Annotated in this window: 105 protein-coding genes, 1 tRNA gene, 2 other RNA genes and 1 pseudogene (2 of these 109 only partly in view); 37 read left to right on the plus strand and 72 right to left on the minus strand. The window is 32.2% G+C overall.

The features are described from left to right. Positions 1 to 187 carry the end of an alkaline phosphatase D family protein gene (locus CAP47_RS03505; RefSeq protein ID WP_100775402.1) on the plus strand. Its footprint begins 836 nt before the window's first position, so only the last 187 of its 1,023 coding nucleotides appear in the window; its start codon lies off the left edge, out of view; it ends in the stop codon at positions 185 to 187. 69 nt (positions 188 to 256) lie between these two features. Next, positions 257 to 676 carry a nucleoside-diphosphate kinase gene (locus CAP47_RS03510; protein WP_100775403.1) on the plus strand — a complete coding sequence of 140 codons (420 nt, stop codon included), beginning with the start codon at positions 257 to 259 and terminating at the stop codon, positions 674 to 676. A gap of 76 nt (positions 677 to 752) precedes the next feature. Here CAP47_RS03510 and CAP47_RS03515 read toward each other — a convergent pair whose 3' ends face one another. The 5 genes from CAP47_RS03515 to CAP47_RS03535 form a co-directional block, all read right to left on the minus strand. Continuing rightward, positions 753 to 1,253 carry an outer membrane beta-barrel protein gene (locus CAP47_RS03515; RefSeq protein WP_100775404.1) on the minus strand — a complete coding sequence of 167 codons (501 nt, stop codon included), beginning with the start codon at positions 1,251 to 1,253 and terminating at the stop codon, positions 753 to 755. A gap of 79 nt (positions 1,254 to 1,332) precedes the next feature. After that, a complete protein-coding gene (gene rny, locus CAP47_RS03520; RefSeq protein WP_100775405.1) occupies positions 1,333 to 2,904 on the minus strand; it encodes a ribonuclease Y in 1,572 nt (523 codons plus the stop codon). Positions 2,905 to 2,953: 49 nt separating this feature from the next. Then, positions 2,954 to 3,070, minus strand: a non-coding RNA gene (ssrS, locus tag CAP47_RS03525) — 6S RNA. A gap of 67 nt (positions 3,071 to 3,137) precedes the next feature. Continuing rightward, positions 3,138 to 3,431, minus strand: a complete 294-nt coding sequence (locus CAP47_RS03530; RefSeq protein WP_093240543.1) for a cell division protein ZapA — start codon at positions 3,429 to 3,431, stop codon at positions 3,138 to 3,140. A gap of 14 nt (positions 3,432 to 3,445) precedes the next feature. Next, on the minus strand, positions 3,446 to 3,736 hold the full coding sequence (locus CAP47_RS03535) for a hypothetical protein (protein ID WP_093240540.1): 291 nt from the start codon (positions 3,734 to 3,736) through the stop codon (positions 3,446 to 3,448). 161 nt (positions 3,737 to 3,897) lie between these two features. On the opposite strand from CAP47_RS03535, the gene CAP47_RS03540 reads away from it, so the two are divergent. Genes CAP47_RS03540 through CAP47_RS03555 form a run of 4 tightly spaced genes read left to right on the plus strand, consistent with a single transcriptional unit; the run spans position 3,898 to position 9,141 of the window. Then, entirely contained in the window at positions 3,898 to 5,139 is a 1,242-nt protein-coding gene (locus CAP47_RS03540; RefSeq protein WP_317042679.1) for a M48 family metallopeptidase, read from the plus strand. Positions 5,140 to 5,167: 28 nt separating this feature from the next. Continuing rightward, positions 5,168 to 7,387 (plus strand): RelA/SpoT family protein, encoded by a 2,220-nt coding sequence (locus CAP47_RS03545; RefSeq protein WP_100775406.1) that lies wholly within the window; start codon positions 5,168 to 5,170, stop codon positions 7,385 to 7,387. An 18-nt stretch (positions 7,388 to 7,405) separates the two neighbouring features. Continuing rightward, on the plus strand, positions 7,406 to 7,867 hold the full coding sequence (locus CAP47_RS03550; RefSeq protein WP_093240531.1) for a Fur family transcriptional regulator: 462 nt from the start codon (positions 7,406 to 7,408) through the stop codon (positions 7,865 to 7,867). A 2-nt stretch (positions 7,868 to 7,869) separates the two neighbouring features. Next, positions 7,870 to 9,141 (plus strand): adenylosuccinate synthase, encoded by a 1,272-nt coding sequence (locus CAP47_RS03555; RefSeq protein ID WP_100775407.1) that lies wholly within the window; start codon positions 7,870 to 7,872, stop codon positions 9,139 to 9,141. 100 nt (positions 9,142 to 9,241) lie between these two features. Here CAP47_RS03555 and CAP47_RS03560 read toward each other — a convergent pair whose 3' ends face one another. From CAP47_RS03560 to CAP47_RS03625, 14 genes and pseudogenes are all read right to left on the minus strand, one after another. Beyond that, complete coding sequence (locus tag CAP47_RS03560) at positions 9,242 to 9,823, minus strand: cytochrome b/b6 domain-containing protein (protein WP_093240523.1); 582 nt, start codon at positions 9,821 to 9,823, stop codon at positions 9,242 to 9,244. Positions 9,824 to 9,840: 17 nt separating this feature from the next. Then, entirely contained in the window at positions 9,841 to 11,340 is a 1,500-nt protein-coding gene (locus CAP47_RS03565) for an ArnT family glycosyltransferase (protein ID WP_238140943.1), read from the minus strand. Between the two features lie 89 nt (positions 11,341 to 11,429). Continuing rightward, positions 11,430 to 12,056, minus strand: coding sequence for a lipid-A-disaccharide synthase N-terminal domain-containing protein (locus CAP47_RS03570; RefSeq protein ID WP_394330494.1), 627 nt, complete (start codon positions 12,054 to 12,056; stop codon positions 11,430 to 11,432). Position 12,057: 1 nt separating this feature from the next. Beyond that, positions 12,058 to 12,771, minus strand: coding sequence for a glycosyltransferase family 2 protein (locus tag CAP47_RS03575; protein WP_093240514.1), 714 nt, complete (start codon positions 12,769 to 12,771; stop codon positions 12,058 to 12,060). After that, complete coding sequence (locus CAP47_RS03580) at positions 12,758 to 13,714, minus strand: NAD-dependent epimerase/dehydratase family protein (RefSeq protein ID WP_093240509.1); 957 nt, start codon at positions 13,712 to 13,714, stop codon at positions 12,758 to 12,760. Before CAP47_RS03580 ends, CAP47_RS03575 begins: the two co-directional genes overlap by 14 nt. Before the next feature lie 42 nt (positions 13,715 to 13,756). Then, positions 13,757 to 15,035 (minus strand): annotated as a pseudogene (locus CAP47_RS03585) (DUF3570 domain-containing protein). Between the two features lie 10 nt (positions 15,036 to 15,045). Beyond that, complete coding sequence (locus CAP47_RS03590; RefSeq protein WP_100775409.1) at positions 15,046 to 15,258, minus strand: DUF4266 domain-containing protein; 213 nt, start codon at positions 15,256 to 15,258, stop codon at positions 15,046 to 15,048. Beyond that, positions 15,255 to 16,238, minus strand: coding sequence for an FAD:protein FMN transferase (locus CAP47_RS03595; protein ID WP_100775410.1), 984 nt, complete (start codon positions 16,236 to 16,238; stop codon positions 15,255 to 15,257). Before CAP47_RS03595 ends, CAP47_RS03590 begins: the two co-directional genes overlap by 4 nt. Next, positions 16,228 to 16,656, minus strand: a complete 429-nt coding sequence (locus CAP47_RS03600; protein WP_100775411.1) for a thioredoxin family protein — start codon at positions 16,654 to 16,656, stop codon at positions 16,228 to 16,230. The genes CAP47_RS03595 and CAP47_RS03600 overlap by 11 nt, the downstream gene beginning before the upstream one ends. 75 nt (positions 16,657 to 16,731) lie before the next feature. After that, positions 16,732 to 18,117, minus strand: coding sequence for a sensor histidine kinase (locus CAP47_RS03605; protein WP_100775517.1), 1,386 nt, complete (start codon positions 18,115 to 18,117; stop codon positions 16,732 to 16,734). Beyond that, positions 18,110 to 18,790 carry a response regulator transcription factor gene (locus tag CAP47_RS03610; protein WP_100775412.1) on the minus strand — a complete coding sequence of 227 codons (681 nt, stop codon included), beginning with the start codon at positions 18,788 to 18,790 and terminating at the stop codon, positions 18,110 to 18,112. The genes CAP47_RS03605 and CAP47_RS03610 overlap by 8 nt, the downstream gene beginning before the upstream one ends. Before the next feature lie 3 nt (positions 18,791 to 18,793). Further along, positions 18,794 to 19,954 carry an efflux RND transporter periplasmic adaptor subunit gene (locus tag CAP47_RS03615; RefSeq protein WP_100775413.1) on the minus strand — a complete coding sequence of 387 codons (1,161 nt, stop codon included), beginning with the start codon at positions 19,952 to 19,954 and terminating at the stop codon, positions 18,794 to 18,796. Positions 19,955 to 19,956: 2 nt separating this feature from the next. Further along, positions 19,957 to 24,279, minus strand: a complete 4,323-nt coding sequence (locus CAP47_RS03620) for a CusA/CzcA family heavy metal efflux RND transporter (protein ID WP_100775414.1) — start codon at positions 24,277 to 24,279, stop codon at positions 19,957 to 19,959. 45 nt (positions 24,280 to 24,324) lie between these two features. Then, positions 24,325 to 24,609 carry a hypothetical protein gene (locus tag CAP47_RS03625; protein WP_153043484.1) on the minus strand — a complete coding sequence of 95 codons (285 nt, stop codon included), beginning with the start codon at positions 24,607 to 24,609 and terminating at the stop codon, positions 24,325 to 24,327. A gap of 253 nt (positions 24,610 to 24,862) precedes the next feature. Between CAP47_RS03625 and CAP47_RS03630 the strand changes: the two genes are divergently transcribed. The 3 genes from CAP47_RS03630 to CAP47_RS03640 all read left to right on the plus strand — a co-directional run bounded on the left by CAP47_RS03630 (position 24,863) and on the right by CAP47_RS03640 (position 29,173). Beyond that, positions 24,863 to 26,509, plus strand: coding sequence for an OstA-like protein (locus CAP47_RS03630; protein WP_100775416.1), 1,647 nt, complete (start codon positions 24,863 to 24,865; stop codon positions 26,507 to 26,509). Then, positions 26,509 to 27,699 carry an aspartate aminotransferase family protein gene (locus CAP47_RS03635; protein ID WP_100775417.1) on the plus strand — a complete coding sequence of 397 codons (1,191 nt, stop codon included), beginning with the start codon at positions 26,509 to 26,511 and terminating at the stop codon, positions 27,697 to 27,699. The genes CAP47_RS03630 and CAP47_RS03635 overlap by 1 nt, the downstream gene beginning before the upstream one ends. Positions 27,700 to 27,772: 73 nt before the next feature. Further along, positions 27,773 to 29,173 carry a tetratricopeptide repeat protein gene (locus CAP47_RS03640; RefSeq protein WP_100775418.1) on the plus strand — a complete coding sequence of 467 codons (1,401 nt, stop codon included), beginning with the start codon at positions 27,773 to 27,775 and terminating at the stop codon, positions 29,171 to 29,173. Here CAP47_RS03640 and CAP47_RS03645 read toward each other — a convergent pair. From CAP47_RS03645 to CAP47_RS03665, 5 genes are all read right to left on the minus strand, one after another. After that, complete coding sequence (locus CAP47_RS03645; protein WP_100775419.1) at positions 29,163 to 29,837, minus strand: class I SAM-dependent methyltransferase; 675 nt, start codon at positions 29,835 to 29,837, stop codon at positions 29,163 to 29,165. The genes CAP47_RS03640 and CAP47_RS03645 overlap by 11 nt on opposite strands. A gap of 9 nt (positions 29,838 to 29,846) precedes the next feature. Then, on the minus strand, positions 29,847 to 31,805 hold the full coding sequence (locus CAP47_RS03650) for a DUF349 domain-containing protein (RefSeq protein ID WP_100775420.1): 1,959 nt from the start codon (positions 31,803 to 31,805) through the stop codon (positions 29,847 to 29,849). 105 nt (positions 31,806 to 31,910) lie between these two features. Continuing rightward, positions 31,911 to 32,639 carry a shikimate dehydrogenase family protein gene (locus CAP47_RS03655; RefSeq protein ID WP_100775421.1) on the minus strand — a complete coding sequence of 243 codons (729 nt, stop codon included), beginning with the start codon at positions 32,637 to 32,639 and terminating at the stop codon, positions 31,911 to 31,913. Between the two features lies 1 nt (position 32,640). Continuing rightward, positions 32,641 to 33,654 (minus strand): DUF368 domain-containing protein, encoded by a 1,014-nt coding sequence (locus CAP47_RS03660; RefSeq protein ID WP_100775422.1) that lies wholly within the window; start codon positions 33,652 to 33,654, stop codon positions 32,641 to 32,643. After that, a complete protein-coding gene (locus CAP47_RS03665) occupies positions 33,654 to 34,574 on the minus strand; it encodes a DUF368 domain-containing protein (RefSeq protein ID WP_100775423.1) in 921 nt (306 codons plus the stop codon). Before CAP47_RS03665 ends, CAP47_RS03660 begins: the two co-directional genes overlap by 1 nt. A gap of 234 nt (positions 34,575 to 34,808) precedes the next feature. Between CAP47_RS03665 and CAP47_RS03670 the strand changes: the two genes are divergently transcribed. Together CAP47_RS03670 and CAP47_RS03675 are read left to right on the plus strand one after the other, a co-directional pair. Further along, positions 34,809 to 36,035 carry a multidrug effflux MFS transporter gene (locus tag CAP47_RS03670; protein WP_238140944.1) on the plus strand — a complete coding sequence of 409 codons (1,227 nt, stop codon included), beginning with the start codon at positions 34,809 to 34,811 and terminating at the stop codon, positions 36,033 to 36,035. 131 nt (positions 36,036 to 36,166) lie between these two features. Then, positions 36,167 to 37,603 carry an SDR family oxidoreductase gene (locus CAP47_RS03675; protein ID WP_100775424.1) on the plus strand — a complete coding sequence of 479 codons (1,437 nt, stop codon included), beginning with the start codon at positions 36,167 to 36,169 and terminating at the stop codon, positions 37,601 to 37,603. Positions 37,604 to 37,681: 78 nt separating this feature from the next. Here the strand turns inward: CAP47_RS03675 and typA are convergent, their stop codons facing one another. Continuing rightward, on the minus strand, positions 37,682 to 39,478 hold the full coding sequence (typA, locus tag CAP47_RS03680) for a translational GTPase TypA (RefSeq protein WP_100775425.1): 1,797 nt from the start codon (positions 39,476 to 39,478) through the stop codon (positions 37,682 to 37,684). Positions 39,479 to 39,548: 70 nt separating this feature from the next. Further along, positions 39,549 to 40,013, minus strand: coding sequence for an Lrp/AsnC family transcriptional regulator (locus CAP47_RS03685; protein ID WP_100775426.1), 465 nt, complete (start codon positions 40,011 to 40,013; stop codon positions 39,549 to 39,551). A 156-nt stretch (positions 40,014 to 40,169) separates the two neighbouring features. Between CAP47_RS03685 and CAP47_RS03690 the strand changes: the two genes are divergently transcribed. Next, positions 40,170 to 41,366, plus strand: coding sequence for an aminotransferase class I/II-fold pyridoxal phosphate-dependent enzyme (locus CAP47_RS03690; RefSeq protein WP_100775427.1), 1,197 nt, complete (start codon positions 40,170 to 40,172; stop codon positions 41,364 to 41,366). 59 nt (positions 41,367 to 41,425) lie between these two features. Here the strand turns inward: CAP47_RS03690 and CAP47_RS03695 are convergent, their stop codons facing one another. Further along, a complete protein-coding gene (locus tag CAP47_RS03695) occupies positions 41,426 to 42,001 on the minus strand; it encodes a sugar O-acetyltransferase (protein WP_100775428.1) in 576 nt (191 codons plus the stop codon). A gap of 97 nt (positions 42,002 to 42,098) precedes the next feature. Then, positions 42,099 to 42,509, minus strand: coding sequence for a hypothetical protein (locus tag CAP47_RS03700; protein ID WP_100775429.1), 411 nt, complete (start codon positions 42,507 to 42,509; stop codon positions 42,099 to 42,101). Positions 42,510 to 42,582: 73 nt separating this feature from the next. On the opposite strand from CAP47_RS03700, the gene CAP47_RS03705 reads away from it, so the two are divergent. From CAP47_RS03705 to CAP47_RS03715, 3 genes are all read left to right on the plus strand, one after another. Then, positions 42,583 to 43,347 (plus strand): 5'-nucleotidase C-terminal domain-containing protein, encoded by a 765-nt coding sequence (locus tag CAP47_RS03705; RefSeq protein WP_100775430.1) that lies wholly within the window; start codon positions 42,583 to 42,585, stop codon positions 43,345 to 43,347. Next, positions 43,334 to 44,248, plus strand: a complete 915-nt coding sequence (locus CAP47_RS03710; RefSeq protein ID WP_100775519.1) for a bifunctional metallophosphatase/5'-nucleotidase — start codon at positions 43,334 to 43,336, stop codon at positions 44,246 to 44,248. The genes CAP47_RS03705 and CAP47_RS03710 overlap by 14 nt, the downstream gene beginning before the upstream one ends. Before the next feature lie 55 nt (positions 44,249 to 44,303). Next, a tRNA-Arg gene (locus CAP47_RS03715) sits at positions 44,304 to 44,377 on the plus strand. 328 nt (positions 44,378 to 44,705) lie between these two features. On the opposite strand, the gene CAP47_RS03720 is transcribed toward CAP47_RS03715, so the two are convergent. The 16 genes from CAP47_RS03720 to CAP47_RS03790 all read right to left on the minus strand — a co-directional run bounded on the left by CAP47_RS03720 (position 44,706) and on the right by CAP47_RS03790 (position 59,387). Then, positions 44,706 to 45,587 carry an acyltransferase family protein gene (locus CAP47_RS03720; RefSeq protein ID WP_100775431.1) on the minus strand — a complete coding sequence of 294 codons (882 nt, stop codon included), beginning with the start codon at positions 45,585 to 45,587 and terminating at the stop codon, positions 44,706 to 44,708. A 244-nt stretch (positions 45,588 to 45,831) separates the two neighbouring features. Next, the gene (locus CAP47_RS03725) at positions 45,832 to 48,213 is read right to left on the minus strand and encodes a BspA family leucine-rich repeat surface protein (protein ID WP_100775432.1); all 2,382 of its coding nucleotides are present in this window, start codon (positions 48,211 to 48,213) and stop codon (positions 45,832 to 45,834) included. Between the two features lie 128 nt (positions 48,214 to 48,341). Then, positions 48,342 to 49,265, minus strand: coding sequence for a retropepsin-like aspartic protease (locus tag CAP47_RS03730; RefSeq protein ID WP_100775433.1), 924 nt, complete (start codon positions 49,263 to 49,265; stop codon positions 48,342 to 48,344). Between the two features lie 34 nt (positions 49,266 to 49,299). Continuing rightward, positions 49,300 to 49,911: a porin family protein gene (locus CAP47_RS03735; RefSeq protein WP_192869938.1), complete on the minus strand. Its 612-nt coding sequence runs from the start codon at positions 49,909 to 49,911 to the stop codon at positions 49,300 to 49,302. A gap of 66 nt (positions 49,912 to 49,977) precedes the next feature. Beyond that, positions 49,978 to 50,745, minus strand: a complete 768-nt coding sequence (locus CAP47_RS03740; RefSeq protein ID WP_100775435.1) for a CPBP family intramembrane glutamic endopeptidase — start codon at positions 50,743 to 50,745, stop codon at positions 49,978 to 49,980. Between the two features lie 149 nt (positions 50,746 to 50,894). Continuing rightward, positions 50,895 to 51,455, minus strand: a complete 561-nt coding sequence (locus CAP47_RS03745; protein WP_100775436.1) for a hypothetical protein — start codon at positions 51,453 to 51,455, stop codon at positions 50,895 to 50,897. 191 nt (positions 51,456 to 51,646) lie between these two features. Further along, positions 51,647 to 52,357, minus strand: coding sequence for a TlpA family protein disulfide reductase (locus CAP47_RS03750; protein ID WP_100775437.1), 711 nt, complete (start codon positions 52,355 to 52,357; stop codon positions 51,647 to 51,649). A 795-nt stretch (positions 52,358 to 53,152) separates the two neighbouring features. Next, positions 53,153 to 53,593, minus strand: coding sequence for a hypothetical protein (locus CAP47_RS03755; protein ID WP_100775438.1), 441 nt, complete (start codon positions 53,591 to 53,593; stop codon positions 53,153 to 53,155). 250 nt (positions 53,594 to 53,843) lie between these two features. Beyond that, positions 53,844 to 54,719 carry a DUF5694 domain-containing protein gene (locus CAP47_RS03760; RefSeq protein WP_100775439.1) on the minus strand — a complete coding sequence of 292 codons (876 nt, stop codon included), beginning with the start codon at positions 54,717 to 54,719 and terminating at the stop codon, positions 53,844 to 53,846. Between the two features lie 195 nt (positions 54,720 to 54,914). Continuing rightward, entirely contained in the window at positions 54,915 to 55,361 is a 447-nt protein-coding gene (locus CAP47_RS03765) for a hypothetical protein (RefSeq protein WP_153043485.1), read from the minus strand. Positions 55,362 to 55,525: 164 nt separating this feature from the next. Beyond that, the gene (locus tag CAP47_RS03770; RefSeq protein WP_317042684.1) at positions 55,526 to 55,822 is read right to left on the minus strand and encodes a hemerythrin domain-containing protein; all 297 of its coding nucleotides are present in this window, start codon (positions 55,820 to 55,822) and stop codon (positions 55,526 to 55,528) included. Then, positions 55,782 to 55,961, minus strand: coding sequence for a hemerythrin domain-containing protein (locus tag CAP47_RS12630; protein WP_410523957.1), 180 nt, complete (start codon positions 55,959 to 55,961; stop codon positions 55,782 to 55,784). The genes CAP47_RS03770 and CAP47_RS12630 overlap by 41 nt, the downstream gene beginning before the upstream one ends. A 236-nt stretch (positions 55,962 to 56,197) precedes the next feature. Next, positions 56,198 to 57,421 carry a DUF5018 domain-containing protein gene (locus tag CAP47_RS03775; protein WP_100775441.1) on the minus strand — a complete coding sequence of 408 codons (1,224 nt, stop codon included), beginning with the start codon at positions 57,419 to 57,421 and terminating at the stop codon, positions 56,198 to 56,200. A 134-nt stretch (positions 57,422 to 57,555) separates the two neighbouring features. Next, on the minus strand, positions 57,556 to 58,641 hold the full coding sequence (locus CAP47_RS03780; RefSeq protein ID WP_100775442.1) for a CaiB/BaiF CoA transferase family protein: 1,086 nt from the start codon (positions 58,639 to 58,641) through the stop codon (positions 57,556 to 57,558). A gap of 27 nt (positions 58,642 to 58,668) precedes the next feature. Further along, complete coding sequence (locus CAP47_RS03785) at positions 58,669 to 58,875, minus strand: DUF2007 domain-containing protein (protein ID WP_100775443.1); 207 nt, start codon at positions 58,873 to 58,875, stop codon at positions 58,669 to 58,671. Positions 58,876 to 58,964: 89 nt separating this feature from the next. Further along, entirely contained in the window at positions 58,965 to 59,387 is a 423-nt protein-coding gene (locus CAP47_RS03790; RefSeq protein WP_100775444.1) for a hypothetical protein, read from the minus strand. A gap of 297 nt (positions 59,388 to 59,684) precedes the next feature. Between CAP47_RS03790 and CAP47_RS03795 the strand changes: the two genes are divergently transcribed. Next, a complete protein-coding gene (locus CAP47_RS03795; protein WP_100775445.1) occupies positions 59,685 to 63,326 on the plus strand; it encodes a BamA/TamA family outer membrane protein in 3,642 nt (1,213 codons plus the stop codon). 9 nt (positions 63,327 to 63,335) lie between these two features. Here the strand turns inward: CAP47_RS03795 and CAP47_RS03800 are convergent, their stop codons facing one another. The 9 genes from CAP47_RS03800 to CAP47_RS03840 form a co-directional block, all read right to left on the minus strand. Then, positions 63,336 to 63,659 (minus strand): hypothetical protein, encoded by a 324-nt coding sequence (locus CAP47_RS03800; protein ID WP_100775446.1) that lies wholly within the window; start codon positions 63,657 to 63,659, stop codon positions 63,336 to 63,338. A 344-nt stretch (positions 63,660 to 64,003) separates the two neighbouring features. Then, complete coding sequence (locus CAP47_RS03805) at positions 64,004 to 64,195, minus strand: cold-shock protein (protein ID WP_093240315.1); 192 nt, start codon at positions 64,193 to 64,195, stop codon at positions 64,004 to 64,006. A gap of 103 nt (positions 64,196 to 64,298) precedes the next feature. After that, on the minus strand, positions 64,299 to 64,607 hold the full coding sequence (locus CAP47_RS03810) for a carbonic anhydrase (RefSeq protein WP_100775447.1): 309 nt from the start codon (positions 64,605 to 64,607) through the stop codon (positions 64,299 to 64,301). Positions 64,608 to 64,694: 87 nt separating this feature from the next. Then, positions 64,695 to 65,981, minus strand: a complete 1,287-nt coding sequence (locus CAP47_RS03815) for a DUF2254 domain-containing protein (protein WP_100775448.1) — start codon at positions 65,979 to 65,981, stop codon at positions 64,695 to 64,697. A 129-nt stretch (positions 65,982 to 66,110) separates the two neighbouring features. Continuing rightward, on the minus strand, positions 66,111 to 66,689 hold the full coding sequence (locus tag CAP47_RS03820; RefSeq protein WP_100775449.1) for a hypothetical protein: 579 nt from the start codon (positions 66,687 to 66,689) through the stop codon (positions 66,111 to 66,113). Between the two features lie 226 nt (positions 66,690 to 66,915). Next, positions 66,916 to 69,570 (minus strand): carboxypeptidase-like regulatory domain-containing protein, encoded by a 2,655-nt coding sequence (locus tag CAP47_RS03825; RefSeq protein WP_100775450.1) that lies wholly within the window; start codon positions 69,568 to 69,570, stop codon positions 66,916 to 66,918. After that, positions 69,567 to 70,325: a GLPGLI family protein gene (locus CAP47_RS03830; protein ID WP_100775451.1), complete on the minus strand. Its 759-nt coding sequence runs from the start codon at positions 70,323 to 70,325 to the stop codon at positions 69,567 to 69,569. Before CAP47_RS03830 ends, CAP47_RS03825 begins: the two co-directional genes overlap by 4 nt. Positions 70,326 to 70,536: 211 nt before the next feature. Continuing rightward, a complete protein-coding gene (locus tag CAP47_RS03835; RefSeq protein ID WP_100775452.1) occupies positions 70,537 to 71,487 on the minus strand; it encodes a bile acid:sodium symporter in 951 nt (316 codons plus the stop codon). Positions 71,488 to 71,533: 46 nt separating this feature from the next. Next, positions 71,534 to 72,241, minus strand: coding sequence for a ZIP family metal transporter (locus CAP47_RS03840; RefSeq protein WP_100775453.1), 708 nt, complete (start codon positions 72,239 to 72,241; stop codon positions 71,534 to 71,536). A gap of 166 nt (positions 72,242 to 72,407) precedes the next feature. Between CAP47_RS03840 and CAP47_RS03845 the strand changes: the two genes are divergently transcribed. Beyond that, on the plus strand, positions 72,408 to 73,466 hold the full coding sequence (locus tag CAP47_RS03845; RefSeq protein ID WP_100775454.1) for a transporter substrate-binding domain-containing protein: 1,059 nt from the start codon (positions 72,408 to 72,410) through the stop codon (positions 73,464 to 73,466). Between the two features lie 82 nt (positions 73,467 to 73,548). Here the strand turns inward: CAP47_RS03845 and CAP47_RS03850 are convergent, their stop codons facing one another. Then, complete coding sequence (locus tag CAP47_RS03850) at positions 73,549 to 75,021, minus strand: T9SS type A sorting domain-containing protein (protein ID WP_100775455.1); 1,473 nt, start codon at positions 75,019 to 75,021, stop codon at positions 73,549 to 73,551. 298 nt (positions 75,022 to 75,319) lie between these two features. Here CAP47_RS03850 and CAP47_RS03855 point away from each other — a divergent pair, with 298 nt between their 5' ends. Further along, a complete protein-coding gene (locus CAP47_RS03855; RefSeq protein WP_100775456.1) occupies positions 75,320 to 77,068 on the plus strand; it encodes a DUF4153 domain-containing protein in 1,749 nt (582 codons plus the stop codon). Positions 77,069 to 77,166: 98 nt separating this feature from the next. Here CAP47_RS03855 and CAP47_RS03860 read toward each other — a convergent pair whose 3' ends face one another. Beyond that, positions 77,167 to 77,811 carry an alpha/beta hydrolase gene (locus CAP47_RS03860; protein WP_100775457.1) on the minus strand — a complete coding sequence of 215 codons (645 nt, stop codon included), beginning with the start codon at positions 77,809 to 77,811 and terminating at the stop codon, positions 77,167 to 77,169. A gap of 45 nt (positions 77,812 to 77,856) precedes the next feature. Between CAP47_RS03860 and CAP47_RS03865 the strand changes: the two genes are divergently transcribed. From CAP47_RS03865 to CAP47_RS03880, 4 genes are read left to right on the plus strand one after another with little or no spacing between them, the layout of a single operon-like run. Further along, positions 77,857 to 78,279, plus strand: coding sequence for a PaaI family thioesterase (locus CAP47_RS03865; RefSeq protein ID WP_100775458.1), 423 nt, complete (start codon positions 77,857 to 77,859; stop codon positions 78,277 to 78,279). A gap of 1 nt (position 78,280) precedes the next feature. Continuing rightward, a complete protein-coding gene (locus CAP47_RS03870; protein WP_100775459.1) occupies positions 78,281 to 79,399 on the plus strand; it encodes a chorismate-binding protein in 1,119 nt (372 codons plus the stop codon). 51 nt (positions 79,400 to 79,450) lie between these two features. Beyond that, complete coding sequence (gene menD, locus CAP47_RS03875) at positions 79,451 to 81,184, plus strand: 2-succinyl-5-enolpyruvyl-6-hydroxy-3-cyclohexene-1-carboxylic-acid synthase (RefSeq protein ID WP_100775460.1); 1,734 nt, start codon at positions 79,451 to 79,453, stop codon at positions 81,182 to 81,184. Positions 81,185 to 81,229: 45 nt separating this feature from the next. Continuing rightward, positions 81,230 to 82,078 carry a S1 RNA-binding domain-containing protein gene (locus CAP47_RS03880; RefSeq protein ID WP_100775461.1) on the plus strand — a complete coding sequence of 283 codons (849 nt, stop codon included), beginning with the start codon at positions 81,230 to 81,232 and terminating at the stop codon, positions 82,076 to 82,078. A 1-nt stretch (position 82,079) separates the two neighbouring features. On the opposite strand, the gene CAP47_RS03885 is transcribed toward CAP47_RS03880, so the two are convergent. After that, on the minus strand, positions 82,080 to 82,598 hold the full coding sequence (locus CAP47_RS03885) for a hypothetical protein (RefSeq protein WP_100775462.1): 519 nt from the start codon (positions 82,596 to 82,598) through the stop codon (positions 82,080 to 82,082). Between the two features lie 51 nt (positions 82,599 to 82,649). Then, entirely contained in the window at positions 82,650 to 83,561 is a 912-nt protein-coding gene (locus CAP47_RS03890; RefSeq protein WP_100775463.1) for a tryptophan 2,3-dioxygenase family protein, read from the minus strand. A gap of 166 nt (positions 83,562 to 83,727) precedes the next feature. On the opposite strand from CAP47_RS03890, the gene trxB reads away from it, so the two are divergent. Further along, positions 83,728 to 84,711 carry a thioredoxin-disulfide reductase gene (gene trxB / locus CAP47_RS03895; RefSeq protein WP_093240249.1) on the plus strand — a complete coding sequence of 328 codons (984 nt, stop codon included), beginning with the start codon at positions 83,728 to 83,730 and terminating at the stop codon, positions 84,709 to 84,711. Positions 84,712 to 84,766: 55 nt separating this feature from the next. On the opposite strand, the gene aroB is transcribed toward trxB, so the two are convergent. Further along, positions 84,767 to 85,837 (minus strand): 3-dehydroquinate synthase, encoded by a 1,071-nt coding sequence (gene aroB / locus CAP47_RS03900; RefSeq protein WP_100775464.1) that lies wholly within the window; start codon positions 85,835 to 85,837, stop codon positions 84,767 to 84,769. 92 nt (positions 85,838 to 85,929) lie between these two features. Here aroB and CAP47_RS03905 point away from each other — a divergent pair, with 92 nt between their 5' ends. Continuing rightward, positions 85,930 to 87,123: a proline dehydrogenase family protein gene (locus CAP47_RS03905; protein ID WP_100775465.1), complete on the plus strand. Its 1,194-nt coding sequence runs from the start codon at positions 85,930 to 85,932 to the stop codon at positions 87,121 to 87,123. A gap of 79 nt (positions 87,124 to 87,202) precedes the next feature. Here CAP47_RS03905 and kdsA read toward each other — a convergent pair whose 3' ends face one another. Next, positions 87,203 to 88,021 (minus strand): 3-deoxy-8-phosphooctulonate synthase, encoded by an 819-nt coding sequence (gene kdsA, locus CAP47_RS03910; RefSeq protein ID WP_100775466.1) that lies wholly within the window; start codon positions 88,019 to 88,021, stop codon positions 87,203 to 87,205. A gap of 149 nt (positions 88,022 to 88,170) precedes the next feature. Between kdsA and CAP47_RS03915 the strand changes: the two genes are divergently transcribed. Further along, positions 88,171 to 89,007, plus strand: coding sequence for a DUF2911 domain-containing protein (locus tag CAP47_RS03915; RefSeq protein ID WP_100775467.1), 837 nt, complete (start codon positions 88,171 to 88,173; stop codon positions 89,005 to 89,007). Between the two features lie 76 nt (positions 89,008 to 89,083). Here the strand turns inward: CAP47_RS03915 and metK are convergent, their stop codons facing one another. Beyond that, positions 89,084 to 90,334 carry a methionine adenosyltransferase gene (gene metK / locus CAP47_RS03920; protein WP_100775468.1) on the minus strand — a complete coding sequence of 417 codons (1,251 nt, stop codon included), beginning with the start codon at positions 90,332 to 90,334 and terminating at the stop codon, positions 89,084 to 89,086. Between the two features lie 219 nt (positions 90,335 to 90,553). On the opposite strand from metK, the gene CAP47_RS03925 reads away from it, so the two are divergent. Further along, complete coding sequence (locus CAP47_RS03925) at positions 90,554 to 90,976, plus strand: OsmC family protein (protein WP_100775469.1); 423 nt, start codon at positions 90,554 to 90,556, stop codon at positions 90,974 to 90,976. 70 nt (positions 90,977 to 91,046) lie between these two features. Here the strand turns inward: CAP47_RS03925 and CAP47_RS03930 are convergent, their stop codons facing one another. Together CAP47_RS03930 and CAP47_RS03935 are read right to left on the minus strand one after the other, a co-directional pair. Further along, positions 91,047 to 91,649, minus strand: coding sequence for an alpha-ketoglutarate-dependent dioxygenase AlkB family protein (locus tag CAP47_RS03930; protein WP_100775470.1), 603 nt, complete (start codon positions 91,647 to 91,649; stop codon positions 91,047 to 91,049). A gap of 8 nt (positions 91,650 to 91,657) precedes the next feature. Further along, positions 91,658 to 92,866 (minus strand): exo-beta-N-acetylmuramidase NamZ domain-containing protein, encoded by a 1,209-nt coding sequence (locus CAP47_RS03935; protein ID WP_100775471.1) that lies wholly within the window; start codon positions 92,864 to 92,866, stop codon positions 91,658 to 91,660. On the opposite strand from CAP47_RS03935, the gene CAP47_RS03940 reads away from it, so the two are divergent. The 3 genes from CAP47_RS03940 to CAP47_RS03950 all read left to right on the plus strand — a co-directional run bounded on the left by CAP47_RS03940 (position 92,866) and on the right by CAP47_RS03950 (position 97,380). Further along, on the plus strand, positions 92,866 to 94,104 hold the full coding sequence (locus CAP47_RS03940; RefSeq protein ID WP_093240208.1) for an ABC transporter permease: 1,239 nt from the start codon (positions 92,866 to 92,868) through the stop codon (positions 94,102 to 94,104). The two genes, CAP47_RS03935 and CAP47_RS03940, sit on opposite strands and share 1 nt — an antisense overlap. Positions 94,105 to 94,165: 61 nt before the next feature. Continuing rightward, positions 94,166 to 95,149: a PLP-dependent cysteine synthase family protein gene (locus CAP47_RS03945; protein WP_100775472.1), complete on the plus strand. Its 984-nt coding sequence runs from the start codon at positions 94,166 to 94,168 to the stop codon at positions 95,147 to 95,149. A gap of 110 nt (positions 95,150 to 95,259) precedes the next feature. Beyond that, positions 95,260 to 97,380 (plus strand): amino acid carrier protein, encoded by a 2,121-nt coding sequence (locus tag CAP47_RS03950; RefSeq protein WP_100775473.1) that lies wholly within the window; start codon positions 95,260 to 95,262, stop codon positions 97,378 to 97,380. Positions 97,381 to 97,458: 78 nt separating this feature from the next. Here the strand turns inward: CAP47_RS03950 and panB are convergent, their stop codons facing one another. Next, positions 97,459 to 98,277: a 3-methyl-2-oxobutanoate hydroxymethyltransferase gene (gene panB, locus CAP47_RS03955; protein WP_100775474.1), complete on the minus strand. Its 819-nt coding sequence runs from the start codon at positions 98,275 to 98,277 to the stop codon at positions 97,459 to 97,461. A 61-nt stretch (positions 98,278 to 98,338) separates the two neighbouring features. Between panB and CAP47_RS03960 the strand changes: the two genes are divergently transcribed. Continuing rightward, positions 98,339 to 99,514: a GlmU family protein gene (locus CAP47_RS03960; RefSeq protein WP_100775475.1), complete on the plus strand. Its 1,176-nt coding sequence runs from the start codon at positions 98,339 to 98,341 to the stop codon at positions 99,512 to 99,514. Positions 99,515 to 99,575: 61 nt separating this feature from the next. On the opposite strand, the gene CAP47_RS03965 is transcribed toward CAP47_RS03960, so the two are convergent. Continuing rightward, positions 99,576 to 100,955: a S41 family peptidase gene (locus CAP47_RS03965; protein ID WP_100775476.1), complete on the minus strand. Its 1,380-nt coding sequence runs from the start codon at positions 100,953 to 100,955 to the stop codon at positions 99,576 to 99,578. An 89-nt stretch (positions 100,956 to 101,044) separates the two neighbouring features. Here CAP47_RS03965 and CAP47_RS03970 point away from each other — a divergent pair, with 89 nt between their 5' ends. The 4 genes from CAP47_RS03970 to CAP47_RS03985 are packed head-to-tail and all read left to right on the plus strand — an operon-like array spanning position 101,045 to position 103,083. Further along, complete coding sequence (locus CAP47_RS03970) at positions 101,045 to 101,545, plus strand: RNA polymerase sigma factor (RefSeq protein ID WP_100775477.1); 501 nt, start codon at positions 101,045 to 101,047, stop codon at positions 101,543 to 101,545. After that, positions 101,542 to 101,985 (plus strand): hypothetical protein, encoded by a 444-nt coding sequence (locus CAP47_RS03975; protein WP_093240177.1) that lies wholly within the window; start codon positions 101,542 to 101,544, stop codon positions 101,983 to 101,985. Before CAP47_RS03970 ends, CAP47_RS03975 begins: the two co-directional genes overlap by 4 nt. 4 nt (positions 101,986 to 101,989) lie before the next feature. Next, positions 101,990 to 102,517, plus strand: coding sequence for a DUF4252 domain-containing protein (locus CAP47_RS03980; protein ID WP_093240172.1), 528 nt, complete (start codon positions 101,990 to 101,992; stop codon positions 102,515 to 102,517). An 11-nt stretch (positions 102,518 to 102,528) separates the two neighbouring features. Continuing rightward, positions 102,529 to 103,083 carry a DUF4252 domain-containing protein gene (locus CAP47_RS03985; protein WP_093240169.1) on the plus strand — a complete coding sequence of 185 codons (555 nt, stop codon included), beginning with the start codon at positions 102,529 to 102,531 and terminating at the stop codon, positions 103,081 to 103,083. 3 nt (positions 103,084 to 103,086) lie between these two features. On the opposite strand, the gene CAP47_RS03990 is transcribed toward CAP47_RS03985, so the two are convergent. Beyond that, a complete protein-coding gene (locus tag CAP47_RS03990) occupies positions 103,087 to 103,677 on the minus strand; it encodes an ACP phosphodiesterase (RefSeq protein WP_093240164.1) in 591 nt (196 codons plus the stop codon). A 93-nt stretch (positions 103,678 to 103,770) separates the two neighbouring features. On the opposite strand from CAP47_RS03990, the gene glmM reads away from it, so the two are divergent. Further along, positions 103,771 to 105,159, plus strand: a complete 1,389-nt coding sequence (glmM, locus tag CAP47_RS03995; RefSeq protein WP_100775478.1) for a phosphoglucosamine mutase — start codon at positions 103,771 to 103,773, stop codon at positions 105,157 to 105,159. A 102-nt stretch (positions 105,160 to 105,261) separates the two neighbouring features. Here glmM and arsC read toward each other — a convergent pair whose 3' ends face one another. Together arsC and prfB are read right to left on the minus strand one after the other, a co-directional pair. Continuing rightward, positions 105,262 to 105,609 carry an arsenate reductase (glutaredoxin) gene (gene arsC / locus CAP47_RS04000; protein WP_100775479.1) on the minus strand — a complete coding sequence of 116 codons (348 nt, stop codon included), beginning with the start codon at positions 105,607 to 105,609 and terminating at the stop codon, positions 105,262 to 105,264. Further along, a protein-coding gene (prfB, locus tag CAP47_RS04005) for a peptide chain release factor 2 (protein ID WP_153043486.1) occupies positions 105,606 to 106,719 on the minus strand; the annotation gives its coding sequence in 2 pieces (ribosomal slippage) (positions 105,606 to 106,652 and positions 106,654 to 106,719; 1,113 coding nt in all). Before prfB ends, arsC begins: the two co-directional genes overlap by 4 nt. A 77-nt stretch (positions 106,720 to 106,796) precedes the next feature. Here prfB and CAP47_RS04010 point away from each other — a divergent pair. After that, entirely contained in the window at positions 106,797 to 107,813 is a 1,017-nt protein-coding gene (locus CAP47_RS04010; protein ID WP_100775480.1) for a threonine aldolase family protein, read from the plus strand. 75 nt (positions 107,814 to 107,888) lie between these two features. Here CAP47_RS04010 and CAP47_RS04015 read toward each other — a convergent pair whose 3' ends face one another. From CAP47_RS04015 to ffs, 5 genes are all read right to left on the minus strand, one after another. Continuing rightward, positions 107,889 to 112,250, minus strand: a complete 4,362-nt coding sequence (locus tag CAP47_RS04015) for a GEVED domain-containing protein (RefSeq protein ID WP_100775481.1) — start codon at positions 112,248 to 112,250, stop codon at positions 107,889 to 107,891. Positions 112,251 to 112,667: 417 nt separating this feature from the next. Continuing rightward, positions 112,668 to 112,871, minus strand: coding sequence for a hypothetical protein (locus tag CAP47_RS04020; RefSeq protein WP_100775482.1), 204 nt, complete (start codon positions 112,869 to 112,871; stop codon positions 112,668 to 112,670). 118 nt (positions 112,872 to 112,989) lie between these two features. Further along, on the minus strand, positions 112,990 to 113,646 hold the full coding sequence (fsa, locus tag CAP47_RS04025) for a fructose-6-phosphate aldolase (RefSeq protein WP_100775483.1): 657 nt from the start codon (positions 113,644 to 113,646) through the stop codon (positions 112,990 to 112,992). Positions 113,647 to 113,658: 12 nt separating this feature from the next. Further along, positions 113,659 to 114,465: an SDR family oxidoreductase gene (locus CAP47_RS04030; protein WP_100775484.1), complete on the minus strand. Its 807-nt coding sequence runs from the start codon at positions 114,463 to 114,465 to the stop codon at positions 113,659 to 113,661. A 73-nt stretch (positions 114,466 to 114,538) separates the two neighbouring features. Then, positions 114,539 to 114,637: signal recognition particle sRNA small type (gene ffs, locus CAP47_RS04035), an RNA gene on the minus strand. Positions 114,638 to 114,727: 90 nt separating this feature from the next. Here ffs and CAP47_RS04040 point away from each other — a divergent pair. After that, positions 114,728 to 115,343, plus strand: partial view of a glutaminyl-peptide cyclotransferase gene (locus tag CAP47_RS04040; protein ID WP_100775485.1) — the 5' portion only. It continues 422 nt past the right edge of the window; 616 of the gene's 1,038 nt are visible here — the first part of the coding sequence; the start codon lies at positions 114,728 to 114,730; its stop codon lies beyond the right edge, outside the window.

Here is a 115,343-nt window from a genome sequence, read left to right on the forward strand (position 1 = left end):
CAGTGGATTAACACATGCTTATACTGGTTTTTCTGGTGAAGAGAATGAATATAGAGTGGGGAAGGTTGTTCCAAAAATAAGCTATGGATTGATTGAATTTGATTTTGAAAATAATCAACTTTTACTGGAAATTAAGTCAACAAAAAATAACAAGCAATTGCAAAAACTTGTTTTACAAATGAAATGATTTTTGAAACTCATTGATAAGCTTTGAAATAACTTTTAAATACTTACATTTGCAGAAAATATAACAATTATGTCAGGACATAAAACATTCACAATGTTAAAGCCAGATGCTGTTGAAAATGGACACATCGGTGCTATCTTAAATCAAATTACATCTTCAGGATTTAAAATATCTGCAATGAAATTAACGCAGATGACTAAAGCTGATGCTGAGGAGTTTTACGCAATTCACAAAGAAAGACCATTTTTTGGAGAGCTTGTTGAGTTTATGACAAGAGGACCAATTGTGGCTGCTACCTTAGAAAAAGAAAATGCTGTTGAAGACTTTAGAGCTCTTATTGGTGCGACTAATCCAGAGGATGCTGCTGAAGGAACAATCAGAAAAAAATATGCTGCATCAGTTGGTGAAAACGCTGTACACGGAAGTGATAGCGATGAAAATGCAGAAATAGAAGCTGCTTTTCATTTTTCAGGAAGAGAGACTTTCTAAATCAACTTCAGTTGAGAAATAAAAAAAGGCAAGATTTTTTAAAATCTTGCCTTTTTTGTTTTAAAAAGATATTTTCTTAAAGTCCAAATTCAACTCCTAAAGTAATTGAGTCAAAAGAACCACCGTCTAAGCTTACTCCTTTATAAGCTAAAACAATATCAATTGTTTCAGAGATACCGTATTGAACTTTTGGTGCATAGTAAAATCCACCATCATTTCCATCAGGACTTATACCAATACCATAACCTAAATCAGCTCCAATTGTAAATGCTTCTGAAGCATTAAAACGAGCAGATGCAGCAACTGGGATAAAACTAAAGTCATCGATATCTATAGATCCAAATCCAGGGATATCCATACTATCTCCAAAATAATGATGATAGCCAACCGTAGCACCAACGTCAAATTGTTCTGATACATCTGTTAAATAGTTTGCTTCAATGTTCAAGCCAAATGTCGTAAGGTCACCAGCATCACCTAGAGGTAAGGCTGCACTAGCACCGAGGTTGAATTCTTGAGCGAATAACGAAGATGTGCTGACAATTAAGAAAGCACCTAAAAGTAATAATTTTTTCATGTTAAAAAATTTATGATTATGTTAACAAATATAATTGCTATATAAGTTATTTTAACAGGTTTAACTTTTTGTTAACACTTTACTTTGCAACGTTTATAGCACGTGTTTCTCTGATAACAGTGACTTTTACTTGTCCAGGATAAGTCATATCTGTTTGGATTTTCTGAGAAATTTCAAATGATAAACTACTCGCTTTGTCATCATTTACTTTTTCGCTTTCGACAATAACACGAAGTTCACGTCCTGCCTGAATTGCATAAGCCTTTTTAACACCACCAAAACCGAAAGCAATATCTTCAAGATCTTTTAACCTTTTAACGTAAGAATCTAAGACTTGGCGTCTCGCACCTGGTCTTGCACCGCTAATTGCATCACAGACTTGAACGATAGGAGAGAGTAATGAAGTCATTTCAATTTCGTCGTGGTGAGCACCAATGGCATTACAGACCTCTTCTTTTTCATTGAACTTTTCTGCCCATTGCATTCCTAGCAATGCGTGTGGTAATTCTGTTTCAGTATCTGGCACTTTTCCAATATCATGTAAAAGTCCTGCGCGCTTTGCAAGTTTAGGGTTTAAGCCTAACTCAGAAGCCATAATACCACAAAGCTTAGCAACTTCTCTAGAGTGTTGTAATAAATTTTGACCGTAAGAAGATCTGTATTTCATACGCCCAACCATTCTGACAAGTTCAGGATGTAAACCATGAATACCTAAATCAATGATGGTACGTTTACCAATATCAGTGATTTCTTCGTCGATTTGTTTCTTCGTTTTCTTAACAACTTCTTCAATTCTTGCTGGGTGAATTCGACCATCAGTGACAAGTCTGTGAAGTGATAAACGAGCGATTTCTCTTCTGACAGAGTCAAAGCATGATAAGATAATCGCTTCTGGCGTATCATCAACAATAATTTCTACTCCAGTAGCAGATTCAATTGCACGAATATTTCGACCTTCGCGACCGATAATTCGACCTTTTACATCATCACTTTCAAGGTTAAATACTGAAACGCAATTATCTATCGCTTCTTCAGTTCCAACACGCTGAATGGTGTTGATGATAATTTTACGTGCTTCTTGTTGAGCTGTTAATTTAGCTTCCTCAACAGTGTCTTGCACTAATGACATCGCTTCTGATTTCGCACTTTCCTTTAGCGTTTCCATCAACTGCTCTTTGGCTTCCTCTTCGCTCATGCCACTTAGCTGTTCAAGTCTTTCAATTTTTTGGTTTAAGATTTTGTCGATTTCTTCTTGTCTTTTTTCAAGATATTCGTTGCGATGATCGTAATCTTTCACCTTTGATTCGAGCTTGCCGTTTAATTTCTTGTTTTTAGAAAGTTCACTAGAAATTTGTGCTTCTTTATCTTTAGTTCTTTTCTCAGCATCTGCAATCTTCTTGTCACGAGACATGATTGTTTTTTCGTGCTCAGTTTTAAGCTCAATGAACTTCTCTTTGGCTTGAAGGATTTTATCTTTTTTGATGCTTTCGCCTTCTTTCTTCGCCTCTTTGATGATGCTGTCAGCTTCTTTTTTAGCTGTGTTTAAAATGCCATCAGAGCTTTTCTTTTCTAAATTCTTAGCAACGATATAGCCGACGGCAAGTCCGATAAGGATTGCTGCGACTGCGACAATGATTGTTATTGTTTCCATATGTTTGTTTATATAAATAAAAAAGCCTGCACTAGTTGTTTTTTGTATAAAACTCCGTTTATAACAGGTTTAGGGCTGCTTAACTGATCAAGGATCCGCTTCACAAAAAGTGGCGGCTTGCTTTTACAACTAAAACTACACCCTTCTTAATGAATAAGTGTTGAGTTTATCAAAATCTAACGACTAATACAGGCAGTATTGTATTATCTTAATATGTAAAGAACGTTTATATTTTACTTCAATTGTTTATTGACTAATCTTTCTAACTCCTCAAGTTTAAAACTTGCTTTTTCTATATCCTGCGAACCACTGATTTTACTTTGTTCAGTTTCTGCAGCAAATTGGAGTGCACTCATTGCCAATACATCTTGTTTATCTCGCACTGCATAATTTTGCTCAAAACTTTTTATAGTTTCTTCAATTTTTTTTGCAGCTTTTCGTAAGCCTTCTTCTTGTTCTGGCCTTATGGACAACGGATAGACTCGATCTGCAATTGAGATTTTAATTTTGAGCTTTTCTGTTGCCATTAAACAAATTTAAATTAATCTGCGAGTTGTACGACACACTCGTCAATTTCTTTAATTAAACGATTTATTTTGAGTTTTGTTTCTCTCTTATAGTCTTTACTGCCTAACAGTGCATTCGCCGTTTTGAGATTTTTATTCTCAAGTTGAAGCTTTTCAATTTTTTGGTTTAAAGAATTGATTTGATCATCTTTATTGATGATTTTTTTTTCTAAACCTTGATTTTCTTTTTGTAAATCTTGTTGTTTTAAAACTAGCTTTTTTGTTGCTAATTCAAGCTTTTCAACTATTTGAACTAATTTTCCCATCAACTTTATTACAAATGCACATCAAGGCAAATTTAATATCATTAATTGAATATCACAATACTTTTACGGCTTAATGTTGGTTTCATTTTTTTAAGCTTGTTTAAATCTAGCTTTTGAAGTCACTTCATTATTTAATTTTACTTTTGCTGAAACTAAAGATGATGATGACTTCAGATTTTATTTTTTATCTAATTGTCGGTCTTATTTTAGCCGACTTTCTCTTTGATTTATATGTTTCCTTGCTTAATGCAAAACATTTTAATGATCCTGTACCAGAGATTTTGTCTGATGTTTATGATGATAAAGAATATGAAAAATCACAAGCTTACAAACGTCAACAGCTTTATTTTGGTTTAATCAATTCAGGTTTTAGTCTGTTGCTAATTTTGAGTTTTATTTTTTTAAACGGTTTTGAGTGGCTTCATCATTTTTCGTCATCACAGTTTGATCATCCGATTTTAATCAGTTTAGTTTTTTTTGGTGTTCTTTTCGGTGCGTCTTTCATCATTAATTTACCTTTTAGTTACTATCAAACATTTGTCATTGAGGAAAAATTTGGTTTTAACCGAAGCACAAAAAAGGTTTTTTGGCTTGACCAGCTTAAAAGTATTGCTTTAACAATTATTGTAGGAGGTTTGGTTCTGGCACTCATCAACTGGTTTTATCTCTTATTAGCAGATAACTTCTGGTGGTTGGCTTGGCTTTTTACGGCGATTATCATTGTATTTATGAACTTGTTTTATTCAAAATTGATCGTTCCTATCTTCAATAAATTAAAACCATTAGAAGAAGGTGATTTAAGGCATAAAATTGAAGTATATGCTGAAAAAGAAGATTTTAATCTCGACAAAATTAATGTCATTGATGGTTCTAAAAGAAGCTCAAAGGCCAATGCTTATTTTTCAGGTTTTGGTTCTCAAAAACAAGTGACGCTTTACGATACGTTAATTGAAAAATTGACACCTGACGAGGTTGTCGCCGTGTTAGCTCATGAAGTCGGCCATTACAAGAAAAAGCACATCATTTTTAATTTAATGATGGCATTGATTACAACAGGCTTGACTTTCTATATTCTGTCTTTTTTTATCATTTCACCTATAATCAGTCAAGCATTAGGTGTTGAAGAACCTAATTTTCACATAGGTTTGATCGCTTTTAGCTTTATTTACGCACCTGTCAATACTATTTTAGGAATTTTGACAAATATTATTTCTCGTAAATTTGAATATCAAGCTGATAATTTTGCTAAGGAAACTTTTTCAGGAACTTATTTAATGAATGCTTTAAAAAAATTATCACGCGACAGTTTATCTAATTTGACACCCCATTCTTTAAATGTGTTTTTAAATTATTCGCATCCAAGTTTACTTCAAAGGTTTAGGAATTTACGACAGAATGTTTAAATTTAACGGCAGCTAGAGATATTGATATATGGAATTAACCGAGGAGTATTTAGAACAGGAAAAAAAAGCAATCGCACAAGAATATAAAGAACTGCTGCGAATTAGCTACAGAAGCCTAACGGATGAAGATAAAGTGATGATCAGAAAAGCTTTTGAAACTGCCGTTGAAGCACATAAAGAGCAAAGACGAAAATCTGGTGAGGCTTATATTTTTCATCCTATTGCTGTTGCCAAAATTGTAGCTTCGGAAATAGGCTTAGATGCCACTTCAATTACCGCAGCTTTATTGCATGATGTTGTTGAAGATACTGAATACACACTTTCCGATATCGAACAAATGTTTGGCGAAACGGTCGCGCGCATTGTTGATGGTTTAACTAAAATTTCAACATTAAAAAGCGATGGTGATATTTCACTTCAAGCAGAAAACTTCAGAAAGATGCTGCTGACCTTGAATGATGATATTCGTGTTATTATCATTAAGATAGCCGATCGTCTTCACAATATGCAAACAATGGATGCGATGCGTCCTGACAAACAGGTCAAAATAGCTTCTGAAACGCTTTATATATATGCACCTCTAGCACATCGAATCGGACTTTATAATATCAAAACAGAGCTTGAAGATCTGAGTTTAAAATATACTGAACCAGAGGTTTATAATGATATTTTGAGTAAAATAAAAGACAGCAAAGAAGATATAGAGTCTTACATTCAAAGCTTTTCTGGACAAATCAAACAAGCTTTAGATAAGGAAAGTATTGCGTGTGAAATAAAAGGAAGACATAAATCAATTTTTTCAATTCGTAAAAAAATTAAAGCTCAAAACATCAGTTTTGATGAAGTTTATGACAAGTTTGCGATTCGTATTATTTATGAATCTACGCCTGATGATGAAAAGTTTTTGGCTTGGAAAATCTATTCAATCGTCACTGATTTTTATCGACCTAATCCGACGCGCTTACGTGACTGGATTTCAGCTCCAAAATCTACAGGATATGAAGCTTTGCATATTACCGTTATGGAACCTGAAGGTCGCTGGGTTGAAGTACAAATAAGAAGCGCTCGCATGAATGAAATTGCCGAGAAAGGTTACGCAGCACATTATAAATACAAGCATGGAGATCAAGACGTGGAAGAGCAAGGTCTTGATATATGGCTAAATAGATTACAAGATGCCTTAGAAAATAACGAGCTCAATGCGGTTGATTTTGTTGAGCAATTTAAACTGAATCTTTATGCTAAAGAAATATTTGTTTTTACACCTCAAGGTGATTTAAAATCTTTACCGAAAGGAGCAACTGCGTTAGATTTTGCCTTTACAATTCACACAGATGTTGGTATGCAAACGCGTGGAGCTAAGGTCAATGGTAAAATTGTTCCGTTAAGTAAGGTGTTAAAATCTGGGAACCAAGTTGAAATAATCACATCTTCAAATGCTAAGCCCAACAAAAACTGGCTTGACTTTACAAATACTGCCAAAGCGAGGTCTAAAATTAAATCAGCTTTAAATGCAACTAAAAAACAAGTTGCTGAAGATGGAAAAGAAATTTTAAAAAGAAAATTAAAATCTCAAAAGATTGACCTTAATGAAAAGAATGTCAATGAGATGGTTAACTTTTTTAAATTAAAAACCAGTCAAGATCTCTTTTATCGCGTAGGAATTGGAACGATTGATAATGTTGCTATTAAAGATTATGCGTCATCGAAAAGCAATGCTTTTGTTTCATTCTTTAAAAATAAAATGCGACGTCCAAGTAAAACTCAAGTGAAAGATACTTCGGATGAAATCACTGAGAAGTATGATCAGTTGGTTATTGGAGATGATGAACAAAAACTAGATTATACTTTAGCTAATTGCTGTCATCCCATTCCTGGTGATAGTGTTTTCGCGTTTACAACTGCTTCAGGAGAAATAAAAATTCACAAAAAAAATTGTCCTAATGCAATACAGCTTCAAAGTAACTATGCTTACAGAATACTAAAAGCAAGATGGATAGATTCTTCGCAAGAAGAATTTACAGCCAATATTAAATTAACTGGTATTGATGGCTTGGGCTTATTGAGTGAGATTACAGCAGAAATCTCTAAAAACATGACGATTAATATGCAAAGCATCAGTTTTAAAAGTAATGATGGTGTTTTTGAAGGTAAAATAGTTGTTAAGGTGAAAAATAATGCTGAAGTTAATAAGATCTTAAATCGCCTTAAAAAAATAGAAGGAATTGATAAGGCTTTTAGAGAATAAAAAACTTAAATTTGCAACATGGCTACAAAAAAAAATATTAATAACGATCAAGCTGTCGTCAAAAATGTTTTTACGAAGTTTTTAGAAGATAATGGTCATCGTAAAACACCTGAACGTTATGCTATACTTCAGGAAATTTACGACAATCAAGAGCATTTTGATATTGAATCATTGTATATCACTATGAAAAACAAAAACTATCGCGTCAGTCGAGCAACGCTTTACAACACGATAGATTTATTACTTGATTGTGGTTTGGTACGAAAGCATCAATTTGGTAAAACACAAGCACAATACGAAAAATCATATTTTGATAAACAACACGATCATGTGATTATGACAGACACAGGAGAGGTGATTGAGTTTTGTGATCCGCGTATTGAATCGATCAAAAAAACAATAGAAGAAGTGTTTGACATTACAATTGACAAACACTCATTATACTTTTACGGCACTAAAAATAACGATAAGACTGACTAAATATGGCAGTAGATTTACTTCTAGGTCTTCAATGGGGAGACGAAGGAAAAGGTAAAGTTGTAGATTACCTCACAAAAAACTACGACAGTATTGCAAGATTTCAAGGCGGGCCAAATGCAGGACACACACTTGAATTTGATGGCATCAAACACGTTTTACACACTATACCTTCAGGCATTTTTCATAAAGATGCAATCAATATTGTAGGTAACGGTGTTGTTATCGACCCTGTTATTTTTCAAAAAGAACTTGATGGTCTTGAGAAATTTAAAATTGATTACAAAAAATCATTATTAATTTCTCGCAAAGCACACCTGATATTACCAACACATCGCTTGCTTGATGCAGCATCAGAAACTGCTAAAGGAAAAGCAAAAATAGGCTCGACACTCAAAGGTATCGGACCTACTTATATGGATAAAACTGGCCGTAATGGCTTGAGAATTGGTGATCTTGAGATGGATGATTGGAAAGAAAAATACCGACAATTAGCCAATAAACACCAAAAAATGATTGAGTTTTATAATGTCGATGTTCAATATGATTTAAAAGAACTTGAATATGAGTTTTTTAAGGCAATTGAAAAAATCAAAGAATTGACATTTATTGATTCTGAAGAGTATATACATAGATTTCAAGCCGAAGGAAAAACAATATTGGCTGAAGGTGCACAAGGTTCATTATTAGATATTGATTTTGGAACTTATCCTTTTGTAACATCTTCTAACACAACAGCAGCAGGCGCATGCACAGGTTTAGGAATTGCTCCTACAAAAATTAAAGATGTTTTCGGGATCTTTAAAGCTTATACGACAAGAGTAGGCAGTGGTCCTTTTCCAACAGAACTTTTTGATGCTGATGGTGAAAGAATGGCAAAAGTAGGACATGAGTTTGGAGCAACTACAGGTCGCTCAAGACGTTGTGGATGGCTAGATTTAGTCGCTTTAAAATACACAACACAAATTAACGGAGTTACAGAGTTAATGATGATGAAAGCTGATGTTTTAAGCGGTTTTGACACTTTAAAAGTCTGTGTGGGTTATGAATATAAAGGAGAAAAGATAGCACATCTTCCTTTTAATATTGAATCAGAAAACGTTAAACCTATTTATAAAGAATTTGAAGGTTGGAGTGAAGACATCACGAAAGTCAAAGATTATGATGCTTTACCTAAAAACTTAAAAACTTATGTAGAATTTATCGAGAAAGAATTGAAAACACCTATCAAGCTTGTTTCCGTAGGTCCAGACAGAAAAGAGACTATTCTTATATAAAGATAATAATTTTATTATAATGAACAAAGCCTTCTCAAAACTTGAAGACTTTGTTCATTATGGATATTAATAAGTCTCTAAATTTGAAACTTTCAAAATGCTACTTTTTATTAAAAATAAATTTCCCACTTACAATTCTTGAAATAATTCCTTTTTGATTAGTGAATTCTGCTAAAAGAACACCCGATATATGAATGATAATATAAGCAACTAAGTAATAAATAGAAAGTTTATGTATTTCTTCGGTTATTTTTTCCCATGCTTTCGGCCCAAACTCAATTAATAAACCTGTAATTAAAGAAATGACAACACCTATATAAAAAAAGATATAAGTCCATTTTTGGAATTTTTCTTTGATGTTCAATTCTTTATTTAATGGATTTTGTAAGCCCATTTCATCAAATAATGGGAGTAAGAATCTTAAACCAAATAGACCAACTAATACATATCCAGTGTAAATGTGCCAATCCCACATGGGTTTTCTTATTTGCTTTGCTAAAACAATTAACTGCTCTTGAGGTAAGGATTGTCCGTTTTCGTTAAGAAAATTTCCTATAATTCCAGCCACGTGTTCTTTTTCCATCCATGTTAACCTTAGGAAAATGGTGATTAATAAAAAAGAAAATGATATGGCAATTACCCAGTGGATGATGCGATAAATTTTCGAATATGTTCTTTTCATGATGCTTTAGTTTAAAATTATTTTGTGGCAGACTTACCTTGAATTGTATAAACAACATACTGATCTCTCTCTCGCTCTTTAAAATAATTTCTATCGAAACTTTCTGTTGATAGCACAGTATATTTTTTCTCAATTTTATCTTCAAATTCCTGAGCAGCATTCTTATTGACGATTACTAGAATTTGTTCTTTGCCATTTGGGATTTTTGAAATCTTAAAAGGTTTGGATATTGTACCAGATTCCCAAATGACTTCAGGTCGGATTTCAGCGTAGTAGTATAAAGGGTTTTTTATCTGGAAAGAAGCTAAGGTTTTGAAATCTTCGTTTCCTTTCATGAATTTTATACCATAAGTACCAATAAAGCTTATAATTACAATTAAAAAGATATTCGATAAGAATAAGCTCTTTGATTGTAAAGGTCTGAAGTTGAAAAAAATTAAGCCTGAAACTCCAAACATAAAAATAACTAGTATATAATACCAAATCCAAAATTCAGTTGTTTTTAACTCAATAAAATAAGGTAGAGCAACTATAGAAATGCTAATCAAAAACAAGATCAAATAATGAAGTTTCATCATGTATTTGCTAAGCTTGTCAAGTTTTTTAGTTTTAAATTGATAAACTAGAATTTGAGCTATATTCAATGCTAAAGGAAATAAAACAGGCACTAAGTAACGCGATTTTTTTTCTGGGATAATTGATAAAAGCACCACGCCTATAATAGTCCAAAGCCAGCTGAAAAGATATAATTTTTTGTTTTTTACTTTAGTCTTGAAATAAGGGTAAATTAAACTAAGAAATGCAGGAATGGTCCAAATGCCAGATTGTATAAAAAAACTCCAGTAGTAATAAAAAGGTTTTACATTATAACTAGACCAGTTATTGGCTTCCTTATTAGCTATTTCTAAAAAAACTTTAGTGTTTTCTAATCTAACATATAGATACCAGCTTGCTCCTAGTGCTGTGCCTAAGATTAATAAGACTAATATGATTATTATATGTCTTGTTGTAGATTTATACGTTATCAAATAAGCTATAATAAAAGGAAGAAAAAGAGCGTATAAGTTTACAGGCCCTTTTGATAAAACTGAAATAGCAAAACCTAAAATCACGAGAAATGCATACAAAAATTTAAGTTTTGCAGACTGTATAGTTTTCACCATAAATAATAATCCTCCAATCATAGCTACATGTGTATAGGTGTCTGATGGGGCTTCAAACCTTATGGCTATATAATAAAATGAAGAGCCTAGGACTAACCCCGCTATTAAAGCTAGTTTTTTGCTGTTACTCAATGCTTTAAACAGATAATAACTTAGTAAAACACCAAGCGTTGCCGTTATGCTTGTTGGTAGTCTATTTAAAACGATGGAGTTAATATCAAATTGAATAAGTGGAGTGCTAAACCAGGAAGGAAAAGGAGGCTTTTCATAACGAGGAACATCATTCATGGTCGTTAACAACCAATTGCCTTCAGTCAGCATTTCTCTGGCAACAATAAAATTTCTAGCTTCCATAATTGAAACTTGCAATGAACTTAAATGAAAGCTATATGCTAAAATACAGAATATGATTAATGTTAGAGTAGGATGTTTTTCAATAAATGTTAACATGGTTTTAAGGATAATAAATATATGTTTCTTGAATAAATAAAAATTCCAAAAATATGGCCTAAAATCAGAACAGGATCAATTCTTAGCAAACCATAAATTAAGATTAAGATTGATCCAGACAAGCTGATAATCCAAAAAACAAGAGGTAAACTAGATGTTCTTTTCTTTTCAGAATACAACCACTGATAAATAAAACGGGATGTGAATAAAACTTGACTAATAATGCCTAATGCAAATAAAATATCTGACATGTCATTATTAAATATTAATTTATTGAGATCAAGTGTGTTATTATTATAGTAATAGAGCACGATCAAAAAGGGAAATATGACTAAAAACCATCGGAGGAATACAGGAAATTTTTTCCATTGTTGCGCCAGTTGAATATTGCGGATATAGATGAAATAAGTTAAACTCTGACCAAGCATAATTGCAAAGTCGTTCCTGAGATAACCATAAATAAACAATAGAAATGAAGCCAACAAACTGAGTTGCCAAAAGAAGCGTGGCGCCACAACTTTCTTTTGTTTTTCAGATGAAAGCCATTGGTATAGAGTTCGACTTGAAAACAAAATCTGTGCTGTAAAACCTATCACATAACTTAAAGTTTCAGTTATCATGCTATGATTTTGTTTTGTAATTGATGTATTTTTTTTTCATCCACATATAGGCAAAACAATCGATTAATGGACCAAAAAGTCTATTAAATAATCCAAATTTGGCCTTACCAGCAACTCTAGGAAAGTGTCTAACTTCAATTTGTTTAATCAATCCGTTTTGTAATAAAATCATTGCCGGTAAAAAACGATGTAAACCTTTAAACATTGGTATTCTTTGAGCGTAACTTGTTTTAATTATTTTGAGAGGACAGCTTGTGTCATCCATTCCATCATTTGTAAACCAGCGTCTAATAGTATTAGCAATTTTTGAACTCATATTTTTAACGAAACTGTCTTTTCTGTTATTTGACCGATTACCTGTTACCAAATCATATTCACCTATATGCTCTATGAGTAAATCAAAATCTTTAGGGTGTGTTTGAAGGTCAGCGTCTATATAACCCGTCAATTCTGTTTTAACATGGTCAAAACCTGCTTTAATAGCAGTACTTAATCCATAGTTTCTATCAAAATTTATATATTGAAAACGCTCATTTTCTTTACAAATTGATTTGATAATTTTTAAGCTATCGTCAGTCGAGCCATCGTTAATAAACAAAGCTTTACTTTGAAGTTTAGAACTTTTAAAATAATCTAAAAATTCCCTTTCTACTCTCTTTAAGTTTTCTGACTCATTAAAAACTGGGATGATAATCGTTAATTTATATTTTTCCATGTTTTAAAATCATATTATTATACCATTTTATTTGTTTTTTTATACCCTCATTTAAATGTGTTTTTGGTATATAGCCTAACAACTGTCTTGCTTTACTAATATCAGCGACTGTTTCTTGTTGGTCAGATTTTCTCGGAGATTTAGTCTCTATAGAGATGTGTTTTTTTAAGTTTTTTTCAACAAATAGAATACCGTTTTCGGTTGTCTCTTGTTGGAAATTACCAATATTAATGATTTCTAAATTTGTTTTTTTATAATTTTTTATGACTAAATAAATTCCATTGACAATATCATCTACATATGTAAAGCTACGTTTATGTGATTTACTGCCTTCAAAAAGTGGGAATTTTTGATTATTAATGCCAGCAGAAATAAGTTTTGTATAAAGTTTATCTGGTCGTTCTCTAGGTCCATAAACTGAGTATAATCGCAAGGAACAAGCCTTAAAATGATGTTTTCTAGCTTCGGCTAAAACCAATTGTTCGGCAGCTAACTTTGTGACGCCGTAATAAGACGTCGGCTCCACTTTTGCTTCTTCATTTTTAGTAGCAAACTTGCCGTAAACTGATGAGGTGCTGATATTGATAAACTGTACCAATTGTTTTTGGAGTTTGGCGAACTCAACTAATTTTTGGGTCGCAATAAGGTTATTGTTCAAGTAACTTTCAAAAGAACTTGTCTCTGATATGCCGGGTTGCGCAGCAAAATGAATGATAAAATGATAATCTTGATCAAGCATTTTGTAGGTGTTTTCATCACAGAGATTTCCTTCAATGATTTTTATGTCTTGAGCATTTAAAACCTCTGCATTAAAGCGCTTTAATTTTGTATCATAATAATCATTAAAACTATCAACACCTTCAACCACAAAATTTTTCTGGTGAAGGTATTCAGCCATATGGCTTCCTATAAATCCTGCAATACCGGTGATGAGTACTTTCATTTAAATTGTTTGTTTTTTGTATTCGATTCTAAAAAAAACTATTTAATGCGCTATAAAACTAAAACCAACTGAGGTGATATGAGCAGAGAAATTCTGAGTAGTTCGTTCATAATAGTTATATTCTATGTCTATACTTTTTAATCCAAAACCACCAATATTAAGCTTGTTGAGTGGATCATAAAACTTAAAACCTAATCCGTATTGATGTGCATCATAATCATCCAAATCATAATCTGAAGTATAAAATTCTTGTGTTGATAAAATGTTATTATACTTGCCAAAATAATCAGCTTTGCTTTGTGTGTAATATCTATACATTGGATACAAATATACCAATCTTTATAGGTAATTCAGCTTTAAATGTGTGTGAATTTACACCCCAGTCATCTGTGTAAAATCGATAATAAGTTCTAAAAACAAAATTTTGATTGATATAAAAACTACTTCGATTACCAATTGCAATTTTTGTTCGTGTGTCAGGTAATTGTTCTATATCATTACCTAACCTGAAATTTTCAATAATAGTTTCATTAATGTCAGAAAAATAGACGCGTTGATGTGGTGTTGAAAGCAAACCGTCTTGAAGTACAAAATCTGCTAAAAATGCTGTTTGTATAGATTTTGATAAGATTTGTGAATAGCTTAAACCTAGACTGTAAGAGCTTCTGTTTAAAGAACTAAATTCAGTATAATTATTATCATAATTAGTTTTACCATCAAAAATATAATCATTCAAGTTAAAATCATCTCTAAATTCAATGGGGTATTGCGGATCCCATGAATCTATAAAAACATTAGCTTTAAGTTGTAACTCTGTATTTTTCTCAAAGAAAAGTTTAGTAATGCTACCACCAAAACCAAATGAAGTGTAATCATATTCATTGGCAAATGAAACATTTCCTCTTAAAATCGTATTTCTGTCATCAGATGAATGTGAATAATCAGCAGTTAATCCAAACCAAGTATCTTTTTCTGAAGCACCTGAAGAAGCCACAAAAGCATCTGCAGGTTGTTGACCATCAAATGGATTTATATTGCTAGATGAAGCTGAAGTATAGGCAGAAACCGTTGCATCAATACTTAAAACATCATCGTCATTGAGTGGAATGGCAACATTAATTGATGGGGCGAAATCCGTTAATTCTTCAGTGCCACGACCACCAGTGACAGCGGCATTTTCACCATCTTGAGAATAATAACTTGATAGCAAATTAATCTCAGTTGATTCTAAAACACGTTTTTTATATTCAGTTTGAGCTTCTTGGGCAATAACATTAAACGTCAAAAGCAGAAATGTAATTGTATAAAATATTTTTTTCATTTTTCTTGATTTAGTTACAACCACAGCCTCCACCAGTTTTACCACCATTGGCACCTGCTGAAGCTTCTCGGTAAGATTGTAAAGTTGACTTATATTTATCTAGCTTACGCTCTGATAAAACCATGTCTGGATCGTTAATATTTATTTTCTCGTATTCTTTTACCGTAGCACAGGACGTAAAGAAAATACTAATCACTATTAGTTTTGCGAATGTTTTTATCATTGTGATGTTATATTTATTTTTTTTGATGTGGCTAAACTGCCATCGTTTCTTACTATAATTGCTTCAACTTGTGGTATTTGGTTAATGATATTCAAACCTACATCTGATCCCATTACAAAAACTGATGTCGCTAGCGCATCAGCCATTTCAGCTTTAGGAGCAAAAATGGTAACACTTAAAATTCCTTTAGTAGGCATTCCTGTTCTAGGATCAATGATATGAGCGTAACGCTCACCATCAATAGTTATATATTTTTCGTAATTTCCTGATGTGACTACGGCTTGATTATTTAATTCAAATAAACCGTAGCTTTTTGTCTTATCTAAAGGATTTGTAATTGCAATTTTCCATGGTTTTTCATCAGGTTGTTCTCCCCAAGTATTCATATCGCCAGATGCATTTATAATTCCACCAACAACGCCTTTTCTTATCAAAATTTGTTTGGCCTTATCAGCGGCATAACCTTTACCAATTGCTCCAAAGCCAATTTTCATTTTCTTTTTTTTGAGAAAAACAGTTGACTTTTCTTTATCTAAGACAATTTGCCTAAAATCAATGACTTTAACAGATGCATTAATTAGACTTTCAGCTGGCATGCTATGTGCTCGTCCGTCGAACTTCCATATATGATCAATAGAGGCAAAGCTAATGTCAAAAGCGCCATCAGTAATTTTGGAAATATCAATAGAGCGCTTAATGAGTTGAAGAAGTTCATCATCAACTTTTACTGGTTTTATACCTGCGTTACGATTAATTGCAGATGTTTGTGAAGTTGGTTTCCAAGATGATATTAGGTTTTCTATGCGCTTCATTTCAGCGATAGCTATTTCAAAATATTGATTCGCTTCTGTTTGTGAATTTGCCACAACAGTAATATCAAATTTACTTCCCATAATACCAAGATCACGTTTATAAATTGATTGACTCAGAGAGCTAAACCCAATAAAAAAAATAATTATTAAATAAAATCTACTTTGCATAAATCGCTTTGATGTAATCTTCTGGAGATAAATTTTTGTAACCTAGTTGATTCAGTACTTTTCCTTTGGCATCGAGTAACAAAACGTAAGGAAAATATCCATTAGCATTGTATTTTTCAGCTAATGCATTGTTCTTTGATTGTTGAATTTCTGATAATTGGTTTTTCTTGCGTTTAGGAAAATCAACTTTTAATAAAATCAACTTTTGTTTTGAATGCTTCTTAAAAGTTTCACTTTGCCATATTTCGCGATCTAATTTTATGCATGGTGCACACCAGTCTGATCCTGAAAAGACTAATAGGATTTGCTTTTGTTCTTTTTGAGCCTCTTTTTTTGACTTCTCTAAATCAAACTTCCAATCTTGGCCATACATTGAAATATTCAGAGTGAATATTAAAATAACAAAAATGTTTTTCATAACGTTATAGGTTTATTACAAAATAACGGTATAAGTAATTTTAATGTATAAAAATAGACATTTCTTAAGCAAATCTTAAGTTTGCGACCTTAAAGGTATTTCGATACTGAAAGTAGTAGTTTTAGCTGAAGATAAATCAAGTTTGATATCTAATAAATGTGCTGCCTTAGTGATAATTGCTAAGCCTAATCCATCACCTTTAATTGTGTTTGTGTGTTCTATATTTCGATAAAATGGGTTGAAGATTAGTTTTTTTTCTTTATCAGAAATTTTAGGGCCGATATTGCTGATTGAAATTTTTAAATTTAACTTGCTTAAGAAAAACTTAATGTCAATTGTTGTATTTGGATTTGCATATTTTACAGCATTAGAAATTAAATTGTCTAAAATTAAACTCAAATAGGTTTTGTTAACATAAAACTTAGTTTTAGAAACTTTTTTCACGTTTAAGCTAATATTTTTTTGTAGTATTTGCTGTTTGTAATTTGTTAGGATAGCTTCTGTTAAGTGATAAATATCTAGTTTTTCAACTTCAATATTTTTTTCTTTGTTGTCAAGTCTTGCCAATACAAGTAATTTTTCCAATGTATTGGCCATGCTGTCTATTTTATTGATATTCTGTTGTATTTCTTCAACATATTCTTCAGTTTGACGCTCTTTACGAATCAAAACTTCTAAGTTGCCTTTAATGACAGAAAGTGGTGTTCGTAATTGATGTGAAGCATCAGCAGTAAATTGTTTTTCACGTCTGATAGCTGCATCAATACGGTTTAAGAAATCATTGATTGTTTTTGATAAAGTTTCCAATTCATCTCCAGTACTTGGTTCTGGAACACGCTTGTTAAGATCGTTCGAACTGATTTCATCTACAGTTTTGGCAATTATTGTGATTGGTTTGATAGTCACTCTTGAAATAATTCTAGATGTAAAAAAAGTAATAACCAACAGAATTGGGAAGATTATTAATAGTGTGTCAGAAAGAGATTCTAATAGTATTTCTGAATCATCTATAGGCATTGCAATAGCTAGATAACCATAATTTTTTTCTTGATTTATTAGAGGTAATTGAATTTGTCTAACTTTTTTATTTTCTAAATGCTGATTGACTATAAATTTAGTATTCCTGTATAGATCAAACTTAAGTGAGGCATTATATAGATTAGGAGACTTATCAATTATGTTACCATTTAAATCAACAATTTCAACATATAAAGGAAAGGTTTGAACTTCTACATGTTCTCGCTCTAGCCACTCGTCTTTATACACAAAATAGACGCTGTCATTAACATATGTAAGTTCGTTTAAATGTTTTTGAGCCTCAAAATTTAAATGTTTATCAAATTCATTGAAAATAGTATTTTTAACAGTGAAATAAATAGCTATAAAAACAATTAAAGATAGACTCGCTATACCCAAAACAGAGTATGTAGCAATTCTATTTTTAATTGATAATTTATTCATCATTTGCTATAAAACCAACACCTCTTACGGTTTTGATCAATTTATTTTTTTGAAGTTTTAATTTCTTTCTAATCGCATTCATATAAACGTCTAAAATACCTGTATTATATTCAAAGTGGATATCCCAAACATTTTCAATAATGGATTGTCTTGTACAGACCTCACCCTTATGACGAATTAAATGCGTTAGAAAATTGAATTCTTTATCGGTTAATAATACTTTTTTGTCACCTTTCTTAACGCAATGTTTACTTATATTAATTTGGATATCACCAAGCACTATAATTTCATCAATTTTATAATGTAGCCTTAAATGTGTTTCTACTCTGGCAAGTAATTCTTCAAAGTTAAAAGGTTTCTTAATATAATCATTAGCACCACTCCTTAAACCCTCAATTATATCTTCTACTGTGTCTTTGGCAGTTAAGAAAATAACAGGAGTGGTGTTTTTTTTATGTCTTAACTGCTTACATACATCAATACCTTTCACTTTTGGCATCATCCAGTCCAACAATATAATATGAACTGTATTTTGTTCTAATACTTTAAAGACATCTTCGCCATTTTTTACAACAAGACAACGATAGCCTTCCTCACTAAGGCCTAATTTTATAAATTTTGCAATACCAACCTCGTCTTCTGCTATTAGTATTGTAAAGTCTGAATTGTTCATTTATTAATGCGAATGTCCAGCTGAATCTCCAGTCAATAAATCGAATGTTCCTTTTGTTAAAAAGACTGTATTCATATCAATTTCAGCGGATGTGATTAAAGGTTTAAATGAATTTTGTTGTTCAGTTTTCTCAACTTCTATTTTTTCAAAAACATAATGATCACCGTCTTGTTGCTTTAACTTTAAAACATAAGTATGTCCATCTAAATCAGCAAAGGCTGATTCGGGTAAGGCAAGTTGTTTTTTGGTTTTTTTATTAAATGAAGCTTTTACAAACATCCCAACCTTAAATCGTTCAGATTCATCTTTAGGATGTGCATGAACCTTGATGCTTCTGTCACTCTCGATTTCAGCACCGATTAACCTCACGTAGCCTTCATAAATACTATCTGAAATTTCAGGAATTTGAAATTCTACAGCTTGATCTGATTTTATGAAATTGAGATCTTTCTCAAAAACTTTCAATTCTAAATGCACGTGATCAGTATCGATAATTTCCATCATCGGTTCAGATTTAGCTACATAAGTTCCTTGAGAGATAAACATTTTAGAGATTTTTCCAGAAATAGGCGAATAGATTTTTATTTTCTCAGAAAAATGTCCATCTAAAATTCTTTTTGAACTTAAATTCATCAGCTGAATTTTTTTCTTCAAAGCATTGTCTTTTGCCTGAGCAGCTTTATAAAGACTACGTGTTTCTTGAAAAACCTTTTGTGAAATAACTTGATCATCATATAGATTTTTCTTGCGCTGAAATTCAGATTCTAAAAACTCTAATCTGGCATTGTTTTCAATATAGTCTTGTTGAATTGTAATATAATCCGGATTAGAAAGCTCGGCTAAAACATCGCCTTTATCGACCATGTCACCGATTAAAAGCGATGTTTCTGAAACATAACCTTCAAAAAAGGTTGACACAGACGCTTTGTTTTTTGGTGGGACATCAATTGAACCTCTAACGCTAACTTTATTGGAAAAGCTTAAAGAATCAGCTTTGCCAAGTTCGAAATTTGCTGTTTCAAATTGCGTTTGAGAAACCTCAATATGTTCATCATTATGCGAAAGATTATCTTCATTTTTCTCATCCGAATTTTGATTTGATTCAGAGGAAGTACATCCTGCAATGATGATAAATAGTATATATAAAAATTTTAAATTTTTCATGATTAATAGTTTAAGGTGAAGTAATTAAGTTGGATAACGCTTGTATTATAAGCTCTGATCAATTCAATATATGCTAATTTGATGTCTTGTGCATTTTCAATACTTTGCACATATCTAAAGAAATCAATCTCCCCGTTTTTGAAGCTTGATTGAGAACTTTCAATTATTTGATCAGCGACAAGTAATTGGTTTTCCTCAAAGTTATCTAAACTCTTTTTTTGTGTTTTATAAATGTTCAAAAGCTTTTCTTTTTGACTCTCAAAATCTAATTTGGCTTGAGCTTCATTGGCTTGTGCCGCAATTTGTTTATGTTTTTTTGCTTTGATGTCTGATCGATTTCCGAAGAATAATAATGGCACCTTTAAGCCAATTTCATAAATATCATAATTTGTTGAAATGTTTGAATTGGTTTTTATTGAGTAGCCTAAACTAATGTCAGGAAGAAGCTCATTTTTGGCTAAAGCAGCTTCTCGTTCACTGATTTTAGTATTAATTTTTTGTAGCTCTAAACCAGGATTATTCTCTATTTGATTCAAATCTAAGGTCAATCTAGAAAGTTTTCCCCCATTGAGATTGAGTTCTTCGGCTTGTACAATTTGCTTTAAACCTAAAATTGCATTATCGAGTTCTTGCATCATGTTATTGCGTTGGACTTCAATTTGTTGTTGCTTAGATTTTGCGGTGATTTTCTCTAAATATGTCGATTCGCCTTCTTCAAATTTACGTTTTGCCATATAGGCAAAGTCTCTGTAAACACTATCTAATTGTTTATAGATATTCAGTTTTTCAGTTGCTGCCAAATAATCTTGATAAGCGATATAAAGTGCTTTCGTTTGGACAATCTCTGAAAGTTGAGTTTGTGTTTCAGCATATAATGTTTTCGTTTTCAATAAACGTTTTTGGGTTCCGTATAAAGTAGGGAATTTAAAATCTTGAGAAACTCCATATTTCATCATAGGTTCACCTTTGACTGGATCAACTTCCAAGTTATCATATCCGAAACTCAAATTTGTTTTGTCAAACTTAAATGCATTGCCTTCATTCATCTTTTCTGACTCAGCTAAAAGTGTTTGAGCTTTTAAACCTTGATTATTCAGAAGCATCTGATTTTTTAATCTTTCGATTTCTGACTCTTGCGAATAAGCTGAAAAGCTGCAAATAATAAAAATAACAATGCTTAAAGCTGATTTAGAAATTTTCGGTTTATTTATTTTATTTTCTACAATCATATATAAAACAGGTAAAACAATTAAAGTTAGAATTGTTGAAGTGATAAGACCGCCAATAACAACAGTAGATAAAGGTCTTTGCACTTCAGCACCAGCTCCTGTTGATAAAGCCATTGGTAAAAAACCTAAAGCTGTTGAACTGGCTGTTAATAGAACAGCACGTAAACGATCTAAAGTCGCTTTTGTAATGTCATCTTTAGTTAAACGATGTTTGCTCTCTTTAAGATCTTTAAAATATTCTGCGAGAATAATTCCGTTAAGAACTGCAATTCCAAAAAGCGCAATAAAACCAACACCTGCAGAAATACTGAAAGGCATATCACGTAACCATAAAAGGAAAATACCGCCGATGGAAGCAAAAGGTATTGCCGTAAAGATCAATAAGGCATCACGGTGTTTTTTTAATGCGAATAAAAGCATAAGATATATTAGTACAAGAACAATAGGCACGACAATAAGGAGATGTCTTGTAGCACTTTCTAAATTTTTAAATTCACCGCCATAGGTCAAGCTATAACCAACAGGAAGATTTAAATCTGCATTAAGTGTATTTTGGATATCTGTCACCACCGATTTAAGGTCACGGTTTCTTACGTTAACACCTACAACAACACGTCTTTTTGTTTCGTCCCTTGAAATTTGTGCTGGGCCTTTTTGAAGCTGAATATCAGCGACTTCGCTTAAAGGAATTTTACCAGAGTTTGGTGTGTCAATCATTAAATTTCTGACATCATCAATATCTTGTCTTTTGCTTTCATCTAACCTGACAACAAGGTCAAAACGTTTCTCTCCTTCAAAAACAACACCGACTTGTTTACCTGCAAAACCTGCGGCAAGCATCATATTAATATCTTCGATGTTGAGACCGTAACGAGAAATTTTTTCACGTTTAAAATTAACAGTCATTTCAGGTAAACCAACTATCTTTTCGACACTGATGTCAGCGGCACCTTCAATAGATGAAATGAGCGCCCTTGCTTCGTTTCCTTTTTGAGCTAAAACATTAAGATCTTCGCCGAAAATTTTAACTGCAATATCAGTTTGAACACCGCTTACCAATTCATTAAAACGCATTTTGATAGGTTGCGTAAACTGGATTTCCATACCTGGTATAATGCTAAGTTCTTCTTTCATTCTATCAGCTAACTCATCTTTTGTTGATGCTGATTCCCATTCTTTTTGGGGTTTTAGTCTAATAATGATATCAGAGTCTTGCATTGACATCGGATCAGTTGGGACTTCTGCAGCACCAATTTTACTGACAACTTGCGTGACTTCAGGGAATTTATTGAGTAAGATTTGTTCTATTTCTGTCGTTCTTTCAATGGTGCTTTCGAGAGATTTACCTGTTTTTAAGACGGGCTGAATCACAAAATCACCTTCGTCTAGAGTGGGAACAAATTCGCTTCCCATTTTGGAAAAAGTAAAAGCACCAATACCAATTAAAAGAACAGCTGAACCAATTATTATACGTGGATGATCCAAAGACCATTTAAGAACGGGCAAATATCCACGCTTTGTGCTATTGATAATTTTATAAGAGAAAGTTGATTTATTTTCTTTTTTAGGTTTTAGAAATAGACTGCATGCAACAGGAATCCATGTAAAACATAAAAACATAGCACCAAGTAGGGCGAAACTAAAAGTTAACGCCATAGGTCTAAACATTTTTCCTTCAACGCCTGAAAGTGTTAGAATAGGTATAAAAACAATCAGAATAATCAATTGTCCGAATATGGCTGAATTCATCATTCTAGAAGCGCCAGAACGAGTTAGTTTGTCTTTAAGATTTTTGAATTCTTCAGAGTTTAATTTATTAAAATCTTTATGTTTCATCATCATTTTAAAAGCGACAAACTCCACAATAATGACGGCACCATCAATGATAATCCCGAAGTCAAGCGCCCCCATACTCATGAGGTTTGCATCGATATTAAAGATATACATCAAGCTAATCGCTATGAGGAAACTTAATGGAATAACAGAGGAGATTATAAGTCCAGAGCGTAAATCACCGATTAATAAAATCACGATAAATGCGACAACAAATAATCCGATCAATAAATTTTCTGAAATTGTAGAAGTTGTTCTGCTAATTAATTCACTTCTATCTAAAAACCCGTTGATGTGAACACCTTCAGGTAAAGATTTTTCAATTGAATTGAGACGTTCTTTGACATCATTAATAACTGTATTGGCATCAGCATCTTTAAGCATCATCACTTGACCGAGAATTTTTTCACCTTCTCCGTTTCCTGTAATAGCGCCAAATCTTCTGGCGTGCCCGTACCCAACCTTAGCAATATCACTGATGTAAATAGGATTGCCATTTCTGTTTTCGACACTGATGTTTCTGATATCATCAAGACTTTTAACCAAGCCTTCACCACGTATAAAATACGCCTGATTGTTACGCTCGATATAGCTACCGCCTGCAACAGAGTTGTTTTTTTCTAAAGCTGTAAACACCTTATCAATGCTAATATCAAAAGCATCGAGTTTTTCAGTATTAATGGCAACTTCATATTCTTTAAGATAGCCTCCCCAGGTATTAATCTCAACAACGCCAGGAATTCCTGAAAGTTGACGTTTCACAATCCAATCCTGAATACTTCTTAACTCCATTACTGAGTATTTGCCTTGGTGTTCTTCTTCAACTTCTAAAGTATATTGATAAATTTCTCCAAGGCCAGTTGTAATTGGTCCCATTTCTGGTGAACCAAATTCTTCAGGAATTTTTTCCTTTGCCGCATTAATTTTTTCTGCAATTAATTGTCGAGGTAAGTAGGTTCCCATATCATCATCGAAGACAATAGTCACAACAGAAAGTCCGAATTTACTGACAGAACGAATTTCAGTTACGCCAGGTAAGTTGGACATCTCTAACTCAATAGGGTAGGTGATGAATTGCTCAACATCAGCAGTTGATAAATGCCTTGAGGTTGTAATAACCTGAATTTGGTTGTTGGTAATATCTGGAACAGCGCCAATGGAAATTTTTGTGAGGGAAAATAGTCCAAAACCCACTATAAAAGCTGTTAATAATAGAATGAAGTATTTGGACTTCAAACTAAAATCAATAATTTTAGATAACATGTGTATAAGTATTTAATTAAAAATCTTGTTTAAAACAATATTTAATTAAATCATGCGAGGAGGTTGTAGTATTTTGGAAAGCTCAGCAGAATCAAAATGCTTGATATAAGCGACGTTGAGTTCTGGTTTGTAATGTTTAAAAATTAATTTAAAATCGAAATCTAAATTGGGTAATGCTAAATTGTGATTATGTGTATGAAATTGACACTCCTTAAAAGGTAAATTTTCATGGTCAGAGTGGCCGTGATTATCAGCGTGAGATTGTCTATCTATTCCAAAATGTTCATCCAAAAAATCGTAAACATTATCATTGAACTCTGCTTTATGCAACTGATAGTGTTTATAAAGCTCATTGATATTATACAAGTTTGTGCTTGTCAATATAAGTGATTGTGACAATGAAAGAAAACTCAATATGTAGATAAATAAAATTTTCATCACAGCAAAACTACGATAATTTTTTTCAAAATAATCAATTTAATTTGACATGAAATGTTAAAGAATTTATTAATGGAGTCATAATACTTATTGAATGAAAGCATGAGAAGCAATTTATGTTTAATTTTGTCGAAAATTATATTTCTTGAAAAGATTCATATACCTTTTATTCATTTTTCCCGCGTTTCTTTTTTCGCAAACAAAAGATATTTATTACGAAAGTGACAGAACTAATTTGGATGAAGAAAAATATCCTGATGCTGTTATCTTTAATAAAGTGACAAATCAAGTTTACTTTAAGCACGAAGGCATTGAAGTTTGGTGCGACCAAGCTTTGTTTTATCAAAAAGATAATTTCTTTAAAGCTTACGGAAATGTGAAAATGAATCAAGGTGATACCATTAAAATGAACAGTAAATATGCTGAATATGATGGGAATTCAAAATTTGCTTTCGCCAGTGATAAAGTCAGTTTAAGAACACCAGATAACCAACTTTCAACAGATTCATTGTTTTTTGATCGTCAAAAACAAGAAGCTTTTTACAGAAGCGGTGGAAAAGTGAGAGATTCTCTAAGCACAATTACAAGTCAGCGCGGAACTTACTTTATGGAAAAAGAAAAGTATAGTTTCCGTCAAGATGTTGTTGTGACGCATCCTGAATATATTATTCACTCTGAGCATATCGATTTTTACACAAAATCTGCACATGCATATTTATATGGGCCTTCAACTATTGAGGGAGAAACCAGCACGGTTTACTGTGAGAGAGGTTTTTATGATACACGAGCAGATGAAGGTTATTTTGTAAGAAATTCACATGTAGAATATGAAAATCGAGATCTTTATGGTGACAGTATTTATTTCAATCGAAATAAAAATTATGCGGCAGCCACAAATGATATTAAAGTGATTGACACAGTGAATGCATCAACTTTGTATGGTCAATTTGCTGAAGTTTTTAGGGATAAAGATTCATTAATTGTGACTGGTTTACCTCACGTTGCGACCTTACAAGAAGGCGATGCGAAACAAGATTCTCTTTTTATAGCAAGTGATACTTTAATTTTAAAAGGAAAAGAAACAGATAGAGACATCAGCGCTTTCTATGATGTTAGGATTTATAAATCTGACCTCAATGGAAAGTCTGATTCACTTCATACCAATGAAAAAACTGGTTTGACAAAAATGATTGGTAATCCTGTTTTGTGGTCTTTTGATAATCAAATCACAGGCGATACAATTGAATTGATATCAAACACAGAAACTGAAAAATTAGATTCTTTAAAAGTTTTTGACAATAGTTTCATGATTCAAAAAGACAGTATCGACGGCTATAACCAAGTGAAAGGACAATATTTATATGGTTTATTTGAAGACAATGAAATTTACGAGGTAAATGTGATTAAAAACACGGAAACGATTTATTACGTTCGTGAAGATGATGGTGAGCTTTTTGGAATAAATAAATCTCTTGCTGCAAAAATAAAGATGTTGTTAGAAAATCGTGAAGTGACAGATATTTATTATTACAACCAACCTGAAGATAAAACTTATCCTGAAGATGATTTTCCGCCAAATGCCAGAAAACTAAAAGGATTTTTATGGCGAGGAGACGAACGACTTTACCAAAAATCTGATTTGTTTACCAATCGTAAAACTTACAAAAAAACTGAAATTCAAGGGATAGAAGATCCTGAAGAGGAAGAAGAAAAACCAACTGAATTTAAGATTAATGAAAAATCTTCATTGCGAGAAGCAAAAGATAAAAAAGACAAATTAAAGTCGGAATAATGCAAACAGATTTTAAAAAATTCCAAGCGCAAACAACACCACATCCATTGGGTTTGGAGGTTGATTATGCAAAGGGAAGTTACATATACACAACAGACGGCGAAGCACATTTAGATTTTGTAGCCGGCGTATCGGCTTGTGGTTTGGGACATTCAAACCCTAAAATAATCTCTGCGATTAAAGATCAGCTCGATCGCTATATGCATGTGATGGTTTATGGAGAATATGTTCAAAAACCTGCTGTTGAGTTTGCGAAATTACTCGCTGAGAATTTACCTAAACCTTTATCAAAAACATACTTAGTGAATAGCGGAACAGAAGCCATTGACGCTTCCATGAAGTTAGCGAGACGCGCAACTGGACGTCAAGAAATCATCGCTGCTAAAAATTGCTATCATGGTAATTCTTTTGGTGCTTTAAGTTTGATGGATTATGAAGAACGTATCGCACCTTTTAGACCTTTGATTCCTGAAATTCGACATATTAACTTTAATGCTGTCGATGAGTTAAATCAAATTACTGAAGAAACTGCTGCTGTTATTTTAGAAACAATTCAAGGAGGCGCAGGCTTTATTGAACCTCGAAATAATTATTTACGAAAAGTAAAAAAACGCTGTGAAGAGGTAGGCGCTTTATTGATATTGGATGAAATTCAACCAGGCTTTGGACGAACAGGAAAGCTCTTTAGTTTTGAATATTATGGCATTGTGCCAGATATATTAGTGATTGGCAAAGCGATGGCCTCTGGTATGCCAATTGGCGGATTTGTGGCTTCATCTGAGTTAATGGATCAATTGAGCGATCATCCTAAAATGAGTCATATCACAACTTTTGGAGGAAATCCTGTTATTGCTTCTGCAGCTTTAGCAACTTTACAAGAGTTATTAAATAGCAACCTTATTGCTGAAACATTAGAAAAAGAAAAACTGTTTAGAAAGCTTTTAAAACACGATTTAATCGAAGAGGTGAGAGGCAAGGGCATGATGATTGGCGTTATTTGCAAAAGTGAAGACATGGCTAATCAACTTGTTCTTGAGGCTAAAAAGAATAATCTTATTTTGTTTTGGTTGCTTTATGAAAAAAAAGCAGTCAGAATTTCACCACCTCTAACGATATCAAATGAAGAGATAGAGAAAGGATGTCGCATTATTATTGGTATATTAGATAAAATAAAAACTAATCTTACATAGATTGTTGATAAGATTTTAGCGAAAGCAGATGTGAATTCTTTAAAGAAACTTATCTTGACAAAAATTTTTTAGAATGAAGTTAGATCCATTTCAACACGAGGATTTTAATTTTCCGATTGATAAATTTGAGACGATGCTCAAGACAAATGAAATTTTGTTTTTTGATCTCGCTGAGTTCGAAAATATCGTTGGTCACTACATGGATACTGGCAAGATGACTTTAGCTAAAAAGGCTTTAAAGTTAGGTCTTGATCAGCATCCCATTGCTGTTAATTTACTTTCTTTGAAAGCAGAACTACTTATTCTTGAAAATCGTTTAGAGGAAGCAAATAACTTATTATTTGAGCTGAAATCAATCGAGCCTCATAATGAAGAAATCTATATCATGATTGCAAATGTGTTGTCTAAATTAGATCAACATCATGAAGCTATTTCGGTTTTAAAGGACGCTTTAAAATTTGCCTCTGAACCTGTTGAAATTCATTCAATGTTAGGAATGGAGTATTTGTTTTTGGAAAATTTCACTTTAGCCAAAGAATCTTATATCGAATGTGTTAAGCTTGATAAATCCGATTACACAGCTTTGTATAACGTGATTTATTGCTTTGATTTTTTAGACCAAAAAGCAGAAGCTATTCAGTTTTTAAAGGAGTTTATTAACGAAAATCCTTACTCGGAAATCGCTTGGCATCAAATGGGGAAATTGCATTTTGAAAACCAAGATTATCATAAAGCCACTGAAGCTTTTGATTATGCGATTATTTCTGATGAATATTTTGTTGGAGCTTACATTGAAAAAGCAAAAGTTCTTGAGCGACTTAAAAAATACAAAGAAGCCATTTCTATTTATCAATTGACTTTGCAACTTGATGATCCTACTGCATTTGTTTATTTAAGAATTGGTAAATGTTACGAGGCTTTAAATGATAGAAAGAAAGCGCTTAAGAATTATAAGCAAGCCATTCATGAAGATCCTTTGATGGATAAAGTTTGGTTGGTTTTATCAGATTTCTATGCTAAAGAAAACGCTTATGATAAAGCTTACTATCACATCACAAAAGCGATTAATATTGATGAAGAAAATGTTTTGTATTGGAAGCAATTAGCTTTTATCTCTAATGAACTTGGCAGAAAAGAAGAAAGCATGCATGCTTTAGGTCGCTGTCTTGAGTTGGGTAACTATGAATACGAAACATGGATTACTCGAATAGATTTGCTCGCTGAAATGAATCAATTAGATGCAGCTTTATTAACAATAAGTGAAGCTTTGGACTTTTTTCCAGATGACTTTAAACTTATTTATAGAAAAGCTGGTTTATATTATTATAAAGGAAGACAAGAAGATTCTTTCCAACTTTTAGAGAAAGCATTGCAACTGCACACAAGTTATGTGCTTTTAAGTCAAAGTTTATTTCCGCGTTTATTTGAAGAAGATCGAGCGATGGAATTGCTCAAAAAATATTTTAAAGAATAAAACGAATTAATTTCTGATCGAACTCAACTGATTTGAAATTCATTTCATTTTTGATGTACTCAAGACTTTTTTCACTGTAAAAAAAGACGTGAGTTTCATCATCTTTATAATGCCAGTTCTCGAAATCTTTTTGATTGTTTTTTTCAAGAAACAAACTTGTTTTACACAAAAGTTGACCTTTGGGTTTTAGCATTTGTCGCAGTTTTTTAAACTCAGCTTTTGGGTTGTAGAAATGCTCCATCACTTCACAACAGATAATGAAATCATATTGATTTTCTAAGACTTCTGGCTTATCATGAAAGAAAGGATCATAAAGTTTGATGTGTTTATAGCCTTTTTGTTTTAATACGTAAGTCGCCACTGGGCCAGTTCCACAACCATAATCTAAACCCTGATGATGCTCTGAAAATTCATTTTCAATAGCTTTTGTGATCGGAGAAACAAATCTTTGGTATCGCAGATCTGTCACATCGTTATTATGTGTTTCATAGCGCTTTTGCTCATCATTTGAGTTAACGTAATCATCAGGACGCATAAAAACTGACGCACAATGCTCACATCTAAAATAGATTTGCTTGTGTTTAGATTTTGTAAAAAAAGAAGCTTGACTATTGCACAAAGGACAGGCAAGAGTCAAGCTTAAAATATCATCTGAAACAGACATGTGTTGCGCTTAAAGTTTCCTGATTTGATCTAATTTAGTTTTCCACATGTCGAGATCTTCTTTTCTTTTTTCAATTTTGGTGTAAACATCTTTAACCAAAGGATTTTCTTTATTTGCTGTTGAGAAGAATTGGAGGTTATTTTCTAATTGGTTAATCTCCGATTTTGTCTCGTCAATTTTCTTTCTTAAGAAAGACTCTTCACGCTTAATTTTCTTCGTATCAGTCGCTTCATCAAGATCTTGAAGCTTATTTTGATACTTCATCAATTCAGCATCTTTTCGGCTGATATCAACTGTTTTGAAAATTTGATCAAGCGCACGATTAAATTTTCCTTCAATATATCTTTTGTGCTGAGGTACAAAACCAAGCTGATTCCATTTTTCAATGAATTGCTTAATAACTTCAAGTTTTTCTTCATCTGAGCCTTCAAGTTTTAATGCTTTAAGTTCATTGACTAAATCTTTTTTCTGGTTAAAAGCTTCAAACTCTTCTTTGTTTTCCTCTTTTTTCTGACTGTGATATTTATCGAAATAATGATTACAAGCCGCCTTAAATTCTTTCCAGATTTTATCAGAATCTTTTCGAGGCACGTGCCCGATTTTCTTCCAATCTTCCTGGATTTTTTTCATGATAGGCGTTGTCTTCTTGAAGTCTTCACTGTCTTTATGTTCTTGAGCAACCTTGATTAATTCTTCTTTCTTTTTAAGATTTTCGTATTGCTCTTTCTTTAAGTCTTTATAAAAACGATTTTTCTTTCTATTAAATTCGCGAGTTCCAGTTTTGAAAGCATCCCAGGTTGCTTCATTATCTTTACGCGGCACTTTTCCTGATTTGAAAAATAACTCTCTTAGTTTTTCAACGTTTTTAATTTTCTGTTGCGCGTCATTATGAGTGCTGACATCTTTATTTGCTATTTTTTGAATTTGAGCAATAATGTCGTTTTTAACATCAAGATTCTTTTCACGATCTTTATCTAGCTCTTCGAAATGTTGATTGCGTTTATCATGAATTTTCTTGGTGGCTTCACTAAATTTTTGCCAGATATCTTCACGATATTCTCTAGCGACTGGGCCAAGTTCTTCTTTCCACATTTTATGTAGAAGTTGTAATTCTCTAAACGCACGATTGATATCCTCTTCATCAGCAAGCTCTTCAGCTCTTGTGATAAGTTTTAGTTTCTGATCTAAATTATGCTTGAAGTCAAGATCTCTAAACTCTCTATCTAAGTGTAAAAAGTCGTAAAAACGCTCAACGTGATGGTGGTAATTGTTCCATAATGTAGAGTAATCTGCTTTAGGAACAGAACCCGCATTTTGCCAACGTTCTTGTATTTTCTTAAACTCTTGAAAGCTTGCAGACATGCTTTCTCCAGAGCCAATCATGTTTTTGAGTTCCTCAATAATACCTAAACGAACTTTAAGATTTTCGTTGAGGTTCTTCTTGAGTTGAGAGTAATATTTATCTCTTTTTTCACGGTAATCAAAATATGTTTGATAGAATTTTTTCTTGATAGGTGAAGAGTAATGAAAGTCAATGACGTTTCCGCCTTCTTCTACAAATTCTTCTTTTTTCTCTTCAATAATTTCATTGAACTTTTTGTCAAATTCAGTTTTAATCTGATTAACGTGATCACGAATATTTTGAACTTTTTCGCTTTTAAGCAAACTGTTTAATTCCAAAACGAGTTCGTCGATAGACATAGCCTCGTAATCTTTCATCAAGATTTGATGACGACTTGCATTATCAACATCTTCACTTTCCTCAGCATTTGCATCTTCAATTTCTTTATGATGCTCATCTTCTTTTTCTTCAGTTGATGAAGAAGCTTCGGCTTCGTTTTCTACATCAGTATTTTCTTCCGTAGAATCTTCTTGAGGAGAATTAGCTTGTTGATCTTGAGTCGTTTCTTGAGAATTTTCTTGTGAGTCTTTCTCTTGATTTTCAGTAGGCTTTGTGTTGTTAGACATTTGTTTCAATGTTAAAGTTCGTAGAAGTTGGAAATATAAGAACTCGCCAGCAAATACACAAAATAATTGCCATTTATATATGCTTAAAAATCATTTGATTTTAGGCTATTGATGCCAAATTTCCCATGCTTTTTCAGCTTGAAATTCTAACATTTTTTGACCGTTATAGACTTTTGTATCATGTTCTTTCCCGAGTGCTAAAAAAGTTGTAATCGGTGGATTGTAAACCAAATCATAAAGCAAATGTTTATGAGAAAGATATTCGTAAGGAAGTTGCGGATGATTTTCAATATTCGGATGTGTGCCAAGCGGTGTGCAATTGACAATAACTTGATGATCCTTAATGATTTCAGCATTTAAATCATCATAAGTTAAAACTTCTTTTGCAGCTGTTCTTGAAACTATTTGAGTTTCGAAACCCATCGACATTAATGCTTTTTCAATAGCTTTTGAAGCGCCACCACTTCCCAAAATAAGTGCTTTATGGTGATGATTTTCAATTAATGGAAAAAATGATTTTGTAAAACCATAAATATCTGTGTTATAGCCTTTTAAATTTCCTCTTTCAATTTTGATGACATTAACTGCTCCAATTCTTTTAGCAGATTCATCAATTTCATCTAAGTGCTTGATTATTTCTTCTTTGTATGGGATTGTAACATTCAAACCAACCAAGTCAGGATTGTTTTTCAAAACATTTTTCAATTCAGATAAATCTGAAATATCAAAGTTATGATAATTGGCTTCAATTCCTTCGTTAGCGAATTTTTTCTCAAAATAGGGTTTGGAAAAAGAGTAATCTATATTTCTTCCTAAAAGTCCGAAATTTTTCATGTCAAGCTTTTGTTCTTTTGGATGACCAAATTAACATTAATACTATCAAAATCCCAATGATTATAAAACTAATTTCTAGCCAACTGCCCATCATTGAAAGTTTAGGTAAATAGCGATCGTAGGTTTCAATAACAAAATTTCCATTACTGTCTTTAAGCATTTGTCCGGCTTCATTTGTTTTAATCACTTTTGTTTTCCAAGGCCAAACAACACCTAAACTACCTGTGATAAATCCGATGATAAATGCAAAAGTTAGATTTTTAAAATATTTTAATAAATAACCTAACGCATGTGATAATGTCACAAGTCCAAACATTGATCCAGCAGTAAAAACGGCTAAAACTTTAAGTAAATTGATGCGTTCAGGGTTTGAAGTAAAACTGAAATCCCATTTGATAATCTCGGCAAAAGTATCGTACAAGGCATTGACTGAATCGACAAGAAGTAGAACGTAATTTCCTAGTAAGATGAGAATAAATGAACCTGAAAGACCCGGAAGTGTCATACCAGAAACACTAATGATACCACATAGGAAAACAAACCAGAGATTGTCATTTTGTGTTGCTGGTTCAAATAAACTTATGCTCACACCACCTAAAACGCCAATAACGATCATGGCAATTTCCTTTTTATTGGTGACTTTAAAGTCCATTGCGATATAATAAATCGAGCCCAAAATCATTCCGAAAAATAAAGCCCAGACTTTGATTTCATAATGAATCAAGAAGTAATCTAAAATTTTAGAAACGCTGAAATAACTGAAAATCATTCCTAAAATCAGTAGACCTAAAAACCTAAGATTTAAGTAATTGTATAAACTTTTAAACCGACCATTGACCAGTAAAAGAAGAGATTTAGAATTAAACTTTTGGAGTGAGTAAATAAACTCTTCATAAAACCCAGCAACAAAAGCAACTACACCGCCAGATACACCAGGAACTTTGTTGGCAGCACCCATGGCAACACCTTTTAGAAAAAGAAGAAGTCTATCTGCAAAAGTGCGTTTCTTTTCCATTAGTTTGTTTTTTTGTCACCTATTTTTTCTAGTAAAATGATTGTTAGAAAACCAACAATAAATAAGAAAATTGCAAAAATCATGTGGTTTTCGCCATCAAAATTAGCAGGCAAAACAGAGCGTTCAGCAATGATTCTTGTTTTACCTCCAATAATTTCTGTTTTTAAAACTTCCTTCCAAGGCCAAATTTTGTTCAAAGAGCCAAGAATGAAACCACCCAACAAAGCAAGCGTCATATTTTTATAATTACTAAACAGCCATTTCAAAAGCTTTGAAAAAGTTAATAAACCTGTGATGCCACCCAAACCAAAAATTAAAATAATTTCAAAATCCAAACGACTTACTGCTTCGCTCGCATCTTTGTAAACGCCTAAAAGCAGGAGAATAAAAGCTCCTGAAATACCAGGAAGAATCATGGCGCAAATCGCAATTGCACCAGCAAAGAAGAAATAAAAGTTACTGTTCGCGCCACCTGCAGGTGTCAATTGTGTGACGCCAAAAGCAATAATGGCACCAAGTGCAAATATAATGTAGGTTGATAATCGCCATTTTGTGACTTGCTTAGCGACAAACCAAACGCTAGCTAAAACGAGACCAAAGAAAAAAGCCCAAATTTTGATGGGATGACTCTCAATTAAGTAATGTGCCAATCGCATCAAAGTAAATAGGCTGATTCCGATACCGATGGCAAGAGAAATCAGGAAATTTCCATTGAGTTCTTCCCAAAATGGCTTAATTCCTTTTTCTTTTAAGGTTTTAAAAAGCCCTAAATTAATATTCCCTATGCTTGTGATTAACTCTTCATAAATTCCAGTGATAAAAGCAATTGTCCCTCCCGAAACACCAGGGATGACATCTGCGGCTCCCATTGCTAAACCTTTAAGCGAGATGCCGATATAATCTTTAAAACTTCTACTCATGCGCTATTTTCAATTGAAATATGATGTATTTATAATAAACTTAAAAACGCTTTGCAAATTACAAATATCATTTGTGGAATGCACTTTTTTCTATTCAAAATTATGAGCCTTTGATGAAGATTAATTCATCATTTTTTTAACGTCAATATTTTATTTACTAAGCTTTGCTATTAATTAATTGTTAATTGACTTGAGAAGATGTTTTTTGTCTGTGAATTGACAGAAATTTGCATGATGCAGAATACAGAACGCGTTAGAGATAGACGTACAGAAAACATCATTTTATTAGTTTTAGGAACATTGATTGCGATCGGTCCGCTTTCCATTGATATGTATTTGCCAAGTTTTGATCGCATTGCAGATTACTTTCAAACGACTAAAGCACAGGTCGGTTTTTCATTAACCAGTTACTTTATTGGTATTGCTTTTGGACAACTAGCTTATGGTCCAATCATGGACAAATTTGGTCGTAAAAAACCTTTACTCATCGGTTTAGTTATCTATATAATTTCTGCTTTAAGTTGTTTTTACTCACCAACATTATGGTGGTTAATTATTTCAAGATTATTTTTAGCAATCGGCGCATCTGCAGGTATGGTTGCTGCTAAAGCTGTTGTGCGGGATGTTTTTCCGCCTGAAGAAGTGGCAAGAGCAATTTCTTTTTTGATGTTAATTATGGGCGCTGCTCCTATTATAGCTCCAACCTTGGGCGGATTTATTATTGCCCATTTCACATGGCAAATTATATTTTTAAGTTTAGCCATTATAGCTAGTTTAATGTTTGTCAGTACTTATTTTCTTTTGCCAGATCATTTTGAGCCCGATAAAACTGTACAACTAAATGTGAAAGATGTTTTAATAAAATATAAAGACATCTTTAAGGATAAAATATTTTTTACATTTTCTCTGGCAGGAAGCTTAACAGTTGGAGCTTTGTTTGCGTACATTTCAAAAGCACCTGGTTTGTTTATGGATAAATATGAAATGACAGAATCTGAATTTGCGATTTTGTTTGGGGTTAATGCTTCAGGACTTATCCTGGGAAGTCAATTAAATCGTTTTTTACTCAAAAGGATTCGAACTTATGAACTCACTTTAAAAATCAGTTACATTTTAATTTTCTTATCTGCAATTTTAGTCGTCAACGCTTACAGCTCTCAAAGGTTTGATGTGACTGTTGGAAGTCTTTACTTGATATTGTTTTTATTAGGTTTTCAAAATCCGAATACCACAGCATTATCGCTTTATCCATTTATAAAGAAGGCAGGAAGAGCCTCAGCTTTAATAGGAAGTTTTAAAATGATATTTGGTGCAATAGCTTCTTACATTATCAGCTTATTTGTTGATAAAAACCTCATGCCAATGTCCATTGTTATTTTAGTTAGCTTTGTACTAAGTAGTTTTTTCTTACTCAGATTTAAGTTTAGGGAAAAAGATGCACTTGCACATGTGATGGGCTAAATATATTCTAGCATTCAATTTTTGTGTCGTTAGTTTGATTAAATGCTTCTTAAAAGTTTTATAATTAAACAGTGATATTTAGCTCTGTTTCTTTGTATGAGTTAATTTAGAAGGAAAGCATTTCCTCATTTATGAAAATACTTCTAACAGGCGCAACAGGATATATCGGAAAAAGGATTTTACCAATTTTGGCAGGTCAAGGACATCACATGGTTTGTTGTGTTCGTGATCCGCATCGTTTTAATCCGCCGCAGTCGATTAAGGACAATGTATCTGTTATTCAAGTAGATTTATTAGATGAAGATTCTTTAGATAAAATTCCTCAAGATATTGACGCCGCATATTATCTTGTGCATAGCATGTCAACTTCTGCAGATTACCAGAAAATGGAAGAAGACTGTGCAGTTATTTTCAGAAATGCAGTTGAGTTAACGAATGCAAAACATGTTATTTACCTCAGTGGGATTGTTAACGAAAATAATTTATCAAAGCACTTGGCGTCTCGTTTAAATGTTGAAAATAAACTCTCAGAAGGAAGCTATAATTTTACAAGTCTTCGCGCCGGAATTATCATAGGTTCAGGAAGTGCATCATTTGAAATTATTCGAGATTTAGTTGAAAAACTGCCTGTTATGATCGCTCCTAAATGGCTAAATACAAGATGTCAGCCGATTGGAATTTCTGACGTTATGATTTTTCTGACTGAAACATTAATGAATGAAAAAACATTCAATCAACATTTTGATATCGGAGGTCCAGATGTTTTAACTTATAAAGAGATGCTTCTTGGTTTTTCAGATGCAAGAAATCTGGGACGTAAAATATATACAGTTCCTGTGATGACGCCTAAACTTTCATCATATTGGTTATACTTCGTAACTTCTACAACTTATAAATTGGCCTCATCACTTGTCGATAGTATGAAAGTTGAAGTTGTTTGCTCAAATAACGAGATCAATAAAATTTTAGATATTGAACCCATCACTTATTCTGAAGCTTTACAGAAAGCTTTTCAGAAAATAGAAAGCAATGAAATTTTATCAAGTTGGAAGGATGCTTCAGTCAGTAGTAATTTCCCTGTGAACGCCTCAGAATTTATCAAAGTTCCTGACTATGGTTGTTTTAAGGACAAGCGATCAAAAGAATTTGTGAGTCGTGAAATATGTTTAGAAAAAATATGGAGTATAGGAGGCGAAACTGGTTGGTATTACGCCACATTTCTATGGAAAATTAGAGGCATGATGGACAAATTTATGGGTGGTGTTGGCCTACGTCGCGGTCGAACAAACCTTCATAGAATTGATGTTGGAGATTCTTTAGATTTTTGGCGTGTACTTTATGCAGATAGGCAAGAAGGTCGCTTGTTACTTTACGCCGAAATGAAATTGCCTGGAGAAGCTTGGCTCGAATTCAAAATGGAAAAAGATAAGCTTGTGCAAACAGCAACATTCAGACCTAAAGGTTTGCTAGGGCGTTTATATTGGTATTCTGTATTGCCATTTCATGCATTTATTTTTCAAGGTATGTTGAATCGGTTGACCTCTAAAAAACTTTCTTGGGTAATTTAGAATCTTAATAATATTTCATAAAAAAAGCACATTCCAGATTTTGAAATGTGCTTTTGTGTAAATAAAACATCTTATGAATTAGATGATTTTATGACGCTTACGGTCAACTTCTTTTAGGTAAATTTTTCTTAAGCGAAGGAAGTTAGGTGTCACTTCTACATATTCATCTTTTTGGATATATTCAAGCGCTTCCTCTAAAGAGAATTTCTTTGCAGGAACAATTTTTGCTTTATCATCAGCACCAGAAGATCTCACGTTAGAAAGCTTCTTAGTTTTTGTAATATTCACAGTGATATCATCTTGACGAGAGTTTTCACCTATGACTTGTCCTTCATAAATTTCTTCACCAGGATCAACAAAAAACTTACCACGATCTTGTAATTTATCAATAGAATAAGGAATTGCTTTTCCTTTTTCCATAGAAACTAAAGAACCATTTAATCTTTGAGGAATATCACCTTTAAGCGGTTGGAATTCTTTAAAACGGTGTGCCATAATTGCTTCACCAGCAGTAGCGGTTAATAATTGGTTTCTTAAACCAATAATACCACGAGAAGGAATAATAAACTCAATCACCATTCTGTCGCCACGCGTTTCCATGCTTAGCATTTCACCTTTACGCATTGTGACCATTTCAACTGCTTTTCCAGAAACATTTTCAGGTAAATCAATTTTTAATTCTTCAACAGGTTCACTTTTAACACCGTCAACTTCTTTGATGATAACTTGTGGTTGCCCGATTTGTAATTCGTAACCTTCACGACGCATCGTTTCGATTAAGACAGATAAGTGCATGACACCACGTCCATAAACGATAAATTTGTCTGCAGAATCAGTTTCTTCAACACGTAGAGCTAAGTTTTTCTCAAGCTCTTTCATCAAACGATCCTTAATATGTCTTGAAGTCACAAATTTTCCATCTTTTCCGAAAAATGGAGAATCGTTAATTGTAAAAAGCATACTCATCGTAGGCTCATCAATTGTGATTGATTTTAAAGCTTCAGGATTTTCAATATCGGCAACTGTATCACCAATTTCAAAACCTTCTAAGCCCACCAATGCACAAATATCTCCAGCTTTAACCTCCTTAACTCTTAATCGACCAAGACCTTCAAAAGTATATAATTCTTTAATTTTAGTTTTGGTAATGCTGCCATCTCTTTTGACCAAAGAAACTTGAATACCTTCTTTAAGTGTTCCTCTTTGCAAACGACCAATCGCGATACGACCCGTATATGAAGAGAAATCAAGAGAAGTAATCAGCATTTGAACTGTTCCTTCTTGAACTTTAGGCACTGGAACGTGTTCAACAACCATGTCCAACAAAGGTTCAAGATTTTCAGTTTTCACCTCAGGGTCTTCACTCATCCAGTTGTTTAAGGCAGAACCATAAACAGAAGGGAAGTCAAGTTGCCATTCTTCAGCACCTAATTCAAACATGAGGTCAAAAACCTTCTCGTGTACCTCGTCTGGCGTACAGTTAGGTTTATCAACTTTATTAATAACGACACAAGGTTTTAAACCTAGGTCAATTGCTTTTTGTAATACAAAACGCGTTTGTGGCATTGGGCCTTCAAAAGCATCAACAAGAAGCAAAACACCATCAGCCATGTTAAGAACACGCTCAACCTCTCCGCCAAAATCGGCGTGACCAGGTGTGTCAATCAAGTTTATTTTTGTGTCTTTGTATTGAACAGACACGTTTTTTGAAACAATCGTAATCCCACGTTCGCGTTCCTGATCAATATTATCAAGAACTAAATCTCCAGTATTTTCATTATCTCTAAAAAGTTGACAATGATACATGATTTTATCAACCAAAGTTGTTTTACCGTGGTCAACGTGGGCTATAATTGCGATATTTCTAATATCCATAAAAAGTGATAAATTTAAGGTTGCGAAGTTAAGTTTTTATTTTTTCTTATCACTTTTTTTTTTGACTTATTCAATTGATAGGCAAAGCCGTATAATTAAAGACTTCATGGATGCTAAACACACTTTGTGTATTGCTGATGTGTGGAATTTCTGTCAATTTTTCGACCATAAATTTCCTAAAAGCTTTCATATCTTCTAAATTAACTTTTAAAAGATAATCATAAGAACCACTGATGTGAAAACAAGCAACAACTTCTGGTAATTCTTTAATATTCTTTTCAAAATCGGCGATATTTTTAGCTGAATGTTCAGCAAGCTGAAGCATCGCAAAAGCAATAAAGTCTTTTTTGACTTTTTGAGGATTGACCATCGCCACATAGTTCAAGATGTAATCATCGCGTTCAAGTTTTTTAATACGCTCGTAAACAGCTGTAGGCGAGAGGTTGAGTTTTAAGGATAATTGCTTTGTTGTCAATCGGGCATTTGCTTGTAAAAGATTGAGTAAATTTTTGTCAATTGTGTCGAGTTCTTTCATGCTGAAAATTTTTCTTTATAAATATGTATTTATTAAAATTTAGTGTTTAATTTTCTTTATTAATTTAATTATTTAGATAAAAAAACTAAATATAAAGATACCTATTGATAAAATATCTTTTAAAATTGATATTTGATTGAAATAAAATATAATAAAATGAAACATAATCCAGCTAACGCCATTCAAGACGTGCATTATACTGATGCACACGGCGGAATCAACCCAGCAATTTCAGATAGCTCAACTTATACTTTTAAGAAAGCGCAAGACATGGCCGATACCTTTGCAGGTGAAAAGTTAGATGCCTTTTTGTATTCTCGTCATTCTTCGCCGAGTACAAATCAGCTTTGTGAAGCCTTATCAGCGATGGAAAATACAGAAGCAGCTCAGGTTTTTGCTTCAGGAATGGGTGCTATCACGTCTGTGATTTTACAATTGTGTAAAGCAGATGACCACATTATTTCTAGCCGTACAATTTACGGAGGAAGCTATGCTTTTATGAAAAATTTTCTTCCTGATTTTCATATCAAGACAAGTTTTGTGGATATCACAGATTTAGAAAGTGTGAAAGCAGCGATCAAACCAGAAACTAAATTACTTTATTGTGAAGCAGTGAGTAACCCACTTTTGGAAACTGCTGATTTAAATACTTTAAAGAAAATAGCAGCTGAAAACAACTTGACTTTTGTTGTTGATAATACATTTACGCCACTTGTTATTACGCCAACTGATTTTGGTGCGGACGTGGTTGTTTATAGTTTAACCAAATTCATCAATGGTTCATCAGATACCGTAGGTGGTGCTGTTTGCGGAACTTTAGATTTTGTAAATAGTTTAAAAGATGTGAATAATGGCTCAGCAATGCTGCTCGGTCAAACTTTAGACAGTTTACGTTCGGCTTCAGTTTTAAAGAATTTACGCACTTTGCCAATTCGTATGGAAAAGCACAGCGAAAATGCACTTTATTTAGCTGAAAAATTTGAAAAAGATGGTTTAAAAGTTGTTTACCCTGGTTTGGAATCTCATCCATCACATGATTTAATGTCATCACAAATCAATGAAGAGTTTGGTTATAGCGGATTACTCACAGTTGATTTTGGCTCAATTGAAAATGCTAATTTGATCATGGAAAAAATGCAAGATAAAAATCTTGGAAGTCTAGCTGTTAGTCTTGGTTTTTATAGAACCTTATTTAGCGCGTCAGGAAGCTCAACATCTTCGGAGATTTCACCAGAAGAACAATCAGAAATGGGACTCACAGAAGGTTTAGTCAGATTTTCTGTAGGTTTAGATTTTGATATCAAGCGTACTTATCAAATGATGAAATCTTGTATTGATGAGGTGATGTCTTAAATTTTAAACTTCAATACAATTGTAAATAAAAGCTCAGAAATATATTTTTACTGAGCTTTTTACTTTAGTTTTTTTTGGATGCTACATGGATTTCCAAAAGCTAAAACATCATTGGGTATATCTTTTGTGACGATGCTACCAGCACCAATTGTTGTATTGCTTCCAATAGTGACACCTGGTAAAATAATTGCGCCACCACCAATCCACACATGATCACCGATAGATACTGGTTTTGCAGAGGTGATATATTTTGTTTGCATATGATCTTTTATGATTCTTCTCTCTGCATTTAACGGATGTTGTGCTGTGTAAATTTGAACATGAGGCGCAATCAGAACGTTTTTACCAATACTAATTTTATTATTATCAGAAAAAATACAATTTGAGTTAATAAATGTATTTTCACCTATACTTATATTTTCACCATACTCACAATAAAAAGGCGCTTCAATCCAAACTCCACTGCTGTTTTGTGCTAAAAGCTTATTTAGTATTTCGTTTCTTTCTTGAAGTAACTTAGAATCAAGTTGATTGTATTCTTTTAATAACCTTCGTGATTGATGATACATTTTTAGCAATTCAGGATCTCTAGAATCAAAATCTTCACCATTTAGCATTTTTTGTTTTTCTGTCATAGGTTATTTTTTAAATTTATAAGTGCCATAATTGAAAAGCTCAAATTCAAGTGAAAGAATTTGAGCTTTTTTAATTTTTTAAAGAAACTTTTTTGATTTAATATTCCACATTCGCTTCTAAAACTGTAAAAGTTCCAGGTGATGCTTTATCAACTTCATTTTCAGCTGAAATCACCAATCGTAAAGGTTTATGTGGTGTTGAAGTTTCAAGCTCAGCATATTTTTTAGAACTTAACATCGCTTCCCTGACTTTTATTTGACCTAGATTTTGACTACCATGTTCAGTCTCAGCCCAAAAAACATAATATTTTTTTGGAGGATTTAATCTATTTGGTTCAGTGAGATTATCTATCTCTAATTTAATTTGATAGTTTTCATTATTGTCCTTCATCACGACAGCTTTCGCTTCAGCAGCAGGAATAATGTCTGATACTGGAAATTCAACTGTGTTGCTGCAAGATGTGAATAATAAGAGAGAAAAAATAAATAGTATGTAGTGTGGTTTCATCGTTTTCGTGGTTTAAAGGTGATGCTTTTTAATTTTAATAATTTATTTTTGTATCAAATTTACAATAAAACAAATGAGAATCTTAATTTTCCTATTAGGAATTAGTCTTTTTTCTTGTCAAAGTCCCGATTTAAAAAAAGTCAAAACAACTGGTAAACAAGTTGAAATCAATAAACAAATTGAATCTGATCAAGAAATTGAAGATTTCGTTAAGCCATATCGTGATAAAATAGCTGATGAACTCAACACAGTTTATAGCTACACGCCAAATTCGATGTACAAAAACGATTCACCTTACAACTTTGCAATTGCAAATATGATGGCAGATGCTGTAATTGAACTCGGTAGTCCTGTTTACGAAAAACGAACCAATAATCAAATTGATGCTGTTCTTTTAAACTTTGGTGGTATTCGCTCTGGCATTGACAAAGGCGACATTACGATGCGAACGGCATATAACATTATGCCTTTTGAAAATGAAATTGTCGTGGCTGAACTTTCTGCAAAAGAGATGAAAGAGCTTGCCGATTATCTAGTAAAAAGCAAAGGCAAACACCCAATATCAGGATTAAAAATTCAATTAAATTCTGATGGTAAACTTGCTTCTTATGAAGTTCAAGGTGATAAAATTAATGATGATCAAACCTATCACGTCGCAACTTCAGATTATTTGGTAACGGGTGGAGATCATATGAATTTCTTTAAGAAAGCAAAAAAGGTGACTGTTCTCGATTATAAATTGAGATGTTTACTTGTTGATTATTTTAAATCTAAGGACACGATTGACATCAGTAGTGATGATCGTTTTACGCAAAAAAATAAACATGAAAAGAAGTGATTTTATAAAAACAGGCGTTGCTGCCACTGCTTTAAGCACAAGTGGTTTGAGTTTATTAAGTGGTTTTTCAAAACCTGATAAGCAAAAGCGTATCACAATTTTGCATTCTAATGATGTCCATAGTCATATTGATCCCTTTCCGGCTGATCATTCGAAATATCCCAATTTAGGTGGAGCAGCGCGACGCATGAGCTATATCAACAAAGTTAAAGCACAAAATCCAAATACATTAATTTTTGATGCTGGAGATGCTTTTCAAGGCACGCCATATTTTAATTTTTATGGAGGCGAGCTTGAGTATAAAGTGATGAGTAAATTAGGTTATCATGCGTCAACCATTGGGAATCATGAGTTTGATAATGGTATTGATAATATTGCGGCACAGCTTGAACATGCTGATTTTGATTTGATTAGTTCAAATTATGACTTAAAAAACACAAGTCTTGATGGTTTGGTGAAAAAGCATCAAATTTACGAAGTCGGTCAATTTAAAGTTGGTGTTTTCGGTGTCGGAATTGAGTTAGAAGGTTTAGTCTCAAAAGATTTATACAAAGAAGCAAAATATCTTGATCCGATCGAGATTGCCAAAGATGAAGTGAAATATTTAAAAGAGGAACAAAAATGTGATTTGGTCATTTGTTTATCACATATTGGTTACAAATATAATTCTGATAAAGTTGATGATATCAAACTTGCGAAGGCGACAAAAGACATTGATTTAATTATTGGTGGCCACACGCATACATTTTTAGATGAACCACAAGTTTTTAAAAATAGTGCAGGCAAAGATGTAATGGTTAACCAAGTCGGTTGGGCAGGTTTGCAGTTAGGTCAAATTGAGTTTTACTTTGATGAAGCAAACAAAGTACAAACAGTTGAGAGTAGAGTTGCGCATCTTTAAATTATAAACTTTGCGCAGATGAATTGAAAAACTATATTTGCAAGAAGTTAAAATCGGCCTCGTGGCGCAACTGAATAGCGCATCAGATTTCGGCTCTGAGGGTTGCAGGTTTGAATCCTGCCGAGGTCACGAATAAATAGAAAAACCGGAAACGAAATTGAGTTTACTCAAAATTTTGTTTTCGGTTTTTCTATTTTCAAAGCGGAGCTTGCAGGAGGCGCGCCAGCGAATCCTGTTTCGTGAACTTTCGAATTGGACTTATTTTTTTAACAAGCTTTGCATGAGTTTTTATTTAAGATTTTTCTATACATCTAGCTAAAGGTTGTGGAGGTCTTGGCTTTCCCAAATTAGAACTGTTTGGTTTTCTAAAATCTTCATAAAGCGATTATTTTTATGGGTGTTAAGATCTCAATTTTTTGAGGCAAATCTTAAAGCTATTATTTAAAGAATGGATATTTTATCTTCCTCCACTCAGTATTTTAAGAAAATTAAACTTTTTTGTAATCATAAAAAATACAAATACAAAAACAAGTGCAGTTGTAATTTGAGCAATTATCTTTATTATAGGATTTTCAATAAATAGTGATAATAAGGGATAAGAAATTACAATTATTGGAGAATGATATAAATGCAATAGATAAGAAAATCTACCTGTTTTGTAAAAACTTAATTTAACATCAATCAGTAGAATAAAAATTAAAAATGAAACAGGGAATTTAAGAAAAGGAATAAAAAAGAATCCTAAAATAAGGCTCATTATTATTGCTGTTAGAATTAGAAATTTCTTGTTAATATTATTTTTATATTTCGAATACAGAACACCAATTAAAAATAAAAATGCGACATCTAATCTTAAAATTAATGTACCAAATAATAAAAAGGGTATAATAACGAATAGAGATTTAAGTTCTCTTTGTGTAATAAGTGCAATAATTGTAAATATAATAAAGATATCCCTTATAAAATATGTTGGTGGGTTTATTGGAGGAGAATTGAGGGAAAATATGCCTTCTGTTATTAATGAAAAATCAAAATTTAGTCTATTTAGGGCATCATATCCTAATATGTACTTAGCAAGTAAGACTAAAATCAGAACAATAATATTGGCAATCAGGTAAGGGATTGCAAGACTTTTTACTTTTTTAAAAAATAAGTTTTTTCTATGTCTCGATATTTCAAAATATAAGTATCCAGATATAATTGAAAGAATTGCAGTTCCAAAAGGAGGGATTCCTTCAACTATAAAGTGAGCGATTCCACTTTCTAATCCATTTCTTGTATGTGTAAATACAATTAGTATAACTGCGATTAATCTAATTAATTCAATACTAGAGTTCATTTATTTTTAATTATAGCGGACTATTAAGAAGGCTCAAAAATATATATCTTTTTCTATATTTTTTATATAAACTTAGTATTTATTATAAGCCAGCATTTAATCAGTTAAGGCTAATAATAATTTTAAAATAATCACAATATTACTATATTAAACTGATAAGGATTTCAGAGGATTTCTAAAACTAAAAGGGCTTTTTTATCGTTAAAAAAGCCCTTTTAGATTGGATTATTTAAATGTTAAACACTTAACGTTTAATAATACGTTTGTAAGCTACATCACCATTTTCTGCTTTTATTTTGAGCATATAAACACCAGATTCAAGTGAACTGATGTTGATTGGTTTTGATTGATAATTGATTAAATCAATTAATTGACCGTTGATATTGTAAATACTAATTTCGCTGATATTCAGATTATCATTTAGCTCTATATCGAAACTATTTTTAACAGGATTAGGGTAGACCGTAATTGAACTTTCAAAAGTTAAAAGATTAACAGATAAATTCTCGCATTCTACGCCCCAATTTGGTTTATAATTTTCTTGCAGACTTGAACCAGAGGAAAAACTAATAGGCTCTTCGAGTATTTGTTCAACACACCAACTAGAAATATCTTGATTAAAAGACACTGCACCGTTAAACATACTACGCATATAAGTCACATTAGAGACATCCCAATTGTTCAGTGGTTGATCAAATGATTCTGCAAGATTAAACATAGATCCCATTTTTATTACGCTAGAAACGTTCCAGTTATTTAGAGGTTGGTTAAAATTTTCATTAAATAAAAACATACTATTCATATTGGTTACCTTAGAGACATCCCAATTGTTCAATGGTTGATCAAATGATTGTGCAAATTCAAACATAGCAGCCATAGAGATCACATTAGAGACATCCCAATTATCAAGCGGTTGATTAAATGATTGTGCAGAATTAAACATAGCATCCATATATATCACATTAGAGACATCCCAATTATCAAGCGGTTGATTAAAAGAACTAGTAAAAGTGAACATGCTTGACATAGCTGAAACATTAAAGACATCCCAATTATTAAGAGGTTGATTAAAATCCTCTGTAAGAGCAAACATATGTGTCATGTCCGAAACATTGGAGACGTCCCAATCAGATATGTCAGAATTAAATTGTAACGCTCCTCTAAACATTCTTTCCATATTAGTCACTTTGCTAAAATCAGGAGTGTCAGTTGCAGTGAAATTGAGATTATTTGCATTTCTGAACATTGAAGTAGTCAAAAGCCATTCTTGATTACCCCAAGCTGTAACATCTATAATTTTAGATGCATTATCACATTCATAGCCGTTAAATAAATAATTTTCACAAAGCCTAAAGTTTGGAAATATACCAGTTATACTAACTGTGTATTGACCTGGTAAATTGTAATAATGGTTGATATCTCCATTAATATTTGAGCTGCTTGTACCATCTCCCCAATCCACATTATAGTCGTATGGAAAATTGGGGTTTGTAAAAAAGCTGATGTCTAAACCACTAGCATAATCAACATAAAAGACCATTTCAATTGGCGTAGTTGATGGCGTTAATGTATCTCCACAAACTCCAGGTATGTCGCCGTCTATTATCCAAGATTTGTTATTGATTAAGTTTAATCGTGCAGCTTCATTACAATAGGGTAATATATTAGCGCCTAAGCTTTTGTTTGTTAGATTTTGAGCATCAAAACTCTGTAGCAATGCATCATAATTATCAGAATTTAAGCCAGAATAACTTAAGAAACCTGGAAAATCAACTTCTGTATTGAAAGTCCAACTTTCTAAGTCTTGGTTAAAATTTTGTGCACCTGAAAACATGTTGATCATATCAGTCACATTAGACACGTTCCAGTTGTCAAGAGGTTGATTAAAAGATTCTGCCTTTGAAAACATCTTATTCATATTAGTCACATTTGAGACGTCCCAGCTGTTTAATGGCTGGTTAAAAGATTTTGCAGTTGAAAACATGTAGCTCATATCAGTCACATTAGACACGTTCCAGTTGTCAATTGATTGATTAAAAGACTCTGCCATTGAAAACATATTATTCATATTAGTCACATTTGAGACATTCCAGCTGTTTAATGGCTGGTCAAACGAAGTCGCTTCATCAAACATAGAGTGCATATGTAACACGTTAGAAACATCCCAATTATCAATTGATTGGTTAAAAGAAGATGCGTTATAAAATGCAAGTTGCATCTCAGTTACATTGGACACATCCCAGTTATTAATTGGTTGATTAAAAGATTCTGCTAAAAAGAACATAAATCCCATTTTTGTAACATTAGAAACATCCCAACTATTTATATTCTGATTAAAGACTACTTTGTTATAAAATAGTTGACTCATATCTGTGATTCCACTTGTACAGGTTAAAGCAATTTGTGGATCATATTGGACTGCTGCTATTAAAGCATCAAGCTGAGCTCTGCTTCGTTTAGTATATGTTTTGGTTTCGCCATTAATCGTCAGGCTGCCTGTGTCACCAAATTCAGCATCTGGACACATACAGGTTTCACCATTTGGTGCGACATAAAAATCAGGATTGTTTTGGCTAAAACCGATAAAAGTGATAAGGCATAGTGCAATAGTGTATAATTGTTTCATTCTTTAAAAAGATATATATGTTTTTGTAAAAATATTAAATTTAAATAGTTTTAGAATTAAATAATATAGAAACAATTATAAAATAATTGCAGTATTTCTTAATGATAAATTTTAATGTTATCTTATTCTTAATACTCAATCAATTTGATTTTTTTAGTCTTCCAATTGAGAATCACACGGTAGTTTTTAAAGAAATTTAAACCAAATATTTTGTCTAAATATGGTTCTGCATAAACTTGTTGGTTTTTCAGTGTCGTATTTCCAAATTCTATTTCATCAATAATTCCTGAGTAAGATTCTCTAGCGTTTTTCTGCTTTCCATAAATTCCTATTGCGCCTTGTGTCTTAGATTTATTAAAATCAGAAATTTTACTTTCTTCTATTTGTTTCTCAAATTCAGAAAAAGGAATCACGATATCGCCATTATAGCCATAATCGACAGAGAAATTCCAGATTTTTTCACCATTAATTTTACAAGCAATAGAGGGTAAGCCTGCGTAACCAACAAACATTTTGTTTTCAATGATATCTTCAGGTAAGTTTAATTGGGATTCATCATCCGTAATTGTTATTTCCTTCTTTTTATAATCGACGTCCCAAATCGCTTGTTGCATTAAATTTGAACCGACAAATCCATCAACTTCTAAAGAAGACCACATTTTTACTTTGTTGAAATCATTGATGATAGCTGTTGTTTCAGCAAAATTTATATCTCCAATTTTGATGTGATCAAGACTGACATATTTGTTGATTTGTGGTTGATTGTAAACATCATATGCGTCGATTGAATCAATAACTTTTAAATTTAAATGATCAGCAAGTTCTTTTGACACAATTGAAGGCGCTCCTGTATCAAAAAGAAATTGATAAGTTTTATTTTTTATGTCAACAGGTATAATAATCCATCCTTGTTTAGTCTCAAAGGGTAAAGTGACTTTAAAGTTTTCTTCAACTGTTTCTCCTTTTTTAAAGTGTTTTAAAGCTTTTGTATTTCCGCAGCTGCTCAGTAAAACTAAAGCTAGTAGACAAAAAAGCACCTTTCTTATTCTCATATTTTTTTACTTTTTTAATTGCTTAGAATTTATTTTAAAGTTTAAAAACAGCTCCAATATTAAAACTCATATAAAAATTTTTTCCAGATCCTTGCTCGGTCGAATCTGTTAGTCCAAGCATATTTGAGTTTTCAACAAGAAGTGAAAGTTTAGGCAATATTTTAAATTTATAACCGATGCCTGCATTAATACCAAACTGAGTTGAATTTGCTAAATTATCGATATTAACAAAACCATTTCCATCATTATAATCTGCTTCAGCACTGGTTGCAAAACCAACACTTGCGCCATAGTTAACATACCAATTTCTCTTTTTCCCGAAATGATAGTTTATTGTCAACGGTACAGTGATATAATTTATTCTTTCTGAATATTCATCAGTGAAAATAAAGAAATCAACTTTATTGGTTCCCATTTTTTGGTAAAGCAAACCTGTACGTAAACTCCATCTATTGTTGAGAAAATAGTTTCCATAAACACCAAGTTGTAGTCCTGAGACAGAGGAAGAGCCAAAAACGAATGAATGTAATTGATAGGAAGAGCTGTAACCGATTATTGGTGATATCTCAATATTTGCCTTATCTCTTGTTTGGCTACTACATATTAAGCCGCTTAAAAGCACTCCAATACAGATGATATATTTCAATTTCGATAATTTAATTTTGTTTATATGTTTACTCATTTTCGTTTTGGAGATTAAAGTTTTATTATTTTATATGTTCTGGTTAATGGTGTTTTCTTTCTCCCATTTCTTGACGATTATAAACCAAATTATCACTGATACACCTAAGATAAGTATTTTTTCAGTTCCGTCAATTCCATTTTTGATTAATGCATTAAACATCATAATTTGGATAATCATATGAAAACAAGCACTAGCTATGATCGACTTTGTTGATTCGGCCACTTGACCAATTCCCCAACTTCCAAGAATCATCATGCCTAAAAAGAAAATGTTATCGCCAAGACTAGCTTGAGTTAAAAAAGTCAAATGCCATAAATACCAAATAAATCCGATGACAAAATATTTGACCCAAGGCTTTAATGTTTTCAGTTCTTCTTGCAAGTATCCTCTCCATCCATATTCTTCCATTATACAATACAAAAAAGTCCCGATTGCAGCAATAAGACCGTAAATGTGATGATCCAACCCAAAATCATTTTGTACCCCAATTATTGACAAAATTATAATAGGAATAATAGCCATTATCAAGCTTTTTGATTTTGAAGTTCCAAATAACGAAATTTTCACTTTCCTTTCTTTCCTCAAAAAAGGTAAAATAATTAAAGCACCTATAATGACACCGCTACCTTCAAGAAGGATTGAGGTTAAGATAAAAATCCAAGTTGGTAATTTTTTTAATTCTGACTTAAATTCGAAAATGTCAAATCGGAACACGTTAGATATTACAGTTGCGATGATGAAAAATATCAAAATTCTTTTCCAATTTATTTTATTCTCTACTATTTCGTCTTTCATAATAATGCTAACTGGATTAGTATAAGCTTACACTTACTGGCAAATATATGTTAATTTTAGATTTACATAGACTTTAGAATTCTGAGTGGATTCTGATGTAATTAAGTCTTTCATATTTTTTGCATATACATTTGACGACAAACATTTGATTAAAATTCTTTATAGGTTTTTAAAACCTCAGATTTTTGATATTCACCAACTTTAAGAAAGTAATCGCCATTAGGCTTTATGATCACAAAACCACCATTCAGACCATTATAATGGAAAAATAGTTTTCTGATGAAGTCACCTTCATCTACAATCCATTTGATTTTATCGCCGTGATAATAATACAAGTCTTTAACTTTTTTGTTTATAATCCAAAAATGATTGGATTGCCCTAATTTTGCCAAATCATCTTTTATATTTCCGTAGAAAATATCCCAAGGAACTTGATAACCTTTTCTGTATATTTTTGGATCATTATCAATGAAATTTATAATAATTTTTTTGTTGAAATCTATTTCTTTATCAGAAATTTTGTTCAAGTGATTTTTCAGAGTTTGATAATCCACATTACTCAATTGGCTGGTTAAATGACTCTTGACTTTAGTTTTTGAACCATCAGGATTTTCTAAGGTATATAAATAGGGCTCTTTGTTAACTAAACTGTTTGATGATGAACATCCTGATATTATTATAATTAATAAAAATTGCAATAAGTTTTTCATAATTAGTGATTTTATTTTATCGAATGTTAGTTAAGCTATTGAAACCTATGGTTTACATATGAGTAATCGTGTGATTAAATACGAAACTTAGCAATTTACTCTGTCTTGACGCTTCAGACGAAAACCTATATGTTTCGATATTTTGGAATGTGTAGGGAAGCTAGAATTAGCATGATTTACGTAAAGTTTAGCTATAGTAGTGAATTAATATATTTTACAATATCTTTTTTTTGATCAATTGATACAGCTCCTTCAATTTTTTGAACAACACCATCTTTGTTTAGGTAAAAAGTTTTTGGAAATACTTTAAATTGAATGGAGTTCATAAAATCAGCTGCATTTATTGTGTGGGTGAAATCAAATTCACGCTTAGTTAAGAACCTCTCTACTTTTTCTTTTGTTTCAAATGTAACAGCAATAAAATTAACTTTATTTCCATATTCTTTTTTGATTTGATTTAAAATGGGCATTTCTTTTATGCAAGGTCGGCAAGCTGGATGCCAGAAGTTTACAATTGTGGGTTTGCCAATTAAGTCATCTAGCGTAATTACTTTTCCATCTATAGTTTGCAAAGATTTTATTGAAAAAGGCTTTCCTTTTATAGCTTCTTCCTTAAAAACATTATTAATATTTATTTGAGGTGGATATGAAGAAAATGTGACATTTGAAACCTTTATAATTATGCTATCATTTGATTTAATAGGTTTTTCAAATTCATAAATAATATCGAAATATTTTTCAGGTGCAAGTTTTTTTTTGAATTTCGCAACAAGCTCATTTTTTTCATTATAAAATTCTTTTTCTTCTAATATTTCACCGTCTTTTTTTTGAATAAATCGACTTTGTGAAAGAGCGTTTAGACTAAAGAATATACATATAAAGAGAATAAATTGATTTTTCATGATTGGTAATTTTATTTTATCAAATTTTAGTTAATCCATCATATTCTATGGTTTGCATATGAGTACTGGTGTAAATATAAATCAAAGTTATCATATAAAAAACCGTTTAAACACTTAGAGATAAGGTCTTAATTTAAAGATAGTTAAGTGATACATAAACAAACTATTAATAGCAACGGATTACAATAACTCTTAAGAACAATTGAATTTAATCAGTTCTTTTATAATGGTATTATGGTAGATAAATACTGTCTTTTTTGTCTATCATAGATAATTCAATTCATTATGAAATCCATCTTTACTCAAATCCAAAGATATATCTGTTACTACATTTGAATTATTGTATCTTATTATTCCGAAAGGACGTCCGTAGAATACTCCAGTAATTTCTATTTCTCCTTCTAAGATTTCATCAAGAACACATTCACCATTAGCATTTTTTTATAGATTTTTCTTTTTAGTCGTCCATAAGGATTAATTTCAAGGTCATTGGGACTGTGTGTAGTTGGTTTACAATCAGGAGATGCCGATTGTAATAAGTATATTCTATTATATACTACTATATTTTCCTGGCTCTGGAAAAGCAGGGTCATCATTTGAAGAAGATAAAATTGTAAATCCGATTAAAAGTCCGATGAGTAAATTTAGTTTTTTCATTGTGAGAAATTTGGTTTGAATTGATGCAATGTCTGAGTGTATCATTAGTGGTGTAAATAAGCTCGAAATTTACCGAAATAATTTTTTAAATAGGTGAGAGAGCTAAGCTATTAATTATGTATAGTGCTGTGCAGTTTTTTAAAGAACTTTAGTCATTTCAGCGATAGATCTTTCTATTTTTAATTCATTATTTTTTGTTTTGCTCGCTTCAAATACTTTAGCTTTCTTGACAATTAGGTTTTTAGTACTATTAATTCTATAAATCCATTTTTGTTTTGAATCGGTCTTTCTATAATGTAAGAGAGTGATTTTTGAGTTTCCACTTAAAGAGTGTCTAGAGGAGATAATCTCATGGGCTTCTTCGTTAGATAGAAATCCTGTATCGTTTAAAGAATTCAATTCATTTTTAGAGAGACTTTTTTGATCAGGACCAAAGTGCAATAGATCACTAAAATTCTTGGGGTTAATCCTAGAACCTTCTGTTGAATTAGTCTTTTTTAATTCGGAGTTATTATTCTTTCCATTTTCATTGCAAGCTAAAAACAGAAAAGGAATTACAATAATTAATGCAGTTCTCATTAGGTTGTTTTTTTGGTTTTCTACTTCGAGATTCAGTTGTTTTTTCGGTTTATTCCCAACATTATAATATTTATGTAGCCTTTATTCAGGACAGGTCAAAGTTATGCGCAACGGTTCGCGTATATGGTTTGTGGCGGGCATAAATGCGTTAATTATTCAGTTTATAAATTCATTTTCTAAAAATATATAAAGCTTTGGATTTAGTATAAAATCCGCTATAAACTATATACGCTGTTATCTGTAGCCCTTTTTATTCACTATTATTAGAAAGGTCATTAAATTCTATCAATTTGTGTTCTGGCGATGATTCATAATACATTTTAAAAAATGCAGTATGCGATGAACCAAACAAAATTAAAATTCTATCATCAGAAGAATTAACATTACTTTCAATGTGGTTTAGAATTCTCATATTTCTACTAATTAAACCTAATGTTAGTCGGTCAGCAACATTTTGGTTTTCATCTCCTAAGTTACCCGCAAACATACTGTAGAAATCTCTTTTTTGTTTGTCTGGTGAATTAAGTATTTTAAAATAATCAAGCATAGATTTCTCATATAACAAACTGTCTTCCAAATCATACATTTTCATATATCTTTTACCAATATCACTTTCTAAAAAGTCTTTTTGAAAATCTAATCCCTTATTCAAATCTTGAGTATAACTTTTAACATCAGGATTATTATACAAGGTTTCAAATATTGTTTTTTCATCAACTCCGTAAATAGTATCAAGATTAAAATTATCCGTTAATCTGTATGCTAATTGATCAATTTCATCAGCTGTTAATTCATAATTTCCTTTTTTATAATCTCTGAAATTTTTCATTAAAACATTGTTCTTATTAAAATCTTCAACAAATATTTTAGTTGGTTTAAATTTTGAAATGTACTCTAACAATTCTTTAATTTCATTTTGCCTTTTTTCTGATAGAATTTGAATTCTTTTATCTTTATCTGTCTTATGAATGTCCTGATCGTAATATGCGAAATGGAATGTTCCAACAAGTAATACTTTAGGAAGTTTTTTGTCACCTATCAATATATCATCAAAGTTTTTTTGAGCTTTAACAGAATTAGATAATATTATTAATAGAATACAAATAAATTTAATTTTTTGATTCATAATTATTGGTTTGTTTTAGGGTTACAGATAACTATTCAATAGCCTTAAAAACATAACTTTTTTATATATTTTAATGTCAATCATATTTATTAAATTTTTGCTTAAAATGATTTTAGTCAATTAAGTTTCTATGAATCAGTACACTCGAATTTTTATTCTGTGTAGCAATATGGTAAGTGCTATTGACGTTGATTTTTAAATAGGCCGTTTTATCTTCGAGATTGTTTTTTTTAATAAAAGATGAATTAAATAGTTCTGTTTGCGTTTATGTATTGACATGTTGTTATCCCAAGATTTAAGGTCAGAGATTTCAACATAACAAATTAATTCAGCCTCATCAGTTGAATGTACTTTTTTTGGAATTTTCTCTGCTTCAATAAAGGTATCGATATCATAATTGAACATCGTTTTTATTTTAGACTTTCTAAATCTTCTTTTTAAGTGTTTGGTCAAATCATTATAAAAATTGGCTTGACAACCCACGACCTTAAAAACAAATAAAATTGATTCAGGATTTTTAAATTCAGAACTTAACCTGTTTTCAAATGTTTGAACGCCTTTAAGAAACTTGATTTTTTCCTGCCCAAAGCTTGTACTCATAAAGAGAAAACTAAATAGGATCATTAAGGTATATTTCTTCATGAGTTTAAGTTTAGATAAATTTATTGATAATACAAATAGTAAATCGTACAATTATAATTACTGCTTATTTAAGTTTTTTGATATTAATAGATAATCTTTTAGTCGATACGACCATAAACCAAATGTTAATAATCACTTCATCTCAAAAAAATAGATTTTTACTCTCACCGATTCTTCTTCATTTCATCTTGGTATTCTTTAGCGAGTTCAGTTTTTTGTAATTCCGTAAAAACTTTTCCTGCTAATTGAAAAAAGCTGTGTTCTTCATCTTTTAAATGGTGCTCAACTTTATCACACAATTGTTTAGCATAGGTGAGCCAAGCTGGAGAATCCATATCTGTGTCATCAATTTTTTCAATGAGCTCATCCATTTCATGGTGTTCAGCAATGCCGTGACGAGCGTGTTCTTGCATCATGTCGTTATCGATTAAGGGTGAGTATAAAGCACGTTTTTTCAGCATCAGCATGGATTTGTAACTCGTGTTTTAAACTTTTCCAATATTGCTTTCTTTCATGGATATTACCTGATGTTGTAGTGACTTGTTTACAAAGTTCACGTTGCTTATCATGGTCTTTCCTTATCGCTTCAAAAATATTCATTTTCTTAATTTTTAGAATTATTATTAATTAAATTGAGAAATAGTAATAATTCAATTTTGAATTTAAGAATGCAATGTTAATCTAACAGCTCATATGTAATTTAAATCAATTCTAAGTATTTGGTTTAAAATCTAAATTATCATGCTTTATTTCAAAAAAAAATCAAAATTGTTAATTTACTTAGTTAAATTATATATGTTAGTTTAAACGAATAAAAACATTTGTTTGCTTATGAATCAATTAAAATTTACAATAATACTGTCTCCATATCTTCCTTGATAAAATATATAAATCCTGGTTTCTCTTGGAGAATCTTGGCCTACCCATGATGGAAACATATTTTGATTAACAGTTAGTGGAAATATTAAAGTAGAAGCATCCGAATTGATAGAAACATATTGATCATCATACTGATATATGTTCATATTTGCAGGAATTCGGAGTCCAGGTTTAAGGTTTTCACCTGTCAAAATTAAAGTATCTCCATAGTAATAATTAGTTTGATTAGCTGAAGCGATCTTAGGTGCATCTTCTTTCAGGATATCTAAATCATCTTCCGATACTACTTTTATTTCTCCATTGAGCCTCAGTACCATTTTATAATCTGTTGCTGTTTCGATGTCTTCATTAAATTCAAAGTTAAATCTCGTATAAGGAGTACCACTTAAATTGACATGTTGATCAAAATCTGACCACTCAACTTCGTAACTATGTGTTTCATTTTCAATATACAATTTGTAATCCTGATTAATAATGTCAAGATACGTAACCGAACCCATAGCTTTAGTATTTACATAACAAGTTGTAATACTCGAAGAAAGTCTCAAGTAAGGCACTTTGACTTTATAAATACTTGTTGAGCCGTCTTCTGCTGTAACTGTATATTCTACAGGAAGAAATCTAAAATCTTGACTTTCATCAAGTCCTGGGTAAATACTAGCATTTTCAGAAATTTCAATTTCTGGGACGATGTTGGAGATGTCTTTATTAGTCATTGGTGTTGTGATTGTTAGGGTTTCGTGATCAATTTCACCAATAATAATTTCGCCTTCTAAGTGAATCTCAAAATTTAAAATTTTGCTTTCATTTGATAAAGGAGTGTTTTCTATGATTACAGTATAATTTGCTGTATCTCCATTTTCAGCTGTCACAGTGTATGTGACATCACTATTAAAATCTTGAGCAACTGTAGGAGAGGGGCTTATTGAAGCTTGATCTGAAATTTCTATATTTGGAATGATATCGGGTGAATTTTCAAATCCAGTAGTTTCAAAATATATTTCACCTGTATCGTGATCTATAATTCCAGAATATAATTCACTTTCAAATACTAATTCAAATGATATTATTTTATTTTCTGAGCTTTCACTTGGTGGGGCAACTGGTGGACCATTTACATCGTCGTTTGAGCATGATAAAAAAAACAGGAATGAGAAGATTACAAATAAAATATTTTTCATGTTTAATAATTGGTTTGTTGAAAAATTTTAAATATACTCGTTATATTTAAATGAGAAATCTTATAAGAAAATAAAATTACTTTCTATTCTTAATAAGTCAATACGAACTGTCATGAAGTCTTTGATGGTTTTGATCACAATTTCATTTTTATTTTAAAAGCAATTTGGCTCACGCGTTTAGTAATTTTATTTTCAATAAATTCTTCTTGAATCATTTTTTGAGCTGATTCTGACTGAAAAACTTGCTCTAAGTTTTTAATCATTGCACATGGAACGGATCGTTTTCCCATATCTTTTAAAATGTCAACGGAGTTTTTCTCAATAACTTGAGATTGAATTAAGCGCTCTAATTCTGTTCTGTTTTTGATGCGATTCTGAACATCAGAAAATCTTTCATCTTCAGCTAAGTGAGATAAACCTATATAATCAACTAGTTTTTTGAAATGCAAGTTACTCCCAATTGCAAAAGTAATTTTCTGATTGTCTTTTGTCTGAAATATTTCGCCATAAGGAGCAATATTAGGATGTAAAGAGCCTTGAGGTTTTGGAATAAAACCTTGCATTAAATAATTTGAGGCTTGATTGGTTAAAGCTGAAATTGCAGCATCGTAAAGCGAGACATTAATGACTTGTCCTGTTTTATTGTCTTGTTGTGATTGATTTAATAAAGCTAACAAAATGCCTTCCTTTAATTGATGGGCCGCCATGACATCAATCAAAGCCACTGGCATTTTCACGGGACCGCTTTCAGGCGTACCATTCATAGACATAAAGCCTGTATCAGCTTGAAGTATTAAATCATAAGCAACGCGAGAAGATTTTTCTCCGTAACCTGAAATTTTACCGATAATGAGTGCAGGATTAATTTTCAATAAAACCTCATCAGTGATTTTTAGTTTTTCTTGACTTGATCTTTTAAAATTCATCAATAAGACATCGGCTTCTTCAACTATTTTAAATAACTCTTTTCTATCATTTTCTTTTAAAAAATCTAAAAATAAATACTTCTTTTTATAATTAATGCTTGAGAAATAAGCGCTGATTGGAGAATCTTGATTTTCTGAGGTTAATTTCCAAGACCTTGTCACATCTTGATGAATTGGATGTTCAATTTTAGTCACATCTGCACCAAGTTCAGCAAAAAATGTTCCTACAGATGGACCCGCCAAAACAGTTGATAAATCAACGACCTTGAGTTTAGACAATGGATTTTTAGTCATGACTATTCGGGTTGTAAGTTATATAAACTATTCTTTCTCAAAGTATGAATCTATCAGCGATAAAGCTTTTTCTTTATCTGAATTATCAACTCGGATCTCGATATAACCAAATAAACCTGCGTAAGATCTGTCGGTTTTATCAATGTATTGAAGTTCAATACCTTCCTCTTCGAGAAGGTGCTTAATTCCCATAGCTTCGATCTTTGATTGCGTTGTAAAAACTTTTTCTAACATGAGTTTTGATTTGTTTATAATTTACGAATTTAAAAATGAAAATTCGATGTATAATTTATAAAACAATTCCAGCAATTATTTTTTCTGAATCATGAACGATTAAAAGAATCTAAATGTTGAGCTTTATAGCTTGAAACTTTTTTCATGAACTTATGAATTCTCGGGATATTTGCTTTAACTTTTATAAAGTAATGATCACGATAAATAGAGTATTCCTCTGCTTTACCTTTATATAAGTTGAGTTTATAATAAGGAATAATGAGAGCGTAAGTTTCTAAAATAGATCTAAAAGTCACAATAATTCCTTTTAGTCTTATCTCGATACCACAGGTGTTGAGGTAATTATCTAGGATGAGTAAATTATGGATTTCAATACTTGTGCTGGTGATAAATAACTTGCCAGAACCTATTCCTTTCATTTTAATACGCTCCATAAAACTAAAAGCTGGGCCGACTTCTTCGTCAATCTTTGCTTTTATTTTGGGTCTGTTGTAAGAAACGTTGAGTAGCATATTCAATAAATGATAATTGAAGTTTAAAACTATTTAAATCTCATTATAGCTAGTCTAAAAAACATGAATTTTTAAGATTATTTTACTAAAATTTCACAGATGATCGATTAGAGAAATTACATCATGTTTATGAAGTGGCTAACTCAGTATTATCTTTTTATCTGTCTATATTTGCAAACTCTTTGGTTTGGCTTTATCTTTTTTACAAAAGCTAAATTTTATTCTCAAAGAGCTTTATCATCAACATCTTTCTAAGCTTTAAAATATAATTTTTGATGTTGATAAAATTAATGAAGAATGAAAAATAATATTCTATTTATATTCTTATATTTTTTTAGTTTCACTTGTGCTTTATCAGCACAAGAGCAGAAAGTTTCTGTCAAAAAAAGAATCATTTTTATAGGAAATGCAGGAGTGAAATCCCAAGAGCAATCTGCTATTATTTCTGATGCTGCTCAACAAATTATTCCAAATCAATCTATAACAGTTTATTTAGGAAACAATATTTATTCTGATGGAATGTCACTGAAAGAAAGTGATCGGAAAGAAAAACATAAAGCAATTTTAGAGTCTCAATATCAACCTATGCGAGATCATGACGCAGAAGTTTTTTTCCTTCCTGGTCAACGCGATTGGGATAATGCTGGCGTCAAAGGTTTTGAAAAACTCAAAGAACAATCGGCTATCATTGCAGCGCAAAATGATCCACTTTTAAAAATGTTGCCTGCAAATGCTTGTCCAGGGCCAAGTGTCACCAACATTTCTGATGATCTAGTGATGCTGAGTTTAGATAGCCAATGGTGGTTACACAAATTTGTTAAAAACTCTGGAGATGGAAATTGCAATAATCTTAATACGAAAGATATAGAAAATGCTTTAAGGGAAAAATTAGTCGACAATATGGATAAAACCATTTTGGTAGTGACGCATCATCCTTTTGAAAGTTATGGAAATTTTGGAGGGAAATATTCTTGGAAAGACCATGTTTTCCCTTTAACAGCTTTGCATCCAAATTTATATCTACCACTTCCAGGAGTTGGGAGTTTATATCCTTTATCAAAAAAAGCTTTTCCTAATCGTGAAGATTTAGATCATCCATGGTATCAAGAAATGAAACGCATGATTTCTAAAGTTTTTAGAGGTTTTCCTAATGTGATTCAGGTATCATCACATGAAAATGGTTTGCAACATATCAATCATCCAGAAAACTATATTTCACATCAAATTGTAACTGGCATTGGTCAAAAACCCGCTTATGTTACAAACGGAGATTATAGCAAATTTAGTTCTTCAACACCAGGTAATGTGGTTGCAGATTGGATGACTGACAAAAGTTTGCAATTCAAATTTTATGCTTTTAATAATGATGAAATTAGTGAAGTTTATCATTTTAAAAAATCTTATAAAACTTTTGAAGAGTGGGAGAGTCCTGTTTATAAACCTATAAATAAGGACAGCATCATTACGTCGATACAGCCTAAATATGTGGAAAAAGGAAAACTTTGGAGAGCTTTAGTTGGGGAGAATTATCGAGATGCTTGGGCTGAACCAGTTAAATTACCTGTGTTACAAATTTCAGAACTTAATGGCGGATTAAAAGTCAGAAAAGTAGGTGGTGGACATCAAACTAAATCTTTGAGATTGAAAGATTCCATTGGCGTTCAATATGTTTTGCGTAGTGTTGAAAAAACACCAGATCGCGTTATTCCTGAGAGATTTTACAGTCCTTTCACACGTGATGTTGTTTCAGACTTTTATAGTTCTCAACATCCATATTCAGCTTTAGCAGTGCCTCCAATCGCTGAAGCGGCTGACGTTCCGCACACAAATCCTGTGATTGGTTATGTGGCGCCAGACAAAGAACTTGGTATTTATCAAGAACTTTTTGCGGGTGAAGTTAATTTATTTGAGCAGTGGGAGCCGCTTCGTCCAACTGACAATTATACTAAAGGACTTGATAAACTTGTGCATGATAATGACAATACTTTTGATGCTGATAATTTTCTGAAAGCACGTTTAGTTGATTTGATTATTGGTGATTGGGATCGCCATTATGATCAATGGCGTTTTCACGATAGAAGCGGAGATAAAAAACATAAAGATTATTTGATTGTCCCTAGAGATCGTGATATGGCAATGAATGTCACGCATGGTTTGTTGGTCAGTTTTGGGAAATATTTCTTTTTAAAACCTCATGTTTATGGTTTTAAAGGAAATCTGAAAGGACAAATTAATCAGTATTTATATAAATCAGATTTCTTAAACGCTCATCCTTCTAATCAAATGAATTATGAGCATTATAAAAATATTGTTGAAGAGGTACAAAAATCAGTCACTGACTCAGTATTGACAGCTGCAGTTAATGCGATGCCAAAAGAATTAGACGCAGAACTTCAAGAAAAAACATTTCAAGATCTAAAAGTACGCCGTGATCAACTTTCTGAAGCAATGGATACTTATTATAATTTTAGTAACAGAATTGTTGATATACGTGGAACAAATAGCAAAGAATTTGTTTCTATAAAAAGTCTGGATGAGAGAGATGCGCTTCATGTTGAAATGCGAAAAATCAACAAACATGGTAAGATTAGACATCAGCTAATGTCTAAAACTTATCCGAAGTCAGTCACAAAAGAAATCAGACTTTATTTAGAAGGTGATAGAGATAGTGTGGTGATTGATAACAAAAATTCGACTATCAAACTTAGAATTATTGGAGGTGAATCAAAAGATGATCGCCATAAATCTTATGTTGTCAAAAACAGTAAAAAGAAAGTCCGTATTTATGATTACGAAACCGAAAATTATGAAGGTTTAACCAATAGACTTAAAATCAAAACCTCAAAAGATTCAACACATACAGCATTTAAACCTGTCAATTTATATCACGATTGGATTCCAGCTGCAACTGCTGGTTATAATAGGGATGATGGACTGATATTTGGACTTGGAGTTAAATTTATTCAACAAGCTGGTTTCAGAAAAGAACCTTACACAGCGATGCATAAGCTTATGCTGAGCTATGCATTTTCTACGAAAGCTTATGGAATTCAATATAATGCTGAATGGATAGATTTGTTTGGAAAAGCCAACTTTTTAATAGATACCGATGTGAGAGCTCCTGAAAATACGGATAACTTTTTTGGGATTGGAAACACCGTTGCTTATGATAAAAACCATCATTATTTTAAAGCAAACTATAATTTATATAAGCTGAAAACATCTTTAAAATGGGAGACTCACCTAGGTGGAAGCTTTAGTTTTGGTCCTGCTTTTCAATATTATCACTACAATCCTAATAAAAATAATGATCGCTTTATTGAAGATGGCGACATCAATTACACTTATGATCGAGACATCATCGATCAAGATAAATTTCATGTGGGCTTAGTTGCCGATTATGAAATAGATGAGCGAAATGACGATTTGCTGCCAACCAAAGGTATTTATTTACACTCAGAATTTTCAGGATGGAAGGGAACTAATACTTACTCTAAAAATTATTTAAAATTTAAAGGAGAGTTCTCTTTTTATAAAAATCTTAATCCAAGTGAAACTTTAATTCTATCAAACCGAATTGGTGGTGAAGTAACAGCTGGTGACCCTACTTTTTATCAACATGCTTATTTAGGTGGAGATGGAAATTTATTGGGGTATAGACAAAACAGATTTGCAGGTAAACATTCATTTTATAACAATCTTGAAATGCGTTTAGCAATTGCAGATTTTGGAAACTTGTTCTTTAAAGGTCAGTTAGGTCTTACGGGTTTTTTTGATGTCGGTCGCGTGTGGAATCCAGATGAAGAATCTAGCAAATGGCACAACGGTGTTGGAGGAGGTCTATATTTTGCGCCAGCATATTCATTATTATTAAACTTTCAAATGGGTTACGCAGATGAAGGTTGGTACCCTTATTTTTCACTTGGTCTACGTTTTTAGAAAGCAATTCTAATAATCATCAATATTTAATCTAAGCTTGATGTTGTTTGTTAATTTTTTTCCATCAGAGGTCATGATTTCAAAATTGAATTGATAAACATCTTGAGCGAAATTAGCATTTTCAATAAATTTTTCTCCAAAAACAATTGACGAATGACCACCAGCAACTAAGTGGAATATATCATCAATATTAATTAAGTTTGTTCCACTTTCAATGCGTTGACCATTGTAAGTAAAGACTTTATTTGATATGAATTTAAAGCTGTCTTTGATCAATTCATTTCGGTAAGTATCTCTCATTCCAAAACATGATTCAGCAACAGCAGTTGGCAATAAATTAATTTGAAAATTTGTGTCGGTGACTAAAAGTTCATAAATAACATCTATGCTAAATGCACCTTTTATGAGTCCGATTTCATCTTCTTAATAAATGCGATTTGTCATAAAATCATTTGAAGTGATACGACCGCTTCCCATTATTTGATAATTATATACATCGCAACACGAGTAGGCGAGGACAGATACGATTATAAAAGTCAAATAAATTTTAAAAGTGTTTTTAGCTTTTTTCATTATTAGATTTTGGAAGTATAATTTAAGTAATTAATAAATTTAGTCTAAAAAAAAAGCCTATTAATTAAAATAGGCTTTTCCTGAATATATGTTTTCAATTGTGATTAAACAACTTTGACATTTACTGCATTTAATCCTTTTCTTCCTTCTTCTACATCGTAGCTTACTTTGTCACCTTCATCAATGTCATCAATAAGACCATTTGCATGTACAAATACATCTTTGCTGCCATCTTCTGGGGTAATAAATCCAAATCCTTTAGAATTATTGAAGAATTTTACTGTTCCGTTACTCATAATAAAGTTTATAAAATATTAATTAAAGTAGAAAAGTAATGAATCAAAAGAGAAATAACTAATTTTTTATTAAAAAATATGATTTTAATTGCATTGAGATTTTTTAATCATTTTTGACAATATTAATTTTACCATTGTCTAAATCGTAAACCGCACCTATTATTTTGATCTTAGAATCTTTTTCTAAACCACTAATAATAGAGCTCTTTTCTTTTATGTCAGCAATGGTTTTTTTAACGTTATTTTCGATAACATCATCAAAATAATCTTTGTTTTTTTCATCTCTATCGCCTTCAGTCATTTCAATTGATGGCTCAATCTCGTTTAATAAAGAAGTCACATTGTCATTACCAACATCGACTTGTTGTATTACTGATTTTACGGCTCCACAACTCTCGTGACCTAAAACCATTTATAATTTCAAACCTGCAACAGCTAAGCCATAATTAACTGTCTATTGTTTTTCTCAATTTTGATTTTCTAATTTCATAATTACGAGTTAAGACAATGATTCATAGAGTTGATGAATGCGTTCTAAATCTTTTTCATTTTCGATAGCTTTTTGTGCATCATGATAAAGAAGTTCAGCTTCAGTTTTTAATGTCTTGTGATAATCTTCTACATGTTTTTCTTGCAATAGCAAATACTTCAGCATAATGAAGAGTTTTTGAACACATGTCATATCATGTTTACAATAAGTTCTGTAAGAAACCATAACTTGATAAATCAATTCTTTAAAATTAACTGTTGTTACAAATATCAAAGCTTTATCATCTTCGGATGTCACTATAGTTTGATCATTTTTCTGAAGTCTTTTAGCTAATAATTGCGTGAGATAATCAATTGTGCTTATGGCTGTGCCAGGATCATTAATGCCAGGCGACATCGCTTTAATGCCGATTTCAGTAATTTGCTTAAATGCGAGAACGTAATTATCTTCAACAAATTCGCCTCTGGCAAAATTAAAATTTGACAGAATTTTTTTGACAAGCTCATCATCTACTTGTTGACTAACCTTTATGATCGGAACATCTTTCAGTATAAACTCTCCTTGTACAACGAGAATTTTAATTTGTATCTCATTTTCTAGACAGATATCTACTAAATTATTGATTGCTATGTTTTGAAAATAACCAGTTTTAGAACTGTGATAGGTTTTCCAATCTGAAGTATCAGGAAAAGATGGCGTTTTATCAGCCTCTTCATTTATTAAAACATCTAAACGTTGATTGGCTTTTCTGTAAATGCTTTCTAAAATATTATTTGCCTGAATAGATTGAGATATAGAATGTATAAAATACAAAAAAGAACCCAAGCAAATAACTGTAAAAATTATTCCTATAAGTACAGAAAAACCTGGTAATTGATATTTTTCGGTGTCTTTTGGGTCTATACCAACTAAAGTAAAAACGTTGTATAAAATTGTGGCCAGATATGCACCTAAAACATATTGATGATTTTTATTTGAAATTAAATCAGGTAACACACGAGGTGAGTAATTACTGGAAGCTTGATTAAGTAAAACCATGACCATTGAAAAGCTGAAAACCATGATGGAGATAATACCTGCAGTCAAGATGTTGAGCAGTGTTTTTGCTGTGTCAGCGTTGTCAATTACTAATTGAGGGACGCGTGCAGAAACGTAAGCTGAAACTCCGATTTTTTCTAAATACAACATCAGCATTGCAAAGGCAAAACCTCCAACACCAAAAAGAGTTGGGTAAAAAGCAATTTTACCTTCGATGGTAATAATAAAACTGATGAATTTATTGTAAAGTGACTTCATAAAAAGATTTGAAATCACAATTTAAGATTTTTTAAAATATAAGTCAGCTTGATTTTATAAAATAAAAAAAGCCAAAGTCGCAGGTTTTTTAAACTTGCGAGCGATGGCTAAAAACATATTTACAAGAAATTAATCAACTTTAAAACCGACAGCAATATAAGGCATTCCGTAATTAGGAACTGGACCTCCCATGCCATAAAAATCTGATTCTAAAAATTCGATATTTCCTTGAACTTCAGGAAACGGATTAGAGAAATCTGTTTTTTGAAATATTTGACCAACAGTTTCTTCTAAACTTGCGTTACTGTCTATGGTTCTTCTTACCAAAATAATATCGCCAGTGTTAACAGTAATCGGAGCAATTGCTTGGTAATCTATCTGTGTTTGTGAAAAAGAATGAACGCCTGAATATGAGTTATTTGTTGTTTCGTTAATCACTTCCATCGTGTAATCTCCAGTATAAACAGCTGGATTTTTATAACCAATTGTACAGATTTCTCCGCTTGCATTTATTCTCATTTTGTATTCATGGGTCTGCAAATCCATGGTTTCGATAAGTTGATAGTTATTGGCTGGCGTAAATGTCGTGTTGATAATTGCATCAACATAAGAGTCATCACAAAAGTTATTTGTGGCGTCATCATCATTGTCACATGATAAAGTTATTGCACTTAAGGCGAATAGAAATAAGATTTTTTTGAGTTTCATTTTTCTAGGTTTTAAATTATTAATTGATAGATGTTATTTCAATCTTCTAACTTGATATCAATTAATTTGAGAGTTTGTTACCCTTATTTTAGAAAAAAATGAAAAGAAAATTTGAATTAGAATCCAACAATTTATTTTCGGCTTCTATTTACGACATTAGAATTGATAAAGCAATCTTCTTTATGAATGTTATTTCTGAAATATTTGATTAATTCTTTTTGAGAGTTTAAAAGCGAAATGAGACTTTGAATAAAATATTTAAATTGACTAGATCTTGGGTGTGACTAGAGGTACTATAATCTGAAATATAAATTCTATTAAAACTTTTTTCATTAGTAAAATTATTAAGCGTCAATCCGTAATCCATCTTTTTATTCTTTGTTGAATAATTAATAGAAGCATTAGAAATCAGAAAATTATCATCTATTTTTTTAATGTCTGGAACATAAAAATCAAAAGATATTTTTGCAAATAATCTTTTATGAGGTCTGATAATGATGTCTAAACTGTTTGTTAGGTACTTATTTGAAATTTTTTTATCAACATTTGTGGTCTTATTAATGGTGTATTTAAAAGAGTTACCGAAATTAAAAACCTTATCAAAAACACTTATATAATCAAATTTAAAAACATACTGGCTTAGTTTATTTAAGCGTAGGTCAGATGTGTTAATTTGATTGTAATAATCTGTTCTATTGGCATCAATTCCAAGTTTGAATTTTGAAGATAAGCTGTATAATAATTTTTCGGCTTCAACTGCAAACTTGTAATTTTGATTGCTAGTTTGAGAAATGAAAAAGTCATTAAAAATTAAGTTCTCACTGATATCAATCCTCGGTATCATCGGATTAAAATTTTCTCCATATCTTAATAAAGCCCAAAATTCAAAAGCATTATATACATCGTTGTACCTGTATTGAATATTTGCTTCTTGGCTTTTTAATGTTTGTAGATCAACCGAATTTCTATTCAAACTCGTGTTATCTGATAAAAGAGGTTGAGAGTATAGCCTATTGATCGGCAGCAGTTTTTCTTGATAAAGATATTGACCTTCTATATTTGATTTAGAATTAACCCTATGCCTAATCACAATATCTGGATTGAAAATAATCTTTGAAACAGAAGCTTTTTGATCTTGTAAAAGTAAGGGTTTGTAATCTGAGTATAGATAAGAAAGTTTAGTGTTGAATCTAAAAAGCCAATTTTTATAGAAATAATTTAAACTATTTTTTACACCTGTCTGCAAACTGTTGAGTGCAATTTTGTTCCTGATATCATCAGTTACATTTGCTGTGTTTCTTAAATCTGTGTTGAGTTTTTCTGCTTTGTATTGAAAATCTAAACCGCCTGAATACTTAAATCTATTCTTGGCGCCAACCCATAAAACTTCAGTGTTAATTTGCTTATTAGATTGAAATACCAATTGATTATTATAATATGTCTTATTACCAATAATCAATTGATTGGAGTAGATGTCTTCTTCGGGAAGTTCATTCATAGAGAGCTTTCCATTAATCTGTAGAGCATTGTTTTGATCAAGTTTTGTAGTGTAATTTAGGTTTTGTAAAATGAAGATTTCTTCTTGATCATTGGTGAGTGAATTTTCAGATTGATTTAAGATATAATCAAAATTTGTTTTCTTTTTTACAAAATCAATTTGACCATTGACATTTAATTGTGATTTCTTAGAAGGATTCCACGTCATTTTATAAGAACCACTTATAACTTGTGGTTTACTACGCATTTTATTTTGTTGAGTAAAAGAGGTGGTATCTATATCAGAAAAATAAAATGACTTCTTATTAGTTTGAGTTTTTGCTAAATCTTTAAAATAGGAGAGATTAAAGCGAAGTCTCGTTTTTTTAGAGATATTAATGATTTGGTTTGTGCTTGTGTAGAGGTTATTATTCTTGAGAACGTTTTTTCTTTTTATAGAAGATGTGTAAATGGGTTTGTCTAATATAAAATCACTTTTTAGCTTTTTATTTTTAGCATCATCAAAAGAAGTCGTGTTTGGCGATAAACTGTACGGTGATGTGTTTGAACCCACATTATTGTAATGAAAATTGGAAAAGTTTTTTGCTTTTTTAGAAATTGCCAATCCAGTTATATCAGCGTAATAACGTGATTCGTGACCAACGCCTAAAGTTGCATTTCCAGAAAAGTCTATTTGATTTTCTTTTAATTTTAAATTGAGAGCAACTTTGTCAGAATACTCAAGCCCGCTTAATACTGGATTTTCTGAGTATCTTTCGATGGCTTCAACTTCTTCTATTAAATCAACAGAAATATTCTTTGTGCCGATAGTGTAGTTGTTGCCAAACAAATTATCACCACCAAGCAACACTGATTCAATCTCTCTACCTTTAAATTTTATTTCTCCATCTTCACTAATCTGAATGCCAGGTAGGTTTTTTAAGGCATCTTCTACAGTTCTCTCAGTTCCGTCTCTAAATTCATTAGCTCTATATGTTGTCGTGTCTTTTCTTGTTTTTATCTTTCTTTTCTCAGCCTCAATATAAACTTCATCTAATTGATTAACCTTTGATTTGGACAATGTGAAAATCTCATTTTCGTAAACTTTGATGGAATTAATTTTAATTTTTTTAAAATAATTATCATAGCCTATAGCTTTAACTTTAATTAAAACAGTTGATGGTTTTGAAAATGGTATATTTAATAAAAACTTTCCTTTTTGATCGCTAATAGAATAAGTAATAATTGTGTCTGTCACAAAGTCATTGACCATAAGACTTGCATTCGGGATAGGCTTATCTTTTTCATCAAATACATAGCCAGAAACGATGATTTCTTGCGCAAAAAATGCGTTGGAAAAGAAGCATAGAACTAACAGAAAAAATATTTTTTTTATGAAAATCATTCATTTAGATCATAAACTTCAACACCTGAAAAAGTGGTTGTTGCTTTGGCGTTATATTTTTGTCGCATTTCATTTTGTTTAGCCTGATATCTCTTCTTAGCTTTAGCAATTATTTCATCCCAAGATTGGGCTTTTTTCAATTTGAAAGGAGAAGCGATTTTAGTTGTTTTATTTTTTATTTCAAGTTTTACAGCTTCATAGTGCACGCGACCATCTTCAGATTTCACTTCAAGTATTAAACCGGGTAATCCATTAAACTTCCATGGTCCATCAGATATGGGGATTTCCGGACTGTAGTAAGCTGTGTAATCTCTGCCTCGAAAATGTGTTTTTGCTTCTAAGCATTGATAACCTAAAATTTCTTTACTTTTATTAGTAACTTCCCATGAAAACATATTTAAACTATCTTTTAAAACTGCTTCTCTTTGGTAAGATATATCAGAATGACTTAATATATATTTTGACTTAAAGTCTTTGTAATATGATTTTGGGTTATCCATTAAGTCTCCAGTCATTCTCCCAACATTACCGCCATCATAAACATATTTTTCAGTGCCAGGAACGATTTTTTGTAAATGATTTGTATAAATAGATTTACCCGCATGATTTATTAAATTCCCATCTACAGATTCTTCTCCACTTGGTGAGGAGCTGTCAAAAATATAATAAACTTCAAAAGTTGTATTTTCTTGCCCGAAAGAAAATAAAGTAAAAGAAAAGCAGACGAAAAATAGAAAATTTTTATAAAAAAACATGATTAGTGGTTATTAGTATATAATGAGAAATAGCAATAATAAACGTAATTTGTGTTTAAATTAAAAGCCAATATAATGAATAATATTATTAATTATGTTTGAGTTAATAAATGATTGAGAGGAAGCAAAAGTAATAATATATCAAGTTGTTGATTAGGAAAAAAAGAATTTATCTGAAGTTAAAAAATGAAAAGATGTGAAAATTCTATTTTCAATGTAGTCTTTCTCTTTTTGCTAAATTTTCAGCAAAATAAGCAACAACAATTAACTGAAAAATATGATAAAGCATGAGTGGTAAAAGATATAATCCAAGCACACTACCACTTCCGAAAATAACTTTTGCCATCACGGAGCCATGAACTAAAGATTTTTTTGAACCAGAAATTTGAGCCGTAATGACATCTTCTTTATTGAAGTTTAAAAGCAAAGCTATTTTTCTGCATCCAAAATAAATTGAGAAAAATATTACAGCTACGCTTAACATCAAGAGTAGGAATCCCAAAATTGATAAGTCAGAAAAAACTTGATCTTTAAAGGAATTGCTAAAACTTTGAAAAACAATTAAAGCGATAATGCTTTTATCAAAATAAGTTAAGTAGCTACCATAGCGATTGATAAGTGATTTAAAAAAACGATTGAGCAAAAAGCCTATCAATAATGGAATTAAGATCGTGTAAGTTAAACTTAAAATAACATCAAGAAAATTTAAACCCTCAGAAGTATCTAAGAAAAGGCTTAACCATAATGGCGTCAGTACAACCCCAATAAGTCCGGAAATACTCGCATTAAAAATAGCTGCAGGTACATTTCCTTTTGCGATGGAAACCATCACAACTGATGAAGAAACTGTAGAAGGAAGAACAGCTAAGAAGAAAAAAGCCTGCCAGTAATCGTAAAAATCGGTACCGATAAAGAGCGGATAAAACATCAATACGAAAACAGGAAAAAATAAATATGTTGAGCTTTGAACTAAAAAATGCAGCTTGATGTTTTTGATACCTGATGATAAATCTGATGGTGATAATTTTAAACCATAAAAGAAAAATATAAAACCTATTCCTATATTGATGATAAAGTCTAAATTGATGGAATCAAAAAGATGAGGGAAAAAATAAGCTACAGCTATACTAAATAATAAAGCTAAAATAAATGGATTTCGCATTGTGATAAAAACGAATTGAGTGCTAAAGATTAAATATCAAAAATACTTAAATTAATTTCTCTCCTATAATACCAATCAAGAAACCCAAACAAGCACCGAGTGAAGGCAAAAACTTATTTTCTAATTTACTTTCAGGAATAATATCTCTGATGAGTAAGTAAAGAATTCCTCCACTGGCAAAAGTCATAAGATGAGCTGTTAATTTAGGAGACTCACTGAAATAAAAATGACCAATAAGCGCAGCGATAATTCCAAAAAAACTTAAACCCAAAAGAATTAATAATGTTTTTTTAATTGTAAAGCCACTCAAGGTTAAATCTCTATATGAGTTAAAGGCTTCTGGTAAATTTTGTAAACCTATAAAAACCGCAAGCAATGTCGCTGTATTTGGATCCACGGCAAAAACTGCCCCCAATGCAATAGATTCTGGAACAAAATCCATCATCATAGCCAATAAAGTTGCTGTTTGCCCGCCTTTTTTATCTAAATATTGATCGATTAATAAAAAAATAATTGCTCCTGCTGAAAATGAAATGATGATAGGGAAGAGCTCTAGTTCTTCCATTCCTTTTGGAATCAAGACCAAAGCTAAAGCTGATAAAATAATGCCAGCGCCAAAAGACATTAAGCTGTGAATCACTTCATATTTAACAGGACTATCTTTTACATGATGATTAAATAAGTTTGCTAATAACCCACCACAAATGACAGTGATTCCTGCAAAACCTGAATAAAGAATGAGTTCTGTTATCATAATTATCTAATTTTTTTGACTTCTTTTATTTAAAAAAATAGCTAGTTAAGCTTAGGCTTTTTAATTCTGTTTTGATAAGTTAGAAGCACAAATTATAAAATTTAACTAAATTTAGATTTAACATAATCCTAAATGTTCGTTTTTTAATACTTTTCTAAAAAAATTTATGTCAAAGATTTACACATTATTATTTATATTATTAAGTTACTTTTCTTTTGCACAAGAAGATTCACTTCAAAACGCTGTTAATCAAACTCTAAAAATCGGTGTGACACATACACCTCCTTTTATTGATGAAACAGGAAGCGAACTTCAGGGATTAAGCGTCAAATCTTGGGAGTTAGTTAATGATGAGCTGAACTGGAAATATGAATACAAGTCTTATGAAAACTTAGGTGAGATGCTAGATGCTGTAGAAAAAGGTGAGGTGGATTTCAGTATCAATCCAGTGACAGTCACGGATAATCGTATGGAAAGATTAGATTTCTCACAACCTTATTTTATTTCTAACACTGCCATTGCTAAGCAAAGTGAATCTGTAGTTTGGTCTGTGCTCAAAAATTTATGGAGTTGGAAGTTTATTTCAGCACTTCTAGGTTTATTAGCAGTCATTTTTATTTTTGGATTTCTAGTTTGGATTTTCGAGAGAAGAAAAAATCCTGAGGAGTTTGGTGGTGAAAAAGGTCTTTTTGATGGCTTTTGGTGGAGTGCAGTAACCATGACAACTGTTGGTTATGGCGATAAGTCTCCTCAAAGTTTAGGCGGCCGTATTATTGGTCTAATTTGGATGTTTATGGCTGTGATTATTTTATCGAGTCTAACCGCTGGTATCGCTTCGGCTTTAACAGTGCAATCAATCAACGACGATATTTCTTCAATAAATGATTTAAGTCGATTTAGTGTTGCAACTGTTGAAAATTCAAGCTCGCAAGAACTTTTGGATCTTTATGGAATAAAATATAAAATTGTTGAAAACGGAGAGGAAGGTATTAAGAAATTAGCTGATGAAGATTTTCAACTTTTTATTTACGATAAACCTATTTTACAATATGAAGTAGAGAAGCAAGATCTTTCAGATGATTTAATGGTTTTGGAAAATTCATTAAAGAAAGACTATTTTAGTTATAGTTTTCCTAAAGGTTCTCAGCTCATTGAAAAAATTAATCCTGAATTGATTTCTGTTCTAAAATCTATGGAATGGAATCGATTGACAGAGTCGCTTTAAACATATTATTTATCATGAAATGAAAAATGCCGAATCAATTTTGATTCGGCATTTTTTGATTTAAATCTGTTTTTAAAACAATTTATTTAATAATTAGCTTTTCAGTTATTTCATGCTGATCACTGCTAAATTTCAAGAAATATAAGCCTTGAGGAATTGATAAATTGATTTTGTTCTCATTCTGAATCAACTCAACTTCTTTCATTAATTGTCCATTGATGTTATAAAATTTTAGTGTTTTAAATTCATTCACATTATTAAAATGAATTTCATTTGAAGCTGGGTTGGGATAGATGTTGATTTGACTTAATTTAGGTAATTCAGTTCCCAAAGTGCTACAAGTCCACTGGCTAAAATCAACCAGACCTAATGTGCTATCATCGTTTTTATGAAAAATAACATTTTCAATTTCAGTAGTGCCAGCGCTTTCATTACTTTCAATCCAGCAATTTCCCATGGCACTCAAATCCATAGATGTGTTGTTGTATAAAGCGTATGTGATACCATTATTTCCATTATCAGAAAACCTGTTGTAACCTAAATCTGTATCAGTTCCTAAATCAATAGAAGCTTGATTAATCACTGTGATTCCCCAGAGATTTCCTCTTATTTCATTTTCTCTCGCTATAATCGTTTGAGAATCGTTGCTACTACTTAAAGAAATGCCGCTCCCGCCTAAAGCAGGATTATTTTCAGTATTATTATCTTCAATAATGTTTCCTTTTATCATCGCGTAAGCATTTCCGCCAGCAACTGTAATCCCGTATCTGTTATTTAGAATGACATTGTCTTCAATTTCAGCAATGATATTATAACTTAAAAAGTTTGAAACAGAAATGCCACCAACTTTCGTCATTACGGGGTCTCCAATAATTGTATTTCCTTTTATCTTTAAGGTATCAGAACCAGTTGGTCCCATATTTAGCTGAGGCCTGTTTTGGTTTGATTGTGTATTTTTTTCAATTACATTATTAAGAATATGAGCAGATACTTCTTGATTTGCTCCTGAACCTACAGCAGGTAAATCATTTTTATAGAAAGTATTATTCTGTATCAAAGGAGCACCATTTGATAATGATATTGTCGAGCCGGTTGCTGCACCAGAAACATTATAAGATAAATAGCTATTTTTAATAACAAAATCACTTGTAACCACTTTTAAACCACCACTATAAGTGATTTCAACATTATTAAACAAACCAGCTGAAAGATCTTGATAACGTATGCCATCAAAAGGATTTAATGTGTCAGTCGCTCTCAAAACAAATTTTGGTTCATTATCTGGAATATCAATGATGAATTGACCTTCAACAGTAATTCTTTTGTCAGCATCGACAAGAAGTGTATCTGTCGTATTAATGATCAAGCCATCATCGCCGGCAATGGTTAAATCTTCACTTAAAGTATATTTTGTTCCATCAAAGCTTAAAATGCTAGGGTCGAGATCTGACAACTCAGATAAATTGTAATATACGCCCGTCCCTGGTGTCACCAGTTGAGCGTAGCTTAGCGTACTCAAAAGAATACTAAAAATAAAAAAGGTAATTTTTTTCATGGGGATTACTTTTAGGGTTAATTTTTTATTGAATGTAAAGATACAAAAACCAATCTTTATTTAATTTTTATAAACTATTATCAATAGCTGTATAATTATTGATATTCAGTTTTTTGAAATTCAAGTTTGTTTGTTGTGTTATAAAGTTTCAACCAAACTTACTATAGTTTTATTTCTAAATTATTTATTGAAAATAAAGTTACATTTACAGCAAAAGAATATGGTTTTATGACGCAACTCAAATATTTGAGATGTTTACTTCCATTTCTATTTTATAAATGTTTAGAACGCTATTGACATGAAATATTTAAACGAGTTACCTGCTAGAACTAAAGCTGCTTTTATGAGATTTCCAGTAACCATTATTTGGTCTATAGTAGGAAGCGTTTATTTAGCTTGGATGATAGGTCTAGACGCACGAATTTTCAATGAGTTTACGAGTCTAATCTTTACTTTAATATTAGGTGTAAGTTGGCTAATTGGCACTCAATTTTTAATAGAAAGTTTGCGTATTTATAAATACAGTTGGCTTTTAAAGTTTGGCGTTATCGGATTGCTAATCATCTACTATATTACTTTTAATGAAGAGGATTTTGATGGTAATCCTATACTGCTAACACGCTGGTTTTTACTTTTCTTGGCTGGCCACATTTTTGTTTTTTTTGCACCTTTTTTAAAGCAATGGAACAAAATTGATTATTGGAATTATTTACAACAAATTGTCATAAGCATTACCAGAGCTGCTTTATTTACTTTTGTGATTTTTGGAGGTTTAGCATTAGCTATCTTGGCTGTAGATAATTTATTTAATATTCATATAAATGATAATGTTTATGGACAATTGTATGTCATTTGTTTAGGCATAATAAATACATTTATTTATCTGGCAGATTTTCCTGAAAAAATACATAATACTCAAAAACTACGCTACAGCAAGGCCTTAGATGTGTTTTTGAAATTTATTCTAATACCTATTCTTATCATTTACTTGATTATAGTTTATGCCTACGCTTTTAAAATTTTATTTTTATGGGAACTTCCTCAAGGCTGGGTGTCTTATCTTATTAGCATCCTTGCCATTATTGGTCTTATTATTCAAATTATTATAGAACCTTTAAGAGAGACGCATCACAACATATTGATAAGAAAATTTCATCCTTATTTTTACATCACATTATTTCCGCTACTTATTTTATTTTTTGTCGCTATTTACACACGTATTGCAGATTATAATTTTACAGAAAATAGGTATTTTTTAGTCGTTTTAGCCTTCTGGATTTTGGGCCTTAGCTTATACATGATATTTAGTAAAAAGAAGAAGCTAAATATTATACCGATTTCACTCTTTATTTTAATCATGCTAGCCAGTTATGGGCCTTGGAGTGCTTTTAATATATCAATTAATGCGCAGGCTAAAGAGTTAAAAGAAATGGTCAATAAAATAAAGTCTAATCCTCAAGAAATCATTACATTAGAAGAAGCTTCACAATTTAGAAGCATCTCAAGATATTTAAAAGAACGTAACCATTTAAATAAGTTAGACGCTTCATTAGGTTTCAAAACTAGTTACGTTCAAAACAGTTATTCAGCTGGCGAACAATTGTTGGATTCTCTTTATGGTAGTGAGAGAGCTAGTCGTATTTCAAGCCAAACAGCTAGTGGGAAAAAATATTATTATTATAATCAATTAAATCACAAGCATCAAATTAATTTAGATGTCAAAGACTATCAAACTATGGTAGAAGTAGCGCTTAACCAAAATGAAAGCCATCGCTATCAAATATCTCATCGTCCAAATTCATTGTTAGTAAAAGATCATGAGAAAAAACTATTTGATGTTGATATTGATAGTCTACTAATAAAAAGTCTGAAGAAATATCCAGATTTCAAAAATGCGTCGCAAGAAGAATTAACTTATACTTTTAAAAATAAAGAAGGAACTTTCAGTTTAATTTTAAAAAACTTTAGATTTAATAAGGTTGATGAAACAACTTTAAGCTTTATACATTTAGGCGGATATTTACTTGTAAATAAGAATGTTGAGTAGAAGAATATCGGACTTGATAGATGTATTTTTGATTGTTTTAGTGTCTCGTGATTTTTTGCAGTAAATTATTTAGTTAAGTTTACAGCAACCTCAATACTTTAAAGAGACATTTCAATCTCTTTCAATACTTCTTCACTCACTTCATGTTTGCCATTAAATTCATGAATTTCTAAATCATCAGGAAATAATTTGTGAGCCATATCAATTTGTTTCTGAAGTTTTTCAGAATGAATGTATTGATCTTTATTTCCGTAAACCAAATGTGTTTTTGTTTTGACGTTATTTACAAAATCTTCAGCTGTAAATTCATCTGGAATACTACCAGAATGTAAAATCAGCCTTTCACATTTTATACCTCTTTTTTGGAGCCAACGCATCACCATCGAAACACCTTGAGAGTAACCTAAAAGAATCACTTTTTTATGATGTAATTTTTCCTTTTCATAAACTGCATCAAGATAATTGAGTACATTTTCAATTTCAATCGCTTTGTTCTCTCTAGTTAGCCATGAAGCACCAACATATTTAAAAGCTCTTGTTTGGTAATATTTTGCTGGCGCTTGAGGTGCAATAACAAAATTTTTATCTGAGTCTAATACTTCAAAATATTTAATAAAATAACGACTTAAGTAGGCGATACCGTGGCAAGCAATCCAAACTTGCTCTGTGTCAGCATTTAGTGTATTTAATGTCGAGTAGGTGTTTGTTGTTTCGTAGTTTACCTGAAGTTCTTTGGATGACATATGAAAAAGCTTTTGTAATTTTACACAACAAATTAAAGCAAACTCATGAACATTCCGAAGTCCGAAATCTTAAAAAGATGTAACGCTTATGTCCCTAACACTTTAATGCAAACCTTAAGTATTGATTATGTTGATGTTGGTGACGATTTTTTAACAGCAAGAATGCCAGTCACATCCAAAGTTCATCAACCTGATGGTGTTTTGCATGGTGGTGCAATGGTTGCATTAGCCGAAAGTGTAGGAAGTGCAGCCTGTTTCATTTTTTTAGATGCGCAAAATTTCATGATTCGCGGACTTGAGATTTCTGCAAACCATATCAGAAGTATTGCCTCTGGAAATGTTTTCGCAACAGCAAAATTTATACATAAAGGAAGAACAACGCAAGTTTGGGATATTAAAATCACAGATGAAGATGAGCGTTTAATTTCTGCTGTTAAGCTCACAACAATTGCTTTACCTAAAAAATAATATGTCAGATTTTTTTAAAATATTAGATGATCATCATAAGGCTCAATTGCCATTTGTCATTTATCATAAACCCAATGCTGAACAGGTTTTCTTTCATCGAATGAACACTGATAAATTATTTCGTATTAATTCTTTTGAAGGTTCAGGTTATGTTTTTGCGCCTTTTGATTTAAAGGAAAAAGCGATTCTTTTTCCTCAGAAGGATTTAGAAAGTGATTGCATTGATTTATCTGATATTGATTTAGATGAACTCACTTTCGAAAAGAAAGAGATTGATAAGAATCCAAATGAAAAACAAGTTTATCTTGATCTACTTGAACTCACTTTAAAAGAGATTTCAGAAGATGAAAATCTTGATAAAATTGTCACTTCTCGACAAATCAATTTTCACAAAAAGGATTTGAATGTCTCATTACTCTTCATAAGAATGCTCAAGGCTTACCCAAATGCAATGACCTACATTTGGTTTCATCCAAAAGTCGGTTTATGGGCGGGAGCCACACCAGAAACATTGATTAAGTTAAAAAGAAATCAGCTGCAAACGATGGCTTTGGCTGGTACGAGGCATAAAAATGTGATAGAAAGTCAGCCTTTTACTGAAAAAGAAAAAAAGGAGCAAGCTTTTGTGACTGAGCAAATATTAGAGGCTTTACGCCAGACTAAAGCAACGGATATTCAAACATCAGATTTAAAAGTCGCGCCAGCAGGTGAGCTTTTCCATTTATTGACAGAAATTCAAGCACAAATACAGCCTGAAAATTTTGATGCTGTTCTCAAAGCAATTCATCCAACACCAGCAGTTTGTGGCTTACCTAAAGAAAAATCTTTTAACTTTTTATTGAAAAATGAAAATTACGATCGCCAATTTTATGCAGGATTTTTAGGTGAATTAAACTGGAAATCAGAAAAAATAAGGTCAAATAGACAACGCAATCAAGAGAATCAAGTTTTTAAATCCATTCAAAAAACATCAGATTTATATGTCAATTTAAGATGTCTTTCTTATCGTGAAAATCAAATTTCACTTTATGTGGGAGGTGGTATCACAGCTGAAAGTCAACCTGAAGATGAATGGGAGGAAACTCAAAATAAATCTCAAACGATGTTAAAAGTGCTTTAAGAAGTCAAGCTTTTCGTTGACTTATCCTTTTACAAAATTACCTTTGTAAGTATGACACATCAAATATTTTCTTCGATACCAACAGCGCAGCTGATTGTAGAATATTGTAAGCGTTACAGCATTTTAGATGTTGTTATTTCGCCTGGCTCAAGAAATGCGCCTTTAACGATTGGTTTTTCTAATGATAAAACCATTCAAACTTACAGCGTTGTCGATGAGCGCTGCGCTGCATTTTTCGCTTTAGGAATGGCTCAGAAAAAAGGAAAACCAGTCGCTGTTATTTGTACTTCTGGCTCTGCAGTAGCCAATTATTATCCAGCTGTGACTGAGGCTTATTACAGCAATATTCCATTGGTGGTTATCTCTGCCGATCGACCAAAACATTTGATTGATATCGGAGATGGACAAACGATTCAGCAAGAAAACTTTTTCCAGAATCATGTCTGTTCATCGGCTAATTTAAAGGATGATACTTACCAAGATGCTTCAAAATCACCGCTTTCTTTTAATTCAGAAAAACTAAAAACAACTTTAGCGAAATGTCTTGAAAATTCTTTACCTATACATATTAATGCTGCATTTGATGAACCTTTGTATTATACAGAAAATGCAATTTTACCTGAAGTCAAAGCTGAGTTGGAAGCTGTTCAAATCAGGCATCTTGAGTCTCTTGATGATCAAGAAGAGTTTGTCAATAATTGGAATTCTGCCAAGCGTAAATTAGTTTTAATCGGCGTCAATCATTCAGCGCATATTGATGAGGAGATTCTTGATATGTTGGCTAACGATCCATCTGTTATTGTGATGACAGAAGTGACTTCAAATGCTGCTCACGAAGATTTTTTCCAAAGTATTGATTCTATTTTAGCGCCCATAGAAAAGTCTGAAAATAAAGATGAACTCTTCAAAAAACTTCAACCAGACATGTTGATAACAATGGGAGGGATGTTGGTTTCTAAAAAAATCAAAAAATATTTACGTGAATATCAACCTAAACAGCATTATCATATCGGTGAGAATAAGGCTTTGGATACTTTTTTCTGTTCACCAAAACATTTAAAAATTAAAATTAATTCTTTTTTTAAAAATGTTTTAAAGGATTTAGAAATAGTTAATTCTGATTATTTTAAATTTTGGAATCCTTTAAAATTGGAAACCGATCAACTTTTAGAAAATTACGTTAAGGAAATTGAGTATTCAGATTTTAAAGTTTTTTCACAATTATTCGCACATTTTCCAGAACATGAAAATGTTCATTTTGCAAATAGTTCAACAGTAAGATATGCAAATTTATTTGATGCAAGAAAAAAGATTAACGCGTTCTCAAATCGTGGAACAAGTGGTATTGATGGGAGTACGTCAACTTCTATTGGTTATGCAGTTGCAAGTCAACAACCAACGACTTTAATCACTGGCGACTTGAGTTTCTTTTACGACTCAAATGCGTTGTGGAATCAATATATTCCTTCTGATTTTAAAATTATTGTGATCAATAATTCAGGTGGAGGTATTTTTAGAATTTTACCAGGTGATAAAGAAGATCAGTATTTTCAAAAATACTTTGAAACCAGACATCAACTCACAGCTAAACATCTCAGTAAAATGTATAATTTCAATTATGCAAAAGTTGATAATATGAAGGATTTAGAGAATAAACTTTTTCAATTCTTTTCTCAAAAAGACAATCCTCAAATACTAGAAATCATGACACCAACTGAGGTGAATGATAAAGTTTTACTAGATTTCTTTAATTATCTTCTTCCTGTTTTTGATGATAAATTTTAATGCTTTTATGATTGTTTTATCCTAACTTTGCACAAAAATTTGCAAATGTTAGAGTTAGGTATAAAACACAAATTGGTTATTGATAGAGATACAGCGCCAGGATTATTCTTAAAAAATGAAGCTGGCGATGAAGTTTTATTGCCTAATAAATACAAACCAGAAACATTTGAGATTGGTGATGAGTTAGAAGTCTTCGTTTATTTAGATTTTGATGAACGTCCAGTTGCGACTAATCTTGAACCAAAAATCATGCTCGATGAGTTCGCAATGCTTGAATGTGTTGACGTAAGCGATCACGGTGCGTTTTTAGATTGGGGACTTGAGAAGCATTTATTTGTTCCATATATCGAACAATCATATAAAATGCATGTTGGTGACAAATATCTTGTTTTTTGTTATCTCGATGAAGAAACTAATCGCTTAGTTGCCTCAAGTAGAGTTAATAAATTTGTTGATAATTCAGTTCTCACAGTTGAAGAATTTGATGAGGTTGATTTAATTGTGACAAATAAAACTGAACTTGGTTATAATTTAATCATCAATGAAATTCATAGCGGATTACTTTATAATGATGAGGTTTATAAAGAATTGAGAACTGGTGATCGCTTAACAGGTTATATCAGAAAAATTAGAAAAGATTCTAAAATTGATGTCACTCTCCAGAAATTTGGTTATAAAAGTATTGAGCCAAATTCACAAATCGTTTTGGATGAGTTAAAAAAGACTGAAGATGGATTTATTGGAATTCATGACAAATCTCACCCTGAATTGATTTATCAAAAATTTCATTTGAGTAAGAAAGCTTTTAAGAAAGCAATTGGCAGTTTATATAAATCAAAAGATATTAAAATCGTCAAAGGCGAAGGCATTCAATTGCTCAATGATAAAGAATAGACTAATAAGCGCCAATATAAAACCTAGCTCTGTTTCTGTCTCGATTTCTATACGAATTGTGGTATGGAGGCGAGTAGAAACCTGTTCGATATTTAAATCTATCACCTAAATCTTCATAAACAGAATTTTTCACACGATTTGAACCTGAGTAAATCGGTTGATCGTTATAAGATGGTGAGTATAAGTTGACTGAGTTATCGAGTTTGGGCTTGTTAGCTTCAAAAGAAGCCAATTGTTTTTTTACGAAACTAAATTCATCAAGACTTCTGTTTTTCTGTTGCTTTTTGCGCTCAATAGCAGCAACCATATTTATTTGTCTTTTCTCTCTAAAAGGATCAACATTCAAATCGATTCTCATCATTGAGATGCTATTTTCAATTTGATTGTTTACAGAAAAAGGATCGTCGAGTACACTTAAAGTTGGAGCGTCAAAACTTTCAAAAAGTTGCCCTCGAAATTCTTGAGCTTGTAAAGCATAGAAACTAAGTGAAATAAAACAAAAGAGGAACAACTTTTTCATATTCACAAAGATAAACAAAAATAATGTCGATTACAATGTGATGAGATTCTGTTAACATTCCTTTTTATGCCACTCCATGATTGATTCATTTTTCCACAACTGAGGGAAGAATTTACGTTGTTGGAATTTTGGGTGTAAATATTTTTTCCATTCAGATCCGCCAGTCGCTGCTTTTTGTTCTCCTTTTTTCTCAAGATATTGCGTTGCTGTTCTTAAATGTACAATTGGCCATTTAACGTTGTATGCATTATCAAAATCACGAGCAGCATTCAATAATTTTTCTGAAGGATGCTCAAACTTCAACAGTACTTCATTAACAGTTTGACCTGTCATTTTTTTGGAGAGTCTGATAAATTCATCTAAGTATTTATCTTCAAAAGCTTTGAGTGTATGTGATTTCTTACCTGTTTTTTTATCTAAACCTGCGCTTTGCCAATAAATATGTTTAAACAAAGTTTCAGTATCAGGATTTTCAGGAAGATTCTCTTTTCCTTTCTCGTTAATCAAATTAAAAATAGGTGTTGCATAAATCTCTAAAAATCTGAATTGTGCTGATTGAAATCCACTTGCTGGAGTCAATGTCATCCTGAATTTGTTGTAATCATCATAACTCATTCCATCTTTCATAACACTAAATGAAGTGATCAACATATCTGTATAACGTTGTAACCTATAGAGCTTATCAATGAAAAAATCTTCTGTTATATCTTCTTCTTCACAAATTTGTGAGATTTCATGAATCATTAATTTTAACACTAATTCTGTGATTTGATGATACATGATGAATACGGATTCATCTTTAAAATCTGTTCGTGTATTTTGTAAAGAAAGAAGTGTATCAACTTGTATGTAATCCCAGTAATTAATGGGTTTTGCGTAAACTAAACCTTCTAAGTATGCGTCAGGGTTTTCACCTAAAGATTCATATTTTTTATTGACTTTATCGAGAATATCTTGATTCATTTTGTGTTTAAGTTTTAACAAAGCTAATAAATTTGTTTGAAACAGATTTGTAGTTGCTGACTTTGACTAAAATCAAAAATGATGATAAGATTGGCGTAATCTTCACAAGAGATTATGACGGCTTGTTTTGAAATTCTTGCTACATTTGTAGTTAAAATTATTACATATGTCAGAAAATTTGGAACGTATAAAATGTTTGATTATTGGTTCAGGTCCTGCAGGTTATACTGCAGCTATTTATGCAGCAAGAGCTGATATGAAACCAGTTGTTTATACAGGAATGGAGCCAGGAGGTCAGTTAACGACAACAACTGAAGTTGATAACTTTCCAGGTTATCCTGAAGGAATCGACGGACCACAAATGATGGTTGATTTACAAAAACAAGCTGAGCGCTTCGGTACAGAAGTTCGTATTGGGATGGTGACTAAAGTTAAATTCTCTGAGAAAGAAGGCGGAGTTCATAAAGCTCAAATTGATAATAAAGAATGGGTAGAAGCAAACTCTGTAATTATTTCAACAGGTGCTTCAGCTAAATATTTAGGCTTGCCAAGTGAACAAAGATTGCGTGGAGGCGGTGTTTCAGCATGTGCAGTTTGTGATGGTTTCTTTTATAAAGGTCAAGATGTTGCTATTGTTGGAGGTGGAGATACTGCTTGTGAAGAAGCAACTTACCTTGCTAACATTTGCTCTAAAGTAACAATGCTTGTTCGTAAAGGTGAAATGAGAGCTTCTATGGCAATGCAACATAGAGTTAAAAATACCAAAAACATTGATTTGAGATATTTTACTGAAATAGATGAAGTCTTGGGTGATCAAGTTGTTGAAGGTTTGCGTATGGTCAATAATCAAACGCAAGAGAAAGAGGAAATTAAAATTACAGGTCTATTTATCGCTATCGGTCATAAACCAAATACAGATATTTTTAAGGGTATCCTAACGATGGATGATGCAGGTTATGTCATTACTCAAGGTAAATCAACAAAAACAAATATGCCTGGCGTATTTGCTTCTGGTGATGTTCAAGATAATGAGTACAGACAAGCAGTAACTGCAGCAGGAACAGGCTGTATGGCAGCTTTAGATGCTGAAAGATATATGGCTAGAACTGACATGATTGAAACTAATGAGCCTTTAGCACAAGCTGATTAATTTCATTTTATAAAATTGATAAAAAGCTGTTTCAAATATTTTGAAACAGCTTTTTTTATGCTTTTTTGTAAGCTTCAAAAGCTTTATATATCATCTCATTGTTGACTTCACAATCTAAAACAGGCTGACCTATGTTAGAAAGAAGAACAAAGTTGATGCGTCCTTTTGTATTTTTTTTATCGTGTTTTAAAAGCTTTACGACTTCTGAAATATCCTTTTCTGAAAACTCAACTTTAGTAAAATAAGTTTTAATGAGTTTTACATATTTCTCATACGTATTTTTATTCAAGCTTTGTTTTTGTACTGAAAGGTTTAAGGCTAAAATCATACCGATGGCAACAGCTTCACCGTGAAGAAGCTTTGGAAAGTTATCATTTTTTATGCTGTATGATTCAATTGCGTGGCCTAATGTATGTCCAAAATTAAGAGCTTTTCGCATTCCTTTTTCATGTGGATCATTTTCAGAAATTTCTGTTTTAATTTCAATTGATCTTTCTATGAGTTCCGACAGTTTCTCAACACTAAAAGCTGATAAATCTAAAAACGTATCTAAATAAGCTTGATCAGCAATAAAGCCGTGTTTGATCATTTCAGCTAAACCACTACGCATTTCAGCTTGATCTAAAGTTGATAAAAAGCGCGGATCGATCATTACTTTTTCGGGAGTGTTAATGACACCGATTTGATTTTTAAGAGCACCAGCATTCACACCATTTTTTCCGCCAATTGCAGCATCAACCATGCCTAAAAGTGTTGTTGGAATATGTATAAATGAAAGGCCTCTTTTAAAAGTTGAAGCAATAAAACCACCAATATCAGTCACTACGCCGCCACCCAGGTTTAAAACAAGAGAAGCTTTATCAGCATCAAGGTCAGCTAAGGTTTGCCAAAGTTGATTGCAAGTTTCTATGGATTTGTATGCTTCACCAGCTTGTATTTCTATGATTTCTATTTCTAAATCTGTTTCAATTTCTTCTAAAAATAATTTGAGACAATGTTGATGAGAATTTGAATCGACGAGCACAAATATTTTAGAAAAGTCACGGCCTGAAATCCATTTATTAACTTCTTGATAACCTGTGTTTAAGAAATGAATTGAATAGTCCTTTAATTGTAGTAAATTCATGGAGAATAAATCTTAAATTTTGCTGTAAAATTACCATCTTTTTGTAAAGGTTTAAGATATTCAATAAGTATATTTGATAAAATTATTTTCGCATGTTAGACACAAAAATATTTAACGATACAAAGCACGCTTTTATACTTAAAGATGACGATGATTTAAAGCGTTCATTATTCATTTTTTCAATGATGAATATTCCTTTTTTTGTACCTATCTCAACTGTTGCTTTAAATGCAGCACTTTCAATTAAGTTACCGATACAACCATTGATCAAAAAAACAATTTTTAAACAGTTTTGTGGTGGTGAAACACAAGAAGAAACTTTGCCTTTAATCAAATTGATGTACACTAAAAATGTCCATTCTGTTTTGGATTATTCTGTTGAAGGTAAAGAAACTGAAGAAGATTTTGATAAAGCTGCTGATACTAAAATTGAGATTATCAAATTTGCATCAACAGCTAAGGAGCTTCCTTTTGCTGTCGCCAAGCCTACTGGTTTAGGACGATTTGAGATTTGGGAAAAGGTGTCAGCCGAAGCTGTCTTGACAGATAAGGAAACAGAAGAATGGGACAGAATACAGGCAAGATTATATAGAATAGCTGAAGCAGCTGTAAAGTATGATACAAAACTACTTATTGACGCTGAAGAGTCGTGGATGCAAAAAGCTGCTGATGATTTATGTTTTAGACTAATGCAAGAGTTTAATAAAGAAAAAACTTATGTTTATAATACTTTACAGTGTTATAGATGGGATAGACTTTCTTATGTAAAAGAAATTCACGAGTACGCACAAGCAAATAATTTTAGATTAGGTTTTAAAATTGTGAGAGGAGCTTACATGGAAAAAGAAAATAAGAGAGCTAAAAAAATGGGTTATCCTACACCGATTTGTGAAGACAAAGAGGCAACAGATGTTAACTTTAACGCAACAATGGGCTATTGCATCAACAACATAGATGATATTTCTTTATTTATTGGAACACATAATGAAGTCAGTACTTATATGGCTTTACAATCTATGGAGCAAAAAGGAATTCCGCTGGATGATGATAGAGTTTGGTTTGGCCAACTTTATGGTATGAGTGATCACATTACCTATAATATTGCTAAAGAGAACTCAAACGCGATAAAATTACTTCCATTTGGTCCTGTTAAAGATGTTGTTCCTTATTTGATCAGAAGAGCACAAGAGAATTCATCTGTTCAAGGACAAACAGGTCGTGAACTTGCATTATTACGTGAAGAAAAGGATAGGAGAGACGGTCAATACGTTAAACGTATCGAGTAACTTTTAAGATATAATGATGAACAAAAACGCTTGTGAATTTATTTCCACAAGCGTTTTTTATTTCAATAAATCTTCTTTATTAAAACTGATTAATTGTTTTTCTGATTTCAGTTAGCTTATTCATTAAACTATCTAAATGCTTAATATCTAACATATTTGCTCCATCGCTTTTAGCTTCGCTAGGGTTAAAATGTGTTTCTATAAAAAGTCCATCAACATTATTGACAATCCCAGCTTTTGCAATTGTTTCAATCATTTCAGGGCGTCCACCAGTCACACCAGATGATTGATTAGGCTGCTGAAGTGAATGTGTCACATCTAAAACTGTAGAGGCATACTTTTTCATTGTTGGGATTCCTCTAAAATCTACGATTAAATCTTGATAGCCAAACATTGTTCCTCTGTCTGTGATCATCGCTTTCTTATTTCCCGAATCAATGACTTTCTGTACGGCATGTTGCATACTTTCAGGACTCATAAATTGTCCTTTTTTGAGGTTGACAACTTTACCTGTTTGTGCAGCAGCAACAACCAAATCTGTTTGTCTGACCAAAAATGCAGGTATTTGAAGCACATCAACATATTGAGCAGCCATCGCTGCATCTTCAGCTTGATGTATGTCTGTAACTGTGGGAACATCAAATTTTTCAGAAACTTTTTTTAAAATTTCTAATGCTTTTTGATCACCTATTCCTGTAAAACTATCAATTCGGCTACGATTTGCTTTTTTGAAAGAACCTTTAAAAATAAAAGGAATTTGATATTTATCAGTGACTTTTAAAATCTTTTCAGCGATTTGCATTGCCATGTCTTCACCTTCAATGGCGCATGGACCAGCTAACAAGAAGAAGTTATTTGAATCTGTATGTTTAAGTTTTGGGATAAGATTTAAATCCATGTTTTTTAATTTTTGGTAAAATTACGAAATGAAATGTTATCGACTCAATTTCTTTTTGAAGATATCTAATTTCAAATTTATTCCTAATTTCTTCAGATTTTAACAGTAAATATAATTAGAGTGAATATATTTGGGCAAAAAATATCTCTATGAGAAAAATACTCTTGATTTTAGTTACTATTTTTACAACTCATCTTAATGCTCAAATTCAGACCCCACAACCGAGTCCGAAAGCAAACCTTAAACAAATTGTTGGTCTGACGACTATCAAAATTGATTATTCTCGACCTGCCATGCGGGATCGTGAAGTTTTTGGAAACCTAGTTCCTTTAGACAAAATATGGAGAACTGGCGCAAATGAAAACTCTGTGATTCACTTTGAACATGATGTCAAAATCAATAAACAAATGTTGGAAGCTGGTTCTTATGCAATTTATACAAAGCCTTCAAAAAACAACTGGGAAGTTTATTTTTATGAAAATACCGAAAATTGGGGATTGCCTGAAGAATGGGATCCAACAAAAATTGCAGCTTCTGTTTCAGTTCCAGTGAAAAAATTGAGTCATAAACAGGAATCATTTACGATAGGGATTAATGAAATTAAAAATGATTACGCACACCTTCAAATTTCATGGGAAAATACTTTAGTTGAAGTGCCTATTCATTTTATTACAGATGAACTTGTGACTGAAAGTATTGATTCTGTGATGAATGGACCTAGTGCAAATGATTATTATAATGCAGCAGTTTATTATATGACAGCAGACAAAGATATTTCGCTCTCAGTAAAATGGATTGAAAAAGCAGTTTCAATGATGGACGCAACTCCTTACTGGGTATTAAGACAGCAATCTTTAATCTATGCAAAAGCAGGGAATAAAAAGAAAGCAATTTCTGCAGCTGAGAAATCTTTAAAAGCTGCTGAAAAAGCAGGAAATAGTGATTATATAAAAATGAATAAAGAGAGTTTAGCTGAATGGAAATAAATTTCTAAACTTTTTATAAATAGAAAACCCCCATAAATCTTGATTTATGGGGGTTTTTAAATTCTAAATTATCTTATTAAATATTAAAAGTTTTCTTTAATTCTTCTACATAATTCAATTCTTCCCATGTGAAAAGATCAACCTCATGAGTTACTTCTCCTGAGTAATCAGATTTATAAACTTTCTTTATTTTTCGAGATTCTTTACCCATGTGTCCATAAGCTGAAGTTTCTCTATAAATCGGATTTCTAAGCTTAAGGCGTTTTTCAATCATGCCTGGTCGCATATCAAAAATCTTTTTGATTTTTTCTGCGATTTCTCCATCAGACATTTCAATGTTTTTATTTGTGGTATTGATGAAAATAGAAGTTGGTTCACTCACACCAATAGCATAAGAAACTTGAACTAAAACTTCATCAGCAATACCAGCTGCAACCATGTTTTTGGCAATATGTCGTGAAGCATAAGCTGCTGACCTATCCACCTTACTCGGATCTTTTCCAGAAAAAGCACCACCACCGTGGGCACCTTTTCCGCCATAGGTATCAACAATAATTTTCCGTCCCGTTAAACCTGAATCACCGTGTGGTCCACCAATTACAAATTTTCCTGTTGGATTAATATGGTATTTTATTTCATCGTTAAATAAAGATTTAATCTTATCTTCATAAGAATCTCTTACACGAGGAATTAAAATATTTTTAAGATCATCACTGATTTTCTGAAGCATGACTTCATCCTCATCAAAATCATCATGTTGAGTAGAAATTACAATTGTATCAATACGAATGGGTTTATGGTCATCGCTATACTCAATCGTTACTTGGGCTTTTGCGTCAGGTCTTAAGTAAGTGATTTCATCATTTTCACGTCTTAACTTTGCCAGCTCAATCATGAGTTTATGAGAAATATCAAGCGCCAAAGGCATATAACTTTCCGTTTCGTTTGTAGCGTAGCCAAACATCATTCCCTGGTCGCCAGCACCTTGTTCTTCTAAGGATTCACGCTCAACACCCTGATTGATTTCTTTTGATTGCTCATGTATTAAAGAAACGACACCGCATGAATCTCCACTAAACCTGTATTCACCTTTTGTGTAACCGATATCATTTATCACATCGCGCGCGACTTGCTGCACGTCGATGTAAGTTTTGCTATTAATTTCACCAGCAAGAACAACCTGACCTGTGGTGACAAGCGTTTCTGCCGCAACTTTTGAGTTTTTATCAAAAGCTAAAAAGTAATCTAATAAAGCATCACTAATCTGATCTGCAATTTTATCTGGATGTCCTTCAGAGACACTCTCAGATGTAAATAAGTATGACATAATATTAAAATTTTGTTGCGTAGGAAAGCAATGTGCAACTTGCAAGATCTAGAGACCTAAGACTGTGTTTAGCATTTTTAGAGGTTGCAAGCAGATCAAATTTTTCCTCGGATGGCAAATTTACAATTTTTATTTTACTCTGTTTTAACTTAACTTATATTTAGCAGACAATCACTTGGTAAATGTCTTACTTTGTGAATAAATAAAATTACTTTTTCTATGAAAATTAATCTCCAAAAAAAGAAAGATAGCAGTGTTCATTTTGAAGCGATGAACACCAATGGCGATAAAGTCGAAATGTATAATTCTTCCGCTGGAAATCAGCAAGCAGCAAGCCCGATGGAGCTTATTCTGATGGGCGTTTCAGGTTGTAGCAGTATTGATATCGTTCATATTTTAGAAAAACAAAATCTTAAAGTTGATGATTTGCAAATGGAAGTAGAAGGTCACAGAAACGAGACCGTTCCAAAAGTTTTTCACCGCATTGATTTATTAGTAAAAATAAAAGGAGATATTCCTGCAAATAAGGCACAACGCGCTGCAGATTTATCTTTTGAGAAATATTGTTCTGTGTCTAAAATGTTAGAAAAATCAGTTGATATTCATCATAAAGTTGAACTTAACGGAAAGTTGATTTCTTAATTCATTAAACGATGAAATTTATAGAAAAGCTGAATTTGATTCAAATTCAGCTTTTTTGTTTCTATATAAATCACTTCACAATATTTCTGAAAGTGAGGTTGATACGTGGTTGATGCACTTTTTTTGCTTTAGGAAGTTGATGCAGCCAATACTTTTGAGTTTTTCCTCTCATCAACAATAAACTGCCCGAGTTTAAATAAAAATCAATTTTTTCTTTCGTAGATTTATGTTTAAAAGAGAATTTTCGAACTGCGCCAAAACTTAAAGAGGCAATCACGCCTTTTTCTTCTAACTCTTTTTCATCATCGGTGTGCCATCCCATGCCTTCATCACCATCGTGGTATAAATTGAGCAAACATGAATTGAATTTTAGATTTAATTGCGACTCTATATCCTTTTGAATAGTTTTTAAACTTTCTGTCCATGGCAAAGCGATTTTTTCTTTGTTGGAGTAAGTGTAAGTTTTTCCAGAATTACTATAAAATGCAACTTTACGTTTGGTCACTATCTTTTTGCCAAACATGTTGATTTCTTCATGCTTCCAAGTGATATTGTCTAAAAGTTGCTGATAGAAATACTCTGATTTTTTGAGAGCATAAAAATCCTCAATATAATTAACGATTCCATCATTTGATAAATAGTTTTTGAGAGAATTTAAATTTTGAAAAGGCATAAATCTATTTAGTTGTAGAGTAAATATTGAGCTCTCATTTTTTTATAGTTTTCTAAACCTTTTTGCCAGCTTGCTTTTATTTCTTCAGCAGAAAGTCCAGCTTTTATTTGTTCTTGCAAAGTTTTGTTTCCTGCGAGTTTATTAAAGAAGTTATTGAAGAAATCTTTATGATTAGATGTGTTGTTATAAGCTTCAATTAACCATTCTAAATTAATTTGAGAAAGATTTTTATGCTGCGTTAAATCTTTTCCAAAACATAATTTATTTTCATGTTTAGGATATTTTGCGCCTGGGTTGGAAACAGGTGTGTAACTATAATCGAAATAATTCTTATTTAAAAAAGGTGATCCAAACACTTGAAATTGCTGATTTGTTCCTCGACCTGCGTTGACATTTGTTCCTTCAAAAAAGCACAAACTTGTATAAAGATTAATGGCTTGATCATTTGGTAGATTCGGTGAAGGCTTGATAGGCAAACTATAAGGCATTTTTCGCTTGTAATTTCCGACTTTAATGACTTTTAGTTGTGCCTGAACTTTGCTAGCTAACCACTTTTCGCCATTGATCATCTTTGCATATTCTCCAATTGTTAAACCATGAACGATTGGCACTGGATGCATACCAACAAAGCTTTGATATTTTTTCTCTAATATTGGTCCATCGATATAATGTCCATTTGGATTTGGTCTGTCAAGAACTAAAACGCTCACATCATTTTCGGCTGCCGCTTCCATGATATAGTGCAAACTTGAAATATAGGTGTAAAAGCGTGCACCAACATCTTGAATGTCAAAAACAATAACATCTATATCTTTAAGATCTTGAGGCGTTGGTTTTTTATGGTTTCCGTAAAGAGAAACAATAGGCAAGCCCGTTTTTTGGTCAACGCCATCTTTCACAATCTCACCAGCATCAGCCTTTCCTCTGAAACCGTGTTCAGGAGCAAAAACTTTTTTGATTTTTATCTCTCTTTTTAAAAGAGAATCAACCAAATGAATATAGCCACTTTCTTTAAAAATAACTGAAGTTTGATTACCAACAACAGCGATATTTTTATTCTTTAAAAACGGAATATAGTTTTGAGTTTGATTGGCACCCACTTGAATGATCTTATTTTTTTCTAAAATTTCTTCTTTTTCTTGTGCTTGACAAGCGAGATTAAATAAAACCAGAAATAAAACTGTATTTTTGAGCAGATTTCTAAAAAGGTGATGCATTGAATTTTGAATATTTTGTTTCCAAACGCTTAAGTGCGAAAAGTGACCATAAAAGTAGTGTTTCGGCTCCAATTATAAAAATTGCAACCGTAGCAATCGCATTGGGAGTCATTGTGATGCTTATTGCTTTTGGAACAGGCTTGGGCTTACAAAATAAAATTCGTGATAAAATTGCTGCCTTTAATGGACATGTCGTCATTCAAGGATTTTCAAGTAATGAATCTAAGGAGAACCTCAATCCGATCAAGAAAAATCAAGATTTTTACCCTGATTTTGAATCAATACCAAGTGTCTCACATATACAAGCGACAGCAACAAAATGGGGCGTTATTCGGACAGAAACTGATTTTGATGGGGTCGCGCTTAAAGGTGTTGATAGTTTATACCAATGGAATTTTTTAAAAGAGTTTTTAATAGAAGGTCGCTTACCTCACTTTGAGCAGCGCGCAAGCAATGAAATTTTAATTTCAGATTATTTAGCAAAGCGTTTAAAATTTGAATTAGGTGATAAAGTGATTATGTATTTTATGCGGAAAAATACAGAGAATAAATTACCGCGTCCACTTGGTTTAGAAATTGTAGGTATTTATTCATCTGGTTTTCAAGATTTCGATAAAACTTTTGTAATTGGTGATATTAGGCAAGTACAACGTTTAAATCAATGGTCAGAAAATGAAATCGGACAGTTTGAGGTCTTTACGGATGATTTCAATAAGATAGAAAGTTTCTCCCAAGAAATTTATCAAAATATAGGTTCATTTTTAAACTCTGAATCCATTATTAATCTTTATCCAGCAATTTTCGATTGGCTTAATTTATTCGATTTTAATATCATCATCATATTATGGATCATGATTTTGGTTGCAGGGATTAACATGATTACTGCTCTTTTAGTTCTTATTCTTGAAAGACGTCAAATGATCGGCGTTTTTAAAGCCCTAGGTGCCTCAAATTGGACGATTAGAAAAATATTTTTATACAATACTTTGTTTCTTATTCTTAAAGGATTGTTTTACGGAAACATCATCGGATTGAGTATTTTATTTTTACAGAAATACTTTGAAATCATTCCGTTAGATCCGAGTTCTTACTACGTCACAAGCGTTCCTATTGAAATTAATTTGACTTATATTTTAGCAGTTAATATAGGAACTGTGATATTATGTATGTTGATGTTAGTTGTCCCGTCCTTAATTATTTCTAAAATAACGCCTGTAAAAGCCCTGAAATTTGATTAAAGTCTCTTAATTTCTGCTAAAGTCTATTAATTTTATATTTTTGCAGACTCAAAATTAAGATATGGATTATTCAGAAAACATCATTGAAACAATTGGGAATACCCCGATGGTTAAAATGAATAAAATTGTTTCTGAAATTGATGCACTTGTTTTGGCAAAATATGAAACTTTTAATCCTGGTAATTCCGTTAAAGATAGAATGGCTTTACAAATGATTAAAGACGCAGAAGATGACGGCCGCTTAAAACCAGGCGGAATAATCATAGAAGGAACATCGGGAAATACAGGCATGGGCTTGGCTTTAGTTGCTATCGTGAAAGGATATAAAGTCATTTGCGTTATCAGCGACAAGCAAAGCAAAGAAAAAATGGATATTCTTAAGGCCGTAGGTTGTGAGGTTCATGTTTGCCCAACTGATGTAGCTCCAGGCGATCCACGTTCATATTATTCAACTGCAAAGCGTTTAGCCGAAGAAACACCAAATTCTTGGTATGTTAATCAATACGATAATCCTTCAAATACAAAAGCACATTATTTGACAACCGGACCGGAAATTTGGAAACAAACGGATGGCAAAGTCACACACTTTGTTGTCGGAGTTGGGACTGGTGGAACTATTTCAGGAGTCGGGAAGTATCTTAAAGAGAAAAACCCTGACATTAAAATATGGGGAATTGACACTTATGGTTCCGTTTTTAAGAAATATCATGAAACTGGTATTTTTGATGACAATGAAATTTATCCTTACGTTACAGAAGGCATTGGTGAAGATATTTTACCTAAAAATGTAAATTTTGATATCATTGATGGGTTTATAAAAGTGACTGACAAAGATGCTGCTGTTTACACACAGAAATTAGCTAAGGAAGAAGGTATGTTTCTTGGAAACTCAGCTGGAGCAGCGATTAAGGGCTTATTACAATTAAAAGAAAATTTTAGTAAAAATGATGTTGTGGTTGTTTTGTTTCACGATCACGGAAGTAGATATGTTGGTAAAATGTATAATAACGAATGGATGAAAAGTATGGGTTACCTTGATTGTTAAATGATAAAATCCTGCCAATAAAAGCAGGATTTTTTTATGCAGATAACTCAAAAATAGATATTTAGAATTTTAGAAATTAATAGAATTATTTAAGAATTAAAGAACAACTTATGAATTTAAAAAACAGATTGTTTTATTTTTTAATATTATTAACCACTTCTTTTTATGCGCAAAATCAAGATTTAAAGCAACAAAAAACTTTACATGTTGATGTAGAGCTCAAAAACCCATCTTCTGAAATTAATGATGGTGAAGCCACTTTAATTGTAAGCGGAGGAGAAGCGCCTTACACTTACAAATGGTCAAATCAAGAAACAAGCCTTGAGTCTAAAAAATCAACTGGGCTTATCGAAGGAATGCCCCATACAGTTGTGGTTACTGATGCTAAAGGAAATAAAGTTGAAAAAACTTTTGAATTAGAAGCAGAATCAATTACTGAGATTTTTAATAGTGGCGTTCAGCCTGCTGTTGATTATTTAGGGATGGTTTTGTTCTGGGATCCTTTTGAGGCGATCGGAATATATGATCCTCTGGTTTATACTTCTCATAAACTTGTACCAGTTCCAGAATGGGATCCATCATCTGCACCTTCTTATACATTAAAAAAATGGTTGATAGAAGAAAATGCTCATGTCAACGAAGGTGATGAAATAGCAGTTGTTGAAACTGGTGACGGAAGAGAATTAACAGCAAAATCAGATGGTGACGGGAAGATTAAATATCTGGCAAAAGAAGGTCAAGTTATTTATGATCCCGAGAGTACGGAAGACGTGATTGTGGCAGATGCGCACATGATTGCTGAAATTGAATTTGATGATCCACAACCTTTATTGCATGCCAACGGAGACATTCGTAAAAATTCAATTCCTTTTATCGTGATTTGGCTTATTCTAGGAAGTATATTTTTTACTTTTCGACTGGGCTTTATTAACATTAGAGGCTTTAAACACTCTATTGAATTAGCCAGAGGAAAGTATGATGATCCTGCTGCTCCAGGCCGTATCACACACTTTCAAGCAATGGCAACAGCGGTTTCTGCAACAGTCGGTTTAGGAAACATTGCGGGTGTTGCCGTCGCCATTTCATTGGGCGGTGCAGGAGCAACTTTCTGGATGTTTATGGCTGGATTTTTTGCGATGTCACTCAAATTTGTGGAATGTACACTTGGTGTAAAATATCGCTTTATTAATAAAGAAGGACGAATTTTTGGCGGACCTATGAATTACTTAAGATATGGTTTAGAGAAAAAAGGTATGAAGGGTTTAGGTAAGTTCTTAGCTGTCTTATTCGCTGTGCTTGGTGTTGGTGCATCATTAGGTGGCGGTAATATGCTACAATCTAACCAAGCTTTTAAAATTGTATCAGAACAACTTCCATTTCTGCAAGGCTACGGATTCTGGTTTGGAGTTATGTTTGCTGTTTTAGTGGGTGTTGTAATTATTGGAGGTATTAATAGTATTGCACGCGTTACAGGGCGTGTTGTGCCGTTTATGGCAGCTGTTTATATTATAGGTTGCTTAGTAGTGATTGGCACGAATTTTCAAAATATTGGAAATGCATTTGAAGCTATATTTAATGGCGCTTTACATGCTGATGCTTTAAAAGGTGGTTTTATAGGTGTTTTGATTATTGGTTTACAACGTGCGGCTTTCTCTAGTGAAGCTGGTGTTGGTTCTGCAGCTATTGCTCACTCAGCATCTAAAACTAATAATCCTGTTGCTGATGGGTTTACCTCATTAGTTGAGCCATTTATTGATACAATGGCTGTTTGTACAATGACAGCATTAGTTTTAATTTTTACAGGTATGCATCAAGAATCAACAGGTATGGGAGGTGTTGAGTTAACTTCTCAAGCCTTTGGTAGTGTTATTTCTTGGTTTCCAGTTGTGTTGGCATTTGCAGTTTTCTTGTTTGCCTTTTCAACTATGGTTTCTTGGTCGTATTATGGAATGCGTTCTTGGACTTATCTTTTTGGAAGAAGTAAAAAATCAGAAATGGTTTATAAAGTGTTATTTCTCGTATTCGTAGTATTAGGCGCATCAGTGAGTTTAGGTGCAGTTTTAAGCTTTTCAGATATGATGATTTTAGCAATGTCTTTTCCTAATATTGTCGGTCTTTACATCATGTCATCAGAAGTTCGTGCTGATGTAAAAGATTACTTGAAAAGATTGAAAGAAAATAAAATTTTTATTCATCCTCGTTTTAGAGAAGAATCTAAAACTGAAGCATAAATAGATATAGGTTACATAAAAAAGGCGATGAATTATAGAAATTCATCGCCTTTTTTTATTTAATAAACCAATGCTTATTTAGTATTGTTCATTTTCATTCGGGAAATTTTGAGACTTGACATCGTCTTTGTATCGTTTTAAAGCATCAGTCATAACTGTGTGTAAATCAGCATATCGACGTAAGAAGCGAGGGCTAAATTCTTTATTCATTCCGAGCATGTCATGTATTACTAAAACCTGTCCATCAACACCACCACCTGCACCGATTCCAATCACAGGAATGCTTACACTTTCAGCAACTTCTTTTGCTAATTTTGCAGGAACTTTCTCTAAAACAATTGCAAAACAACCAATTCTTTCGAGCATTTTAGCATCTTCTTTTAATTTTTTAGCCTCGTATTCTTCTTTTGCTCTTACGGTGTATGTTCCGAATTTATAAATTGATTGAGGAGTTAAGCCCAAATGTCCCATCACAGGAATACCAGCTTTTAAAATGCGCTTAATCGAATCTTTGATTTCTTTACCTCCTTCCATTTTTACTGCGTGAGCACCGCTTTCCTTCATAATTCTTATCGAAGAACGCAAAGCTTCTTTTGGATCTGATTGGTAACTTCCGAAAGGTAAATCAACAACAACAAGAGCTCTTTGAATACCGCGAATAACACTTGAGGCGTGATAAATCATTTGGTCTAAAGTGATTGGTAAAGTTGTTTCATGACCAGCCATCACATTTGAAGCTGAATCTCCAACCAAAACCACATCAATTTCAGAATGATCAACAATTTGTGCCATAGTGTAATCGTAGGCAGTAATCATTGATATTTTTTCATCGTTTTTTTTCATTTCAGTCAAAGATTTGACTGTAACTCTTTTATATTGTTTTTTTGCTGTTGACATTGTTTTTTATTTTAATGTGCGTAAATTTAGCCAAATAAAATTTGAATAAAAAAATCAACGGATGAATATTGTATTATTTGATGATGAGCATCGTCACAACTTTTTACCACTCACATATACAAGACCAATTGCCGATTTGAGAATCGGAATAAGAAAAATTTCAGAAAAGTACGAAAACATTTTTGAGACTTCTGTTTTTTACGAAACTGAAGATTATCTTCAAGAAAAATTTCAAAAATCCGACGGCTCTGAAGAATCAATTTATATCAATAGCCGTTTTTTACCTGATCAACATTTAATTGAATCCATTGAATCTCTGTCTTTTGATGAAGTTTTACAAACGGAATCAACTGTTGTGGCTTATAAGTTGAAATCTGGTGCTACTTTAGACACTTCAACTCTAAAGAAAGTTGACTTTAAACATCAAAATATTGAAATCAAGAATGTTTGGGATATTTTTGCTCAAAACCATCAAGCCATTCAAGATGATTTTGAACGAATAACTTCTGGTCGAACTTCACAAGAAATTCCTTCGCATGTTTACGCTGTTAATCCTTCTCAAATTTTTATAGAAGAAGGCGCTACAGTTCACAATGTAACTTTAAACGCAAGTGAAGGAGCAATTTACATTGGAAAAAATGCTGAGGTTATGGAAAATACAGCTGTTCGAGGACCATTTGCTTTATGTGAATCTTCAACTTTGAAAATGGGTGCAAAAATATATACAGGAACGACAATTGGACCTCATTCAAAAGTAGGAGGAGAGGTGAGTAATTCTGTAATTACTGGCTATTCAAACAAAGGTCATGATGGCTTTTTAGGAAATTCTATTTTAGGTGAATGGTGCAATATTGGCGCAGATTCAAATACATCTAATCTCAAAAATAATTATGCGAGTGTAAAGTTATGGGATTACTCGAAGAAAGGTTTTACATATACTGGATTGCAATTTTGTGGTTTAATTATGGGCGATCACTCTAAATCTGCAATCAACACGATGTTTAACACAGGAACGATTATTGGTGTTTCGACTAATATTTTCGGATCAGGTTTTCCAAGAAATTTTGTTCCAAGTTTTTCATGGGGAGGAAATCAAGGTGTTAAAACTTACAACTTAAAAAAAGCGATGGAAGTTGCTGATATTGTAATGAAAAGACGACAATTGGAACTGAATTCAGTAGAGCAAAATATACTTGAAAAAGTTCATGAGTTGACACAGCCTTATCGACGTGACTAAATTGAAATAACAACTATAAAAAATCTATTTTTTCAGTAAAATGAAGAGATAGATTTTTTATTTAATCGAGATACATTTTTTGATAATTTGGTTTGTTTTGATGATCTTCAAAAATGACTTCAACTTCTTGTTGATTTATTTTTGAAGGTTTACTTCTAGCTACGCCAATAATGTTAAGCGCTTCTGACAATAAACTTTCAGAAGTATCACCAAAAGCTTTTGCATCTCGAAAATCTTCAGTTTTCTGAAACTGCGGAATTAAACCTTCTGCATAATCGCCTTGACCATTTGCATTTTCGAGCTTAGAGATAAGTGGTTGCAAAGCATAAGTATGGCCAATATTCGCATTGCTTTTATTGTAATTAGGAGAATCATACAAAGTTCTGGAAGCTTCAAATTTACCAACAGTCGTTTCTCCGATTTGTACAACATCGATGTAAGCGTTTAGAGAATTGATCAATAACTCACTTGCTGAAGCAGAATTGCGGCTTGTTAAAATATAAACTTTTGATAAGTTTAGTGAATTGATAGATTCACCACTTCTAATAGTTGAATCAAAAAATAATTCATCAGGATCAAAATTTGAGTTATAAATTTGTCTTGCAAAAACCTGATTATTAAATTGACCAGTAATCATGCTTGCTAAATCTTTACAGGACTCAACACTTCCGCCAGAGTTGTATCTTAAATCAATAATGAGCTCATCAACATTATTTGCATTAAAATTTTGAAAAACAGCATTTAATTCAGAATCAAAATCTCCTCTGAAATTGTTATACACCAAATAACCGATTTTGGCTGTATCAAAGTTGAGAACTTCAGAATAATGAACAGGGTTTTCTTGTATAACTCTTTTCTCTAAAATCACACTTTGATCAATTGATACTAATTCATCATCGACAAATTGTGCTAATTGAATTGTGTATGAATTTCCGCTTGTTAATTCTAAAAAACTAGAATCAACAGTCAGTGTTTCATCATTTATTTTATTAAAAATCATTCCGCGTTCTAAGCCTTTTTCATCTGCTGATGAACCTGGTAATACATAACGAATAAACCCATAAACTTGATTACTTCCTGATTGTTGAAGATATGTTATTCTTAAACCTGTCGATTGATTGACGCCACTTAAACTGTTTTCTAGTGCTGTGTAATCGCTAACAATAATCGAAAATCTATCTTGTGTTGCGAGTAAATCTTCAAAAAGATTTTCAGGAGAATTATAACTTTTTAGATAATTTTTAAATTCATCTTGAGTCGAAAATCTATTATTTGCTAAGTCAGGCGAATCAGATTTATAAAGATAAAAATCGTTCATTGCTCGCCAAACAAAGCTTTGAATATCCTTCGTTTCTGTAGGAACAATATTATCATCGAAGTCATCATGACAACTGAATAAAATAAAACTAAAAAACAAAAGGCATAAGTGTCGGATTTTCATCACTTTAAAGTTTGTGTTTATGTAAATTTATAAAAAATATGTAACAAATCAGATATTCGCTCGTCATGATATTGAAGAGCATATTGTTAATGAATGAATCTCAATTTATAAATCAATTTGAAATTGTTCAGCCCAAAATGTATAGGTTGGCAAAGCGATTATTGACATCTGAAGATTTGGCAAAAGATGCCGTTCAGGAAGTAATGCTGAAGTTATGGACAAAAAAAGATCAACTTTATAAAGTTAATAACCCTGAGGCTTACGCGATGACGATGATCAAAAATTATGCTTATGACATTTTAAAATCTAAACGCCACAATCACCTTGAACTTGTGCAGGAACGTGTTTCAGATTCAGAGGAGAATGCAGAAGAAAAATTAGAGAAAAAACAAAGTTTAGCACTTTTAGAAAAAGCTCTTGATCAGATGAGTTATAAAGACAAAACGATTATTCAATTGAGAGAAATTGAAAGGTTTGAATTTGATCAAATTGCAGAAATATTAGAAATGACGCCTGTCAATGTGAGAGTAAGTTTATCAAGAGCTAGAAAAAAATTACATGAAAAAATGAAAATAATATTGGCACAATGAAAATGAAGGAAGATGATATCCGTGAGTTGTTGAAATTGTACGATTTAGGAGAAACAACAATAGAGCAAGAAGAAACTTTACGAGATTTCTTTTTGGAGAACACTGATATTCCTGAAGATTTAGAAATATATCAACAAATGTTTGTTGGATTTCAGGAAGCAAAAAAAGAAGATTATGATGAATTTAAATTTGAAAAGCCAAAGTCTAAAAAATTAACGCATCAATTTTATAAATTGGCTGCTGTCCTTATAGTTCTCATCGCTAGTAGCTTTTATCTCAATAGTCATTATCAAGATTACAAACAAAAAGAAGAAGCTAGATTAGTTTTTAAACAGACGAAAGAAGTTTTGGATAAACTTTCTTTTGAAATGAATAAAGCAAGTTCAAATTTGAAGTACATTAATAAATTAGAAGAAACCAAAAAACGATTAATACAATAAGAAGATGAAAAAAATAATTCTGTTACTAGGCATCATGATTGCCACATTATCAAGTGAAATCAAGGCTCAAAACTTTGATAATTTCGAAAATATGGAAGGTGTGACCTCAATGATTTTTACACAACAAATGTTTAAGTTAATGAGTAAACTAGACCTGGATAGTCAAGATCAAGAAGTGAAAGCTTACTTGGATTTAGTCGAGAGTATTGAAAACATTAAAATTTTTCAAACAGAAAACAAAGTTGCTGCCGATAAAATTAGGGTTGATACTGAATCTTATCTGAAGAACTCGAATCTAGATTTATTAATGCGTGTTAATGAAGATGATAGTGACATTAAGTTTTATGTCAAACCAGGTAAGACCGATGATGTTGTTAAAGAATTGATCATGTTGCTTCACAACCCTAAAAAATCTCAAAGTGTCTTGATGATGATCACTGGTAATGTTGATCTAACTAAAATTTCAGCATTGACCAAAAAAATGAACATACCAGGAGCTGAATCTTTAGATGATTTAAACGAAGAAAAATAAAACTTAAGATCATGAAAAAATATTTAACAATTATCATTTTAGCTTTGTTGGTGTCTTGTCAAAATCAACAATCTGTTCAGGAATACCTTGTAGAAAAACAAAATGATCCTGCTTTTAAAACCATGAGTTTAACGCCTGATATACTTTTAGCGAGTTATGATGGTTTGTCAGAAGAGCAAATCAAGACTGTTAAAAAAATAAAGTCTGTCAACTTTGCTTACTTAAGTCATGATGATCAGAAGTTTACATCAGAGTCTGAAACTTTAGAAAATATTATTAAACTTGAAAGCTATGAATCATTAATGCGAATGAATGACGGTTCTCAAAAAATGAACTTACTTTATTTAGGAGAGCCAGAAGATATCGATGAACTTTTATTTTACGGGAAAAGCGAAAATTTTGGAATGATTTTGTCCCGAGTCAATAGCAAAGAATTAGAACCAAATGACATGGTTAAAATTGTAAAGATTTTGGAGAAATTAGAACTTGATCAAGTTGGCGATTTTATGGAGTCTATTATTTCTGAAAACAAAAATGGTAATCAAAGTAAAAACGTTTCAATATAAATTTTAGAAATTGTTTTTAAGTCTATATTTCTTGATATGATGTCGCATATCTTCAAAGAAAAGCTTGAACTCTTGGTCAAATTTACTTTGGTGTTCACGCATCACTGAAACAGCAGCAGATAAATCGACGCGGTGTTTAATCCGTCGGTTCATTTGCTTTAAAATTTGGTCAATCCCATCAACATCTTTATAATTAACCAACCAATTATACTCAATCATAATTGGCAGAAAATTCTGTACATTTTTAGTTAAAAATTCTTTGTGCTCAGTTAAGGTTTGATAAACATCGTTAACGTATTTATCTAATTGTTGCTCATGGTATTCACTCCAGTTTTTTGCTAATACATGATCGTAAAGAACATCAACAGCAACGCCGCTGTAGTGATGTAAAATAGGGTGAAATCTCTTTTTGCTCTGCATCACAAGCGGATGCGCATCCGTGAAAGTGTCAATTTCTCTGTGTAATAAAATGCCACGCTGAATGCCTTCTTCATATTTGAGGAAGTCTTTTCCCTTGATGCTATCAGCCATAAAGTTGCCTAACATAACTTTCGTGTCATCGCCAGATAAATAGATGTGTGCCAAGTAATTCATGCGATGAAAGTAGCTTTTTTAAACGAGTTGTCTTAAATTTTAGGAATAAAATAAGATGACTTGTATATTTACAAAAAATTAGAAACCAATCTTATGACACTCATCAAATCTATTTCAGGAATACGCGGAACAATTGGCGGTAAACCTGAGGAAAATTTAACACCAATTGACACAGTCAACTTTGCATCAGCTTATGGTACTTGGATAAAAGAACAACGCAACAAAGAAAAATATAAAGTTGTTGTTGGTCGAGATGCGCGTATTTCTGGCCAAATGATTCAAGGTTTGGTGATGCAAACTTTAGTGGGTTTGGGAATTGATGTGGTCGACTTAGGTTTGTCAACAACTCCAACAGTTGAAATGGCTGTAAAGCTTGAGCATGCTGATGGTGGGATTATCTTAACAGCGAGTCATAATCCTAAAGAATGGAATGCACTGAAATTACTGAATAAAGAAGGTGAATTTTTGAATGCAGAAGAAGGACAAAAAATCATTGATTATGTTCAGAAATCAAATTTCGATTTTGCTGAAGTTGATGATTTAGGGCAAGTATACAGAAATGATGCTTATATCGATTTACATATTGAAGAAGTTTTGAAGCATCAATTAGTTGATGTTGATAAAGTTAAAAAAGCAAAACTCAGAGTTGTTTTTGACGGCGTTAATTCAACAGGTGGAATTTCAATTCCACCACTTTTAGAGATGATGGGAGTTGAGGTTATAAAACTTTACTGTGAACCAACCGGTCATTTTCCGCATAATCCAGAACCTTTAGCAAAACATTTGACAGCTTTGTCAGAGGCTGTTGTTAAAGAAAAAGCTGATTTCGGAATTACAGTCGATCCAGACGTTGATCGCTTAGCTTTTATGGATGAAAACGGAGAAATGTTCGGCGAAGAATATACTTTAGTGAGCATTGCTGATTACGTTTTAAGCAAGAAAAAAGGAACGACTGTCAGTAATTTATCTTCATCTCGTGCCTTGAGAGATGTCACAGAAAAACATGGTGAAACTTATTATGCAAGTGCTGTAGGTGAAGTTAATGTTGTTGCTAAAATGAAAGAAGTGGATGCTGTGATTGGAGGCGAAGGTAATGGCGGCATTATTGATCCGCAGTTGCATTATGGTCGAGATAGCTTGATAGGTGTTGCTTTGTTTTTAACACATTTTGCTGAAAAAGAAATGACAATGTCAGCCCTAAAAGCATCTTATCCACAATATTTTATGGCTAAAGAGAAAGTTCAATTGACACCGGATTTAGATGTTGATGGAATTTTAAAAACGATTGAAACACGATATTCAAATGAAGATGTGACTACAATTGATGGTGTGAAAATTGACTTTCCTGAAAATTGGGTTCATTTGAGAAAATCTAACACCGAACCTATTATCAGAATATACACAGAAGCTCAATCGCAGCAAGAAGCTGATGATTTAGCTCAAAAATTTATTACTGAATTACAAGAAATTGCACAGGCTTAATTGATTGCGTATTGTAAATAAACAGAAAAGCTTGTTTTAATTTAAAACTAAAACAAGCTTTTTTATATAAATGATCTCCACGTCTGTTTAGAAACTAACTGATTATAAAATCTCTTTAATATCTTCTGGAGGTCTTCCAATAACAGCTTTTTCTCCATTGACAACGATTGGTCGTTCAATGAGTTTAGGATTTTCAATCATCGCTTGAATGATGTCATTATCAGAAAGTTTATCAACTTTTTCTTTGTAGTTTTCTTTCCATATTTTTTCGTTCTTCCTCACAAGAGCAATGGGTTTAATGTTTAAAAGCTTTAAAATTTTCTTTAATTCATCAATAGACAAAGGTTCTTTCAAGTATTGAATGACTTCATGTTCTTGACCGCTTTCTTTTAGTATTTCTAATCCTTGTCTTGATTTTGAACATCTTGGGTTGTGATATATTTTTATCATAATGTATCTTCTTTATCAGTTTTTTGTCCTTCAGACATTAAGTAAGTTTTTAAGAATTCATCAATGTGTCCATCCATAACTGCATCAACATTTCCAGTTTCGTGTCCGGTTCTTACATCTTTCACAAGTTTGTATGGATGCATGACATAATTTCTAATTTGTGAACCCCATTCAATACTTTTCTTTTCAGACTCAATTTCGTTTCTGGCTTCTTGTTGTTTTTGAATCTCAATTTCATAGAGTTGAGACTTCAGCATTTGCATCGCCTTTTCACGATTTTCAAGTTGAGAACGTGTTTCTGAATTATGGATCACAATTCCTGTTGGGTGGTGTGTTAAAATGGCTTTTGTTTCAACTTTGTTCACATTTTGTCCACCAGCACCGCCGGATCTTGCAAAATCCCATTTGATGTCTGCTGGATTAATATCTATCTCAATATTATCATCAACAAGTGGGTAAACATAGACTGAAACGAAAGATGTGTGTCTTTTCGCATTGCTATCAAAAGGAGAAATTCGGACAAGGCGATGAACACCATTTTCACCTTTAAGCCAACCAAAGGCATAATCGCCTTCAATTTCTAAAGTGACTGTTTTTATGCCAGCAACATCACCTTCTTGGTAGTTGAGTTCTTTAATTTTGAAGCCTTTATGTTCAGCCCACATCATATACATTCGCATGAGCATACCAGCCCAATCACAACTTTCAGTGCCACCAGCCCCAGCCGTAATTTGTATCACTGCAGTGAGTTTATCACTTTCATCAGAAAGCATATTTTTGAACTCTAATTCCTCGATAAGTGAAAGCGCATGATCATGCTTCTTGATAAGTTCGGATTCTTCAACTTCACCTTCTTTAAAAAACTCGTACAATGTTTCGGCATCTTCAACCTGAGTTTTTGCAGCTTCATAATCCTTGATCCACTGCTTTTCTTGGTTGAGTTCTTGCATTATTTTTTGGGCTTTTTGAGAGTCATTCCAAAAGTCAGGTGCAAATGTTTTTTCTTCTTGGTTACTTATTTCTATGGCTTTGGCATCTAAGTCAAAGATACTGTTTTAGGGCAGTGAGACGTTCTTTGAGTGTTTTGATATGATCTGATGTAATTTGCATTTTCTAGTTTTTCAACAAATTTAGGAAATATAAAAAGTGTATTCAATAGAATTATCTTTATTTTGAAATAAAAAACAATGATTGATTTAAGAAGTGATACAGTGACAAAACCGACTCCTGATATGCTGAAATATATGATGGAAGCTGAAGTTGGAGATGATGTTTATAAAGAAGACCCAAGCGTGAATCAGCTAGAAGAATATATGGCTAATTTATTTGGGATGGATGCAGCGCTTTATTTTCCAACAGGAACAATGGCAAATCAGGCTGCAATTAAACTATTGACAAATCCAAGCGAGCAATTGATTTGTGATAAATGGGCACATGTTTACAATTATGAAGGTGGAGGTGTTGCTTTTAATAGTGGTGTTTCATGTAAATTAATAGATGGAGATCGCGGTAAAATTACAGCCGACCAAGTGCAAAAAGCTATTAACCCACCAGACTTTTATCATAGTCCAATGTCAACTTTGGTTTGTTTAGAAAATACAACAAATAAAGGAGGTGGTGCTTGTTACCATCTTGACGAGATTAAAGCTATTAAAAAAGTTTGTGATGAAAATGATTTAAAATTACATTTAGATGGTGCGCGATTGTTTAATGCCATTGTTGCAAACAATCACGATCCTAAAGAATTTGGAGCCTTATTCGATACAATTTCTATTTGTCTTTCAAAAGGATTAGGTGCACCAATGGGAACTATTCTTTTAGGTAAAAAAGAAGTGATGCAGAATGCAATGCGAGTGCGAAAAGTTCTAGGCGGAGGCATGCGTCAAGTTGGTTTTGCAGCTTCAGCAGCTTATTATGCTTTACATCATCATGTTGATCGCATGGTTGATGATCATCGTCGCGCTAAGGAAATTTCAAATGTTTTAAAAACTGAAAACTATGTTTCTAAAGTTGAAAAAACAGAGACTAATATTGTTATTTTTTATTTGAATGAAAGTGTCATCAAAGCAGCTGAATTTTTAAGTTATTTAGAAAACAATAAAATAAGAATTAGTACAATGGGAGAGGGGAAGATGAGGATCGTTACGCATCTAGATTATTCTGAAGGGGATCATCAAAAGGTACTTGAAGTTTTAAAAAAATAAACCCTTTTACTAAAAATAAAAATCCCTGAGACTTATAAAGTTTCAGGGATTTTTTGATTATAAATCAAAACAAATTTACTCTATAATGAGTTTTTTGTTTGTTTTAAAGTTATCATTTGAAATTTCAAGATGATAAAGACCTGCATTCAATTGCTGCGTAAAGTCTAAAGTCATAACTTGATTTTCAAAACTTGCTTTTTTACTAATGATCATTCTACCAAAGTTATCATAAACGTTAATATTAACTTCTTCGCCATTTAACTGAGTTGATCTAATCTTAAGATCTTCTTTAGCATTTGGGTTAGGGTAGATGCTTAAATCCACTTCGTCACCAAAAACTGGGTTAGAAAACGTTTCGTTCTCAAATACAAATTTGAAACGATCAGAAGCTATTGATGATGGATTTGAAGATTCAACATCGAAATTGATAATATTCTCACCAAGATCTAACTGATGTGTTTCATCTAAATATGCATCATAAAGGAAAGCATTCTCCATATTCGAAACATTGATTTTGAACTCATAACTTGCTGTTTCAAAATTGTGTGAAAAAAGTTGTACTTCAGTATTTTCATCAGCAGTTTGTCTTCTATCAATGGTTAAATAATTTACTCCATCAACATGAGTTGAAATATTTTCACCTCTATTCCAAAATTTCTGAACATCTTGATCGTTAACTTCAGCCGTATAATTCTGATCAAACTGTACTCTTAAGCCGTCAGATAAAACAAATTCTTCATCAATTTCTTTATAAAGACTTAACAAAATCTCTTTGACAGAATCTTCATCTTGACTAAAAACTCTAATGTTTTGTGGTGAGTTTGTCTTATAAACTTCTTTAAATTGAATAGAAGGACTTACTGAAGCAGATTGCACAGTTTTAATGAAAAAAGATTGATTTGGCTGTAAATATTTATTTTGCGCTGTTGATGGTGTTGAGGTTCCGTTAGGAGTCGTTAAATCAACAGTAACATAACCACCTTGGCTGTTTAATGAAGGGTCATAAATATATACACTTTGTTGTAAATCTGTAGATTCACTAACCATTTGTTTCATATCAACTTGAGCTTGATATTTATTACCAATAAAAGCAAAAGAATCTCCTACGTTAGGTAATGTGCTTTGTGAAACGCTTGATGTTCCATAAACTAAATTTTCTCCTTGACCACTCATTCTTAAGGTCGTTGCAGGTCCAATAGCATCGTTAGAGTTTAAGGTTGTAGAACGATCACCTCTTACCATTAATGAATAAGGTTTACCTGCAATTAGATTACTGCTATTTGTGTTATTGATACCCGTCCAAGTATTTTGCGCTGTCCATACAAACATTGATGGGTTTCCAGTTAATGTTGCATCAAATCCATCACTTCCTGATTGGCTTCCTGTAATATGTGTTCCGTAACCAGGGTTTGGGTTAATGTTGTCTGCATCATTAGTTCCCGTATTGTTAACACCTTCTTGGAAGTTGTCTCTTATGCTTCCGTTTGTTGTGATAGAAGATGAAATATATCTAAATGCTCTGTTAGATTTTGGTATAAATCTTTCAATTAATACATTTCCTTTAAGTTTAGAGCCTTCAGCTATTCTACCTATTGTTGCTGTTTTGGCGCTTGAACTTTTTATAGTTAATGTTTTGTTATTAACTAAATTAATATCACCGTTTCCAATAGTTAAGTTTTCGTATAAATTGAAATTTGAAGTTAAATTTAATCCACCAACAGAGTTAGATTCTAAGTTTTGGATATCGATTAAATCATTGTCTCCTCCAAAAGTTTGCAATGCTGTTCCTACAAAAAAGTATGTACTATTTGTGTTGCTATTTAAATTACCATTTACAATGAAATCTCCGCCAATAACTAATTCACTAGATACTGTTAGTTCTGCAGTAGGTTCAATTTCAACTGAATTTACAAAATTCGTTGAAAGCAATTCTGGCCAGTTTTCACTTCCAGCTTTAACAATAATGTTGTCTTCAATTGTAGAATTTCCATCAGGAGTTTCAGGAGACCAAGCATTATTTTCATAAACATAATCCACTGAGACCTTTTTGCTTTCTAATCTAATATTATCAATTCCGATATATTCATCTGCATTGTTATTCAAGACTTCAATGGTGGCACTTACACTTGTTTTAGAATCATCAATATTGAAGGTGAATGTTCCTGAATTGTCATCAGCAGAAGTTCCTAAGAAATCGAAAGTTTCAGTATTATTATCATTATATGTCAAAGTGATATTGAATTTATCCGCATCTTCTAAGTTAAGATATGCAAAATCGATTGAAAATGTGACATCAGTATAATTAGAAATATCAACTGATGCTAATTCTATTATGTTGTTATTACTATTCGTCGTAGCTTCATAGTTATTGATACCAAAAATATTTTCTCCAAATTCAGTGTTTTCTAATGGAGACATGTCTGAAACATTAATAGTGCTATAATATTGAGTTCCCCAAGTATTATTTGTCGCTTCATCTATACTTGTTATAATCCATTCGGGAGTAGTATCGTCAAAATCTTGTATCGCAATAATTTCGTCTGCTGGTTGTAAAATGTCAAAAGTGTCGGAGTTAACAGGTGTAAAACTTCCATTTGTAGCTATTAAATTTAAACCAGCACCAGATTGAGTGTGGATAAGGTTTGAAAATTGTGCAATACCATTAATAGCATTATCAGAAACCGTTGTTCCTAATAAAGTACCTGTTGATGAAATTGTGACAATCGTATTATTATCAGAATCTAGGTTATCATTAGCATCAACTAAATAGACTTCAACAGCAGGAGACATGTCAACATTGACGTGAGTGTCTGATGGTTGTTCGCTAAAAATAAACTTTGTTGCCACTACATCTATAGTATGTTCATTACCTGTAATGTCTTTAGTAAAGGTAGTTTGAAAATTAGAACCTGAAGGATCAGTCTCAAAACCATGACTGTTAGCGATAATCTCTAAACTAATTTTTTCACCTTCAACAATTGTAGGTGTAGATTTTAAATATATCTCAGCATCAAAATCTTTGGTAGTTCCTTCCGTAACATAAATTGGAGTACTGAATGCTAATGTAATTACACTATCTGTAATATTAGTTGTTGTTGGTGTAAAAGTTGTATTCCCGTCGGTTATTAATACACCATCAATGTAGTTAGTCCAATCATCAACTGTGTTAGTTTGTGCAGCCGTAAATTTCACTTGAGTGATTTTTGTATCTGCACTATCAAAGCCTTCATCTTGCACTCTAAACTTAAATACTTCTTTAGCATCATTTGCAGTTAATGTTTCACCAGCAATTATAACTGAGCTTGGAGTTTGTGTAGAGTTGCTTCCTGCAACAGGTTCAATTATTTTAGCATCAGCAGTAAGGTTGATAATGTCAAAAAGTTCAGAATCGACATCTGGGTATGTTGATGTACTCTCACTAGCTGTAAGATAAAAATCAGTTCCTGTTATGGTATGGACGATATTGTCCAAAACTGCAACACCATTTGAAATGCTATCTTGCAATGGTTCATCTGTCATTGTACCTGTAGATGTTACACTAATGTCAGCATTAAAATCAGTATCAATATTACCATCATTATCAACACCTGCAACTTCAACCTGTGGCAGCATCACTTCATCAACATTTGTGTCTGTTGGTTGTGTTACAAAATCAATCTGATTAATTTGAACATCAATATTTATCGGGTTACCTTTAATTTTTCCGTTTGGTAGAGGATCTAAGAATCCGTTAGAATTATCAGCGCTAACTACAAATTGTGGATTTTCGGGTATTTCAAATTGGATAACGTTGCCATCAACAATACCTCCTTGTTTTAAAAATATTTTTGTTGCAATATCTTGATTAGTACCATGGGCTATTTCTAGAGGAGAGCTTAAATCAAATATAATTTCATTATTATTAATTGTAGCTACACCAGCAAGGTCAACTGTTCCGTCGTTAAAAATTACATCAGCAATATGTGTGTTCCAATTTGCTGTATTTAAAGGTCCTGCTTGCAATCTGATTTGAGTAATTTTTGTAGGAAGTGAATCACTAAGTCCGGCATCTACGATATTAAATTTAAAAACTTCAAATTGATTTGCAATTGTTGAGACTGTATCTGGTTTTACCGTCATGGCTTGGGTTTGTACAATAGGAGCTAAAATATCAGAAGTATATCTATCGTTGATATTGAGATTATAATCTTCAAACTCTCCTTTTTCTACAGTACAAGGATCAAAAACAGCGTCAGTTGCTGATACACCGTGCACTCTCATTCTTAAAATGCCAAGTCTGTTATCAGAAGGCACTGTAATGTCAATACTTTTAGCTTCAGTTTGATTAGGCTGAGTTGTTCCTAAATCGTACATTTCATCAGTAAAGTTGAAGTCACCATCTTTATCCCAATCTATCCAAACTTTGAAATTTGCTATTGAGTCGTTCGCCGCTTCCACATCAAGGTTAAGTGTATAGGTTTTACTCTGGTATAATTCAATAGCTGGGTTATTATCACCTGCATAGTTTGCATGACCGTTACTTGTAACGGAAGTTGACTGAGAAAAGCCATTTAAACTGATATTAGTGATTAAGTTTTCGGATTCGACTGTTGCGGAAGGTGGACAATACTCGGGATCAATAGTAAAAGTTTGGGTTCCGTCATTATTTGTGCCAGTGTCAGTATTATAATTCCAAGATGTATCACAAAAAACAAAAACTTGAAAATAATAAGGATCGTTAGTCAGTAAATTGGTTATAATTGTCGAGTTACCTGAACCTACAAATAAAACTTTATTACCATCACCTTGATCAATTGCATTTTCGAAATTTCCTGAAGCCGTATCGTTGAAGTAGCTAATACCATCAATAGGAGCTCAGTTAACTGGGTTGTTTTTTCTTACAACTAACAAATAGTTATTGGCATCTGAGCTATTTGTCCAAGTTACTTCTACACTTGAATTTGAGTTACCTGATATTTGGACACTTGTTTCTGGCGACACTGGTTCTCCTGCACATTGAGCTTGTAAAGCTTGAAGTGAGAAAAAGCTTAAGATGAGAAAGAGTAATTTTATTTTCATAATATAAAATTGATTTTAAACAAAAATATAAAAAAAAAGATAGTTTTTCGTAATTAATTTAAAAAGAGGCCAATAAGCCTCTTTTTTAAATTAAAATAATTTTGTTATAAGTGTTGTTTTAAGAATTTGATTTATTATGGTCAGCTAAAAACTTTTCTAAACCAATATCTGTTAAAGGATGTTTTAATAAGCCTTCAATTGAAGAAAGAGGACCTGTCATCACATCGGCACCAACTTTAGCACAATCAACGATATGCATTGTGTGCCTTACAGATGCTGCTAAAATTTCAGTGTCAAACATATAGTTATCATAAACCAAACGGATTTCTTCTATAAGGTTTAATCCATCAGTTGAAATATCATCTAAACGGCCAATAAATGGAGAAACATAAGTTGCACCAGCTTTTGCAGCTAAAATTGCTTGACCAACTGAAAAGACCAATGTACAGTTAGTTTTGATGCCTTTGTCTGAAAAGTATTTAATTGCTTTAATTCCTTCTTTGATCATCGGAACTTTAACGACAATTTGATCATTTAAGGCAGCTAAAGCTTCACCTTCTTTAATCATCCCTTCAAAGTCTGTTGATATAACTTCAGCACTGACGTCGCCATCAACAATATCACATATTTTTTTATAATGATCAATAATGCTTTGGTCTCCAGTAATGCCTTCTTTCGCCATTAATGATGGGTTTGTTGTTACACCATCTAAGATTCCTAAATCTTGTGCTTCTTTAATCTGGTCAAGATTTGCTGTGTCTATGAAAAATTTCATTTTGTTGTGTTTTTAAAGTTTATAATGATTTGCTAATATTCTTTCGTAAAATTTATCTGATAAAAGACCTTTAAGTTTTGGTGATATCTTTTGAAGAAAGTCACCAACTTTATAATGCACTTTTGGTTCTTTTTTCTGAATAACTTGATAGACTTTTTCTGCCATTTCTTGCGGATTCATTCCATTATCAACATGTTCATCCATCAAGTTTAATGAGCGTTCGTAATTTTCTTTGTAAGCTGAGTCTTCTTTAACCGGTGCATGATAGCGACCAGCTGCAATATTCGTTGCAAAATCTCCTGGTGCAATCGTTGTTAATTTAATCGATGTATGCCTTAGCTCTAAACGATAAGCTTCAGTAATTGTTTGTAAGGCACCTTTACTAGCAGAATAATGTCCGCGAAAAGGTAAGCCCATATAACCTGCAATTGAAGTAATGTTAATTATCAAACCTTTGTTTGCTTTTCGCATAAAAGGCAACACACGATTGATGAGTTGAACTGGGCCAAAATAATTTGTTTGAAATACATTTATTGTTTGTTCATCAGGAATTTCTTCAACAGGACCTGTAATTCCGACGCCAGCATTATTGATTAAGATATCGATTTTTCCTTCGCGATTAATCAATTCTTGAGTCGCTTTTTCAATACTTTCAGTTGAAGTAATATCAAGAGCGAGAAAGTGTATTCCGTTTTTAAAATCTTGTTTCGGGTTACGACTTGTGCCGTAAACTTTGTAGTTTTTTTGCGCGAGAAATTCACCTATAGATCGGCCTATGCCAGATGAAGCTCCAGTGATAAAAACAATTTCTTGCGCCATGATTATTTTTACGCAAATATCCGATAAATTGGGTTAAGAAAAAAATGAGTCAGAGGAAAATAAAGGGAATAAAAAATGGCAAGCTACCTACATCACACCGCTACGACCATTTACCTTTGCTGCGTTCCCGCCCTGGAGGATTCAACAGGAGCTGGTTGTGTAGGACTTGCCGCTGCAAATATACAATCTAATTTAAATTTAACAAGCGAGTTTTACTTTAAAATTCCTATTTTAGCAAAAACTTTTTTAAGAAGAATTGCCCATGTTTCCTAATAAATTGATAGTCATTCTCTTAGTGATGACACTTTATGCTTGCTCAACACCAAAAAAAACAGATTTTAAAATTTCTCTTCTCAATGAAAAGGAGTTGAACACAAGCCAAGACTTAAAATTAAAGGTTCTCAACCCTAAGGAACATCAGATTAATTCAATAATGATTCGTTTTTTAGATCAAGAAGTTAATGCAGATGCAAACACAGAAGTAAATCTTCAATTGAAGGGTGCAAAGTTAGGATCGCATACCGTTTATGCTGATATTAATGTGGATGGTGAAAAAATAGAACTTCAGCAGAATGTGATTATTCATAATGACAAAAAACCTGATTTTTATACATACAAGATTACCAATACATTTCCTCATGACATTAAAGCTTATACACAAGGTTTAGAGTTTTATAGAGATACTTTATATGAAAGTACAGGGAGACGAGGACATTCAAGCTTGAGAAAAGTAGATTATAAAACCGGTGAAGTTTACGAGCAAATCAATTTAGAAGATTATTACTTTGGTGAAGGCATTACTTTTGTTGATGACAGAATTATCATGCTCACCTATCAATCAGAAGAAGGACTGATTTACGACGCTAATAAATTTGAGC

Origin of the sequence: Psychroflexus sp. S27 (assembly GCF_002810405.1) — a bacterium.
GTDB classification, from domain to species: Bacteria; Bacteroidota; Bacteroidia; order Flavobacteriales; family Flavobacteriaceae; genus Psychroflexus; species Psychroflexus halocasei_A.

What these genes read in the sequence shown, in the direction of transcription:
- CAP47_RS03510 (WP_100775403.1), top strand. Translation starts at nt 257, where the DNA reads ATGTCAGGACATAAAACATTCACAATGTTAAAGCCAGATGCTGTTGAA.
- CAP47_RS03515 (WP_100775404.1), bottom strand. Translation starts at nt 1,253, where the DNA reads ATGAAAAAATTATTACTTTTAGGTGCTTTCTTAATTGTCAGCACATCT.
- rny (WP_100775405.1), bottom strand. Translation starts at nt 2,904, where the DNA reads ATGGAAACAATAACAATCATTGTCGCAGTCGCAGCAATCCTTATCGGA.
- CAP47_RS03530 (WP_093240543.1), bottom strand. Translation starts at nt 3,431, where the DNA reads ATGGCAACAGAAAAGCTCAAAATTAAAATCTCAATTGCAGATCGAGTC.
- CAP47_RS03535 (WP_093240540.1), bottom strand. Translation starts at nt 3,736, where the DNA reads ATGGGAAAATTAGTTCAAATAGTTGAAAAGCTTGAATTAGCAACAAAA.
- CAP47_RS03540 (WP_317042679.1), top strand. Translation starts at nt 3,898, where the DNA reads ATGATGACTTCAGATTTTATTTTTTATCTAATTGTCGGTCTTATTTTA.
- CAP47_RS03545 (WP_100775406.1), top strand. Translation starts at nt 5,168, where the DNA reads ATGGAATTAACCGAGGAGTATTTAGAACAGGAAAAAAAAGCAATCGCA.
- CAP47_RS03550 (WP_093240531.1), top strand. Translation starts at nt 7,406, where the DNA reads ATGGCTACAAAAAAAAATATTAATAACGATCAAGCTGTCGTCAAAAAT.
- CAP47_RS03555 (WP_100775407.1), top strand. Translation starts at nt 7,870, where the DNA reads ATGGCAGTAGATTTACTTCTAGGTCTTCAATGGGGAGACGAAGGAAAA.
- CAP47_RS03560 (WP_093240523.1), bottom strand. Translation starts at nt 9,823, where the DNA reads ATGAAAAGAACATATTCGAAAATTTATCGCATCATCCACTGGGTAATT.
- CAP47_RS03565 (WP_238140943.1), bottom strand. Translation starts at nt 11,340, where the DNA reads ATGGAAGCTAGAAATTTTATTGTTGCCAGAGAAATGCTGACTGAAGGC.
- CAP47_RS03570 (WP_394330494.1), bottom strand. Translation starts at nt 12,056, where the DNA reads ATGATAACTGAAACTTTAAGTTATGTGATAGGTTTTACAGCACAGATT.
- CAP47_RS03575 (WP_093240514.1), bottom strand. Translation starts at nt 12,771, where the DNA reads ATGGAAAAATATAAATTAACGATTATCATCCCAGTTTTTAATGAGTCA.
- CAP47_RS03580 (WP_093240509.1), bottom strand. Translation starts at nt 13,714, where the DNA reads ATGAAAGTACTCATCACCGGTATTGCAGGATTTATAGGAAGCCATATG.
- CAP47_RS03590 (WP_100775409.1), bottom strand. Translation starts at nt 15,258, where the DNA reads ATGATAAAAACATTCGCAAAACTAATAGTGATTAGTATTTTCTTTACG.
- CAP47_RS03595 (WP_100775410.1), bottom strand. Translation starts at nt 16,238, where the DNA reads ATGCAAAGTAGATTTTATTTAATAATTATTTTTTTTATTGGGTTTAGC.
- CAP47_RS03600 (WP_100775411.1), bottom strand. Translation starts at nt 16,656, where the DNA reads ATGAAAAACATTTTTGTTATTTTAATATTCACTCTGAATATTTCAATG.
- CAP47_RS03605 (WP_100775517.1), bottom strand. Translation starts at nt 18,117, where the DNA reads ATGAATAAATTATCAATTAAAAATAGAATTGCTACATACTCTGTTTTG.
- CAP47_RS03610 (WP_100775412.1), bottom strand. Translation starts at nt 18,790, where the DNA reads ATGAACAATTCAGACTTTACAATACTAATAGCAGAAGACGAGGTTGGT.
- CAP47_RS03615 (WP_100775413.1), bottom strand. Translation starts at nt 19,954, where the DNA reads ATGAAAAATTTAAAATTTTTATATATACTATTTATCATCATTGCAGGA.
- CAP47_RS03620 (WP_100775414.1), bottom strand. Translation starts at nt 24,279, where the DNA reads ATGTTATCTAAAATTATTGATTTTAGTTTGAAGTCCAAATACTTCATT.
- CAP47_RS03635 (WP_100775417.1), top strand. Translation starts at nt 26,509, where the DNA reads ATGCAAACAGATTTTAAAAAATTCCAAGCGCAAACAACACCACATCCA.
- CAP47_RS03640 (WP_100775418.1), top strand. Translation starts at nt 27,773, where the DNA reads ATGAAGTTAGATCCATTTCAACACGAGGATTTTAATTTTCCGATTGAT.
- CAP47_RS03645 (WP_100775419.1), bottom strand. Translation starts at nt 29,837, where the DNA reads ATGTCTGTTTCAGATGATATTTTAAGCTTGACTCTTGCCTGTCCTTTG.
- CAP47_RS03650 (WP_100775420.1), bottom strand. Translation starts at nt 31,805, where the DNA reads ATGTCTAACAACACAAAGCCTACTGAAAATCAAGAGAAAGACTCACAA.
- CAP47_RS03655 (WP_100775421.1), bottom strand. Translation starts at nt 32,639, where the DNA reads ATGAAAAATTTCGGACTTTTAGGAAGAAATATAGATTACTCTTTTTCC.
- CAP47_RS03660 (WP_100775422.1), bottom strand. Translation starts at nt 33,654, where the DNA reads ATGGAAAAGAAACGCACTTTTGCAGATAGACTTCTTCTTTTTCTAAAA.
- CAP47_RS03665 (WP_100775423.1), bottom strand. Translation starts at nt 34,574, where the DNA reads ATGAGTAGAAGTTTTAAAGATTATATCGGCATCTCGCTTAAAGGTTTA.
- CAP47_RS03670 (WP_238140944.1), top strand. Translation starts at nt 34,809, where the DNA reads ATGCAGAATACAGAACGCGTTAGAGATAGACGTACAGAAAACATCATT.
- CAP47_RS03675 (WP_100775424.1), top strand. Translation starts at nt 36,167, where the DNA reads ATGAAAATACTTCTAACAGGCGCAACAGGATATATCGGAAAAAGGATT.
- typA (WP_100775425.1), bottom strand. Translation starts at nt 39,478, where the DNA reads ATGGATATTAGAAATATCGCAATTATAGCCCACGTTGACCACGGTAAA.
- CAP47_RS03685 (WP_100775426.1), bottom strand. Translation starts at nt 40,013, where the DNA reads ATGAAAGAACTCGACACAATTGACAAAAATTTACTCAATCTTTTACAA.
- CAP47_RS03690 (WP_100775427.1), top strand. Translation starts at nt 40,170, where the DNA reads ATGAAACATAATCCAGCTAACGCCATTCAAGACGTGCATTATACTGAT.
- CAP47_RS03695 (WP_100775428.1), bottom strand. Translation starts at nt 42,001, where the DNA reads ATGACAGAAAAACAAAAAATGCTAAATGGTGAAGATTTTGATTCTAGA.
- CAP47_RS03700 (WP_100775429.1), bottom strand. Translation starts at nt 42,509, where the DNA reads ATGAAACCACACTACATACTATTTATTTTTTCTCTCTTATTATTCACA.
- CAP47_RS03705 (WP_100775430.1), top strand. Translation starts at nt 42,583, where the DNA reads ATGAGAATCTTAATTTTCCTATTAGGAATTAGTCTTTTTTCTTGTCAA.
- CAP47_RS03710 (WP_100775519.1), top strand. Translation starts at nt 43,334, where the DNA reads ATGAAAAGAAGTGATTTTATAAAAACAGGCGTTGCTGCCACTGCTTTA.
- CAP47_RS03720 (WP_100775431.1), bottom strand. Translation starts at nt 45,587, where the DNA reads ATGAACTCTAGTATTGAATTAATTAGATTAATCGCAGTTATACTAATT.
- CAP47_RS03725 (WP_100775432.1), bottom strand. Translation starts at nt 48,213, where the DNA reads ATGAAACAATTATACACTATTGCACTATGCCTTATCACTTTTATCGGT.
- CAP47_RS03730 (WP_100775433.1), bottom strand. Translation starts at nt 49,265, where the DNA reads ATGAGAATAAGAAAGGTGCTTTTTTGTCTACTAGCTTTAGTTTTACTG.
- CAP47_RS03740 (WP_100775435.1), bottom strand. Translation starts at nt 50,745, where the DNA reads ATGAAAGACGAAATAGTAGAGAATAAAATAAATTGGAAAAGAATTTTG.
- CAP47_RS03745 (WP_100775436.1), bottom strand. Translation starts at nt 51,455, where the DNA reads ATGAAAAACTTATTGCAATTTTTATTAATTATAATAATATCAGGATGT.
- CAP47_RS03750 (WP_100775437.1), bottom strand. Translation starts at nt 52,357, where the DNA reads ATGAAAAATCAATTTATTCTCTTTATATGTATATTCTTTAGTCTAAAC.
- CAP47_RS03755 (WP_100775438.1), bottom strand. Translation starts at nt 53,593, where the DNA reads ATGAGAACTGCATTAATTATTGTAATTCCTTTTCTGTTTTTAGCTTGC.
- CAP47_RS03760 (WP_100775439.1), bottom strand. Translation starts at nt 54,719, where the DNA reads ATGAATCAAAAAATTAAATTTATTTGTATTCTATTAATAATATTATCT.
- CAP47_RS03765 (WP_153043485.1), bottom strand. Translation starts at nt 55,361, where the DNA reads ATGAAGAAATATACCTTAATGATCCTATTTAGTTTTCTCTTTATGAGT.
- CAP47_RS03770 (WP_317042684.1), bottom strand. Translation starts at nt 55,822, where the DNA reads ATGCTGAAAAAACGTGCTTTATACTCACCCTTAATCGATAACGACATG.
- CAP47_RS12630 (WP_410523957.1), bottom strand. Translation starts at nt 55,961, where the DNA reads ATGAATATTTTTGAAGCGATAAGGAAAGACCATGATAAGCAACGTGAA.
- CAP47_RS03775 (WP_100775441.1), bottom strand. Translation starts at nt 57,421, where the DNA reads ATGAAAAATATTTTATTTGTAATCTTCTCATTCCTGTTTTTTTTATCA.
- CAP47_RS03780 (WP_100775442.1), bottom strand. Translation starts at nt 58,641, where the DNA reads ATGACTAAAAATCCATTGTCTAAACTCAAGGTCGTTGATTTATCAACT.
- CAP47_RS03785 (WP_100775443.1), bottom strand. Translation starts at nt 58,875, where the DNA reads ATGTTAGAAAAAGTTTTTACAACGCAATCAAAGATCGAAGCTATGGGA.
- CAP47_RS03790 (WP_100775444.1), bottom strand. Translation starts at nt 59,387, where the DNA reads ATGCTACTCAACGTTTCTTACAACAGACCCAAAATAAAAGCAAAGATT.
- CAP47_RS03795 (WP_100775445.1), top strand. Translation starts at nt 59,685, where the DNA reads ATGAAAAATAATATTCTATTTATATTCTTATATTTTTTTAGTTTCACT.
- CAP47_RS03805 (WP_093240315.1), bottom strand. Translation starts at nt 64,195, where the DNA reads ATGAGTAACGGAACAGTAAAATTCTTCAATAATTCTAAAGGATTTGGA.
- CAP47_RS03810 (WP_100775447.1), bottom strand. Translation starts at nt 64,607, where the DNA reads ATGGTTTTAGGTCACGAGAGTTGTGGAGCCGTAAAATCAGTAATACAA.
- CAP47_RS03815 (WP_100775448.1), bottom strand. Translation starts at nt 65,981, where the DNA reads ATGAAGTCACTTTACAATAAATTCATCAGTTTTATTATTACCATCGAA.
- CAP47_RS03820 (WP_100775449.1), bottom strand. Translation starts at nt 66,689, where the DNA reads ATGAAACTCAAAAAAATCTTATTTCTATTCGCCTTAAGTGCAATAACT.
- CAP47_RS03825 (WP_100775450.1), bottom strand. Translation starts at nt 69,570, where the DNA reads ATGATTTTCATAAAAAAAATATTTTTTCTGTTAGTTCTATGCTTCTTT.
- CAP47_RS03830 (WP_100775451.1), bottom strand. Translation starts at nt 70,325, where the DNA reads ATGTTTTTTTATAAAAATTTTCTATTTTTCGTCTGCTTTTCTTTTACT.
- CAP47_RS03835 (WP_100775452.1), bottom strand. Translation starts at nt 71,487, where the DNA reads ATGCGAAATCCATTTATTTTAGCTTTATTATTTAGTATAGCTGTAGCT.
- CAP47_RS03840 (WP_100775453.1), bottom strand. Translation starts at nt 72,241, where the DNA reads ATGATAACAGAACTCATTCTTTATTCAGGTTTTGCAGGAATCACTGTC.
- CAP47_RS03845 (WP_100775454.1), top strand. Translation starts at nt 72,408, where the DNA reads ATGTCAAAGATTTACACATTATTATTTATATTATTAAGTTACTTTTCT.
- CAP47_RS03850 (WP_100775455.1), bottom strand. Translation starts at nt 75,021, where the DNA reads ATGAAAAAAATTACCTTTTTTATTTTTAGTATTCTTTTGAGTACGCTA.
- CAP47_RS03855 (WP_100775456.1), top strand. Translation starts at nt 75,320, where the DNA reads ATGAAATATTTAAACGAGTTACCTGCTAGAACTAAAGCTGCTTTTATG.
- CAP47_RS03860 (WP_100775457.1), bottom strand. Translation starts at nt 77,811, where the DNA reads ATGTCATCCAAAGAACTTCAGGTAAACTACGAAACAACAAACACCTAC.
- CAP47_RS03865 (WP_100775458.1), top strand. Translation starts at nt 77,857, where the DNA reads ATGAACATTCCGAAGTCCGAAATCTTAAAAAGATGTAACGCTTATGTC.
- CAP47_RS03870 (WP_100775459.1), top strand. Translation starts at nt 78,281, where the DNA reads ATGTCAGATTTTTTTAAAATATTAGATGATCATCATAAGGCTCAATTG.
- menD (WP_100775460.1), top strand. Translation starts at nt 79,451, where the DNA reads ATGACACATCAAATATTTTCTTCGATACCAACAGCGCAGCTGATTGTA.
- CAP47_RS03880 (WP_100775461.1), top strand. Translation starts at nt 81,230, where the DNA reads ATGTTAGAGTTAGGTATAAAACACAAATTGGTTATTGATAGAGATACA.
- CAP47_RS03885 (WP_100775462.1), bottom strand. Translation starts at nt 82,598, where the DNA reads ATGAAAAAGTTGTTCCTCTTTTGTTTTATTTCACTTAGTTTCTATGCT.
- CAP47_RS03890 (WP_100775463.1), bottom strand. Translation starts at nt 83,561, where the DNA reads ATGAATCAAGATATTCTCGATAAAGTCAATAAAAAATATGAATCTTTA.
- trxB (WP_093240249.1), top strand. Translation starts at nt 83,728, where the DNA reads ATGTCAGAAAATTTGGAACGTATAAAATGTTTGATTATTGGTTCAGGT.
- aroB (WP_100775464.1), bottom strand. Translation starts at nt 85,837, where the DNA reads ATGAATTTACTACAATTAAAGGACTATTCAATTCATTTCTTAAACACA.
- CAP47_RS03905 (WP_100775465.1), top strand. Translation starts at nt 85,930, where the DNA reads ATGTTAGACACAAAAATATTTAACGATACAAAGCACGCTTTTATACTT.
- kdsA (WP_100775466.1), bottom strand. Translation starts at nt 88,021, where the DNA reads ATGGATTTAAATCTTATCCCAAAACTTAAACATACAGATTCAAATAAC.
- CAP47_RS03915 (WP_100775467.1), top strand. Translation starts at nt 88,171, where the DNA reads ATGAGAAAAATACTCTTGATTTTAGTTACTATTTTTACAACTCATCTT.
- metK (WP_100775468.1), bottom strand. Translation starts at nt 90,334, where the DNA reads ATGTCATACTTATTTACATCTGAGAGTGTCTCTGAAGGACATCCAGAT.
- CAP47_RS03925 (WP_100775469.1), top strand. Translation starts at nt 90,554, where the DNA reads ATGAAAATTAATCTCCAAAAAAAGAAAGATAGCAGTGTTCATTTTGAA.
- CAP47_RS03930 (WP_100775470.1), bottom strand. Translation starts at nt 91,649, where the DNA reads ATGCCTTTTCAAAATTTAAATTCTCTCAAAAACTATTTATCAAATGAT.
- CAP47_RS03935 (WP_100775471.1), bottom strand. Translation starts at nt 92,866, where the DNA reads ATGCATCACCTTTTTAGAAATCTGCTCAAAAATACAGTTTTATTTCTG.
- CAP47_RS03945 (WP_100775472.1), top strand. Translation starts at nt 94,166, where the DNA reads ATGGATTATTCAGAAAACATCATTGAAACAATTGGGAATACCCCGATG.
- CAP47_RS03950 (WP_100775473.1), top strand. Translation starts at nt 95,260, where the DNA reads ATGAATTTAAAAAACAGATTGTTTTATTTTTTAATATTATTAACCACT.
- panB (WP_100775474.1), bottom strand. Translation starts at nt 98,277, where the DNA reads ATGTCAACAGCAAAAAAACAATATAAAAGAGTTACAGTCAAATCTTTG.
- CAP47_RS03960 (WP_100775475.1), top strand. Translation starts at nt 98,339, where the DNA reads ATGAATATTGTATTATTTGATGATGAGCATCGTCACAACTTTTTACCA.
- CAP47_RS03965 (WP_100775476.1), bottom strand. Translation starts at nt 100,955, where the DNA reads ATGAAAATCCGACACTTATGCCTTTTGTTTTTTAGTTTTATTTTATTC.
- CAP47_RS03970 (WP_100775477.1), top strand. Translation starts at nt 101,045, where the DNA reads ATGAATGAATCTCAATTTATAAATCAATTTGAAATTGTTCAGCCCAAA.
- CAP47_RS03975 (WP_093240177.1), top strand. Translation starts at nt 101,542, where the DNA reads ATGAAAATGAAGGAAGATGATATCCGTGAGTTGTTGAAATTGTACGAT.
- CAP47_RS03980 (WP_093240172.1), top strand. Translation starts at nt 101,990, where the DNA reads ATGAAAAAAATAATTCTGTTACTAGGCATCATGATTGCCACATTATCA.
- CAP47_RS03985 (WP_093240169.1), top strand. Translation starts at nt 102,529, where the DNA reads ATGAAAAAATATTTAACAATTATCATTTTAGCTTTGTTGGTGTCTTGT.
- CAP47_RS03990 (WP_093240164.1), bottom strand. Translation starts at nt 103,677, where the DNA reads ATGAATTACTTGGCACACATCTATTTATCTGGCGATGACACGAAAGTT.
- glmM (WP_100775478.1), top strand. Translation starts at nt 103,771, where the DNA reads ATGACACTCATCAAATCTATTTCAGGAATACGCGGAACAATTGGCGGT.
- arsC (WP_100775479.1), bottom strand. Translation starts at nt 105,609, where the DNA reads ATGATAAAAATATATCACAACCCAAGATGTTCAAAATCAAGACAAGGA.
- CAP47_RS04010 (WP_100775480.1), top strand. Translation starts at nt 106,797, where the DNA reads ATGATTGATTTAAGAAGTGATACAGTGACAAAACCGACTCCTGATATG.
- CAP47_RS04020 (WP_100775482.1), bottom strand. Translation starts at nt 112,871, where the DNA reads ATGAAAATAAAATTACTCTTTCTCATCTTAAGCTTTTTCTCACTTCAA.
- fsa (WP_100775483.1), bottom strand. Translation starts at nt 113,646, where the DNA reads ATGAAATTTTTCATAGACACAGCAAATCTTGACCAGATTAAAGAAGCA.
- CAP47_RS04030 (WP_100775484.1), bottom strand. Translation starts at nt 114,465, where the DNA reads ATGGCGCAAGAAATTGTTTTTATCACTGGAGCTTCATCTGGCATAGGC.